The 97,297-nt window shown below is 52.8% G+C and carries 82 protein-coding genes; 49 read left to right on the forward strand and 33 right to left on the reverse strand.

What is annotated here, in order from left to right:
• The first annotated feature begins 31 nt into the window (after positions 1–31).
• From ACFFJP_RS14520 to ACFFJP_RS14540, 5 genes are all read left to right on the forward strand, one after another.
• Positions 32–163 (forward strand): DUF2256 domain-containing protein, encoded by a 132-nt coding sequence (locus ACFFJP_RS14520; RefSeq protein WP_377245734.1) that lies wholly within the window; start codon positions 32–34, stop codon positions 161–163.
• A 72-nt stretch (positions 164–235) separates the two neighbouring features.
• Positions 236–1,231 carry a tetratricopeptide repeat protein gene (locus ACFFJP_RS14525; protein WP_377245468.1) on the forward strand — a complete coding sequence of 332 codons (996 nt, stop codon included), beginning with the start codon at positions 236–238 and terminating at the stop codon, positions 1,229–1,231.
• Positions 1,232–1,362: 131 nt separating this feature from the next.
• Positions 1,363–2,235, forward strand: a complete 873-nt coding sequence (locus tag ACFFJP_RS14530) for an HDOD domain-containing protein (protein ID WP_377245471.1) — start codon at positions 1,363–1,365, stop codon at positions 2,233–2,235.
• 396 nt (positions 2,236–2,631) lie between these two features.
• On the forward strand, positions 2,632–4,113 hold the full coding sequence (locus tag ACFFJP_RS14535) for an MFS transporter (protein ID WP_377245474.1): 1,482 nt from the start codon (positions 2,632–2,634) through the stop codon (positions 4,111–4,113).
• 20 nt (positions 4,114–4,133) lie between these two features.
• A complete protein-coding gene (locus ACFFJP_RS14540; RefSeq protein WP_377245477.1) occupies positions 4,134–6,554 on the forward strand; it encodes a glycoside hydrolase family 15 protein in 2,421 nt (806 codons plus the stop codon).
• Positions 6,555–6,681: 127 nt separating this feature from the next.
• Here the strand turns inward: ACFFJP_RS14540 and rlmF are convergent, their stop codons facing one another.
• From rlmF to ACFFJP_RS14555, 3 genes are all read right to left on the reverse strand, one after another.
• Entirely contained in the window at positions 6,682–7,623 is a 942-nt protein-coding gene (rlmF, locus tag ACFFJP_RS14545; protein ID WP_377245480.1) for a 23S rRNA (adenine(1618)-N(6))-methyltransferase RlmF, read from the reverse strand.
• Entirely contained in the window at positions 7,623–8,756 is a 1,134-nt protein-coding gene (locus ACFFJP_RS14550; protein WP_377245483.1) for a LacI family DNA-binding transcriptional regulator, read from the reverse strand. Before ACFFJP_RS14550 ends, rlmF begins: the two co-directional genes overlap by 1 nt.
• 75 nt (positions 8,757–8,831) lie before the next feature.
• Complete coding sequence (locus tag ACFFJP_RS14555; protein WP_377245486.1) at positions 8,832–9,023, reverse strand: hypothetical protein; 192 nt, start codon at positions 9,021–9,023, stop codon at positions 8,832–8,834.
• 160 nt (positions 9,024–9,183) lie between these two features.
• On the opposite strand from ACFFJP_RS14555, the gene ACFFJP_RS14560 reads away from it, so the two are divergent.
• Genes ACFFJP_RS14560 through ACFFJP_RS14575 form a run of 4 tightly spaced genes read left to right on the forward strand, consistent with a single transcriptional unit; the run spans position 9,184 to position 12,411 of the window.
• Positions 9,184–10,071 carry a MipA/OmpV family protein gene (locus ACFFJP_RS14560; protein ID WP_377245489.1) on the forward strand — a complete coding sequence of 296 codons (888 nt, stop codon included), beginning with the start codon at positions 9,184–9,186 and terminating at the stop codon, positions 10,069–10,071.
• Positions 10,071–10,457, forward strand: a complete 387-nt coding sequence (locus ACFFJP_RS14565) for a DUF3019 domain-containing protein (RefSeq protein WP_377245492.1) — start codon at positions 10,071–10,073, stop codon at positions 10,455–10,457. The genes ACFFJP_RS14560 and ACFFJP_RS14565 overlap by 1 nt, the downstream gene beginning before the upstream one ends.
• Positions 10,457–11,149: a response regulator gene (locus ACFFJP_RS14570; protein WP_377245495.1), complete on the forward strand. Its 693-nt coding sequence runs from the start codon at positions 10,457–10,459 to the stop codon at positions 11,147–11,149. The genes ACFFJP_RS14565 and ACFFJP_RS14570 overlap by 1 nt, the downstream gene beginning before the upstream one ends.
• Before the next feature lie 2 nt (positions 11,150–11,151).
• Positions 11,152–12,411: an ATP-binding protein gene (locus tag ACFFJP_RS14575; RefSeq protein WP_377245498.1), complete on the forward strand. Its 1,260-nt coding sequence runs from the start codon at positions 11,152–11,154 to the stop codon at positions 12,409–12,411.
• Positions 12,412–12,447: 36 nt separating this feature from the next.
• Here ACFFJP_RS14575 and ACFFJP_RS14580 read toward each other — a convergent pair whose 3' ends face one another.
• On the reverse strand, positions 12,448–13,125 hold the full coding sequence (locus ACFFJP_RS14580; protein ID WP_377245501.1) for a DUF3334 family protein: 678 nt from the start codon (positions 13,123–13,125) through the stop codon (positions 12,448–12,450).
• A gap of 307 nt (positions 13,126–13,432) precedes the next feature.
• Here ACFFJP_RS14580 and ACFFJP_RS14585 point away from each other — a divergent pair, with 307 nt between their 5' ends.
• From ACFFJP_RS14585 to ACFFJP_RS14595, 3 genes are all read left to right on the forward strand, one after another.
• Complete coding sequence (locus ACFFJP_RS14585) at positions 13,433–14,914, forward strand: hypothetical protein (protein WP_377245504.1); 1,482 nt, start codon at positions 13,433–13,435, stop codon at positions 14,912–14,914.
• A 22-nt stretch (positions 14,915–14,936) separates the two neighbouring features.
• Complete coding sequence (locus tag ACFFJP_RS14590) at positions 14,937–15,494, forward strand: sugar O-acetyltransferase (RefSeq protein WP_377245507.1); 558 nt, start codon at positions 14,937–14,939, stop codon at positions 15,492–15,494.
• Between the two features lie 135 nt (positions 15,495–15,629).
• Positions 15,630–16,808, forward strand: a complete 1,179-nt coding sequence (locus tag ACFFJP_RS14595; RefSeq protein ID WP_377245510.1) for a multidrug effflux MFS transporter — start codon at positions 15,630–15,632, stop codon at positions 16,806–16,808.
• Here ACFFJP_RS14595 and dusC read toward each other — a convergent pair.
• Positions 16,792–17,736, reverse strand: coding sequence for a tRNA dihydrouridine(16) synthase DusC (gene dusC / locus ACFFJP_RS14600; protein WP_377245513.1), 945 nt, complete (start codon positions 17,734–17,736; stop codon positions 16,792–16,794). The two genes, ACFFJP_RS14595 and dusC, sit on opposite strands and share 17 nt — an antisense overlap.
• Before the next feature lie 154 nt (positions 17,737–17,890).
• Between dusC and ACFFJP_RS14605 the strand changes: the two genes are divergently transcribed.
• Together ACFFJP_RS14605 and ACFFJP_RS14610 are read left to right on the forward strand one after the other, a co-directional pair.
• Entirely contained in the window at positions 17,891–18,742 is an 852-nt protein-coding gene (locus tag ACFFJP_RS14605) for a substrate-binding periplasmic protein (protein ID WP_377245517.1), read from the forward strand.
• Between the two features lie 36 nt (positions 18,743–18,778).
• A complete protein-coding gene (locus tag ACFFJP_RS14610) occupies positions 18,779–18,976 on the forward strand; it encodes a hypothetical protein (protein ID WP_377245520.1) in 198 nt (65 codons plus the stop codon).
• Here the strand turns inward: ACFFJP_RS14610 and ACFFJP_RS14615 are convergent.
• From ACFFJP_RS14615 to ACFFJP_RS14650, 8 genes are all read right to left on the reverse strand, one after another.
• Positions 18,951–19,877, reverse strand: a complete 927-nt coding sequence (locus ACFFJP_RS14615) for an endonuclease/exonuclease/phosphatase family protein (RefSeq protein WP_377245523.1) — start codon at positions 19,875–19,877, stop codon at positions 18,951–18,953. The genes ACFFJP_RS14610 and ACFFJP_RS14615 overlap by 26 nt on opposite strands.
• A gap of 70 nt (positions 19,878–19,947) precedes the next feature.
• Entirely contained in the window at positions 19,948–20,172 is a 225-nt protein-coding gene (locus ACFFJP_RS14620) for a hypothetical protein (protein WP_377245526.1), read from the reverse strand.
• A 103-nt stretch (positions 20,173–20,275) separates the two neighbouring features.
• A complete protein-coding gene (locus tag ACFFJP_RS14625; protein ID WP_377245529.1) occupies positions 20,276–22,891 on the reverse strand; it encodes an alpha-amylase family glycosyl hydrolase in 2,616 nt (871 codons plus the stop codon).
• Between the two features lie 14 nt (positions 22,892–22,905).
• The gene (locus ACFFJP_RS14630) at positions 22,906–24,405 is read right to left on the reverse strand and encodes a tryptophan halogenase family protein (protein ID WP_377245532.1); all 1,500 of its coding nucleotides are present in this window, start codon (positions 24,403–24,405) and stop codon (positions 22,906–22,908) included.
• Between the two features lie 191 nt (positions 24,406–24,596).
• Positions 24,597–27,410 carry a TonB-dependent receptor gene (locus ACFFJP_RS14635; protein ID WP_377245535.1) on the reverse strand — a complete coding sequence of 938 codons (2,814 nt, stop codon included), beginning with the start codon at positions 27,408–27,410 and terminating at the stop codon, positions 24,597–24,599.
• A 448-nt stretch (positions 27,411–27,858) separates the two neighbouring features.
• Positions 27,859–29,298, reverse strand: coding sequence for a capsule assembly Wzi family protein (locus tag ACFFJP_RS14640; protein ID WP_377245538.1), 1,440 nt, complete (start codon positions 29,296–29,298; stop codon positions 27,859–27,861).
• Between the two features lie 166 nt (positions 29,299–29,464).
• On the reverse strand, positions 29,465–31,537 hold the full coding sequence (locus tag ACFFJP_RS14645; RefSeq protein ID WP_377245541.1) for a M13 family metallopeptidase: 2,073 nt from the start codon (positions 31,535–31,537) through the stop codon (positions 29,465–29,467).
• 128 nt (positions 31,538–31,665) lie between these two features.
• A complete protein-coding gene (locus ACFFJP_RS14650; protein ID WP_377245544.1) occupies positions 31,666–33,291 on the reverse strand; it encodes a methyl-accepting chemotaxis protein in 1,626 nt (541 codons plus the stop codon).
• Between the two features lie 153 nt (positions 33,292–33,444).
• On the opposite strand from ACFFJP_RS14650, the gene ACFFJP_RS14655 reads away from it, so the two are divergent.
• The 6 genes from ACFFJP_RS14655 (at position 33,445) to argA (ending at position 41,965) form a co-directional block, all read left to right on the forward strand.
• Positions 33,445–33,858 carry a DUF350 domain-containing protein gene (locus tag ACFFJP_RS14655; protein WP_377245547.1) on the forward strand — a complete coding sequence of 138 codons (414 nt, stop codon included), beginning with the start codon at positions 33,445–33,447 and terminating at the stop codon, positions 33,856–33,858.
• 10 nt (positions 33,859–33,868) lie between these two features.
• Entirely contained in the window at positions 33,869–34,462 is a 594-nt protein-coding gene (locus ACFFJP_RS14660) for a DUF1190 domain-containing protein (RefSeq protein ID WP_377245551.1), read from the forward strand.
• Positions 34,463–34,473: 11 nt separating this feature from the next.
• The gene (locus ACFFJP_RS14665) at positions 34,474–35,628 is read left to right on the forward strand and encodes a glutathionylspermidine synthase family protein (protein ID WP_377245554.1); all 1,155 of its coding nucleotides are present in this window, start codon (positions 34,474–34,476) and stop codon (positions 35,626–35,628) included.
• 298 nt (positions 35,629–35,926) lie between these two features.
• Positions 35,927–39,010, forward strand: a complete 3,084-nt coding sequence (locus ACFFJP_RS14670; RefSeq protein WP_377245557.1) for a glycosyl hydrolase family 18 protein — start codon at positions 35,927–35,929, stop codon at positions 39,008–39,010.
• Between the two features lie 63 nt (positions 39,011–39,073).
• Positions 39,074–40,273, forward strand: coding sequence for a lytic polysaccharide monooxygenase (locus ACFFJP_RS14675; protein ID WP_377245560.1), 1,200 nt, complete (start codon positions 39,074–39,076; stop codon positions 40,271–40,273).
• 369 nt (positions 40,274–40,642) lie between these two features.
• Positions 40,643–41,965 carry an amino-acid N-acetyltransferase gene (gene argA / locus ACFFJP_RS14680; protein ID WP_377245563.1) on the forward strand — a complete coding sequence of 441 codons (1,323 nt, stop codon included), beginning with the start codon at positions 40,643–40,645 and terminating at the stop codon, positions 41,963–41,965.
• Positions 41,966–42,004: 39 nt separating this feature from the next.
• Here the strand turns inward: argA and ACFFJP_RS14685 are convergent, their stop codons facing one another.
• Positions 42,005–43,081 (reverse strand): glycerol-3-phosphate dehydrogenase/oxidase, encoded by a 1,077-nt coding sequence (locus tag ACFFJP_RS14685; protein ID WP_377245566.1) that lies wholly within the window; start codon positions 43,079–43,081, stop codon positions 42,005–42,007.
• Positions 43,082–43,251: 170 nt separating this feature from the next.
• Between ACFFJP_RS14685 and ACFFJP_RS14690 the strand changes: the two genes are divergently transcribed.
• Positions 43,252–44,709: a hypothetical protein gene (locus tag ACFFJP_RS14690; protein ID WP_377245569.1), complete on the forward strand. Its 1,458-nt coding sequence runs from the start codon at positions 43,252–43,254 to the stop codon at positions 44,707–44,709.
• Between the two features lie 53 nt (positions 44,710–44,762).
• Here the strand turns inward: ACFFJP_RS14690 and ACFFJP_RS14695 are convergent, their stop codons facing one another.
• Both ACFFJP_RS14695 and proB read right to left on the reverse strand, forming a co-directional pair.
• Complete coding sequence (locus ACFFJP_RS14695; protein WP_377245572.1) at positions 44,763–46,034, reverse strand: glutamate-5-semialdehyde dehydrogenase; 1,272 nt, start codon at positions 46,032–46,034, stop codon at positions 44,763–44,765.
• Between the two features lies 1 nt (position 46,035).
• The gene (proB, locus tag ACFFJP_RS14700; RefSeq protein WP_377245575.1) at positions 46,036–47,148 is read right to left on the reverse strand and encodes a glutamate 5-kinase; all 1,113 of its coding nucleotides are present in this window, start codon (positions 47,146–47,148) and stop codon (positions 46,036–46,038) included.
• Positions 47,149–47,353: 205 nt separating this feature from the next.
• Between proB and ACFFJP_RS14705 the strand changes: the two genes are divergently transcribed.
• On the forward strand, positions 47,354–47,995 hold the full coding sequence (locus ACFFJP_RS14705; protein ID WP_377245578.1) for a YiaD family glycine zipper/OmpA-like lipoprotein: 642 nt from the start codon (positions 47,354–47,356) through the stop codon (positions 47,993–47,995).
• Between the two features lie 187 nt (positions 47,996–48,182).
• Here the strand turns inward: ACFFJP_RS14705 and speE are convergent, their stop codons facing one another.
• The gene (gene speE, locus ACFFJP_RS14710; protein WP_377245581.1) at positions 48,183–49,043 is read right to left on the reverse strand and encodes a polyamine aminopropyltransferase; all 861 of its coding nucleotides are present in this window, start codon (positions 49,041–49,043) and stop codon (positions 48,183–48,185) included.
• 129 nt (positions 49,044–49,172) lie between these two features.
• Here speE and speA point away from each other — a divergent pair, with 129 nt between their 5' ends.
• The 3 genes from speA (at position 49,173) to yihG (ACFFJP_RS14725) (ending at position 53,071) form a co-directional block, all read left to right on the forward strand.
• Entirely contained in the window at positions 49,173–51,056 is a 1,884-nt protein-coding gene (gene speA / locus ACFFJP_RS14715; RefSeq protein WP_377245584.1) for a biosynthetic arginine decarboxylase, read from the forward strand.
• A gap of 174 nt (positions 51,057–51,230) precedes the next feature.
• On the forward strand, positions 51,231–52,121 hold the full coding sequence (gene yihG / locus ACFFJP_RS14720) for a 1-acylglycerol-3-phosphate O-acyltransferase, YihG family (RefSeq protein WP_377245587.1): 891 nt from the start codon (positions 51,231–51,233) through the stop codon (positions 52,119–52,121).
• Entirely contained in the window at positions 52,121–53,071 is a 951-nt protein-coding gene (yihG, locus tag ACFFJP_RS14725; protein ID WP_377245590.1) for a 1-acylglycerol-3-phosphate O-acyltransferase, YihG family, read from the forward strand. The genes yihG (ACFFJP_RS14720) and yihG (ACFFJP_RS14725) overlap by 1 nt, the downstream gene beginning before the upstream one ends.
• Here the strand turns inward: yihG (ACFFJP_RS14725) and ACFFJP_RS14730 are convergent.
• Positions 53,068–54,252, reverse strand: a complete 1,185-nt coding sequence (locus ACFFJP_RS14730; RefSeq protein WP_377245593.1) for a methyltransferase — start codon at positions 54,250–54,252, stop codon at positions 53,068–53,070. The two genes, yihG (ACFFJP_RS14725) and ACFFJP_RS14730, sit on opposite strands and share 4 nt — an antisense overlap.
• A gap of 89 nt (positions 54,253–54,341) precedes the next feature.
• Here ACFFJP_RS14730 and ACFFJP_RS14735 point away from each other — a divergent pair, with 89 nt between their 5' ends.
• The gene (locus tag ACFFJP_RS14735) at positions 54,342–54,728 is read left to right on the forward strand and encodes a response regulator (RefSeq protein WP_377245596.1); all 387 of its coding nucleotides are present in this window, start codon (positions 54,342–54,344) and stop codon (positions 54,726–54,728) included.
• 28 nt (positions 54,729–54,756) lie between these two features.
• Here ACFFJP_RS14735 and ACFFJP_RS14740 read toward each other — a convergent pair whose 3' ends face one another.
• The 3 genes from ACFFJP_RS14740 to ACFFJP_RS14750 all read right to left on the reverse strand — a co-directional run bounded on the left by ACFFJP_RS14740 (position 54,757) and on the right by ACFFJP_RS14750 (position 57,901).
• Positions 54,757–55,734 (reverse strand): FHA domain-containing protein, encoded by a 978-nt coding sequence (locus ACFFJP_RS14740; RefSeq protein ID WP_377245599.1) that lies wholly within the window; start codon positions 55,732–55,734, stop codon positions 54,757–54,759.
• Entirely contained in the window at positions 55,725–56,990 is a 1,266-nt protein-coding gene (locus ACFFJP_RS14745; protein ID WP_377245602.1) for a S1 family peptidase, read from the reverse strand. The genes ACFFJP_RS14740 and ACFFJP_RS14745 overlap by 10 nt, the downstream gene beginning before the upstream one ends.
• Before the next feature lie 65 nt (positions 56,991–57,055).
• Complete coding sequence (locus tag ACFFJP_RS14750) at positions 57,056–57,901, reverse strand: tetratricopeptide repeat protein (protein ID WP_377245605.1); 846 nt, start codon at positions 57,899–57,901, stop codon at positions 57,056–57,058.
• A 377-nt stretch (positions 57,902–58,278) separates the two neighbouring features.
• Between ACFFJP_RS14750 and ACFFJP_RS14755 the strand changes: the two genes are divergently transcribed.
• Positions 58,279–60,015 carry an acetolactate synthase 3 large subunit gene (locus ACFFJP_RS14755; protein WP_377245608.1) on the forward strand — a complete coding sequence of 579 codons (1,737 nt, stop codon included), beginning with the start codon at positions 58,279–58,281 and terminating at the stop codon, positions 60,013–60,015.
• 1 nt (position 60,016) lies between these two features.
• Positions 60,017–60,508, forward strand: coding sequence for an acetolactate synthase small subunit (ilvN, locus tag ACFFJP_RS14760; RefSeq protein ID WP_377245611.1), 492 nt, complete (start codon positions 60,017–60,019; stop codon positions 60,506–60,508).
• A gap of 274 nt (positions 60,509–60,782) precedes the next feature.
• On the opposite strand, the gene ACFFJP_RS14765 is transcribed toward ilvN, so the two are convergent.
• Positions 60,783–62,222, reverse strand: coding sequence for an FAD-dependent oxidoreductase (locus ACFFJP_RS14765; protein ID WP_377245614.1), 1,440 nt, complete (start codon positions 62,220–62,222; stop codon positions 60,783–60,785).
• A gap of 187 nt (positions 62,223–62,409) precedes the next feature.
• Between ACFFJP_RS14765 and ACFFJP_RS14770 the strand changes: the two genes are divergently transcribed.
• Positions 62,410–63,003 (forward strand): sigma-70 family RNA polymerase sigma factor, encoded by a 594-nt coding sequence (locus tag ACFFJP_RS14770; RefSeq protein ID WP_377245617.1) that lies wholly within the window; start codon positions 62,410–62,412, stop codon positions 63,001–63,003.
• 243 nt (positions 63,004–63,246) lie between these two features.
• Here the strand turns inward: ACFFJP_RS14770 and ACFFJP_RS14775 are convergent, their stop codons facing one another.
• Complete coding sequence (locus tag ACFFJP_RS14775; protein ID WP_377245620.1) at positions 63,247–64,530, reverse strand: cation:proton antiporter; 1,284 nt, start codon at positions 64,528–64,530, stop codon at positions 63,247–63,249.
• 333 nt (positions 64,531–64,863) lie between these two features.
• Between ACFFJP_RS14775 and ACFFJP_RS14780 the strand changes: the two genes are divergently transcribed.
• The 3 genes from ACFFJP_RS14780 (at position 64,864) to ACFFJP_RS14790 (ending at position 68,015) form a co-directional block, all read left to right on the forward strand.
• Positions 64,864–65,136, forward strand: a complete 273-nt coding sequence (locus ACFFJP_RS14780) for a hypothetical protein (RefSeq protein WP_377245623.1) — start codon at positions 64,864–64,866, stop codon at positions 65,134–65,136.
• A gap of 11 nt (positions 65,137–65,147) precedes the next feature.
• Complete coding sequence (locus ACFFJP_RS14785) at positions 65,148–67,097, forward strand: tetratricopeptide repeat protein (RefSeq protein WP_377245626.1); 1,950 nt, start codon at positions 65,148–65,150, stop codon at positions 67,095–67,097.
• Between the two features lie 135 nt (positions 67,098–67,232).
• Positions 67,233–68,015 (forward strand): peptidylprolyl isomerase, encoded by a 783-nt coding sequence (locus ACFFJP_RS14790; protein ID WP_377245629.1) that lies wholly within the window; start codon positions 67,233–67,235, stop codon positions 68,013–68,015.
• On the opposite strand, the gene ACFFJP_RS14795 is transcribed toward ACFFJP_RS14790, so the two are convergent.
• The 4 genes from ACFFJP_RS14795 to ACFFJP_RS14810 all read right to left on the reverse strand — a co-directional run bounded on the left by ACFFJP_RS14795 (position 67,947) and on the right by ACFFJP_RS14810 (position 70,365).
• Entirely contained in the window at positions 67,947–68,192 is a 246-nt protein-coding gene (locus ACFFJP_RS14795; protein ID WP_377245632.1) for a cysteine-rich CWC family protein, read from the reverse strand. The two genes, ACFFJP_RS14790 and ACFFJP_RS14795, sit on opposite strands and share 69 nt — an antisense overlap.
• A 14-nt stretch (positions 68,193–68,206) precedes the next feature.
• Positions 68,207–68,833, reverse strand: coding sequence for a GntR family transcriptional regulator (locus ACFFJP_RS14800; protein WP_377245635.1), 627 nt, complete (start codon positions 68,831–68,833; stop codon positions 68,207–68,209).
• Positions 68,833–70,047: a benzoate/H(+) symporter BenE family transporter gene (locus ACFFJP_RS14805; RefSeq protein WP_377245638.1), complete on the reverse strand. Its 1,215-nt coding sequence runs from the start codon at positions 70,045–70,047 to the stop codon at positions 68,833–68,835. The genes ACFFJP_RS14800 and ACFFJP_RS14805 overlap by 1 nt, the downstream gene beginning before the upstream one ends.
• Positions 70,048–70,116: 69 nt before the next feature.
• Complete coding sequence (locus tag ACFFJP_RS14810; protein WP_377245641.1) at positions 70,117–70,365, reverse strand: GNAT family N-acetyltransferase; 249 nt, start codon at positions 70,363–70,365, stop codon at positions 70,117–70,119.
• A 108-nt stretch (positions 70,366–70,473) separates the two neighbouring features.
• Between ACFFJP_RS14810 and ACFFJP_RS14815 the strand changes: the two genes are divergently transcribed.
• The 5 genes from ACFFJP_RS14815 to ACFFJP_RS14835 all read left to right on the forward strand — a co-directional run bounded on the left by ACFFJP_RS14815 (position 70,474) and on the right by ACFFJP_RS14835 (position 77,093).
• Positions 70,474–73,233, forward strand: a complete 2,760-nt coding sequence (locus ACFFJP_RS14815; RefSeq protein WP_377245644.1) for a tetratricopeptide repeat protein — start codon at positions 70,474–70,476, stop codon at positions 73,231–73,233.
• 252 nt (positions 73,234–73,485) lie between these two features.
• On the forward strand, positions 73,486–74,550 hold the full coding sequence (locus tag ACFFJP_RS14820) for a collagen-binding domain-containing protein (protein WP_377245647.1): 1,065 nt from the start codon (positions 73,486–73,488) through the stop codon (positions 74,548–74,550).
• Between the two features lie 219 nt (positions 74,551–74,769).
• Positions 74,770–75,954, forward strand: a complete 1,185-nt coding sequence (gene purT, locus ACFFJP_RS14825; protein ID WP_377245650.1) for a formate-dependent phosphoribosylglycinamide formyltransferase — start codon at positions 74,770–74,772, stop codon at positions 75,952–75,954.
• A 136-nt stretch (positions 75,955–76,090) separates the two neighbouring features.
• Positions 76,091–76,789: an AAA family ATPase gene (locus ACFFJP_RS14830; RefSeq protein ID WP_208932955.1), complete on the forward strand. Its 699-nt coding sequence runs from the start codon at positions 76,091–76,093 to the stop codon at positions 76,787–76,789.
• A gap of 49 nt (positions 76,790–76,838) precedes the next feature.
• On the forward strand, positions 76,839–77,093 hold the full coding sequence (locus ACFFJP_RS14835; RefSeq protein ID WP_377245653.1) for a ribbon-helix-helix domain-containing protein: 255 nt from the start codon (positions 76,839–76,841) through the stop codon (positions 77,091–77,093).
• 149 nt (positions 77,094–77,242) lie between these two features.
• Here ACFFJP_RS14835 and ACFFJP_RS14840 read toward each other — a convergent pair whose 3' ends face one another.
• Positions 77,243–77,602, reverse strand: a complete 360-nt coding sequence (locus tag ACFFJP_RS14840; RefSeq protein WP_377245656.1) for a hypothetical protein — start codon at positions 77,600–77,602, stop codon at positions 77,243–77,245.
• A 329-nt stretch (positions 77,603–77,931) separates the two neighbouring features.
• Between ACFFJP_RS14840 and ccoG the strand changes: the two genes are divergently transcribed.
• The 8 genes from ccoG (at position 77,932) to ACFFJP_RS14880 (ending at position 84,661) form a co-directional block, all read left to right on the forward strand.
• The gene (ccoG, locus tag ACFFJP_RS14845; protein ID WP_377245659.1) at positions 77,932–79,341 is read left to right on the forward strand and encodes a cytochrome c oxidase accessory protein CcoG; all 1,410 of its coding nucleotides are present in this window, start codon (positions 77,932–77,934) and stop codon (positions 79,339–79,341) included.
• Positions 79,342–79,463: 122 nt separating this feature from the next.
• On the forward strand, positions 79,464–80,453 hold the full coding sequence (locus ACFFJP_RS14850; protein WP_377245662.1) for a serine/threonine protein kinase: 990 nt from the start codon (positions 79,464–79,466) through the stop codon (positions 80,451–80,453).
• Between the two features lie 93 nt (positions 80,454–80,546).
• Positions 80,547–81,185, forward strand: a complete 639-nt coding sequence (locus tag ACFFJP_RS14855; protein WP_377245665.1) for a thiol:disulfide interchange protein DsbA/DsbL — start codon at positions 80,547–80,549, stop codon at positions 81,183–81,185.
• Positions 81,186–81,203: 18 nt separating this feature from the next.
• On the forward strand, positions 81,204–81,851 hold the full coding sequence (locus tag ACFFJP_RS14860; protein WP_377245668.1) for a thiol:disulfide interchange protein DsbA/DsbL: 648 nt from the start codon (positions 81,204–81,206) through the stop codon (positions 81,849–81,851).
• A gap of 19 nt (positions 81,852–81,870) precedes the next feature.
• Positions 81,871–82,518, forward strand: a complete 648-nt coding sequence (locus tag ACFFJP_RS14865; protein WP_377245671.1) for a thiol:disulfide interchange protein DsbA/DsbL — start codon at positions 81,871–81,873, stop codon at positions 82,516–82,518.
• A gap of 160 nt (positions 82,519–82,678) precedes the next feature.
• Positions 82,679–83,278, forward strand: a complete 600-nt coding sequence (locus ACFFJP_RS14870; RefSeq protein ID WP_377245674.1) for a hypothetical protein — start codon at positions 82,679–82,681, stop codon at positions 83,276–83,278.
• A 601-nt stretch (positions 83,279–83,879) separates the two neighbouring features.
• A complete protein-coding gene (locus tag ACFFJP_RS14875; protein WP_377245677.1) occupies positions 83,880–84,380 on the forward strand; it encodes a hypothetical protein in 501 nt (166 codons plus the stop codon).
• The gene (locus ACFFJP_RS14880) at positions 84,377–84,661 is read left to right on the forward strand and encodes a hypothetical protein (RefSeq protein ID WP_377245680.1); all 285 of its coding nucleotides are present in this window, start codon (positions 84,377–84,379) and stop codon (positions 84,659–84,661) included. The genes ACFFJP_RS14875 and ACFFJP_RS14880 overlap by 4 nt, the downstream gene beginning before the upstream one ends.
• A gap of 98 nt (positions 84,662–84,759) precedes the next feature.
• On the opposite strand, the gene ACFFJP_RS14885 is transcribed toward ACFFJP_RS14880, so the two are convergent.
• Genes ACFFJP_RS14885 through ACFFJP_RS14900 form a run of 4 tightly spaced genes read right to left on the reverse strand, consistent with a single transcriptional unit; the run spans position 84,760 to position 88,667 of the window.
• Positions 84,760–85,698, reverse strand: coding sequence for an alpha/beta hydrolase (locus ACFFJP_RS14885; protein WP_377245683.1), 939 nt, complete (start codon positions 85,696–85,698; stop codon positions 84,760–84,762).
• Positions 85,698–86,885 (reverse strand): serine hydrolase domain-containing protein, encoded by a 1,188-nt coding sequence (locus ACFFJP_RS14890; RefSeq protein WP_377245686.1) that lies wholly within the window; start codon positions 86,883–86,885, stop codon positions 85,698–85,700. Before ACFFJP_RS14890 ends, ACFFJP_RS14885 begins: the two co-directional genes overlap by 1 nt.
• Entirely contained in the window at positions 86,878–88,296 is a 1,419-nt protein-coding gene (locus ACFFJP_RS14895; RefSeq protein ID WP_377245689.1) for a peptidoglycan DD-metalloendopeptidase family protein, read from the reverse strand. The genes ACFFJP_RS14890 and ACFFJP_RS14895 overlap by 8 nt, the downstream gene beginning before the upstream one ends.
• Positions 88,290–88,667, reverse strand: a complete 378-nt coding sequence (locus tag ACFFJP_RS14900; protein ID WP_208932934.1) for a BlaI/MecI/CopY family transcriptional regulator — start codon at positions 88,665–88,667, stop codon at positions 88,290–88,292. The genes ACFFJP_RS14895 and ACFFJP_RS14900 overlap by 7 nt, the downstream gene beginning before the upstream one ends.
• Positions 88,668–88,913: 246 nt before the next feature.
• On the opposite strand from ACFFJP_RS14900, the gene ACFFJP_RS14905 reads away from it, so the two are divergent.
• The 3 genes from ACFFJP_RS14905 to ACFFJP_RS14915 are packed head-to-tail and all read left to right on the forward strand — an operon-like array spanning position 88,914 to position 92,488.
• Complete coding sequence (locus tag ACFFJP_RS14905) at positions 88,914–89,624, forward strand: response regulator transcription factor (protein WP_446686832.1); 711 nt, start codon at positions 88,914–88,916, stop codon at positions 89,622–89,624.
• The gene (locus tag ACFFJP_RS14910; RefSeq protein WP_377245692.1) at positions 89,621–90,874 is read left to right on the forward strand and encodes a sensor histidine kinase; all 1,254 of its coding nucleotides are present in this window, start codon (positions 89,621–89,623) and stop codon (positions 90,872–90,874) included. The genes ACFFJP_RS14905 and ACFFJP_RS14910 overlap by 4 nt, the downstream gene beginning before the upstream one ends.
• 60 nt (positions 90,875–90,934) lie before the next feature.
• The gene (locus ACFFJP_RS14915) at positions 90,935–92,488 is read left to right on the forward strand and encodes an amidohydrolase family protein (protein WP_377245695.1); all 1,554 of its coding nucleotides are present in this window, start codon (positions 90,935–90,937) and stop codon (positions 92,486–92,488) included.
• 6 nt (positions 92,489–92,494) lie between these two features.
• Here ACFFJP_RS14915 and ACFFJP_RS14920 read toward each other — a convergent pair whose 3' ends face one another.
• On the reverse strand, positions 92,495–93,328 hold the full coding sequence (locus tag ACFFJP_RS14920; protein ID WP_377245698.1) for a peptidoglycan DD-metalloendopeptidase family protein: 834 nt from the start codon (positions 93,326–93,328) through the stop codon (positions 92,495–92,497).
• 626 nt (positions 93,329–93,954) lie between these two features.
• On the opposite strand from ACFFJP_RS14920, the gene ACFFJP_RS14925 reads away from it, so the two are divergent.
• Positions 93,955–96,591, forward strand: a complete 2,637-nt coding sequence (locus ACFFJP_RS14925) for a TonB-dependent receptor plug domain-containing protein (RefSeq protein ID WP_377245701.1) — start codon at positions 93,955–93,957, stop codon at positions 96,589–96,591.
• The last annotated feature ends 706 nt before the right edge of the window (positions 96,592–97,297 follow it).

The raw sequence follows: 97,297 nt of genomic DNA on the forward strand, positions 1-97,297 counted from the left end.
TTCAGGAGCGATTCAGTTGCCGCATCACAAATTGGCATTACCTGAAAAAATCTGTCCGATTTGCCAACGACCATTTAGCTGGCGGAAAAAATGGCAGCGGGACTGGGCAATGGTGAAATATTGCTCAGAACGCTGCCGGCGTCAGAGCAAAGGTCAGACCTGATCTGAGTCAAATCGCGCATACAGTAACCATCAGGCTAATCTTCGTTAACCAAATAATCACAAGGGCTTACTGATGAAAACTGCTTTATTGCTCTGCGCGTCGATTTTCTCCGGATTGCTGCACAGCCAGACCGACGTATCCGCTGCACAAATTCAGGGTTGGCTGGAGAAAGACCAGTTCAACAACATTGAAAAACACGTCACCGCGCTGCCAACTTTCGCCTCAGATGTTGTCCTGCAACAAGCGCATGCCCAGGCACTGATTGGTCTGGACCAGGCGGAGAACGCCGCTGATTTTCTGCAAAAAGCCCACAAAGCTTTCCCTAAAGATGCTGACTTGCTGCAATTAGCAGCGATGAATCAATTTACGCTGGCGCAACAAGCCAGCATTTTTTCAGCGGCTGGCCATGCCAAAGACGGTCTGGCGTTGCTAAAACAAGCGGTGCAGCTGGCGCCGGAAGATGGCGATTTGCAGCTGAATCTGATTGGTTTTTATCTGCAGGCGCCCGGTATTGCCGGTGGTGATGAAGACGAAGGTAAAAAGCTGGCAAAAGCATTGGCGGACAAAGATCCGGTGGCAGGCCCGCTGGCGCAGGTCTTGGTACTCAACAGTGACGACAAGACTGACGAAGCGTTAAAAGTGATCGATAGCGCGCTGCAACAACAACCGCAACAATCACGTCTGCTGGCACAAAAAGCCGCCCTGTTGCTTGGTAAAAAACAAGCTGCCGAGGCGCTAGCCTTGTACCAACAGGCCGCGCAATATGCAGAAAAGCCAAAGCAGAAACTCAGTTATCTGTATCAAATTGGCCGGCTGGCCGCAGTGGAACAACAGGATAAAACCGCCGGTAAACAGGCCTTGCAGCAGTTCATTGAATTTTATCAGGACGGTGAAAATCAACAGCTACCCTGGGCCCGAGTGCGCTTAGCGCAAATTCATCTGCTGGAACAGGACAAAGCGTCGGCGGAACAAGTGTTACAGCCGGTTCTGGCGTTGAATGACAGAGAAGAAAAACTGGAAAAAGAACTGAAAACGTTGCAAAAACAACTGAATAAGCTGAAAAGCTAAGTCACTTCAGTCTGCGACCGGCGGTCTGCCAGAACCGCCGGTTGCGTTCAATCAGCCACTGCAGTTCAGCCGCGAAGCGGATATACTAGGGTCTATTCTGATCCGTCCTTTGCCTTCCGGAGTCTGGCTATATGGTCAAACCTATTGATATGAAAGCGGTCGAACAAGCACTCACCGGCTTCACGATTCCCCCACAACCTGAAGTCCTGCTGCGTATTAAACAAGAACTGGAACGCGAAGATCCTGATATCAATACCATCGCCACTTTGATCAATATGGACATCGGTATCGCCGGTTTTACCCTTAAAGTTGTGAACTCAGCCTATTTTGGCCTGCGCCGGAAAATCAGCTCGATTGAGCATGCCTGCAAATTCCTTGGCTTAAACCGCGTCGTCAAGCTGGTTTCTAGTGTGGTGCTGCGATTTACCCTCAGCGACGGTCAGTCCGACCCTTTTACCTTGCGCCAGTGGAATAGCGCCATGGATGTCGGCAGTGCAGCAATGTTAATCGCGCAGCATTTGCGGCTCGGCTCTGAATGTGCCGACGATTGTTATTCGATTGGCCTGTTCCACAACGCCGGCATGGCACTGATCCACGCCCAGTTTCCGGACTATCCGAAAGTCCTGACCGTCGGCCTGAGTAAAGAAATGACATTTGCCGATATCGAACAGCGTTTTTTTAATACCAGCCATGAAATGCTGGGTTTTATGATTGCGCAAAGTTGGGGTCTGGCGGCGGAGATCAGCAATGTGATCGCCTATCATCATCAGCCTGAATTGATGTTGCATACGACCGATTTGTACGAAAAAAGGCTGTTTGCCATTTTAAAACTGGCGGAACATATGGTTGGCGAACAAACCAGTTTATTCGGTGTATCCGATGACAGCAGCTGGGATGCCATTGCCGATCTGGTGCTCGACACGCTTGAACTCGATGAAATGCACTTGTTAGATCTGGGCGATTTTCTGCTGGAAAACGGTGTCGAGAACCAGTTCCATCGTTGAGCCAGACCGCAGCTCTGGTGCACCAGAACCTGTCAGACCGGCCCCGTAGGCCGGTTTTTTGTTTCACTCTGGTGCAATCAGCCAGGAGTTAACCGGCACCATGCCTCATTTCGCCGCATCGCTATCAGTTGAATACGTATTCATGTTGTTGTAGCCGGCAAAGCACGTTATCAAAGACAGCTGGTTGTCTGCCTGCATGATTTTTTACGCTGCACGCACTACCCACTGGTTCCTGGAAACACAGTTGCGGGGAGCATCAACTCCCCATTTTTTCTGCGTTTTTTCTGACATATTCTTGGGAAAACCATAGGCTTAACCGTGTTCTGCTATGCTGGATCCGGAGCCACAGGCCCATATAACAACAAAGCACAAACTATCTAATCACGGGGATTCATTATGCAGCAGGCCAAACCCAATCTGAGTTTCTGGCAGATCTGGAACATGTGCTTCGGCTTTTTAGGCATTCAGTTCGGTTTCGCCTTGCAAAACGGCAACGTCAGCCGCATTTTTCAAACTCTGGGCGCCAGTATCGACGAGCTGCCGATCCTGTGGATCGCCGGCCCGCTGACCGGTTTATTGGTGCAACCGATTGTCGGTTATTACTCGGACCGCACCTGGAACCGGCTCGGCCGGCGTCGGCCTTATTTCTTTTACGGCGCAGTCCTGACCACTATGGCGCTGTTTTTCCTGCCTAATTCGCCAAGTTTGTGGATGGCTGCCGGCATGTTGTGGATCCTCGATGCCTCCATCAATATCACGATGGAACCGTTCAGAGCTTTTGTCGGTGACAACCTGAACGAAAAACAACGCCCGCTCGGCTTTTCCATGCAGAGTTTTTTCATCGGCATTGGTGCAGTAGTCGCTTCCGCCCTGCCGTATATGCTGACCAACTGGTTTGACGTGGCCAATACCGCAGCGCCCGGCGAAATTCCTGACTCAGTCCGTTATTCCTTTTATGCCGGCGGTATTGTGCTGTTTATTGCGGTGTTGTGGACCGTGATGCGTTCCACTGAATACAGCCCGACGCAGCTGGCCGCCTTTGGCGAGGCGCATGAAGAAGAAGTTGCCGGCACCAACCAGCGCCGTTATTGGCAGCCTGGCACCATTGCCAGTGTAGTCGGCGCGCTGTCACTGGCGTTGGTCTGGCACTTCAGTCTGGATCAACAGCTTTACATCCTTGGCGGCGCGATCCTGGCCTTTGGTCTGCTGCAATATTGGGTTTCTGCGGCCAAGGGCAAAGGTCACTCTGGCATGGTGGTGCAAATTGTCGATGACCTGTACCAAATGCCAGGCAGGATGCGTCAGTTGGCTGTCGTACAGTTTTTTTCCTGGTTTGCTTTGTTTGCCTTATGGATTTATACCACTGCCGCAGTGACGTCAGTGCACTACGGCAGCTCAGATCCAACCTCTGCCGCCTACAACGACGGCGCTGACTGGGTTGGCATGTTGTTCGCGTTTTACAATGGCTTTGCCGCGCTGGCCGCTCTGGTCATTCCATATATTGTCCGTCGCACATCACTGCAAATCGCCCACTGTATCAATCTGGTCCTCGGCGCTGCTGGCTATCTGTCGTTTTTAGTCATTAAAGACCCGGCTCTGCTGTGGATCTCGATGATTGGTGTTGGTTTCGCCTGGGCTTCGATTTTGTCCTTGCCTTACGCGATGCTGGCCGATGTGCTGCCAGCCGGCAAAATGGGCGTGTACATGGGGATGTTCAACTTTTTTATCGTGCTGCCACAGCTACTGGCCGCGACTATTCTCGGTTCGCTGGTCAACCATCTGTTTAATGCCGAAGCTATTTACGCGCTGGCGCTGGGTGCCGCCAGCCTGCTCATTGCTGCGGTTTATGTGCTGACCGTTAAAACCGAAACCCGCTGAGATAGCGATACAGGATCCTGATGATGAAACAATTTTTTGCCCTGACCGCGCTGACCAGTGCCTTAATGCTGACGGGCTGTCAAAAAGCACCGGCCACCAACGTCGCAGTGGCGCCGGGGGCTCCAGGCCAGGTTTCAACCTGGTCTTATGCTGGCAAAACCGGTATCGGCACCTCCTATGAGCAATATCAGCAAGGTGCCTACAATGACAAAGCTGCCACCGGAGTCGTATCAAAGGTCTGGTTCTCGCTGGCACAAGGCATTCTGACCGAGACGATGGCGGGCCTGATCCATCAGGCGCAGCTGCGTGAAATGCAGCTGATAGTTCAGGGCAAAGATTTTGTCGACGAAGAAAAAACGGCAACGATCAGCCACGTCGATTATCTGGCGAAGGATGCCGCCGGTCGGCCGCTGTCGCTGGCGTATCAAGTCGTCAATAAGGCCAAAAATGGCCAGTATCAAATCGAAAAGCAGTACTTCACGGATCCGGCCGGTCAGTCGATGATTGTGCGCACCACTTTTAAAGCGCTCAGCAACGGTTTGACGGTGTATTCCTACGTCGACCCGGCACTGGCCAATACCGGCAGCAATGACAGCGCAACCTGGTCAGACGGCGTATTACAGGCGCAGGATGCTAACAGCAGTCTGACGCTGTTGACTGTTCCGGCGCCGGTGAGCGGTACTGTCGGTTTTGTTGGCGTGTCGGATGGACTGAGTACATTAAAAAGCACGGGACAATTTAACGCCTATGCAAGCACCGGCGACAGCAAGGGTAACGTCGCCGCGCTGATGCAACATGCCACGCTACAACAAGGTGAAACAGCCAGCTGGACTCAGGTGATTGGGTTTGCCGACAACGCGCAACAAAGCCGTATTGAAGCCCAACAAACGCTGGACCGTGGCATTGACGCTGTCCTTGCCAGTTACAACGGTGACGGTGACGCGATCGGCTGGAGTGATTACATGCAAAGCCTGCCAGCGCTTGCCGGCCTCAGCGCACAGAGCACAGATCAAGGCAAACTGTTATATGCCAGCGCATTGGTACTGAAAGCTCAGGAAGATAAAACCCATGCCGGCGCTTTGATTGCGTCGTTATCCAATCCGTGGGGTGAAGTGAAATCGGCCGAACAGGCCCAAACCGGTTACAAGGCGGTCTGGCCACGCGATTTTTATCAGGTCGCGATGGCGCTGCTTGCGCTCGGTGATATTGAAAGCCCAAAAGTGGCCTTTCAATATCTGCAAAAAGTACAAGTGAATGCCAATACACCGGGTTATCAGGGTACACCAGGCTGGTTCCTGCAAAAAACCCATGTCGACGGCACACTGGAGTGGGTCGGAATTCAGCTGGATCAAACCGCGATGCCCATCATGCTCGGCTGGCGCTTATGGCAGGATGGGATCCTCAGCACTGCGGAAATCACAACTTGGTACCACAGTATGCTGAAACCTGCCGCTGACTTTCTGGCGCATGGCGGCAAAGTCAAACTGGACTGGAACGATATCGAACTGAAAACGCCGGCAACCCAGCAAGAACGCTGGGAAGAACAATATGGCTATTCACCGTCGACAATGGCCGCAATCATCAGCGGGCTGGTCAGTGCTGCCGATATCGCAGCAAAAGTGGGTGATAGTGCCGCGGCAACGCTCTATCAGCAAAAAGCTGACGAATTTGCCGGTAAGCTCGAAGCGCTGACCTACACCGAACAGGGCCAGCTAAAAAGCGCACCCGGCGCTGGTCCCTACAGTGATGGTAAATATTATCTACGGATCAACAGCAATGAGGATCCAAACGACAACAGCGCGCTGGAGCTGCGCAATGGTCAGGCTGACACCCGCGAAGGTAGTGTGGTCGATGGCGGTTTTCTTGAACTGGTGCGTTATGGCGTGCGTAGGGCCGACCATCCGGCAGTGCTCGCAACTTTGGGCGAAATGGATGACCTGTCGTTACCGGATCTCACGCGTGTCCGCTATGAATTCCAGACCGCGACAGGCCAGACCGTCTCAGGCTGGCGCCGCTATGGTATTGATGGTTATGGCGAGGACATTGTCAGCGGCGAAGCTTATGCCAATGGTCCGGGTCAAACTAATACGGCCGGACAACGCGGCCGGGTCTGGCCATTTTTCTCCGGCGAGCGTGGTCACTATGAACTGGCCCGCGCTTTATTACAAAAGCCTGAGCTGAGCGAAACCGAACTGGCACCATTGCGCACGCAGTATGTCGGCGCAATGGAACATTTTGCCAATGACGGCCTGATGCTACCGGAACAAGTATTTGATGGCGTTGGCAATAATAGCCATTACCAGTATCAGTCCGGTGAAGGGACCAATGGCGCAACACCATTAGCCTGGACGCACGCTGAGTACATCAAGCTGTTACGTTCATTGCAGGACCAGAAAGTGTGGGACCGTTATCCGCTGGTGGAACAGCGTTACGCGAAGTAACCCTGCGACTCTTTGCTGGTGCGATGGGCTGGTGCGATGCACCAGCACGACTCTCCCGCTCCCGGTTTGTTGTGGCGATGCAGCGAGCCGGGAGTTTTTCTTTGTTCTTTGGGTACCGGTTATAGTTTCAGCCGCGGCGCCAGCGATGTTGCCGCCACAATGCCGCCAGTTCCGGCGTCAGAAAACTCCAGGCCAGGATCCGGCTTTGTTTGTTGCCTTGCGCCATCGCAATAACCTGAACCTGAGTCGCGCCTAATTGCTGCAGTTGCTGTTGCAGTTTTGCCAGATGTTGTTGTTTGGATACCAGCGTGGTGAACCAGTAGACCTGATTGGCAAAATCTTTACTTTCCGCCAGCATCTGACGTAAAAACGCCGGCTCACCGCCTTCACACCATAGCTCGTTAGCCTGACCAGCGAAATTGAGCGGCGCCTCGTTACTCAGGCCCAAATTGCGTTGTTTACGGGCACTGCCCGCAGCTGCGGCAGCCGGGCTGTCATGAAATGGTGGATTGCATAATGTCAGGTCCAGATAATCACCCGGCTTGATCACGCCGTGAAAAATCGCCTGCGGCTTTTGCTGAGCCCGCAGACTTAACTGCCGTTGCAGAGCGTTTTCCTCGATCAGCACAGCAGCATTGGTCAGCGCCGTTGTATCGATATCGCTGCCGATCGCCTGCCAGCGCAAAGCTGTTGCCGCCAGCAAGCAATAAATCAGATTGGCACCACAACCAATATCCAGTAGCTGTATCGCACTGGCCGGGACTTTTTTGCCCTGATGACTATCCGTCAGCAAATCCTGCAGATAAAGCAAATAATCCAGCCGCCCCGGCACAGCCGGACACAGATATCCCGCCGGGATCTGGTAGTGTTTCACACCAAATTGCCATTGTAACAGCGCGGTATTCAGCAGCTGCACGGCCTCGGGATCAGCAAAGTTCAGCGTATCCCTGCCATCAGGCGTGGTTTTCAGGTGCGCGGTCAGGCCAGGTTGCAGCAACGCTAACTCTGCCAGCGGATAAGGTGCCGCAAACGGATTGCGCGGATGTAGGGTGGTTTTGGTCGGGGTCATTAAGAAGTACTGGTGACCTGCGTGCTACCACATGAGCGCCGCACAATCATTTTCGGTTCAATTTCAGTCTGGCTGATACTTTCTTGCGCAATCAGTTTCAACAGGTTGACCACTAACATTTCACCAGCCAGCGTGGTGTTTTGCTGAATTGTCGTTAATGGCGGCGTACAGAAACTGGCCATTGGAATGTCGTCAAAACCAACCACAGCTACATCTTCCGGCACGCGCAGACCCGCGGCCTGCACCGCGCGGATCACGCCGATCGCGATCAAATCACTGGCGGTAAAAATTGCACGCGGACGATGTCCGGCGGCAAATAATTGTTGAGTCGCACTGTATCCGGCCTGCTCAGTGGAAATCGCATCAAATTGCGGCACATCCTGTGGGCGAATACCATGTTCTGCCAGTACTTCAAGATAGCCCTGATAGCGCTCAAAAAACTCCGGCGCATGATCGGAAGCAATGCCAATAAACGCAAAACTGCGATAGCCAAGTTCCAATAAATGCGTCGCCGCCTGACGGCCACCTTCCCGGTTGTTACTGCGGATAGTGAACTCAGGATGTCCCTCAACCTGCGCTCCCCAGCAGACAAAATGGGTTTGCTGGGCTAGTAGTTGCTGCAGCTTTTCTTCGTAGTCGATGTAATCGCCATAGCCAAGTAAAATAATGCCATCTGCCTTTTTACTGTCTTCATAATCAGCATGCCAATCATTGCTAAGCTGCTGAAAAGAAATCAATAAATCATGGCCACGTTTGGTACAGGCCCGGGTGATGCTGCCAAGCATTGATAAGAAAAACGGATTAATTTGTGAATCGTCGACGGTAGGATCTTCAAACAATAACAATGCCAGCGTACCGCTGCATTGTTTCCGCAGATTACTGGCATTTTTGTCGACTTTATAATTCAGTTGTTTGGCGATCGCGAAGATTTTATCTTTGGTTTCCTGATTGACCGCCGGACTATCCCGCAATGCTCGGGATACTGTCGATTGTGACACGCCCGCAAGATAGGCAATATCAAACGAAGTGGCTTTTCCTTTCATACCGCAAAATTCCCCATAGGCCTGCAACGCCAGGTTACCGCGGGTCTGTACAATCGCGCGAAAAAAACCATGCGCGGTCAGACCTGACATCAGGCTGCTAAGGTGCCACAACAGGCTGCTGCGGGCAAGCAAACTGGCCGCATAAAAACCTGGCTGCGGCCAGTATCAGGAATTACTTGCAGTGATTTGAGCGGGTTCAGTGCTGAGCTGCTGAGCCAGCGGATTGACTTGTGGTTGGCTGACATGCTGGGAAGGCGATGTATGTACACAAGATCCCAGCAAATTCAGCACCAGAAAAGCCATGATCTGTAGCCGGCAAAACCGCCCTGGGGCAGGTGCATCAAATTCGTTTTGCACTGTGTTTCTCCATTCACAAAGCGTCGGGCCAGTCTATGCAAGACAACCGGATGCTTCTGTGACAATTCCCCGGCCAATTTGTGAAACAATGTTATTTTTGCTGCCTCACATCTGCCGCGATGCTAAAGTGCCGACAATTGCAGCACCACAGGCTCTGGTCATGATGTTACGAGCATTGTACTTAATTATTCTGGTTTTGGGTGTTTCTACACCTGTACAAGCCGACTGCACGGCCGCCAACGAAACGGAGCCATGTATCGCCAGCGAGCAATGGCAGTTTAGTCTGGCCATGGGCGCCGGATACCGTTCCAATCCACTTCATGGTGGCCACAATATTCCGCTCTGGCTGATGCCAGATCTCAGTTATTACGGCGAGCACTGGTTTTTTGACAATGCCACGTTCGGTTATAGCTGGGAACTTAGACCTGACCTGCAACTCAGCCTGGTCAGCCGCTTTAACGAGGAACAAGGGTATTTCCGTCGACGGTCTCCCGTCAACCTGTTTGAATCACAATTTATCTCTGATATGGGTGTGGCAGGTCCAGTACAAAAAGTTGCGACGAAACAAGAACTTTCTATTTCACAAGCAGACAAAAGACCATTAGCACTCGATGGTGGTCTACAGCTCAACTGGTTTTTGCCGGGACTGCATCTTAAATTGAACTGGTGGCACGATATCAGTCAGCAATATGATGGTCAGCATCTGCGGATGGCCGCCAGCACAGGCTGGCATAGCCGGATTGGCGAATGGCAGCTTGGTGCAGCACTAGCATGGAAGGATCAGCATCTAATGCATACTTATTATGGTCTGAACGCACAGGAAGGTGACGGTCTGGAATATCGTGCCGAGGCCAGCTGGCAACCCGAAATCAGCCTGCAATGGCAATATCCGCTCACTGAACGCTGGCAATTATTAAGTTTATGGCGTTATCGCTGGCTTAATGCAGATGTGGCAATACCGGCCGAGCCCGGCAGGATGCAGAGTCCATTGTTACAGGAATCTGCGGTTAAAAGCTGGTTTGTCGGCTTCAGTTACCGGTTTCTCTGATGCGGGCTGTGGTGTTGTTCACGATGCTATGGAGCGGTCTGGTGCAGGCGATGCAGTCAGATGCGCAATGTGATCGCGCTTTGTGTTGGCAGGTGCAGCCCGTAGTTTGTATCGCCAATCAGACTGCTGATAGCTGTGCGCTGGACTTTCAGCTGTCATGGCAACATCCCCAACCCATTTCCGTCTGCGCAGAGCTGGCCGGACAATCACTACATTGCTGGCAGCAACAAACATCTGGTCGGCTGCAATATCAAGCGCAACTGGACGGGCCGGGCCAACTTCACTTGCTGGTCGATGGCAAGATGCGCCTGAGCCGGCAGTTATCGGTTTTAAGTCGTCAACCGGATCGCAAACGCCGGTTAGTCGCCCCCTGGAGTGTGTTCTGATGAGTAAAATCCTGTTAGTCGAAGATGACCAACGTCTGGCCAGCCTGGTGCAGAGCTTTTTGCAACAACACGGCTACAGTGTCCAAGTCTGTGACAACGGCCTGCAGGCCGAACAAGCCTGTAAAGAATTTGGCCCAGAGTTGGTCGTGCTGGATTTGATGTTACCTGGTCTCGATGGCTTCGCTGTCTGCCGAGCCTTGCGAGGCTGGTACCGCCAGCCCATTCTGATGCTGACTGCCAAACAAAGTGATATCGATCAGGTGTTAGGGCTGGAACTTGGCGCTGATGATTATGTGATTAAACCGGTCGAACCTCGGGTGCTACTGGCCCGCATTCATGCGCTATTGCGGCGCACGCAAGGTGGCACCACAGCAGATCAGCAACGTCTGGAATTTGGCAAACTGAAACTGAATCAATCAGCCCGCGAGGCCTACTATGCGGAGCAGCTGGTCGAGCTGACCAGTTACGAGTTTGACCTGTTGTGGATGTTAGCTAAACACGCCGGTCAGACCGTGCGGCGTGAAGCTATTCACAAACAAATCATTGGCCGTGAATACGATGGCCTGGATCGCACAGTCGATGTGCGTGTGTCGCATTTACGCCGGAAACTGGGCGACAACGCTGAAACGCCGTTTCGGATCAAAACAGTCTGGGGCAAAGGCTATCTGTTTGTCGCCGACGCCTGGAACTAAACATGCGCCGGTTATTCCTGCGATTTTATCTGTTTATCTTATTGGTGTTACTGGCGATCGGCTGGTCGGTCGAACGGTTGTGGGAACAAAGCCAGAGCCCGGAATTGCCTGGCTGGGTTGAATTACTTGGGCAAAGTCTGGCCTACCAGTTGACGACACCGGATCTCAGTGCCGAACAGGTTGCCGCCCAACTGAATTTGCCACTGCAGTCGCTGCCAGCACAAAGTATTGCGTGGTCTGAGGCGGAACAACAAGCGCTGGAGCGTGGCCAGCTGGTGCCTCTGTTCAGTGATAACCAGGTGTACTTTTATCAGACGCAGCAGGATCAACTGCTGCAGTTTGGTCCGGTGCAGGTGGAAGCGCCGGTACACAACACTTACCTGTTTACTCTGTTATTTTTTCTGTTGCTGGGTGTCGCGCTGGCCGGCTGGCTCTGGCCGGTGGCCCGCGATATTGAACGGCTGCAACGGCAGTTACACCAGTTTGGTCAGGGCATGCAGTTGCCGGATCCACCATTACCAGACAGTTCATTGCTGGCGCCAATAGCCCGCAGTGTGCGGCAAATGGCCAGCCAAATCATCCGGTTGATGTCGCTGCAGCGTGAAATGACCCACGCGGTATCTCATGAACTGCGCACCCCATTGGCCCGACTAAAATTCGCGCTGGAGTTACAGCCTTTGGCTGACAGCGAAAAACAGGCGATGCAACAAGATCTGGCCGAACTTGACCAGCTGGTCGACGAAATGCTGGATTACGCCCGGCTCGAAGCGCAAACCGTCCGGCTGACTTTTGAAGAGGTTGACCTGGTGGAACTACTGGAAAATCTGCTGGAAAAGCTGGCGCCGTTACCCGGGGCCCCGATCTTGCTACAACGCCCGGCCCGGTTACGCTGGACCTGTGATGGTCACTATCTGGAACGGGCCCTGCAGAACTTGCTGTTGAATGCCAAACGATATGCCCACAGTCAGGTGATGTTGACCGTGCAACAACACGGCAACCGGCTGCAATTGGTGGTGGAAGACGATGGCCCGGGCATTCCGCCAGACCAGCGTGAAGCCATATTGCAGCCTTTTGTCCGAGTCGATCAAAGCCGCAGCCGCGATAAAGGTGGTTTTGGCCTGGGACTCGCGATCGTCAGCCGCATCGTCGGCTGGCATCAGGGTCGGTTATCGATTGATGATTCACTGCTTGGCGGCGCCCGCTTCAGCCTGTCATTGCCGGCAGAGCCAGCCGGCAGCAAAAAAAAACCGCGGCCTGAATAACCGCGGTTTTACTTTTATCCTGAATAATCTGTTGAATTACAACCCAAGATTGGCGAGGAAATCATCATCTACAGCATTGTCTGCGGCCGGCGTTGCATCGGCACTGGGCTGACTGTGTGCATTGGCCAGAATGTCGTCGACGTTTTCTTCTTCCGCCGTTTCAAAGTCATGCAACTGAATAAATTCGGTTTTATCCATCGCCAGTTCGAGATAAAAAATGTTGTGCAATGGCGTGTTAAAAGTGACGCGGCGCGCTTGCGGCTGATCCAACTGAGTATTGATCAGGATCTGCACCTGCTTGTTGATCGCCATCATTTTTGGCTGGCTCTGATTGATCGACGTCTGCAATTCCTGCCGCACGCGATTGGTAAAGTCGCCAACGATTTGGTTCATCAGCTCACCCATCACGTTACCGACTTCGTCTGACGTGTGGAATTGTGCCAGTTCAGTTTCCGGCATTCCCATACTCATCATATATTTGCGGTAGATTTCCATCGCGGCTTCTGCCGTGAAGTTGATCACCACCAGACCAGAAAAACCACCGTCAAACAATACAAAACAGCCTAAATCCGGACGTAAGCAAGTTTTGTGGATCTTTTGCACCATCGGAGAATAGGCGATTTGCGAATTGCCGGCGGCGGCAAACACCTGTGTGACCGACGCACAAAGCGTAATCAACACATCATCGGTGTTCAGTACTTTATTCTTTCTCATGAAGGCTCCTGTTTGGGCCAGATTTCAGCTGCGTGATTATCAGCAGGTCTGATAGTCACAGAAACACCGCATCAATTAAAAAATGGTGTTCCAGAACAACTTAGCAGATGGACGTCGTTCTGGAATACTATGCCAGCAAGCTGCAAGGCGCAACTTTGTTATGCAATTCCGCTGCAACACCACTACCGTATTGTGCGTCGGCTGTGTAACAAAAACCGGCAGCGACTGCGTCTTCCCTTCCCGTTGGGCAGGAGTTCAGCTATGGTGTAGTTTTGCCACCCAAGCGCCAGTACAGAGACCAGTGTGGATGACCACCGATCCCAAGACTCCCGTTGAAAATAGTTATAGCAAGAACTTAGGTAAGCTTATCAGCGGTTTACTTTCGGGTTCCCGCTTTCAGCTATCCATCTATGGCACAGCAGCACGTTTTTTCAGTCGCGACGAGCAGGACAGCGCAGAAATAGCTGCGTTGCAGCAAGTCTGGGAACACAGTCAGGCACAACTGGCGCATGCCAATCGCAAAACCGAAGCGTTGTTGATTGCCGACGTTCAGCAAAAACGTCAGCAATTGTTTGACGCCGAATACCGCTATGAGCAACTACAGCAGCAGCGATATGGGCAGCTGTACCTGTTGTGTCAGCAACTGCTGGAACTGACCGAAGGCCAAACCCGCCAGGAAACCATTCTGCGTTCATCACGCCTGCTCGGCACTTTACAACTGCTGGCGCCAAGTGAAGGCGACGGCATGGCGGCGATGCAACAAAAATATAAGCCGTTTTACAAAGCAGTGCTGAGCCTGCGTCTACTGGATCATTTGCTCGAGCAAAACCTGATCACCAACAGTTATATTCTGAAAAAAGCCACACAGCGCCAGCAGATGCTACAGTTGCCGGACCAGCAGGCTTATTGTCCGTTTCGCGATGACGTGCAAATCCCGCTGTTGATGGCGGTATTGCTGCAGGATGTCGGCCATTACCATCCTGATGCGATGCGGTTGTTACAGGCCGACGGTAGTCAGCCCAGCTATCGCCTGCAATTCAGCAACACAGAGCGGCAGGAATTTCTCGAGATAAGCCTACAAGCCAGCGTGCGTTTTCTGCTCAAAGGTATTGGCGTGCCGGCCTACCGCGGCAATTCAAAAAGCGAACGCGCGGAATATCAGCAGAACGAGCAGGAAAAAATGGCTTTCGCTGCCACAGTGCTACGCACTGCCGCTACGCCCGGTTCCGGTGTTGGCAATCTACTGCGCATCCCGCAGGTTTATGCGTCGGCAGTGCTGCCGGGCCGCGCCCGTTTTGTCTATGAATCACTGCCCAAAGTCGCTTTGATCTTAAAAAATGGTGCCCGCGCCGGTCAGTATGACGAGCGGATGGTCGACCAGCTGTTGACCATCACCGGCATTTTCCCACAAGGCTATGGCATAGTTTATTTGCCGAAAGATAAAACCAATGCCAGCGCTGAGCGCTACGAATTTGCCATCGTCAATTCGTTATATCCGCCGAGCCCGGAAACGCCACTCTGTCGCGGTGTGACACGCAATTTGCGCTATCGCACTTCCGGCACCAACCTGGCGGTCAGTGTCGAACACAATTTGTATTTTAAACCGGCACGGCAAAAGCTGGCGGTGATCCCGGAAGCGCGTTTGCAGGAGATCCTCAGCAAGCTGTCATCGAGTTTCGAACCGGCGCAGTTGCGCCATTTTCTGCCACGCAGCTGGCACCCTGATGAGTTTTTTGCCGATCCGAAACATCAGAATTTGTGGAACCGTAACGAACTGCAACAAAACTAATTCCTCAAAGTGAATCACTGCTATGACCTCTGAACGTGAAAAAATGGCGCAACAACAATGGTTCGATCCACGTGACCGCGAACTGGCAGAATTGCGTCGCCGTGCCAAGCAGCTGTGTCGTCAGATGAATGACCAAGGCCCTGAGCCATTTAAAGCCCACCAGCAACTGGCCAGACAGCTGTTTGGCAAAGTCGGTAGCTGTTATATCGAGCCGGATTTCTGGTGTGATTACGGCGTGAATATCGAACTTGGGCAGCGTTTTTATGCCAATCATCATTGTGTATTGCTGGACGCCGCCACGATCCGGATCGGCGATGATGTGATGCTCGGCCCGGCCGTGCAGATTTATACCGTCAGTCACCCGCTGGCTGCCAGTGAGCGGATCACCGGCGTGGAACAGGCGTTGCCGGTGCAGATCGCAGATAAGGTCTGGATTGGTGGCGGTGCTATTATTTTGCCTGGCGTTTGTATTGGCGAAGGCGCCGTGATTGCGGCAGGCAGCGTGGTCAACCGTGATGTAGCTCCCTACACGCTGGTGGCAGGACAACCGGCGCGGCTGATCAAAGACCTGCCGCGCTGAGCATTGCACACAGTAGAGCGCATCTGACAATTCACAATTATGCGTGGAAGCGTCGATTTCCTTTCGGCTTTTACGATCATTAAAACGTTATTGATGCGGTAAAATATCAGTTTTTCCGAACAGAGAAAGACTGAGATGGCGAATCGTCCCTCACTGGCGCTGATCGCGCTGTTTGCCTCAGTGGTGGCAATCACCCCACTAGCAATTGATATGTATCTGCCGGCGATGCCGCTGTTAAGTCAGGCGTTGCAGACCGATGCCGGCGCTGTGCAGCAATCCCTTAGTATCTTTCTGGCGTTTTATGCGATTGGCATGCTGCTGTTTGGCCCGCTGGCTGACGCGATTGGCCGGCGTGCGCTGGCCCTGTTTGGCCTGACTGGTTTTATCGTTAGCAGTATCTGGCTCAGCCAATGCACCACTATTGAAAGTTTCCTTGTTGGTCGTGCCTTGCAAGCATTCTTCGGCAGCGCCGCCACCGTGGTGGTACCGGGCATGATCCGCCAGCTGTATCAAGAGCATACCGCTAAAGGCATGTCCTATGTATCGATGATGATGATGCTGGCCCCGCTGCTGGCGCCGGCGATTGGCAGCGGCGTGCTCAGCATCGCCGACTGGCGCTGGATTTTTCTGGCATTGGCCGGTTATGGCTTGTTGATCTTGCTGTGCAGCTGGCAATTCTTCCCGGCGACGCATCCGGACAGCAAACGCAAACCGGAGTTTTTCAGCGCCTATCGCACGGTATTAAGCCGCAACATGGCGCAGCCGCTCATCGCCGTATCGATGTTCGCCTCGTTCAGTTTTTTCTGCTTTCTAACCGCAGTCCCCTTTATCTACATCGGTCATTTCCATGTGGATACCACCACCTTCAGTCTGCTGTTTGGCTGTAATGTGTTGGCGCTGATCGCGGCGAATTTTGCCAATGCCCGTCTGGTGGTGGCGCATGGCAGCGCACGTTTACTACAGATTGCCTTCGCCAGTGCCTGTGTTTGGGCCTTACTACTGACATTACTTGGTATCATTGATGCGCCGTTATGGGCGGTCGTGACGGCTATTATTCCACTGATGGCGAGCCTGGGGATCTGTGCTACCAACGCCGATGCGCTGATCCTGATGGAATTCCCGGAGCATTCCGGCACCGCCACAGCAGTGATTGGCACCTTGCGCTTTGGTGCTGGGGCGGCAGCCGGACCATTGTTAGCGCTCGGCGGCCAGACGTCGGTACTGCCATTTGCCGTGCTGATGCTAAGCGGTGTCTGCGGCATGGGGCTGGCGTTGTGGTTCAGGCGGGTTCGCGGTGCTATGCGGACTGCCTGAGATGTTGTTGCAGTAACAACACGATATCAGCGCTTTTACGCAGCAACCGCAATTGCTGGAACAACACTTCCGCTTGCGGATACTGCAAACGCAGATAACTAAACCATTGTTTGATGCGGTTGCTGTAATACAAACCTTTGTCACCGGCAATTTCGTACTCGGAGTAACGCATCAGCATCTCCAGCACCTGCGGCCATGGCATCAGTGGTACGCCGTCACGAATGCGCAGCGCAAGGTTCGGCTGCGCCAGCGCGCCACGCCCGAGCATAATATCGCTGCTGCCAGACTGTTGCCGGCACAGCTGTGCATCGGCTGGTTGCCAGATCTCACCGTTGGCGATCACCGGGATCGCAATGACTTTGCGGATTTCGGCGATCCAGGGCCAATAGGCCGGTGGCCGATAACCATCCGCTTTAGTACGCGCATGCACGGTCAGCTCTGAAGCGCCAGCTGCAGCCAGCGCGCGGGCGTTATCCAGCACCAGACTGGTATCATCAAAGCCAAGCCGCATTTTAGCGGTGACCGGAAACTCTGCCGGCACCGCAGAACGCACAGCCTGCATAATGCGGTACAACGTCTCGGTTTCTTTCAGCAACACCGCTCCGCCTTTGCTTTTGTTCACCGTTTTAGCCGGGCAGCCAAAATTCAAATCGACGCCAGGCGAACCAAGCGCCACCGCCCGCGCGGCATTTTCAGCCAGCCATTCCGGTTCCTGGCCAAGCAGCTGCACCCGCACCGGTGTACCCGCCGGCGTTTTGCCGCCATTGAGTAACTCCGGACAAAGCCGGGTAAACACCCGGCGTGGCAATAGCTGGTCAACCACCCGGACAAATTCGGTGATGCATAAATCAAAGCCACCGATCTGCGTCAACATGTCGCGCATCAGATGGTCGACAACCCCTTCCATCGGGGCCAGAATAATCCGCATATTTGCGCCATTTCTCGGAAAAAGGGCGACATTTTAGCCAGAACCGCCGACAATTACCAAATATGCAGATAAGACCAGTCTGTCAGACTGAATACCGGATAATTATGGTAGCGAGCTGCCATGTCGCTCTCTGGCAAATACCTGTGGAATTGATGTGTTGAAACAACTGATTTTAATGGTGATGGTACTCGCAGGGTTTGCCTGTCCGGCTGACGCACGGGCAAAAGCTGACACCATTTGCCCACAACCGTTGCGGGTCCATTTGGATTTGCATGCACCGTCAGCCTATTACGACACCAGCGGGCAGCTACGTGGCATGGACGTTGAGATGGTACAGGCGATCATGCAGGCGGCAGGTTGTCAGTGGCGCTGGCATGTCACACCGATGACCGGCGCCAGAATTATCAAAAGTCTGCAGGACGGCGATATTGATCTGATGATCCGGGCTTCGAAAACACCAGACCGTGACCGTTTTGCCTGGTTCAGCCAGCCGTACCGGCAAGAAATTGTCGGGTTGTATGCCAGAGTCCATAGTGATTTACCACAAAGCCTGACACTGGCTGACGCTTTGCGATTAGGTTTACGCTTGATAGGCCCGGCCAGCGGCTGGTATGGCATTGAATTCGAGCAATACCGCAACCGATTTCGCCAGGAAAAACGCTACACCGCCTATCCGGATGCCAAAATCGGCACCGAGCTGCTATTTGCCACGCCCAGTCGCGGTGAACTGGTGCTGATCGACGCCGATCTGTTTTATCATTTTGTTGGCCCGGATCGGGTGATGGATATCCGTCAGGCCAGTCCGAACCTGCATATTACACCGGCACATCTGATGGCAAGCCAGAAAACCGTTGGCCCCGCGACGATGGCGGCACTGAATAAAGCCATCCGGCGGCTGCAACAAAGTGGTGAATTACAACAGCTGGAGCAAAGTTACCGGCCCCAATTATTGCGCGACCAGCTTGATGGACAAGCAAAGCTGGGCGCGGCGCACAGGATCCGCTAAAATAGCTTTCTTTGAGATTTATACCGGAACCCTGCCATGTGCTCAGCCAAAGCCCTGAAGAAGAAAATCGCCAAACGTGCCAAACAAAAGAAAAATATTCAGGTCAAAAACTCAATCCGGCTGAAACATAAAGCCAGTGCCGAAGCTGATGTTGCTGCAGCAACCACAGCAGAGCCTGAGCAAGTCGCATCCACTGACCATGTTGCCGTTACGCCGGCGACGACTGAGGCCTGAGCGCACGTAACTGAATTTGCACCAGCGCGTGGTCACTGCTGTAACCATCGCGCGCAAACTCCGGCCGGACTAAATGCTGATCAACCACCTGATAAGCACTGACTTCACCACAAGCATGATGATGGCGCGGATCAAACGCCGCCGACACCAACAAATAATCCAGAACTTGCCCGGCCGCGCCATGATAATGAGTTGCGGGTCTGGTTCCAGCCACCGCTAAATCAGCACTGTCCTGCAGCATAAACAATGGTCGTTGGCGGCGATCTACTGCCAACAGTGGTTGCAATAATGCCGAACTCAACACATCGTTAAAATCACCGGCCAGCACTAACGGCTGGGCCTGACAGCGTGTGGCCAGTGCCTGCGCCAGCAAGGCCGCTTCATGGCCACGTTGCAGCTCTGAGACCCACAGCGCGAGCGCAGCATCCGTTAGCTCCGCCGGGCGGCGTGATTTTAAATGCACTGTGGCGACAAACAGCGGGCCAAACTGTGGGGTCTGGATTTGCACCAGAAGTGGACAGCGACTGAACTGGAAGCTCGCCAACCCCAGCTGCTGCAACGCGGCCGGACTGGCCGGGATCGTTTCAGTACTGAGAATTGGATAACGGCTGACAATGGCCACTACTGGTTTAGTAAAAACATGATCGTCGACCAGAACCGGCGTCTCCACTGTGGCAAACCAGTGATAACCCAGCGGGCTTAATAGTTGCTGCAAAGCATCGACCGAGAACACTTCCTGCAGCGCCAGCACGTCTGGCTGTTGTTGTTGCAGCAAGTTTTTCAGCCAGTTAGTTTTTTGCTGCCACTGCGCCTCGGTATAAATATTGTCCCACTCATAACAAGCCAGCGGAGGCGCAGCAAAATTTAACAGGTTTAACGTCGCAACACGCAGATCAGTCATGTCCGGACTCCTCAAATCGGACGCTGGCGAATCTCAGCAAAATAACATAAACCCGCTGCTGTGCTGCAGCTTAATGCACCCGGATGGCCGGGTTAATCAGGAACAACAAGCGGTCCAAATTGAGTTTGTCGTAGGGCATGAGGCGGCTGGGTTTGCCGGGCCTTTCGATGAGCAACGCTTGTTCCAGAAAAGTCAGGCAGGCATTGCAGGTATGAATTTTTTGACCATCCACGTCAAACCGGCATTGGCTTAACTGCAGGAACTGTATGATCCGGCTGCGGATTTTTGACATCATCAAGATTTCCCTCCTTTTATCACCAGTGTCTGGTGCGCAACCAGACACTGGTGTGACTGAGGAAAACCACTGCAGTTCCCGCTTATTTTATGGTCAGACCTGTCTACTTTTGGTCAGACCGTGCTGCAACAGTCACTGGCTGAAGTTCCAGCCACAGATCATCCATCACTTTGGGTGCGTCCAGACTGGACGCTTTGAAATTCCACGGCGAAGGCGTCAGCCCGATCTCGCGCAGCACGCCTTCACCGGTTTTATCCCAGCTCGACAGATAAATTTTTGCCCCATCCCAGCCTGGCAGCCCGAGCGCAGCGGCATCGTATCGGATACGAATCAGGCCTTTAGCTGCATCAACCTGCAGCTGCGGCGCGGCACCGAGCTTTTTGCCGGTCTCGCTGCGGTTGGCGCCCTCGGCATTAAACACTGAATTGCCCCAGCCAAACAGGAAATGCCCCAACTGCCAGTTCAGCTGCTGTGGCATCGCTCGTCCTATCCCAGGTAGCTGGCGGGCCGATGGCAACTGTGACGCGCCAGGCACATGGAAAAACAGCGCCAGATGTACATTGTCAAATCCGTTGGCCGGCGCCCAGAACTGGCTGATTTGCTGCATTTGCAGTTCCAGCTCCAGCACATTGCCGCCGGCCCGGGCCCGCAGAGCGCGGATATCGCGTTGCAGCTGCGAATGTTGTTGGGTCGGGCCGGCGTAACTACCGTCAAACCCATGATCATCGCCAGCCGGATCTGTCACATCGGCTTGCCAGCTGGCGTTGGACACTTCGGTCTGAAACTGCCATTCAGTGCTGAGCGCACCGGTGTTTGGCTGATAGAGTTGTAATCGCTGCTGTTGTCGGCCTAAATCCCGCACCGGCAGTAAAAACCGGAAGGAGCCATCGGCAGCGGCTTTGATTGCCGGCAACTGATGCAATTGCCCATTCAGCACTGGCAGGATCACCTGCTGCGGTTTATCAGAATGGCCCTGTAACCAGACATCCTGTTTTAGCGTGCCTTGCGGCAACAACTGCCACTGCAATACCGCAGTGCTGCTAACCGGATTAACACTGCCGCCGGCCTGTGGTTGCAGCACCAGCACGGCACGGCCAGGCAGTTCCAGCGTCAGTTCGCCAGCGCTGTTGGGTTGTAGCGGCGCCGACAATGCGCCCGGACTTTGCCACAGCACCTTGGCGTTTTGACTGCCCAGCGCCAAAGCACTGAGCAAGCGTGGACTATCCGCAGTATTCATCACCACAATTGCGCTCTGACCGGCTGCGCGCATCTGATAAGCCAGAATGCCGGCGCCCTGCGCATCGGCTTGTAGCAGCTTAAACTCGCCACGGCTGAATAATTTGTGCTGTTTGCGTAAATCCGCCAGCTGGCGAATCTGCTGATACATGCTGTGCTGGCGGTTAAATGCATCGCCCTTCGCGCCCCAGCCACCGGCAAACATCGCCTGCCGCGTTTCGGGCAGCAGCTGTTCATCGCCCTGATAAATCACCGGAATACCGGGAATAGTAAACAGTAGAGCATAAGCCTGCAGAAAAGCGGCTGGACTGCCCGCCGCCAGAAAACGTTTGGTATCGTGATTATTCAGAAACGTGGGTAACAGATGCGGCTGCGGAAACTGACTGACATGTTGCTCTAACCGATAACCGAGCTGCGCCGGCGGCTGACCTTCTGCCAGTACCTGATTCAGCTCAAAATACAGCGGAAAGGCAATGACAGAATTCAGCTCCGGCTGCTCACTACGACCGAGAAAACGCCGGATTTTCTGTTCGCCGTCGGCCTGAAACGGTTTAGACGCTTCAAACACTTCGCCGAAGGCCAAAAAATGTTGTTTGCCCAGTTCACGCGCTTTGGCCAGCACACCATCCGGCGCATGCAGGAAATCCTGCCAGAATTCGTGTTCAACATACTTGGCGGTATCGATGCGATACGCGTCTACACCGGCCTGCTCCAGCCAATAACGGTAACTATGCTTGAGCGCCTGACGCACCCGCGGATTGGCCGTGTTTAAGTCGGCCAGCGTTGCCAGCTGATAGTTAAATTCCTGCCCCGGGACGGTCGGGTCGCTGATCGGCGGCGTCCAGTGATAAACATCGGCTTTGGCCTGAGCTGGATCTAAGCGGTTGATTTGGTCAAACGGCGGCTGCAGCGGCGCCGGTTGGCGACTGTTTGTGCCTTCATACAACACAAAGTTTTTCGCAGTATCTTTGGCATCATAAGGCCCGTCGTAACCGAAGAAATTACCGGTATGATTGACCACAATATCCTGGATCAGATACATACCACGGCCATGCAAGGCCCGCGACAATTGCTGGTAATCTGCCAGCGTGCCGTAGTGCGCATCGATGTTGGTAAAGTCAGTGGCCCAATAACCGTGATAGCCGGCATATTGCGCTTTTTCGCTCCACCACTGATTCGCTACCGGCGGTGTCAACCACAGCGCCGTGGCACCAAGACCCTGAATATAATCCAGTTTCTGCTGAATACCCTTGAGGTCACCACCACTGTAATGGCTGGATTTTGCCGGATTAAACTCGCCAGCGCCCTGGTTGTTGTTGGTGGGGTCGCCGTCAGCAAAGCGGTCGGTCAGCACAAAATAAATTACCTGATCGCGCCAGTCCGGTGACGGTACCTGTAAGGGACCCAGGCTGGTTTGCTGGGCAAAACTACAAGTAGCGGCCACTGCATAGACTGCCACCGCGAGGACTGTCCGTCTGATCATCTGAACTCCAACTGTTAGCGTTGAATCTGGTCAAGAAAGGCCTGATGCGTCGGCAATCTGCTGACCGTCACCTGCATAATGGCTTTGAGATTTTCCATCAACTCTTTGAGCTGCGTGTCATTCAGCGCCTCGACCATTGGGTGGTAATCCGCTGGCATCACGCCCTGACCAAACATCACCTGCTGCCAGGCAATCTCAGTGAAGAGTTCGTCTTGCTCGCGAAACACCCGGCCAGAATGGCGGAAAATATCGATTTTACGGCGCAAGGTTTCCGGAATATCCATCCGCGCGCAGTCTTTCCAGTACTGGCTGTCGGTGCGTTCGTTCAGTTTGTAATGCAGGATGATAAAATCGCGGATTTGTTCGAATTCAATTTTGGACTGACGATTAAACTCATCGCGCTCGGCGTCGTTGATGCCGTGATTCGGGAAAAATTTCAGCAGCCGCAACACACCGGACTGAATCAAATGAATACTGGTTGATTCCAGCGGTTCGAGGAATCCGCTCGACAAGCCAATACTGACCACGTTGCGATGCCATTGCTTCAGGCGTCGCCCCGTACGGAACGAAATTCTGCGCGGCTCTGCCAGCGGTTCGCCATCTAAGTTGGCTAAAAGTGTCGCTTTCGCTTCTTCGTCGCTGCAGTATTTCGATGAATAGACAAAACCATTGCCGATGCGGTGCTGCAACGGAATGCGCCATTGCCAGCCTTTGGCATGCGCAATAGATTTGGTATAAGGCGTAATGGGTTCGACGGATGCACAAGGCACCGCCATTGCGCTGTCCGCCGGCAACCAGTGCGTCCAGTCTTCATAACCGGTATTTAAGGTTTTTTCGATCAACAGCGCGTGTAAGCCACTGCAATCAATAAACAGGTCGCCACTGACTTCAGTGCCGCAGCCCAGTTTCAGGCTTTGCACGTCACCGCTATCCGGATGCAACATCACCTGCTCAACTTTGCCTTCGACACGCTTTACACCGAGTCCTTCGCTGAATCTGCGCAGACATTGGGCATACAAACCCGCGTCAAAATGATAGGCATAAGACAAACCAGGTAAATTGACGCCTTCAATCCGGTCGAGTTTGCCGAATTTGTGCTGAATGGCCGCCTGATAAGCCAGTGAAAAATCCCAGTAGTCGTAACCCATACCCAGCTGCTGGCTCTTTAACCAAAAATGATGAAAGCTGCAGGATGGAAATTCTTTACCGATGCTGCCAAAGGCATGCATATAGCTGTCGCCGGTTTGTCGCCAGTTTTCAAACTGAATACCCAGTTTGATTGTGCCTTTGGTCTCCCGCAAAAAAGCGTGCTCGTCCAGACCTAACGCAGCATTAAAATTCAGGATCGGCGGAATCGTTGCCTCACCGACACCCACAATGCCAATTTCGTCAGATTCGACCAAAGTGATCCGAATCGATTTCCCTAACAGCTTCACTAACAAAGACGCCGTGATCCAACCCGCGGTACCGCCGCCTAAAATCACCACATCTTTCAGTTGTTTTGTTTGTTGCATATCAACCTCAGGCATACATCCGCATCTTCCCGCCTGTCAAAGCACAGTTTTGGCAGGGCAAGTGCCTTGCAAACAGTCCCCTAAGCGCTTTTACTGCGTGTTCGATCTGCGATACTAACCAGGTTTTTCAGGTCTTTAGCACAGATGATAAAAAAAGCCCCGGCGAACCAGGGCTTTGATTGTGGCAGAAATTACAGCTTGTAGCTGAAGCCTAACAGGTAGGTGCTGCCGTATTCCTGATAGTCACGGATTTTCAGCGCAGAACCTTGTGTCGACACAAATGGTTCGTCCGTTAAGTTCTGACCCTGCAGGAAGATAGACAGACCGTCGAGGTCTTTAAAGCCTGCTTCACCGAAGTCAAAACCGATTTGGGCATCGACAATCGTCTCGCCTTCGATATCCACTTGTTGAGTATCAAAACCGATACCGTAGACGTCGCCTTTAAAGTCACCGCGTTTACGCGCACTGACCCGGGCCTGGAAACCATTGCGCTCATAGAAAGCAGTGGCCGAAATAATTTCTTTCGACAGACCTGGCAGTTCGAAGTCTTTACCCAGCGGATCCTTAATATCCTGCTCGACTGCGGTATAGCTGGCGATCACACCAAAACCGTCCAGCACTTCAGTCACGATATTCAGTGGTAAAGTTACCGAGAACTCAGCACCCTGCAGCGTACCGCCACCACCATTCACTTTACCTGAACCGGTCGCACGTGAAGTTGCTGGCACCTTGCCAGTACTTGGATCTGCAACACCAGCTAAATCAACCTGATACTTACCGTCGAAGATCCACTCGTTCAGATCTTTCCAGAAATAAGCCACAGAGAAATAACCTTCATCAGAGAAGTAGTTCTCGTATGATAAGTCGATACCCAGCGCTTCTTTTGGCTCCAGCAGTGGATTACCACCACTGATACTCCAGTTGTTGCCATTGCTGTCAACCTGCTGGCTGTAGGTCGCGCCCACAGAAGAGTTCATTTCATCCAGACGAGGACGTGACATCGTTTTAGCCGCGCCAAAACGTACTGATTGGTTTTCAGCGACATCAAAAATCAGGTTCAGGCTTGGCAACACATGGTTGAAGCTATGGTCGATGTCGGTTGGTGATGCAACGATCAAGCCGTTGACACTACCAAAAGCGGTGCCTTGTGAATCCTGTTCAGTTTTAACGTAACGCACGCCAACACTACCAGTCACCGGAATACCACCGACTTCAGCTTCTAAATCAGCTTGTGTGTATAACGACAGCACATCTTCGTTGACGGTCCAGGTTTTAAATGAGTGGCTCTGATTGGTCAGGCTCTCGGCGGTTAACACATAATAACCGTCGTTCAACATGGCACCAGAATCATAAGCAATCATGTTGCCCATGCCGATGAAGTCCAGATTGACAGTACCCATCCGGTACTTCTCAGGCACAGTGACCATGGCTGGGAAGTCTTTTAAAGTCATGAAGTAACCTTCAGACTTTTTGTCTTTTTCCCGGGTTTTAAATGACGCGCCATAATGCATCTTGGTAAACATGCCGGCATCTTCCAGCATCTGCGTCGCAGCCAGTTTAAAAGCACTCATTTCGTCATCCACGGTAGGCGCGTTGATAAAACCGTCCTGTGCCGTGTTTTCATACAGATCGTTGCCGACCACACCAAATTTCTGGTTCAGAGCAGTACTCCAACCCCAGCTGCGTGGGCCACCCAACTTGATCAGGTTGTAATCACCGTAGTTCAGGCTTGGCGTAAACACAGCGCCAGAGTTGCCTGGACGGAATTCATAGCTCAGGTTGTCACCGACACCCAGTTTGTCACCACGACCAGTACCGGCGTAGCTTTCAAAGGACCAAATTTCGCGCTCTACAGATGAGTGGCTGGCATCAAAATTTAACGTCCAGTCATCGTTCAGGTTGTAATCAGCGTTAAAACCAAACGCGTTCATTTTGGCGTCGCGGTTTTCCAGATCGTTCCGTACGACCAGATATTCATTGCTGACTTTTGCTTTGGTCACAAAGCCGGTTGCCGGATCAACAGCAAGCGCTGAAGAGCCACGGTTGTAACCCCAAGCGAATGGGATCTCGATACCGCGCAGGATTTTCTCGTCAGAGAAATCAACATACAGCGCGTCAAACGTCATTTTCAGTTTGTCGTTTGGTGCCGCTTCAACCACTAACAGCGCTGAATCACGATCCAGCACAGATGAGCGCACAAACGGCTTGGCGCCACCCAATACAGAGTAGTTTTTGCCATCAACTGAAAAGTCTGGATAGCCCCAGGCGTTCCAGCGTTTTTCCTGGTTTGGCGAGCTCATTTTTGAGTACGCAAAAGCGACGCCGATGGTGTCATTAGCGAATTTGTCGATGTACGAGAATGTGCCACGGGCACCGGCATCTTTACCATCCGGGTTCAGCTTGTCCAGGCTGGTCATTTCGTACTGGCCGTTAAACTGAATCGTGCGCTCGCGGCTTAATGGTTTGACCGTCTGCATGTCGATCACACCGGCGATGCCCTCGGCTTCCAGTGTGGCGTTTGGCGTTTTATATACAGTCACGCCGCTCATGATTTCAGACGGATATAAATCGAATTCTACGCCGCGGTTGTCACCGATAGAGACTTGCTCACGGCCGTTGAATGTGGTGGCACTTTCGTTTTCACCGAAACCACGGATACTGACGCGGCTGGCACGACCGTCCAGACGCTGTGACGCCAGACCAGGCAGACGGGAAATAGATTCTGCGATACTGGAATCCGGTAACTTACCGATGTCTTCGGCAGAGATAGATTCAACCACGTTGGTTGAGAAACGTTTGGTGTTGATGGATTCAACAACAGAACGGCGGAAGCCTTTGATCTCGATAATTTCGACAGCAGCTTCAGCTTTGGCCTTGGCCCGAGCCTCAGTTGGTGTGAGTTTTTTCGCGGTATCTGCAGTTGTTTCTTGCGCTGCAAAGCCTGATGCACTGAAACCGGCCGCAGCCAGTGCCAGTGTCAGCAAGTTGAGTTTGTAATGTTTCATTGCCCTTCATCCCCGGTGTGGTGTTTCATAGTTATTTGGTTGCGTGCTCCATACCCAGGGGCATGAAGGATAACAACTATGCTATTTCTATGTGGAAGCTCACCCCGATACAACATGAATACGTATTCATAATCATGCTTTTGCGCTGCGGCAGTGCAACTTTCTGCAATGCTGCACCTTGCTTGTGCAAAACCGGACTTTCAGCAGAGGCTTTCGCGCCAGACTGCACCGAAATGTCCCGCATTTGAGGCCTGTCCCATGTAACGAATAGCACAGAATTTGTGAAAAAAATGACTGATTTCAAAGGAAGGGGCGGAAAGTTCATGCAGGGTTTAAACCGCGGCTGTCACTGTCATAGTTCCAGCCAGCGAAAAGAGGGCAATCTGCCGGCCTATCACCGGCAAATTGCATACGTATGCAATGACTCAGGCAGAGATTATGCAAAATGTCAGAACTGGCGGCTCCAGCTCAGGAATAGTTCAGTTTGCCAGTCCCGTTCTTGACTGACTTTATCCAGTGTATTGCTAAACTCCAGTCCCCATTTCCACTGATCCGCATGGTCGCGCCATTGCTGCTCAGTGCGCCACAACAGCACAGTACGGGCTGGCAATTGCGTTTGGGTCCACTGCGACGGTAAATCGACCCGGGTGCCATCGACATTCAAGCGCAACCAGGCCAGTTTGTTGTGCCAGCTGGTCGAACTGTCCAGTTGCGTCAACATCCCCAGATTCAGTGCCTTGCTGTCATTATCATACGAAGTACCGAACGCCCGGCCATAGCGGCGATAACCATCATGGTGTGTCGAATGCTCGTAATAACAATTGAATTTACGGTCATTACTGCAATCGATGGCGGTATCAATGATTTCCAGATAAATCCGGCTACTGAGTGGCCGGACATAAGTATCGATCCCCAGCTGATAAGACACTTTGTACAGCTGCAATGTTTTTGTGCTGACATCATCGGCAATCGCTGACCAATACACACCAAATGGCTGATCCAACAGACTGGTGGTCCAGCGCAGATCATAACCGGCCAGCATATTTTCAGAGCCTTCCAGCGTACCGCCACGGAACAGGCCGTCAAACCAATCGTTCAGGCCATTGCCGTAACCCTGGCCGCCGTACGTCATGACCCAACTAAAGCCCATTTCCAGTGAGTTCAGCGGTTTAATGCCCAGTCTGGCCTGCCACAGTTTGGCATCAGGCACCTGAGCCCGACTGCTGAGCTGGCCAAAGCTGGTGGTAAAAGTCCAGGCTGGCAGCCAGTCCTCTGCCGCCGCGGCACTGGAGTTCCGGCTCAGCGTCACCGCCGGCACTGGCCGGGCATTGGTCGATAGAATCGCGCTAGTATCAAATGACGGGCCCCAGTATTTTTCCAGCGCACCGGCACTGACAATCCAGTTGCCGGCTTTAACCGCGACGTAACTGCCGTCCAATCGGGTACGATTCTGGTCAAACGGCTGACTGACCTGACTGACCTGCAGCCGGGCACTGACGCGGTCGTTTTGATAGCTGCCGCTAGCCTGCGCCTGGGCTTTATCCCGCAAGGTATCGCCAAAACGCACAATAGCCGGTTGTTCAGTTTCACCGGCAAGGCTCAGACTGGCCTGCACGCCGCGCCGATCGCGCTGCCACAGCATCATCACCCGGTGTAAAGCATCGCGCAGATCTGGAGTCAAAGCGTCGGCATCCACACTTTGCAAATCCTGCACAATGCCACTCCACATCAGCGGATAAGTATTGATGGGCTGTCGGATATAGCCTGAGTCGGCTAATAGCTGGATATCGTTACGCAGCGCTAAATCATCAGCTTCAATCCACCAACCGGCAGACGCCGGGGCAGACATCACAACGGCACAGCTAATTAATACAGAGAGCAGTTTCAAAATGAATTCCCTTCGCAAAAAGTTGCGGCGATTATACACAGCCGTTTGCACCGGCCAAATGACTCAGTATGCACCCAGTACAATTTCGCTACATTTTAGCGGTAGTGGTGCCGTATAAAAACAAAACGGGACCCAAGTCCCGTTTTCATCATAATGCGTCAGCTGCTTACCAGATCTTCACCCGGACATCATCCGGCCGGTACATACCGTCACCAGGCTTCACGTCATAGGCCTGATAAAATTCCGGCATATTCGACAGCACGCCTAACACACGATACATACCCGGCGAATGTGGTCCGGTGATGATCTGCTGACGCAGCGCTTCATCGCGGAACTTAATCCGCCAGACCTGTGACCAGCCGATGAAAAAGCGTTTTTCACCGGTAAAACCGTCGATCACCGGGGCTGGCTTGCCCGCCAGTGAGTTCTGATACGCCCGGTACGACACAGTCAATCCGCCGAGATCGGCGATGTTTTCACCAAGACCCAATGCGCCTTGCAGGTGTAAATCGTCAATCGGATTAAAGGCACTGTATTGGTCGATCATCTGCTGCGCACGTTGTTTGAACTTCTGTTCATCGTCCGGCGTCCACCAATCGCGCAAATTGCCGTCGCCATCTGAACGACGGCCCTGATCGTCAAAACCATGGGTAATTTCATGGCCAATCACGCCGCCGATAGCGCCATAGTTCACCGCATCGTCGGCTTCAACATTAAAAAATGGCGGCTGCAGAATGGCGGCCGGGAACACAATTTCATTCATTGTCGAGCTGTAGTAGGCATTGACCGTTTGCGGTGTCATGCCCCAGTCCGTGCGGTCGACTGGTTTGCCAAGACGACTGGTATTGCGCTGGTATTCACAGGCACTGCTGCGCTGCATATTGCCCACCAGATCGCCGGCTTTCACTTCCAGACAGCTGTAATCACGCCACACATCCGGGTAACCAATTTTGGTATTAAATTTCGCAAGCTTCGCCAATGCTTGCTGCTTGGTCTCCGGACTCATCCACTCGAGGCCATTGATTGACTGCTCAAAAGCGGCGCGCAGATTTTTAATCAGCTGCTCCATCCGCGCTTTCGCTTCAGGTTTGAAGTGTTTTTCGACATACAGCTTGCCGACCATAAACCCCAACGCTTCATCAATCGCTGCGACGGCGCGTTCTTCGCGTGGTTTTTGTTGCTGCAAACCGTTCAGCGCGCGACCATAAAAGTCGAAACTGGCTTGTTCAAAGCCGCTCGCCAGTAAAGCGGCGTGACTGCGGATTAAATGAAATTTCAGATACAACTGCCAGTCGGCCAGACTGATCTGACTTTGTAGTTTGGCAAATTCGCTGAGATATGTCGGTTGACGCACCACCAGACTGTCGATGCCCTGCATGCCGGCACCTTGCAGGAAACCAGCCCAGTCAAATCCAGGGGCTGCAGTGGCGAGCTCTGCCGGTGTCATTTTGTTGTATGTTGCGGCGCGGTCACGATTTTGCACGCGGCTCCACTGAATAGCTGCTAGCTGTTGCTCGATGGCATAAATCCGGTCTGCCGCTGCAGTGCCGTCCGGCCAGCCGGCCAGTTCCCAGAATTTGGCGATCATCCAGCGGTACTGCTGTTTGATTTTTTCGGCTTTTTCGTCCGTTTTTAAATAGTTATCCCGATCTGGCATGCCAAGCCCAGATTGATTCACCAGACTGATGTACTGCGTGGAGTTTTTTTGATCCTGACCGACAAACAAGGTCACTGGCGTGCCGTAGCGCTGAGGTTGCAGTTTCCCCCACAACACAGCCAACTCCGCCGGAGTTTTTAAGGCGTCAATTGCAGCAATATCAGCGTTTAACGGTGTCAGGCCCAAGGCGTCAATCGCTGCCGTGTCCATAAATGCGCGGTATAAATCACCGATTTTTTGCGCATCAGTACCCACTTCAGCCGGTTTGGCCGCTTGTTGCTGCACCAGCTCCAGCACATGTTTCTCCGCGTTATAACGCAGCTCGTCAAAACTACCCCAGCGCGATTTGTCAGCCGGGATTTCAGTTTTAGCCAGCCAGTTGCCGTTCACATAGCGGAAAAAATCTTGCTGCGGTTTCATCTGGGTATCAAGATTGCCCAGTTCAATCCCCGACTTCAGTGCAACCGTTTCAGTCTGCGCTGATGCCGCAGGCGCTGCAGAATCCGGCGCTTTGCCACAACCGGTCAGATGAAGAGTCAGCGCCGCTGCGACGGCCAGCGCAATAATGGTTTTTTGCGACATAAAAGATTCCCGGAACGAACAATGAAATTCGTTCCGAGTGTAGTGAGCCTGATCTGAATGTCCAGCATGTCAGGTGACTCGGCGGCCTGTTCTGCGACAGACAGAGTAATAGCCGCTATGAATGCAGGTCAGACCTGAAATTCGGCGGCCTGCATTCGTAACCGTGATGCCAGTTCGGCCAATGTCTCACTGGCCTCGGCGCTTTGCGCAGAGCTGCGGCTAACTTCGGAAATGCTGCTGTTAAAATCAGTGATGTTACGATTAATCTCTTCTGCAACAATAGTTTGCTGCTCAGTTGCTGTAGAAATTTGTACGTTCATATCGACAATCGCTGAAATCGAGTTTTTGATTTGCTCCAACAAAGTGCCAGCCTGTTGTGCATTATGCACACTACCGTCGGCATGGCCTTGTGACTGCGCCATCGCATTGACTGCGTCACGAGCAGCAGCCTGTAATGTGTCGATCATGCTGCGGATAGATTCCGTGGCTTGCTGGGTATTGGTCGCCAACGTGCGTACTTCGTCTGCCACCACAGCAAAACCACGCCCCGCTTCACCTGCCCGCGCCGCTTCAATTGCGGCATTTAATGCCAGCAAATTCGTCTGGGCTGCAATGCTTTGGATCACAGACAGCACCTGACTGATTTTGTCAGACTCAGTGCTGAGCTGACCAATGACCGCGCTGGCACCATTCACCGTTTCTGACAACCGGGTAATAGCGGTGATATTGGCAGTTACCTGCTGCACACCTTGTTGCGCCTGCGCATCAGTCACATTGGCCTGATCTGAGGTATTTTGTGCGCTGTTAGCAACTTCCTGAATGGCAGCTGACATCTGATTAATCGCCGTGGCGATCATATTGGCTTGTTGTTCCTGTTCAAACGCCGTTTTACTAACCTGGTGGCTGATAGTACTCATTTCTTCAGACGCCGCCGCCAGTTGCACGACCGCACTCGACAGGTCGGAAAAAAACTGCTGCATACGCCCCATGGTTTGGTTAAACGCCAGCGCAGTGTCAGCAATCTCATCCCGCCCTGTGACTGCGGCCCGCAGGCGCAGGTCCGAGTTGGTGCCGACCGTCATAATGGTGGTTTGCAAATTCGATAGCGGCCGCTGGATTGACCGAGTGACCAGCGCCGACAACAGCAGCAACACCGTACCAACGAGCAGCAGCACACTGACAAATAACCAGACGGTGTTGTCGAACGTCTGATGTGCTTCTTCGGTAAAACGTTGGGATTCGCTCAGTTGCAAATCAATCAGCTTTGTCAGCGCCGCGCTCAGCGGATCGGCACTGGCATACAAGGTCTCATTAAAACTTTTGACAGGTTCCTGTGTCAGCTGATTATCAGCCAGTAATTGCCGATATTGCGCCAGTTGTGCACTCCATTGCGTGATATGCTGTTCGGCTTCCGCCAGCAACCGTTGCTCTTCGTCTGTCATCTTAGTGACACGATAGGCCTGCCAGGCTTTTTCTGCTTCCGTTACTGACTGTTGTAAGATTTGCAAGGTCTGGCTGGCATCCAATAACCCGGCTCGGTGTTTATGCAGAGTATCGACGATGGTCACTGCATAAGCATCCGACACTTGCTTGATTTGCTGCAGTGGCTTCACCCGGTCGTTGTACAGGCTGTCTACTCCTGTCGCCAATAACTTCATGTTATACAATGACAACAGACACATCAGCACCAGCGCCGTCAATGGCAGCGCAGCGAGCAGCACCAGGCGGCTTCGCACTTTAAGTTGATTTAACATGATGAATACTCCGGAATTGGCATCGAGACGGATCTTTCTGAGCATAGCTCAGCAATATCTAAATGCGCGCCAGCATGGTCAGTGATTGCGTTTCCAATGAATTTTCAGGATGATAGGGAAAATTCGTTTTTTTAAATCGACAAGGATTTCTCTATGCCTGATTCCATTCTCGCCTCAGTTGCCGGCCTACCCGCTTTCCTCAGTTTTTTTGTACTGGCGATTTTGCTGGTGCTGTTATTTTGCCGCTTTTACAGCTGGGTGACGCCGCATGACGAATTGGCGCTGATCCGTGCCAATAATCCGGCAGCCGCCATTGCGTTTGTTGGTGCATTAATCGGCTTTGCGCTGCCTCTGGCCAGTGCGATTGAACATTCGGTGTCGCTGGCAGATTGTGCGATTTGGGGGGCTTTCGCTTTAATCATCCAGATTGGTACTTTTGTCGCAGTACGGTTGACAGTGCGCCAGTTGCCACAGCGGATTAGTGAAGGCGAAATTGCCTCCGGCATCCTTGCTGCCGGTGCATCTATCGCTGTAGGCCTGGTGAACGCAGCCAGCATGACATTCTGACGGAGGCACTATGAACAAAGCAGTTAAACGCAGTAAAAAAGCCGCTTTAGTCCTGATGGTGCCCGCGACTGGCTTTTTCCTCGCCAGTTGCAGCACCGAAGAGCCTGTGCCAAGCGCCGTCTACAAAAACGCCGAAGAATGTGCCGCATTTTATAACCCACCGGAAAGCTGCAAAGCCGAATTTGCCAAAGCCGAGGCACTGCACCAGCAAGTGGCACCGAAGTATCAAACTCAGGCCGAATGTGAAGCCGACTTTGGTGCCGGCAATTGCCCGGTACCTGCGGCACCAGCGCCAGGACAGCAACAAGCCAGTTCCGGCGGCGGTTTTTTTATGCCGATGATGATGGGCTTCCTCGCCGGTCAGATGCTGAATAAAAGCAGTTCGGCCAAACAATATGTGCCAACGCAACCGCTGTATAAATCCAAAGACGATTTATCGACGTTTCGTACGGCAGGCAATCAGCCGGTGGCCCGTCAGACCGGTCCGGTCAGTGTGATGCCGTCCCGGATGCAGATGGCGCCGGGCAAAATGGCATCGCGTGGCGGTTTTGGTGCACAGGCGCAACGGCGTAGTGACCAGCAAAGCGCATCCTCTGGCGGTTAAGGACTGTATCGATGAAAAAGCTACGGATAGCCGAACGGCCGGGTTGGCGCAGTTATGCCGAATCGGTTGGCTTTAATTTCCACACCTTTGACGGTGAACCCTATTGGGATGAGTCGGCCTATTATCAGTTCAGCCTGCAACAGATTGAACAGGATTTAGAAGGACCAACCGAAGAAATTCATCAGATGGCATTGTCGCTGGTGCCGGAAATTCTGGCCAGCGAACAGTTATTACAACAGCTGGATGTGCCGGCGCCTTATTGGGATTGGATCGCAGCCAGCTGGCAAAGCCAGCAACCGCATCTGTACGGCCGGTTGGACCTCGCCTATGACGGCAACGGTCCGGCCAAATTGCTGGAACTGAATTACGACACGCCGACGTCTTTGTATGAAACCGGGTTTTTCCAGTGGGTCTGGCTGGAAGATCAGCTGATGCGCGGCAAACTGCCAGCAGGCGCCGATCAGTTTAATTCTTTGCAGGACCAGCTTGAACACCGTTTTGCCACGCTGAACATGCTGCAACCCGTCTATTTCAGCTGTGTTGCCGACAATATCGAAGACAAAGGCACTGTGCATTATCTGATGGATATTGCCATGCAGGCCGGGATCGACGCGCGTTTTCTCGGTCTGGATCAAATTGGTGAAATTAACGGCCAACTGGTGGATACCGACAACTACCCGCTACAGTCGTTATTTAAGCTGTATCCATGGGAATTCATGCTGCGGGAAGATTTCGGTGTGCACCTGAAAAGCAGCAACACCCGTTATCTGGAACCGGCCTGGAAAATGTTGTTGTCGAACAAAGGTATTTTGCCGTTGTTGTGGCAGAAATATCCGAATCATCCCAATTTGCTGCCGGCGTTTTTTGACACAGAACCCGCCGCCACGCTTGGCGCTGGCTGGGTGCGTAAACCGTTGTATTCACGCGAAGGCGCGAATATCGAGCTGGTGGACCATCAGGGCCAACGGCTGCAGGTTGAGGGCCCGTACAACGACAGCGGTTTTATCCGTCAGGCCTTTCACCCGCTGCCAAAATTCGGCGACAGTTATACACTGATCGGCTCCTGGCTGGTTGGCGACAGCGCCGCTGGTATCGGTATTCGGGAAGACAATTCGCTGATCACCAAAGACAGCTCGCGGTTTTTACCGCATATCATTCTGGACTGAATCCGGTCCATGCCCGCGACGGCTGCCCTGCAGCCGTTTGCTTAAACGGCAAAAAAGTAAGCAAATCACACACCTGCCCTGATATCAAAAATTAATCAGATAAAAATCACATTCTTGTCTGAAAGCTGATTTTGACAACGCTGTCATTTGTTTCATCTTGATGGCAGCAAAACAGGCACTCTTCCATGGACAGCGCACACAAGGATCAGTGCAGCACAGGGATTCAGTGAAAAAGCACCCCAACGCCCGTCATGCTACTGAAAACAAAATAAATCTAAATCAACAGGCAGGACTTGATATGCAAACTCAATTAATCACGGCTCGCCGACTCGGCTGGCTGTGCGGCGCACTTTATTGCACGCAGCTGCAGGCAGCTACCGTCAGCTGTACCAACCTGGAAAGCTGGCTCGCCAGTAAAGCTTACAATGGCGGCTCGACAGTCCAGCATGAACAAAAGGCCTATAAGGCTAACTGGTGGAATCAGAATAAAAACCCGGCGCAGTATGCCAATCCGTATCAGGAATGGACCAAACAAGGCGACTGCGAAGGCGTGGTGGCAAATCAGCCGCCACAAGTCAGCCTGACTGCGCCTGCGGCAGGCAGCAACCACAGCGCCGGCACCGTGGTGACGCTGAGCGCCAACGCCAGCGATACCGATGGCAGCGTCAGTAAAGTGGAGTTTTATGTCGATAATCAACTGGCCGGCAGCGACAGCAGCGCGCCATACAGCCTGAACTGGACGGCTGTTGCCGGCAATCACAGCGTCTATGCCAAAGCGACCGACGACAAAGCGACCAGCAACCAGAGCACACCGGTCAGCTTTAGTGTCAGCGCCGGTAATAATAAGCTGCCCACTGTCAGCATCACAGCGCCCGCGAACAATGCCAGCCTGAATGCCGGTGAAACAGTGCTGCTCAGTGCCACCGCCAGCGATGCCGACGGCAGCGTTGCCAAAGTACAGTTTGTGTTAAACGGCACTGTGATTGCGGAAAAAACCACGGCCCCTTACAGCAGCAGCTGGACTGCTGTCGCCGGCAATCAACAACTGACTGTGCGGGTGATTGATAATCTCGGCGCACAAAACCAAACCAGTATTCAGTTCAGTGTCAGTAGCAGCCAAACCGGTCACGCCGCCTGCCGGCCTGACGGTCTGTACCAGACGCCGGGGCTGGATGTGCCCTACTGCACTATCTACGACCAGCAAGGCCGCGAGAAAATGGGCGCCGACCACCCGCGCCGCATCATCGGGTATTTCACCAGCTGGCGCACCGGCAAAAATGGTCAGCCGGCTTATTTGGCTCACAACATTCCGTGGGACAAAGTGACCCACTTAAACTACGCCTTTGCCCATGTCGACGCGCAACACAAAGTGTCAATTGGTAACCCGCTGGCGCCCGACAATGCCGCCACCAATATGGAATGGCCAGGTGTGGCCGGCGCGGAAATGGATCCGCAGTTCAGCTTTAAAGGCCATTTTAACCAACTGAATAAATTCAAAAAACAACATCCGGGCGTGAAAACACTAGTGTCGATTGGCGGCTGGGCCGAAACCGGTGGCTATTTTGATGATAACGGCAACCGCGTCGCCAGCGGCGGTTTTTATACCATGACCACCAATGCCGACAATTCAGTGAATGTGGCCGGCATCAACACTTTCGCTGATTCTGTGGTCACTTTCCTGCGCACCTACAGTTTTGACGGCGCCGATATCGACTATGAATATCCGTCCAGCATGAAAGACTCCGGCAATCCGGATGATTTTGCCATCTCCAACGCCCGGCGTGCCGGCCTGATGGCGTCTTATCAGGTGCTGATGAAAACGCTGCGGGAAAAACTCGACGCCGCCTCAGTCGCTGACGGCAAACACTATTTATTGACTATCGCCTCGCCGTCGAGCGGCTATCTGCTGCGCGGCATGGAAGTGTTCCCGGTCACGCAATATCTCGATTACGTCAACATCATGAGCTACGACCTGCACGGCGCGTGGAACCAGCACGTCGGCCCGAATGCGGCACTGTTTGATGATGGCCGCGACAGCGAATTGTTGGTGTGGAACTATTACCAGAGCGCGCAGTATCAGGGCCTTGGTTATCTGAATACCGACTGGGCTTATCATTACTTCCGCGGCGCTATGCAAGCAGGCCGCATCAATATCGGCGTGCCCTATTACAGCCGCGGCTGGCAGAATGTCACGGGTGGTAGCAAAGGTTTGTGGGGCAAAGCAGCACAGCCGAATCAAAACCAGTGCCCACCAGGCACTGGCGGCTCGCCACAAAACCAATGTGGCGCTGGTGCTGTTGGCATCGACAATCTGTGGCATGACAAAAACAGTCTGGGCGCTGAAGTGCCAGCCGGTTCAAACCCGTTGTGGCATACCCGCAACCTGCAGCTTGGCAAAACCGGCTCTTATGCCGCCGCTTATGGCCTGGATCCGGCCACAGATCCAACCGACCGACTGACCGGTGTCTATCAGCCCCAATACGACCCGACGCTGGTTGCCACCTGGCTGTGGAACGACACGAAAAAAGTGTTTTTGTCGGTTGAAGATGAAGAAAGTATTCAGCAAAAAGCCAACTACATCGTCAATAGGGGCATCGGCGGTGTGATGTTCTGGGAATTGGCCGGCGACTACAGCTATGACGCGGCTAAAGCCGAATATGGCATGGGTTCCGACCTGACCAGCATCTTCTACCAGACCTTTAAAACTGCGCTGCCCTATGGCAATAAACGCGACCCGAAACCGCTGCCGGCACAAAGTCTGGACCTGCAGGTCAAAATCGACGGCTTTAAGCTCGGCGATGCCAACTATCCGATCAATCCAAAACTGACGCTGACAAACAAAGCCGGCCAGACGATTCCGGGCGGCGCCAAAATCAGCTTTGATGTGCCGACCGCCAGTGGCGACAACTTCACCGACCAAAGCGGTTATGGCACCAAAGTCACGCAAAGCGGCCGCAACAGCAGTGGCAATAACATCGGCGGTATTCAAAACGACTTCCACCGCGTCGAGCTGTCGTTACCGACACACAGCCCGCTGGCAGCAAACGCCAGCACCAGCATCACGCTGAACTACTACCTGCCGATCCCAATGCCATCGAACTGGCGCGTCAGTGTCGGTAGCCAGAGCTTTGCACTGAAACAGGAATATCCACAGCTGCCGGCCGGCACTATTTCCGGAACTGGCGGCGGTGGTGGCGACAACGGCGGCAGTTGTGCCGGCGTGCCTGCCAATGTCAATGACTACCCGAACTGGCCACGTGGCACATATGCCGCTGGCGGCGACCATCTGCGCCATCAAGGCAAAGTTTACAAAGCCAACTGGTGGACCCAAGCCGTGCCCGGGTCCGATAGCAGCTGGACTTTTGTCTGCAACAAGGCCTGATCCAACCTTTGATAGCCATCAGACAGACCGCCAAAACGGTCTGTCATTTCAGGAGAACACAAAATGCTCAAGTTATTCGCAGGAACCGGCTCACTACTGTTATTGCTGGTCGCACAAGCCGCTCAGGCGCATGGTTATGTTGATTACCCCAAAGCCCGCCAGCAAATCTGTAAAGACGACGGCGGCTACTGGTGGCCAGCCGATGGTTCCGGTATTCCGAATCTGGCCTGCCGTGCGGCTTACCAACAATCAGGCGGTTATGCGCTAACGCAACACCATGAATATTCAACCAATGTTCCAGACTATCACAACCAAACGGCGGTGCGCGCTGCGCTGAAAAATGGTCTGCTGTGCGCCGGTGGCGACAGCCGCAAATCCGGGATGGATGTGCCGTCCGCACATTGGCAGCGCACCGTGATAGATCTGAAAACCACGCCACAGCTTCGCGTCCGTTTTCGCGCCACCACGCCGCATAATCCCAGTTTCTGGCAGTTTTATCTGTCCAATCCGGGCTTTGACGCAGCCAGCGCACCGCTTAGTTGGGAGCAGCTAACGCTGATCCATCAGCAAACCGATGTGCCTGCCGTCAGTGGTTATTACGAAATCGACGTGCCGCTGCCGAAGAATCGTAGTGGCAATGCCGTGTTGTATACGCGCTGGCAACGTCAGGATGTGGTCGGTGAAGGCTTTTACAATTGCTCTGATTTACAGTTCAGTAATGGCGACAGTGGCAGCGGTAATTGGTATGACAAAGGCACGTATTTAAGCGCGACTCAGCTTGGCAAAGCCGGCGAAACCGCGTTACTGCGGGTATTTGACAGCAACGGTCAGGAACTGCTGCAAAAATCCCTGCTGATCAGCAGTGCTAATCAGACGGGCCAGCAATGGGCATGGGAGCTGGCGCAACAGGTCAATGCTGTCCATAGCGACCTGCTGCAGATTGGGGTGCTCAACAACGGGCAGATCAGTCTACAGCAACCGATCGGTAGCAACCGGTTGTATCTGCGAAATGCCACTGGCTATGCCAATCTCGACTTAAAACCAGCACAAACCGGCCAGACTTGTGGTGGCGTCGATCCTCTCAAAATCTTCGTCTACCCGAACTGGCCGCGCAAAGATGAAGCCAACAGACCGAGTTTTGCCGCCAGCGGCGACTACATGTCTGATGCCGGTAAGTTGTATCAGGCCAAATGGTGGACCCAAAGCAAACCCGGCAGCGACGGTAGCTGGCAGTTTGTCTGTAGCTTCAGTAGCGGCACCTGATCAGGCAGTGGCTTTTGCGACGCGGGCGCAAGGAAGCGCCCGCCTTTTAGATTTATATGCTGTTTTTATGGATATATTTGCAATCAAATTAACTAAAAACGCAGCAACTGAATACATTTCCCGCTTAATCATAGCGTTAGCCTTGCAGACTTACTGCGGCAAAAAACCAGCCAAATAATTGTTGGATATTTATCCACTTTTCCATTAAAGTACGCGCCAATTTCCTGTCCCGTTCAGTCCGCGCTGCGTGCACTCAGCACACTGCGGCCTGACGGTTATACTGCAAACAGTCATACCGCTGTCATACAAAGCGCTTATGACTGAGATCAGCATTGCTGACCCACTTTCACAGAAGGACACAAACAGAGCGTGCGTACTACTGAACTTGTTGATGGATTCCGCCAGTCGGCCCCTTATGTCAATGCGCACCGCGGCAAAACCTTTGTGGTGATGCTGGGCGGCGAGGCTATTACACAACCTGGTTTTCGCAGTATTATCAATGACATCGCTCTGCTAAATACCTTGGGCATTAAAATTGTGCTGGTATACGGTGCGCGGCCGCAGATCAACGATGCGCTGACGCAGGCCGGTCTGACGGCGCATTATCACAATCGTATCCGTGTCACTGACGACGATTCATTTCAGCTGATTAAGCAAATCGCCGGCGCTCTGCAACTGGATATCACCGCCCGACTGTCGATGAGTTTGTCCAACACTCCGATGCACAATGCGCAGATAAACGTGGTCAGCGGCAACTTTGTCATTGCGCAGCCTTTGGGTGTTGATGAAGGTGTCGATTATTTCCACAGCGGTAAAGTACGCCGCATCGACGTCGCCGGTATCCGACGCCAGCTCGACCAGAACTGTATTGTACTGATGGGGCCGATTGCGGCTTCGGTGACCGGCGAGAGTTTTAATCTGACCGCCGAAGAAATCGCCACTCAGGTCGCGATCAAATTAAAAGCCGACAAAATGATTGGCTTCAGCGACGATGGCGGCATCATTGACGAAGATGGTGAAATTATCGCGGAATTAATGCCTAATTTCGCCGAAAGTACGCTGACAGATCTGGAGCGTGACCAGCGCGCCTGCACTTCGACATTAGCGTTCCTGCATGCAGCGATCACCGCCAGCCGTGCCGGTGTGTCACGTTGTCACTTGGTCAGCAGCACGATGAACGGCGCACTGTTACAGGAACTGTTCTCGCGCGACGGTATCGGTACCCAAATCGTTACTGAAGCGGCCGAACGCCTGCGTCTGGCTACCATCAATGATATCGGTGGTATTTTGGATTTGATCCGGCCGCTGGAACAACAAGGACTGCTGGTACGCCGCTCCCGCGAGCAGCTGGAAATGGAAATCGACCAGTTTGTCGTGATTGAACGCGACGGCCTGGTCATCGGTTGCGCGGCGTTATATCCGTTTCCGGAAGAGAATGTTGGGGAATTCGCCTGTCTGGCGGTACACCCGAACTATCGCGACGCCGACCGTGGCAGCCTGCTGCTGAAACACATTATCGGTCTCGCCCGTCAGCGTAAGTACTACACCCTGTTTGCACTGACGACGCGTAGTATCCACTGGTTCCTCGAACACGGCTTTGAACTGAAAGACGTCGCCGATTTGCCGGCGAAAAAACAGCAGCTGTATAACTATCAGCGCCGCTCAAAAATCCTGGCACTGGATTTAACCTAAAGTTTGCTGCTGCGCAGGGCTTTGCCCTGCGGGCAACAATTAATCCCTGCCTTTTACCTGCGCGACCACTTGCTTCGCCAGCGCCCGCGCTGTCGTCCACTTGCCGCCGTTCACGGTCAGGATCGCCTGTTGCCAATGCATTGCATATTCGCGACTGGCTTTACTGGCATCATCAGCGCCGCCAAGTAAAGGCCGCACCCCGGCAAATTCACGTTGAATATCGCTGTCAAACCGTTTGGTGACAAAATAATGGTTATAAAGCCGTAACAGGTAGCTGCGTTCTGCATCACTGCAGCGGATAGGTTCCGTTAGCTGCTGCCGCACTTCGGTGGTGCCCAGCAGGGTCTGGCCTTTAAATGGCAATACAAACACAATCCTGCCCTCTCCCGGCACTTCCAGCATATGGCCATAACGGCACAGCGGCGGCAGTAACAAATGACTGCCGCGCACCAGATCCAGCGCCTGTTGCACCGGTAATGCTGATTGTTGCAGCAACTGATTCGCCCATGGACCGGCGACATTAATCACACGGTCAAACTGACGCCATTCGCCGTTGGCAAGCTGCAACCGACCATCGGCCTGCAACGCCAGTACCGGACAATGATCGTGAATGTGTACACCATGCTGGCGAGCCTGTGCAGCGACCCAGAGCCCCAGCTGCTGGTCGTCCATCTGGCCGTCAAAAAACAAAAAAGCGCCGAGTAAACCATCGGGTTGTAAATCCGGACTGCAGCGCAGTGTCTGCTGCGCATTGAGCCAGCGATGCTGGCCAATCCCCTTTCGTCCTGATAGCAGATCGTAAAGCCACAAGCCGATTTTCAGTTGCCAGCGCGGCCGCCGGCCACTGCGGTAAATCGGGTACAGGATCGGCAATCGCCGGGTCAGATGCGGCGCCTTTTTGATCCACCAGCGCCGTTCCTGCAACGCTTCGTGCACCAAGCGGAATTCACCTTGCTCCAGGTAACGCAGGCCGCCGTGCAGCAATTTGCTGGAAGCCGCACTGGTCGCCTGCATCAGGCCGTCGCGTTCAAACAACTCAACCTGATGGCCTGCCAGCGCCAGCTGCCAGGCTGACGTCACGCCATTGATCCCACCGCCGATCACTGCAATAAACACGGAGCATTTTCCTTTACTAATTAATTGTTTAAGCAAAGCAAAATTAGCCCTGCTTGTCTAATTTTCCGGACAGATCACCCGCCTGCTGCGCTGGCGGGGCCTGAAAAAACAGCTACAGTTGTGTCATTATGGATTTTTACTGTACCTGAAAAGGCAAAGGATTTTCCGGCATGAACCAGGCCTTGTACGGCGCTAACGCTGCGACCAAAATTATCAAAGAACTACTGAGTAAGACCTTTGATAACAGCACACAAGGGCTATCGATGTATGAACAGGCCGCCTGGTATTTCCAGGGCCATGAACAACGCAATATCGACCAGCTGCAGCAACAAAAAACCGACCTGCAGCGCCGCCTTGATGACGCCAGTAAAGGCGCCCGCCACAAGCTCGAACTGAAACTGAATGAGACCAGTCAACAACTGAAAGAAAGCCTGAAACAGCAGCAGGAGCACCGAATCGATCGGATCCGGCAACTAAAAGGCATTGCCCGTCAGGTGGTGGAACTGATCCAGGGGGATACGCCGGAAGAATCGCGGCAGCTCGCAGCGCGGGCTTTAGGCACTATCCAGCTCATGTCGCCGACCTACGGCAAAAATATTGCGGCGACCAATCAACGCCACAAACATTTGTATAAAGCCATTCTGGCATTGTTGTTGTTGCAACAATTGCTGACCGACCAACAAATTAAGAATCGTTATGTGCTGGCCAAGGTAGCAGATTCACTGAAAACCGCGGCAGATACTTCATCAGCTTTTATCGAAGAAGTGCAGATCCCGTTGGTGATGGCCTGCCTGCTACAGGACATCGGCCTGCAGCACCCGCAAGTGCAGCAATTATTGTACGGTCCGGAGGGAGACGCCGACCCTTATCGGATCTTGCCTGCCGACACGCGGCAGCAGTTATTACAAATCAGCTTTGCGCAAAGCCAACTGTATTTACAAGAAGGTTTGGGGCTTGACCAGTACATAGGCAACTCGCGGGCCGAACGCGAATTATTTGTGATGGTGGAGGAAGATAAACAGGCGTTCACACTGCATTTATTACGCTCGGCTATTACACCGGAAGATGGCATTGGCAACCTGCTGAAGATCCCACAGGTCTATACCTCCGTGGTGTTACCGTCGAAACAGAATTACAGCTACGACAGTCTGCCAAAAGTCGGGCCGCTGCTTAAAGCCGGCGTGGAAAAAGGCTGGTATCCGGCAGCTGTGGTACAAAGCCTGCTCACTATTACCGGCTATTTCCCACAAGGTTATGGCATCACTTACATTCCGAAAGACTCGGATAAACGCGATCTCGACCGCTACGAATACGCCATCGTCAACGGCCTGTATCCGCTGGAACCGGAACAACCGGTATGCCGGCAAGTCACCCGCAATCTGACCTTTAATACCTTTGGTATCAATGTGGTGGTCAGTGCCGAAAATAATTTGTATTTCCCGGTCGCTCAGCAAAAGCTGGAACGTATTAGTGAAGAGAGGCTGCGCGAGATTTTAAGTAAGTTGGTGTCGAACTTTGAAGAGCGGGTGAATACTGACCTGATCCCCAAATGCTGGAATCCGGACGAGTTCTTTTGTTATTTGAAGCACCAGAATTTATGGAACCGTAACGACACCATCCGCAATTAACCCTATCGGGTTAAGCGACCGCAGCAGCATGGCTGCCGCAGCGGAATTGCCCACTATTGCCGTACCTGTCCGTCACCGATCACGATATATTTTTCCGTGGTTAACGACTCCAGCCCCATTGGGCCATAGGCATGCAACTTACTGGTGGATATGCCGATTTCAGCGCCTAACCCCAGCTCGCCGCCATCGGAAAAGCGCGACGAGGCATTGACCATCACCACAGCGGAATTGATTTGCTTCAAGAATCGCTGCGCCCGGCTGATGTCCTGGGTACAAATCACTTCGGTATGGCCGGAGCTGTGCTGTTCAATATGCGCAGTCGCATCGGCAAAACTATCCACCACCCGCACTGACAGGGCCAGCGCCAGATATTCAGTGTCATATTGCGACGGTCCGGCTGCTTGCGCCGCGTTGAAATAGCCCAGACTGCGCGGGCAGGCAAACACCTGAACCCCTTTCTCAGCCAGTGCCGCGCCGGCTAAAGGTAGAAATGCTGCCGCGATGTCCTGATGCACCAGTAAGGTTTCCAGCGCATTACAGACGCCCGGCCGCTGGGTTTTGCCATTTAACAGCAGTGCTAAGGCTTTGTCCGGATCTGCCGCTTTGTCGACAAACAAATGGCAGATGCCTTTGTAGTGCTGGATCACCGGAATACGGCTGTTGTCGCTGACAAAATGGATCAGACCTTCGCCGCCACGTGGGATCACCAAATCCACATAGGCTTTTTGTTGCAGCAGCTCGAGCAAAATCGCTCGGTCCGGGTCAGGTAATACTGCAATCGCCGCCGGGTTAATTTGATGCTTGCCGAGCACTTGCTGCAACACCGCCGCAATCGCCAAACTGGAATGCAAAGCTTCGCGACCGCCACGTAAAATCACCGCATTACCGGATTTCAGACATAAAGCGCCCGCATCTGCGGTCACGTTAGGACGTGCTTCATAAATCATCGCAATGACACCCAGCGGAATACGCATCCGGCCCACCTGGATCCCATTGGGTCTTGGCGCCAACTGCCGGATTTGCCCGACCGGGTCCGGTAACGCCGCAATTTGCCGCACTGCCGCCGCTAATTGCTGCAGCCGCTCTGCCGTTAATAACAGCCGGTCCTGCATCGCCGGCGCCAGATCTTTCTCCCGTGCCGCCGCCATATCCAGCGCATTGGCTGCCAGGATAGCCGGTGTGGCCTCAATCAACGCTGTGGCCATATCGCTTAGGATCTGGTTCTTTTGCGCCTCGGACAGCTGTGCCAATTGCCGGCTGGCTGCTTGGGCCTGCACGCACAGCGCAACAACATCAAATGCGCGGCTTGGTTCTGCGGACTGCATGTTAAGCTCCCTGTAAAACGACTAAATCATCCCGGTGCACCGCTACTTCGCTTGGGCAATAGCCCAGCACGGCGGCAATTTGATCACTGTGGATGCCTTTGATTTTGTTCAGTTCAGCGGCATTGTATTGACTGACACCTTTAGCAATTTTGCTACCATCCGGCGCCAGTAACCAGACCGCATCCCCTTTATCGAATTCGCCTTGCACCTGGCTGACGCCTTTGGCCAATAAGGATGCGCCTTTGTGCTGCACCGCTTGCGCCGCGCCCTGATCCAGCCAGACTTCGGCGCTGGCTTTGCTGGAATGCAATAACCAATGTTTTTTCGCGCTGAGTGTAGTTTTCCGGGCCGCGAACAAAGTGCCAATCGCCTCGCCATTCAGCAATGCCTCAAAACTCTGGGCGCGCTGGCCATTAATGATCAGCGTTTCAATACCAACGGCGGTAGCTTTGTCGGCAGCCTGTAGTTTGGTCACCATACCGCCGGTGCCGGTACTATGATGACTGCCGCCAGCCATCGCATAGATGTCCGCAGTCAGTGCTTCGACCCGTGGGATCAGCTGTGCGGTGGCGTCGGTGCGCGGATTGGCTGTGTATAAGCCATCAACGTCGGAGCAAATAATCAGTGCATCGGCTTCGACCACAGACGCCACCATCGCCGCCAGATTGTCGTTATCGCCGACCCGCAGTTCTTTGGTCGCCACAGTATCGTTTTCGTTGACGATAGGCAGTGCACCGTGGCTGAGCAGCGTGCGCAATGTGTTATCGATATTCAGATAGCGGCGACGGTCAGCAAGGTCGGCATGTGTTAACAGAATTTGTGCACAAGGCCAGTCCAGCAGCTGGCTCCAGGTCGCCATCATCTGCGCCTGACCAATAGCTGCTAAGGCCTGTTTGACATTAATTGGCAATGGCTGATGAGTAAATTCAATCGCAGAACGGCCGGCGGCCACGCTGCCGCTGGACACCAGCACCACTTCAACACCACGCAATTTGCATTCACTGATAAAGCGGGCAATAGCCAATAAATAACGGGTTGACGTGCCTTTCCCTGCCGGCGCAATCAAAGCACTGCCCACTTTGATCACTATCCGTTTCCAGCTGACCCCCGCCATTTGCCTGTATCTCCGACTTTGTTTAATTAAGCGGCAGCTTAACTGTTTAGCCGTATATATGTCTAGTTTAGAAGCGCGACCAACAGCGCTGACCACAGGTTAAACTGCTGCCGCTGCAAGGCTGATTCAGCCATAATTCAGCGGGGCGACGCCAGACTCGGTCGCATCTATCTCCTTTCTCTTATATAAAAGCACAGGATTTTTCATGACTTTATTTCGCCTGACTGCCCTCGCCGCTGCTGCCAGCCTGACGCTGGCCGGTTGTGCCCAGTTCCCGCAAGACAATACCACCAGGGGCGCCGCTATCGGTGCTGTCGTGGGTGGTGTCGCCGGAAAAGCCACCGGCAATCACAAGAATAAACGCGTGGCCTTAGGCGCAGTGCTGGGCGCGCTCAGTGGTGCCGCAATCGGTCGTTATATGGATAATCAGGAGCAGGCGCTGGAAGAACAGCTGGCCGGTTCTGGTGTGCAGGTCAAACGCGAAGGTGATGTGCTGAAGCTTGAAATTCCGTCGCAAATTACCTTTGCCTCCGGCCGCAGCGACATTCGCGCTGAACTGTATCCGGTACTGAATGACATCGCCAAAGTACTGGCTGAATATGACAAAACCCTGCTGGTGATCACCGGCCATACCGACGATACCGGTGGTCGTGAGCTGAATATGCGACTGTCGCAACAACGCGCTGAAACCGTGAAAAACTACTTGAGTGCACAGCGCATCGACGAACGCCGGTTAGTCACTCAGGGCGCTGGCCCGGATCAGCCGCTGGTCGCAAATACTTCTGAAGCAAACCGGGCGAAAAACCGCCGCGTAGAAATCCAGATTGAGCCACTAATCAGTCAATAAATATCGGTTCGCAGTTTGTCCCCAGGGGTGCAGGTGGTTTTATGCATCCCTTTTTTCTTTACTAAAACTCTGTACCAGCGGTGTTACAGTTCACCACAAACAGCTCCGTGCGTTTGCGGTGCACCGTACATCCTGTATATAAAAAACGGCCGCTGTCTGGCGGCCGTTTTCCTGGTCAGAAAGTGACTCAGGGCTTTAACTCGCGGCGCATAAAGTTTGGTAATGCCATCGACGCCTGATGAATGTCAGCATTGTAGTATTCGGTGGCAAACCCCGGATTGGCCGCAGCTTCACGGCGGAAACCGTCAAAGCCCTGCGCTTTGCGCGCCATAGTGCAAGTCCACCAGCCACTTGGATAGACCATTTGCGGAAACTGCAGCGTTTGCAGTTCGGCAAAACCGGCATCGTGCATAGCCACCCGCATATCATTCAGCAGTTGCAGATGAATGAGCGGCGATTCGCTTTGTTGCACCAGAATGCCGCCAGGCTTTAATGCGGCAAAACAGCTTTGGTAAAAGGCGCGGTTAAACAAACCTTCGCCCGGTCCAATCGGATCAGTCGAGTCAACAATCACCACATCGACACTTTGTGGTGCCGCATCACGCATATACTGAATACCGTCGGCGAACAACAGGGTGGCGCGAGGGTCCTGGTTGGAGGCACACAATTCGGGGAAATAACGCTCAGCCATCCGGGTCACTTGTTCATCGATATCAATTTGAGTGACCTGTTGTACTGATCGGTGCTTCAGTACTTCACGTAATGTGCCGCAATCACCGCCGCCGATGATAATCACGTTCTGCGGATCCGGGTGTGTGAACAGCACCGGATGGCTCAACATCTCGTGATACAAGAAATTGTCACGGGTACTGAGCATAATGACCCCATCGATCACCATCAGATTGCCAAAATCGGTGGTCTTAAAGATTTCGATGTGCTGGAAAGGTGACTGAACCTCAGCTAATTTTTGCTCGGTTCTTAAGGAAAACGCACTGCCACTTGGCGCGAAGATCTCGGTAAACCACTGTTGTGAATTGAGTTCTGGCATTGATCCACTCCGGGTACTGATTCAGGGGCTAAATATTTTGCCAGTGAAGCCGGCGTGAGACAAACTTTTCATGTTTTTTTGCCGCCGATACGAATAAAATGGCGGCCTATTTTTTCTAAGGGCACGACAATGGCAGAATGGGGTATCGACAAAGCAAGATCTATTTATAACGTTGCAGTCTGGAGCGAAGGCTACTTTGACGTCAACGCCAATGGCGATCTCATTGCTTATCCGGATCAGGATCACAGCAAACCGGGCATTAGTTTCCCGGAACTGACAGCACGTTTTAAACAAGAAGGTCTGACTTTACCTGTGCTGGTGCGGTTTACCGACATCCTGCAGCACCGGGTTGAAACCTTAATCAGCTCTTTTGCCAAAGCAAAATCTGAGCGGGAGTATCAGGGCGAATACACCGCTGTTTATCCAATCAAGGTCAACCAGCAATATTCCGTGGTGAAAAAGCTGGTGCACTCCAGCAATAAAGTGGGTCTGGAAGCCGGTTCAAAACCTGAACTGATGGCGATCCTGGGCGTTACGGAAAAACCACTGAAAATCGTTTGTAACGGTTACAAAGACAGCGAATTCCTGCGTCTGGCGACTATTGGCCAGATGATGGGTCACACTGTGTACGTCGTCGTTGAAAAATTATCTGAACTGAAAACCCTGCTGCGGGAAATCGACAGCCTGGGTGCGGCACCGATGATCGGTATCCGCATCAAGCTGAACTCAGTCGGCAAAGGCAAATGGCAAAACACCGGCGGTGAAAAAGGTAAATTTGGCTTAACTGCAACACAAGTTCTGCAAGCCATTGATATCCTGAAAGAAGCTGGCAAGCTTGACCTGTTACAGCTGGTGCATTTCCATATCGGTTCACAAATCGCCAATATTCGCGACATTCACAACGCCATCCGTGAATGTGCCCGTCATTACGCTGAACTGCGCACACTGGGTGTGCCTATCACGACTGTCGACGTTGGCGGTGGTCTGGGTGTCGATTACGAAGGCTCGAACTCACGTTCAGCCTGTTCAATGAACTACACCATGTATGAATATGCCCGGAACGTAGTGTTTGGCTTAAAAGAAGTCTGTGACGAATACGACCTGCCACATCCGAACATCATCACTGAATCCGGCCGCGCCATGACAGCACACCACGCCGTACTGATCACCGACGCGATTGACGTTGAACGTGCACCGGGTCTGCGTTACCTGCCAGAACCATCAGAAGATTCACCACAAGTGGTGTGGGCGCTGTGGGATTCTTACCAGAACGTGACACCACGCTCTGCCGTCGAAGCCTATCACGATGCCGTGCATTACTTCACTGACGCGCATGCACAGTATGTTCATGGCCTGCTGACGTTAAAAGACTGGTCGTTGCTGGAGCAAATCTACTTTGCCACCATCAATAAAGTGAAGGACATGCTGGATCTGAGTTCACGGTCACATCGTGAAATTCACGATGACCTGAACGAGAAACTGGCTGACAAACTGTTCGTTAACTTCTCGTTGTTCCAGTCGATGCCGGATGCCTGGGGTATTGATCAGCTGTTCCCGGTGATGCCACTGGAACGGATGAACGAGCCACTGGACCGCCGCGCTATTATTCAGGACATCACCTGTGACTCAGACGGTGCACTGAAAAGCTATGCCGACGGCAATGGAATCGAAAGCAGCTTGCCGCTGCCGGAATACAAAGAAGACGAACAGTATCTGATTGGTATGTTCATGGTCGGTGCTTATCAGGAAATCCTCGGCGATTTACACAACCTGTTTGGCGATACTGACTCTGTTCACGTCGAGCTGAATCCGGATGGCACCTATCACCTTGGCAACGCCATCAAAGGTGATACTGTCGCCGACGTGCTGCGTTATGTAGCCTTTGATGCGGAAAAACTGATTAACTCTTACTCGAATCAGTTAGGGCGCAGCAACCTCAGTTCAGAAGCGCAACAGGCAATGCTGGATGAATTGAAAGCCGGCGTCTATGGGTACACCTATTTCGAAGATTAAGGTAGACTGCACAGGTCGGAGCAGTTCAATTGCTCCGGCTGACGTATAAGCCAAAGTCCATGAAGCTGCAGCGGACACAGTTGCAGTTTCAGCGATGACGGGAACAAAGAGCAGGCCGGACTTGCTCTTTTTTTTGATATCGCCGACAGATATTTCACCTCATGGAGAGAACTGATGCTGCATTTCTTGCCCAAACCACTGATTGGATTAGTTTCTTTCTTGTTGTACATCGGCAATACCTTATTCTGGGCCGTCCCTATTCTGTGCCTCGCCATTTTGAAGCTACCGCCGATCCAACGTTGGCAAACCTGGATGACCTGGCTGCTCGACAGTTGCGCCAGCGCCTGGATCTCGGTTAATAACTGCACAACCGCGCTCTTTACCTGCATCCGCTGGGACATCAAAGGTCTGGAAACACTGAGTCTGAAAGACTGGTATCTGGTGGTGGCTAACCATCAGAGCTGGGTCGATATTCTGGTGCTACAGAAAGTATTTAACCGCCAAATCCCGTTCCTGAAGTTTTTCCTGAAAAAAGAACTGATTTATGTGCCGGTGATCGGCTTGTGCTGGTGGGCGCTGGATTTCCCTTTTATGAAACGTTACAGCGCCGCCTTCCTGGCAAAACATCCTGAATTAAAAGGCAAAGATGTCGAAACCACTCGCAAAGCCTGTGAAAAATTCCGTTATAAGCCGGTGTCGGTGATGAATTTCCTCGAAGGCACGCGCTTCACTCCGGAAAAACATCATAAACAGCAAGCGCCCTTTGCCCATTTGCTAAAGCCAAAAGCCGGTGGTATTTCTTTTGTCCTCAACGCGATGGGCGAACATCTGCATAAGCTGCTGGACGTAACCATCTATTACCCTAAAGGTTCACCGAGTTTCTGGGATTACATCAGCGGTAAAGTGCATGACATTCGGGTACGGGTGCGTGTGTTGCCGATTGAACCCAGCTTGATTGGCGATTACGAAGATCCACAGTACCGGCAACAATTTCAGCAATGGGTCAATCAGCTTTGGCTGGACAAAGACCTGCAGTTAGCCGCGCTGAAGAAGGAGTTGTATTGATGCTTTCATTTCTGCCCGCGCCGCTCATTTTATTGCTGTCATTACCGCTGTTTACGCTGAACCTGACCGTTTGGGGGTTGATTGTCACTTGTTGCGGCGTGTTGAAACTGCTGCTGCCAATGCCGGCGGCGCGACTGCGAGTCTCTAAATTGGCGCATTGGGCATACCGCCACTGGTCGCTGCATAACCGCCAACTAATTGAATTATTTAATAAAGTAGAGTGGCAACTGGAAGGCGAAGCGCAACTGTCGCCACAGCGGTGGTATTTGCTGATCTCCAACCACAAAAGCTGGCTGGATATTCCGGTACTCAGTCAGTTCGCACTGGACCGTATCCCAGAGCCGAAATTCTTTTTAAAAGAAGAATTAAAGTGGGTACCTTTTATCGGTTCAGCATCCTGGGCGCTGGATATGCCGTTTATGAAACGCTATAGCCAGGCCCAGATCCGCAACAATCCGGCGCTGCAAGGTAAAGACATCGAAACTACCCGCCAGTCTTGTGAGAAATTCCGTCAGCAGCCAACCACGATCATCAATTTTGTCGAAGGCACTCGTTTCACCGCAACCAAACAACGGCTGAAAAACAGCCCGTTCCGGTTTTTACTGCCAGCCAAAGCCGGTGGCATCGCCTTTACGCTGGCCAGCATGGGGCCATTGTTTGATGCCGTGCTGGATGTCACGCTGATTTATCCGGATAACCCGCGCCACGTGCTGGTGGCCATGCTGCTCGGCCGGTTAAAACGCGTGGTGATCCATGTGGATACGCTACCAGTGCAAGGCCCTGTTAACAGCCAAATCATCGGTGATTATTTTCAGGACGAGGTATTTCGCCAGCAGTTTCAGTTGTGGCTGAATCAACGCTGGTTGCAAAAAGATCAGCGGATCGCTGCATGTCTGGCCGCGACTGACAACGCCTTAAAACCTCGGATCGACTGCGCGTCATCACTTTAAAGGTGGTCACACGCCTTCAAGTTGACCGCCTGCAGCAGCAGATTGCGGGGGGTCAGTTCAGGCGCACAGAGCTCGGACAGGCTGACCTGATAACCCTGCTCCTGCAGGTACATGGCGACATCGAGCACCAGCCATAGTTCTAACGGCCGGCGAAACAGATGTTGCACCAGTTCCAGCCGGCGCTGTTGTAGCAGTGCTTGTTCGGCTCGCTGCAATAGATCCGGCAACAGGGCCGCAGCCGGCGGCACCAGCTGATGCTCCGCACCGGCAAAAGTCAGAAAGTCACCAAGCTCGCCACTGAACCAATGCTTGCCCACTGAACGTAGCGGCTGATAATCAAGACCCAGTTGCCGTCGCCACTGCCACCAGAGCTGCCGCCACAGCATTTCAGTCTGCGACAAGCGCGCCACCCGCTCCCCACCGGTACAACTTTGTTGCACTGCCAGACGTAAATCAGCCTTGCCAAGCATCAGGTCACTTTGCTGCGCCTGCACTGACAATGGCTGATACTGCGCCGCCTGCTGCAGATGATAACAACAAGGCACCAACGCCAATGCGGCGCAACCGGCCCGCACCGCTTCCCGCGCCGCGACCCGGTGCAGATCACCGCAGGCGTGTAGCGCCACCACTTGCTGCGCTGGCTGCAGATAAGGAGCAACCGGTTGCTGTAATACGTCGATATGAACAAACCGCTGTAGCAAGCCTAACTGTTGCGCTTTTTGCTGCCCGGCGTTGCACAAGCTTTGTTGCCACTCCAGGCTCACCACCGGCGCCTGAAAAGCGTAACTCATCACTTTACCTAAATGGCCTTTACCGGCGCACCACTCCAGCACTGGCCGTTGTGGCTGCCCGACACTGGCGGCAAGCTGAGTGATTTGCTGCCATTTACGCCCACCGATATCGGTACTCAGCCAGAAAGGTAGCGGCAGGTTCGCGGCAGGTTCGCGCGGCAGCTCGGGCAATGCCGCAAATAACTCTGGGAAAAATCTGGCAAAATGCTGGCGCTGCAAACTGGGGCTGGCGTCGATCGCGACACAATCCGTCAGCGTAAACTGCTCCAGCACAGTCACCAGTTCTGCGGGAAACACTGTTGGCCAGTCCGCCAGCATCGGCTGCAACTGCCAAAAATCACATTGCTGCAGCAGGACTTGATCCAGCGTCAGCCACCAGCGGGCGAACATCAGCAAAACTCCGACGATTGCATCACAGACTGGCGTTGGCCCCAACCTTGTGACAGACTGAAAACACCAGCCTGAAAAAAGGGAAAATGATGACAGAACTGAAAAAAATCATGCATGTGGAAGATGATCCCTCGATCCAGATGGTGGCCCGGGTAGCACTGGAAGCCGTCGGCCACTTTGAAGTCTGTACCTGTAGCGGCGGTATGCAGGCACTGGAACAGTATCCGACATTTTTGCCACAGTTAATCCTGCTGGATGTGATGATGCCGGGGATGGATGGTCCCAGTACATTAAAACAGCTGCAGCAACAATTCGATTTAAGCCAGGTGCCAGTCGTCTTCATGACTGCCAAAGTACAATCCAGCGAAATCGAGTCCTACAAAGCACTGGGCGCCAGCGATGTGGTGGTCAAACCTTTTGACCCAATGACCCTGTCGGAACAAATCCGCCAGATCTGGCAACGTCAGCAACGCTGAAATTGCCAGATAGCGCAGCGCCTGCCTGTTATTGCTCCGCAGGTTCCTGCCGGACTTCGTCGGTCTGGCGGAATAATTCGGCACTGTCTTTAGTAAACTCGGCGCTACTAACGGGTTTATTCAAATAAAATGTAAGTGGCATCAGACTGTTATCAAACTGGGGCTGTAGATTGTTCTGATTTTCAAACAGCAGCGATACAGCCACTCCCTGCAAACTCAGCAGCAAACCGAGACTCGTCGCCACGGCAATTTTCTTGAGCGCCGAAATTTGCAACGCCAGATAGAAGTTGGCGGTCAGCAACAGGATCACCAATGCGGTCTGGCCGATATCTCGCAGCCACACCACCGCGGTAGCGCCATCAAGACTGAAATTCAGTACCGTCATCAATGCTTGCCAGCACTCTGCCACGACCACAACAGCGAAGGTCAGTCCCAACTGTGGCAAAAAACGCGCTTCGTGCTGGTTGATCTTCGCCCAAATCGCCAATAAAGCGGGCCATAGCGCTAGTCCCAGCATTAACAGCGGCAGATTCAATAAGTTACGAGACCAGCGGCTTTGCCCATGTTCCGGCACATTCAGCCACACGCTGAATAACTCCTGCGCCAACAAAAACAACGCGAGTAACACAATCAATGCCGGGTGACCAAACTGCTGAAGGCGTTGCTCCAGGCTGTTGTATGGCAATGCGGGTGGCACCGGGTGATGCTCATCATAAATTCTGAGCGCCTGCTCGCCCAGCCAGCACAACTGACCGCTTTGTAACTCGGTTGCTTGCGCCACTGGCACTGCGGGTTCAACAAAACTGCCGTTCAGCGATGCCAAATCGACCAGCTGCCAGCGGCCCTCTTCCGACAACACCAGCTCAGCATGATGCGGGCTGACATGTTTGTCGTACAACACTAAGTCGTTGTTAAAGGCCCGGCCCAGAGCAATCCGCGCTTGGCCAAACCGATGCCGCTCAATCACTTTGTGCTGTTTATTCAGCACCTCAATAATTACTGCCATGACACGGCCCCGCTAAATTTCTGACTGAAAGCACGGGCGGTGTCCTGACTAACGCCGGACAGCGTGTAATGACTGATCAATCCCTGTTGCTGGTGGTCTAAAGAAGCGGCGAGATATAACACGTCATACAGACCGGCATAGGCACGATAAGCGCGCACACAATAGATGGTTTTGGCATGTTGGCCACCAGGCTGTTGTACCACCTGATGCTGACATTCAAAGGCTGTCACATCTTCTTTTAACGCCTGATTGTCAGCATTGGCGCGGGAAATACTCTGTTCATACAACGAGAAAAACTGCAGCGGATGTAAATCCTTGCCTTCCAGCCACTCAAACTGCATTTCGACGCGACCTGAGGTGAAATGCTGCGATAAGAAAATCTCTTCACTTTGGCTACAGAAAGCCGTGACCTTCTTCAGTACCTCTTTGTCTTTTTCGATGTTGGACTCTCCCCAGCAACGGACAAAAGGCACCACTTCGTCTGGGACTTTACCGATGCCAAAATCTTTTAGCTTCCAATCGGCATTCAGGATTTGGCTGAACATCGATTGTTGACTAGCCAAAAGTTGTCGTTCGATATCAGCGCGTAAATCTTTGCTTTGGCCCTCTTGCTGAAAACGCGCCAGCAACCGTTGCAACGCTTCGGCCGGCACCAGGAAACCCAGTTGATTACCCGCCGACGCCACATTGACGCCGACGATCTGGCCGTTGGCGTCGACTGCCGGCCCACCACTCATGCCGGAATTTACTGCGCCGGTAAAATGGATCCGTGGATAAAAACTGTATTTCTGCAAGCCGTTGTATGTACCCGGTACCAAAATCATGCCCAGATCATGCGGATTGCCAAGCGAATAAATGGTCGCACCCTGCACCGGTTTTTGCAGCTGGATTTGAAACGGATGCGGAGCACGGTAATCGGTGCTGACTAGTGCCAGGTCGTTAATCACGTCAACCGCCAGTACTTGTAAGCCGCCTTTTTGCTGCGCCGAGTTCAGATACTCCAGCTGAAATTTTTCTGGTGCCAGCACAGCTTCTGACACCACATGATAATTAGTAACGACTAAAGCCGGATCTGCCAGTACAAAGCCGGTCCCAATCGCCGCTTTAGCGCCAGAGGCCCGCTCCAGCACCCGAACCTGCAATAGTGATGGTTCAAACCGGGCAAACAGTTGCTCTGCTGAATCGGCCCTGCCCTGGGCACTGCAAAGCAGCAAAAGCACTGACAACACCGCGCAGTAAAATGTCTGCAAGCGCATTGAATTTCCTTGTGATTTTACCCGCCTACAGACGGATATTGGAGCGCCACCGCGACAGTGGCTGATTAATACAACAAACTATACAGCTTACGCCGGTATTCACCTGCCAGTGCGTCGCCTTTGGGTAACACTGCCAGCATATCTAACATTAGCTTCTTACTGTCATCAAAGTTCAGATCCTGCTGCAGAATGCTGAATAATAACGCTAAAGCGTCGGCAAAGCGCTGCACTTGCTGATATTGCACCGCCAGTTGTTGCTTCAGTTGCAGGTTGGCAGGATCAGCCGCCAGCTGTTGTTCCAATGCGCGGATCTCCGGACTTTCGGCCGCTTGCTGCGCCAGTTCGATCAACGCTTTGACCTGGTGATACAGAGCATCCTGATCGGCCAGCATGACTGGAGCTATCAGCTCTTCCGCTTGCGCAGTCTGGCCAAGCGATGCGGCGCAATACGCCAGCTGCAGCCGCGCATCGACCCGCGCCGGCGCCAGTTGCAAAGCCTGCTTCAGCAGTGGATAGGCTTGCTGCCATTGTTGTGTTTCTAACAGCGGCTGTGCCTGTTGCAGCAATAAATCTTCCGGTTTAGGTAAATACGGATCTAAACGACTGCGGATCTGCCCTTCAGTTTCAACGCCAGCAAAGCCATCGACCGGCTGGCCATTGCGGATAAACAACACCGTTGGTAATGACCGCACGCCAAACTGCATCGCCAGTTGCTGCTCAGTGTCACAATTCACTTTGGCGAGCACCAAATGCTGCGGATAATCGCCAGCGATTTTTTCCAGCACTAACAAAATCTGCTGACAAGGCTCGTGCTGCTCAACCCAAAAGTCGAAGATCACCAGCTTCTGCTGCGACAGCTCCAGCAGTTCACGGACATTATCAAAACTGACGTCAATCTGATTACTCAACACGGATAAAATCTCTGTAACTATGAAACTCTGCTTACTATGTGGCTGTGACCCTTGATTTGCAAGGCATTGCCCTGACTTTATGCCACAGATTGCCGCGGATAATCAGCAGTGACTCTGGCAAAAAAGAGCTGGCAAGGCCGGACCAGATCCCGTAAAGTACCAACCAGCGAGCCTGCCCATAAAGCCGCCCGGACTGCTTATTGCAGCTGAGGCGTGACCAACGATAAAGGCCGTAGTTTGATTTTTTTCACCGCCTTACCGCTGTGAATTCCCCACGTAAGCAGAATTACTTGTCCACAGACAAGAACCACACCGGCATGCCATTTTTGGCTGCACGGGAAACCTTTGCCTACGCAAACTATGAGACCTGAGTAAAAATGAGCCAACAACACCAACCAGAACTGCTGTCTGGCGGCGCCATGCTGATTCGGGCCCTTCGTGATGAAGGTGTCGAATTCGTTTATGGTTACCCCGGCGGTGCCGTGTTACATATCTACGATGCGCTGTTTCAGCAAACCGAGGTAAAACATGTGCTGGTCCGTCATGAGCAAGCCGCCACTCACATGGCGGATGCCTATGCCCGTGCCAGCGGAAAAGCCGGCGTGGTGCTCGTCACCTCAGGCCCCGGCGCCACCAATGCTGTGACCGGTATTGCCACTGCCTATATGGATTCTATTCCGATGGTGGTGATCTGTGGTCAGGTCATGAGCCATCTGATCGGCGACGATGCTTTCCAGGAAACCGACATGCTCGGTATTTCCCGCCCCATCGTGAAACACAATATGTCGGTGCGAAACCCAGCTGATATTCCGGCGCTGGTGAAAAAAGCCTTTTATATTGCCCAAAGTGGTCGTCCAGGCCCTGTGGTGCTGGATATTCCTAAAGATATGACGATGCCGAACCAGAAGTTCCCATACGAATATCCAAAAGACATCAAACTACGCTCATATAACCCGAACGCCAAAGGCCATCCAGGCCAGATCAAAAAAGCGCTGCAGACCTTATTAGCGGCGAAAAAACCGGTACTGTATGCCGGCGGCGGCGTGATTTTAGGTCAGGCCTCGGCTGAGTTAACGGAATTGGCACAGAAGCTCAATCTGCCGGTCACTAATACGCTGATGGGGCTTGGCGCTTACCCTGCGACAGACCCGCAGTTTATCGGCATGCTCGGTATGCACGGCACTTACGAAGCCAACCAGGTCATGCACAATGCTGACGTCATTTTTGCTGTCGGTGCCCGTTTTGATGACCGGGTCACCAACGCCACGAAAAAATTCTGCCCGAACGCGACCATCATCCATATCGATATCGATCCGGCCAGTATTTCCAAAACTATCATGGCGCATGTACCAATCGTCGGTCTGGTGAAGCCTGTGTTGCAGGAAATGCTGCATCAGCTGGAAAAACACGGCAACACGCTGGATCAGGCCGCGCTTGGCCAGTGGTGGCAGCAAATCGATCAATGGCGTGAAGTGCATGGCGGTCGGTTTGAACACCGCACCGACCTGCTGAAACCTCAGGCAGTAATCGAAGCGGTCTGGCGTCACACCAAAGGCGATGCCTATGTCACGTCGGACGTTGGCCAGCATCAGATGTTTGCCGCGCAATATTACAAATTCGACAAACCAAACCGCTGGATCAACTCCGGCGGCCTCGGCACCATGGGTTTTGGTCTGCCGGCGGCGATGGGCGTCAAACTGCATTATCCGGAAGCCGAAGTGGTCTGTGTCACCGGCGAAGGTTCAATCCAGATGAATATCCAAGAGCTGTCGACCTGCAAACAATATGGTCTTGGCGTCAAAATCATCAATCTGAACAACGGCTACCTCGGCATGGTGAAGCAGTGGCAGGACATGAACTATGACTCCCGCTACTCCAGTTCTTACATGGATTCACTGCCCGACTTCGTCAAACTGGCTGAGGCTTATGGCCATGTCGGCATCCGCGTGACCAGCCCGGAAGAGCTGGAACCCGCGCTGGAAAAGGCATTCGCGCTGAAAGATAAACTGGTGTTCCTCGACATTCATGTTGATCCAAAAGAACACGTTTACCCGATGCAGGTACCAGGTGGTGCCATGAATGACATGTTCCTGAGCAAAACGGAGCGGACTTAACATGCGCCATATTATTGCGGTATTGCTGGAAAACGAATCTGGCGCTTTAGCCCGTGTCGTGGGCCTGTTTGCCCAACGCGGTTACAACATTGATTCACTGACTGTGGCGGCCACCGAAGACCCGACTATGTCACGGCTGACACTGGTGACCCGGGGTGACGACCAGGTCATCGAGCAAATCACCAAACAACTGCACAAGCTGATTGAGGTAGTCAAACTGGTCGATTTGAGCGAGAGCGCGCATATCGAACGTGAACTTATGATGGTCAAGGTCAAAGCCAGCGGCGATCAACGCGAAGAAGTGAAGCGCTGCGCCGACATCTTCCGCGGCCAAATCATCGACGTCTCGCCGACCACTTATACCATTCAGGTGGTTGGAACGTCGGACAAGCTGGAAGCCTTTATTGAAGCGATGTGCAACACCCAGATTCTGGAAGTGGTTCGGACTGGTGTATCAGGCATTTCACGTGGTGAAAAAGCACTGTCGCTGTAACAGTGTGCCAGAACAACGCTAAAAGTGCCTGATCAGACAGATAAACAAGGCCTGCAACAGCAATGTTGCAGGCCTTTTGTCTTTAAAACTATTCATGCATTTTTTGGTATCTAAGCTGGGGCCAGTTCTCATCTGCCCGTTGCTGGGACCGCCACCATGCGCACACTCCAAGCACAGATAACAGCATCAGTAGCACCAAAAACAGCCAGACCCAAGATTGGCGGTAAGGTGCGGTCGCGCAACCAGATGCGGGCAAATGACTCATGGTGTCGGGTTAACCACAACAAGAACGCGGCGATGATACCTGACTGTTCGCTTTAGTTCTGTCAGCGCAACCAGCACTGATCTGCTCGGGCTGCGCGCCTGGACTACAGCAAGAACCCGCAGTCTTGGCAGGTGCAGACACTATCGGAGCGCAGCAACCGCCGGCGCCAGATCCATCATCTGCAAGCGGCCCGCCAGCACAAACGCCAGTCTGAGGCAGAGTAAGTTGGAGGTTGTCTGCAGCGACTATATCGCCCGCAATTGCCGCAACCACTGAGCGTGCTTGCTCGTAGCCGGTGGCCATTAAAAAGTTCGGCGCGCGGCCATAACTCTTGGCACCAATCGCATAAAAACCTGGTTCAGGATGCGCCAACTCGCGGTGACCATGTGCACGAACGCTGCCGCAGCTATGCTCATTTGGATCGATCAATGGCGCCAGTTGCAGCGTACTTTCCAGCCAAGGGTCGTGCTGAGTACGCAATTCACGACTCAGACTGTGATCCGGGCGAGAGCCGGTAGCAACGATAATGTGATCCACATCGGTTATATGCGGCAGGCTGGCATCAGCAGCTATCACGGTCAAACCACTATTGTTCTGCGTAATGGCGTGGGTTTTAAAACCAATGTGAACCTCTACACGCCTGTCAGCGATGAATTTATGCAAGCGCATTCCCAGTGCGCCGCGAGCAGGTAAAGCATCAGCGTCACCGCCACCAAATGCTCTGGAAATATCGTGTCCACGCACTGCCCAGACGACTCGGGTATGACTACCTTGCTCAGCTAACGATGCTAATGCGAGTAAACTGCCGATAGCTGAATGTCCAGCGCCTACCACTAAGACTTTTTTGCCCGCATATTTAGTCCGATCACGACCTGTCACATCGGGCATGCCATAACTGATAGCATTGGCATTTTCCAATTCCCCCAGCGCAGGTAAACCATGAGCCCCCATCGGACTCGGCTGCGACCAGGTACCAGATGCGTCAATCACAGCACTGGCTAAAAACTCCTCTACAGCCTCACTCATTTGCACCCGCAACACAAATGGTGCTCCTTGCCGGCCTTGCGTTTTGACCTTATCAAAACCTTGTCGTGCAACTGCCAATACTTTTGCATTGACCCGCAGGAATGGCGCAATACTGCGCAAAGCACTAAGAGGCAGCAAATATTGATCAATCACTGCGCCCGCCGTTGGCAGTGCAGTTGACTCAGGCCACTTCCAGCCAGTCTCCTGCTGCAGCAACTCAGCAGCAATCGGATCGATGTTGTACTGCCACGGCGAAAACAGCTGAACATGGCGGTAGCTGTGCAAATTTGCCGCAATACTGGTGCCGGCTTCAAACAGCGTTATCGCATAACCACGGTTTACTAAATGAGCGGCAGCTGCCAGGCCAATCGGGCCTGCACCAATAATGGCAATAGGTAAAGCTGAACGAATAGTGTCTGACATGATGTATTCCTTAATCGATGGATCAATGAGGTCAAAGCACAAGACGTATCTGTTGAAAAAAGGTCGCAAAAAATGACTCAGGTGCAAAAGCTATAATCTGGCGAGGGATTTGGGGGGCAGTAATATAGCTTGCGACCTTTTATCATTCGCTCGTCTACTGCAACAAGTTCAACCTAAAGGTGCAATGATGTCTGTGACTGTTCAACAAACTACTCAAGCGGATTTAGCCGTGGTTTATCAAAACTTGCAGCAGTCCTTGCTGGGATTTATCCGTAAACAAGTCACTGACCCTGTGTTAGCTGAAGACTTATTGCAGGATGTTTTTCTTAAAGCAATCAATGCCATACAGCGCGGCGACACTCCAGCCAATTTGATAGCCTGGCTGTACACTATCGCCCGCAATAGCGTCATTGACCATTATCGGGCAAAGCGTCCGACAGATCCCCTGCCTGACGATTTAGCCGCCGTTGACACTGATGACCATCACATTGAACAGGACCTTGCCCGTTGCCTCAAACCACTGGTGCAGTCCTTACCGCCGCTCTATCGCAATACTTTGTTAGCAACGGACTTTGCCGGACAGCCGCTGCAATCGCTGGTAGCGCTGGAAAAAGTCTCGCTGTCAGCTATCAAAAGCCGCGCTAGCCGGGGCCGCAAAATGCTCAGGCAACGATTGCTGACATGTTGCACCATCAACGTTTCGAGCTCTGGACAGATCGAGGAATTTTCCAGCAATACAGCTGAACTAAGATTGGACCAAAAGGATTGTTGTCACGAATGAATCGAAACATTTTAAACCAACAGCAAATTCCGGCGGGGCGTTAAACGTTGACGGGGCATTAGAAATGCATTCAGCGAACCGGATCTGGCTTATCAATGGCTGATTGGGCATTGATTGCAACACTGCGGTAAACAAGCAGCCACAGTGCCTGGTATTGGAAAGCTGTAGAACGTGAACTGTCTATAAAAACAATCGCAGACAAGGTGCTATCTCCTTGCCTGCGACCATTCAACCCTTTACCACCTAAGTCTTCAGCGCTGCATTTAACGGCGGTACCGGCGGTTTGTTCTCCGGCTTTGTCATATGCCGGCCATAGACCAGATGGAACAGCGGGGATGCCATTAACGTAGTGACAATTGCCATCAGTACCATAATGGAGAACAAGCCTTGCTCTATCACACCAAATTTCAACGCGATGTTGATGATAATCAGCTCCATCAGACCACGGGCATTCATCAATGCCCCAACGGCCATCGCCGTGCGGTTATCGGCACCACCAATGCGCGCGGCGGCCCAACAGGCCACGCCTTTGGCAAAAATAGATGCCGCCAGAATCGCCAACGCAATGAGCATCACATCAAAAGATGCCAAAACGTTCAGCTGGGTTTTTAACCCTGAATAGGTGAAAAACATTGGCAACAAAACAAAGACAGTGATTTTTTCGAGCCGGCCAGTGATCAGTTCTGTCAGTTTACCGCGCGGCATGGCAATCCCGAGCAAGAAACCACCAAACACTGCATGTAAGCCAACCCACTCCATCGCATAAGCTGACACCGCAAACAGTACCAGTACCAGCAGTAATTGCGCCGCACTGAGCACTCCGCTTTGTTCAACTTTATCCGCCAGCGGCTGTAACCAGCCACGCGCTTTGGTCAGCATCAAACTGGCATATAACACACCACCGACCGCCGCTTTGATGGCTAGCAAGCTGCCGCCGCCAAAACTGGCCAATACGACAGCCATCACCACCCAGGCCGCGGCGTCATCAATAGCGCCGGCAGCCAATGCCAGAGTGCCCAGAGCAGTGCCGGCTAAACCACGCTCATAAATGATCCGCGCCAACATCGGGAACGCGGTGATCGCTATCGCAGCTCCCATAAACAAAGCAGCGTTGGCATAAGAAATATTGGCGGCAAACAAACCTGGTTCTTCCAGCAGCCACAGACACAACAGTGCACCAACACCAAATGGCACAATCATACCGGCGAGACTGACGCCGATAGCACTGCGCGCATTTTTTCGAAATAGCTGCGTATTAAACTCCAGTCCCACCAGAAACATGTACAAACCGACGCCAAGCTGCGCGCCGAAATACAGAATGGACATTGTCTCAGGAATAAAAATGCTTTTTTGCAGCTCTGGCCAGAACAGACCAAATAATGACGGGCCTAGCACCACACCGGCGATCATTTCGCCTACCACTTTTGGCTGACCGATAAACTTGGCCAGATAACCAAATACTTGTGCGGCCAAAATAATCAGTGCCAGCTGCGGCAAAAACGCCAGCGCTAAATCGACGTAACTCATCTGCTGTACTCTCTTTATCTATCGATAATACTGACTTGAAGGTGCTGTGGGTGATGTTTGCCGGTCATCGTGTCAGTGTCTTTGCACCGATCTTTACATTGGCCACCAACATACAGATCAACATTCTGTGCCGCAAGTGTGAAAATCAGCACACTTTTTAAGTAATTGATTTCCATTTGAACAATATGTAGCGGGACAAATCAAACCCGCAGCCGTTATTTTGTTTCTATATCGACAACGCATATTCCCCAGAGCCAGTAAATATCCGCTGGGCAGCGCTGGCCAAATCTGGCATGCTGCAGCCTTTAATCCGCAGCATGGAGACAGCCGGACATGAGTCAGGACAACGGCGAACAACTCGATCAGCAACTGTTATTTGAAGTCATTGAAAATCAACTGGCAGATGGTTATCCGTTGAAAGTTAAAGCAACACTGATGCGCTTGTGTATGACCGGTCATAGCCGTGAAGACGCCTTAGAACTGATCGCCTGTGCATTGGCTCCGGAAATGTTTGCCGTCGTTGAACAACAGCAGGAATTTAATCTGCCCCGCTACGAAGCGCATCTGGATCTGCTGCCACAAACTCCCTGGATTGAGCAAGACTGAGCCTGCCGCCGTTGAAACTATTGCGCTGGCAGACGACTGCCACCCTGTTCTGTTTATGTTGGCTGCTTAGTGGTTGCCAGCAAACGCCCGCCGCCAGCAAAATCGCTGTCCCGCCAGCAGGCCAACTCTGGGAGCGCACCGCCACAGCACTGCCTGCGGCCAGTGACCTGCCCCCCTATGAAGAGTTGTATCTGAGCTTTTTAGCCAGCAGACAAGTGCACTTGAGTGCACAAAGCTGGCGCCAGATGCAGGAGCAGTTAATGCGTACTGACATCAGTCAATGCCTGACCTTACCCTGGCAGGAATGGCAGCGGCAAAATCTGCTGAATCTGGCCTTTTACCGGCTGGCATTGAACTGCTATCAAGAGCATCAGCAACCTGAGCAACAACGCAAACTGCTGGCTTATCAGAGTTATCTGCGCGATGGCATCCTGCGCAGTGGCAATGGCAAAGCCAGTTTCTCCGCCTGGCGGATCAGTACTTTTGCCGACGCACACGAATTGCTCGGCCTGCTCGGCATGCAAATGCAGGACTATCACGCCGTGCTTGGTTCTTCCGGCAACAGTATGCATTACGAAGTTCACGCTTACGATCCAGCCGATAATCAGCTCAAAGTCGTATTTTTTGAAAACCAGCGCTATCTGCACGCCATTGATGGCTTGCCGTTTCCTTTTGTCGGACTGGTGGATGGCTGGCGCAAAGAATTATTGCCTGAAGGGGCCAAAAGCAATCCGGCGATGATGGTCGCGCTGGCTAGGGTGCTGGCAGAAGAAGGCAAATATGCCGAGGCCGAACGCTATTTATTGACCGCGATTGGGCAAGGCTCACTGCAAGCCCGAGTCGCGCTGGCGGAACTGAGTTTATTACCCGGGATCACCCTGCAAAGTAGCAAAGCACAATGCCTTGGCTGGCTGACCGACGCGGCCGATCAGGATTATATCCCTGCACTACAGCTATTGCATTTACTGCACCAGCAACAATTGACTGGCGGAAAACACCAGCAAGCCAGCCAGGAACTGGTCGCGTATATCAATGAAAAATCCGGCCCGGGTCATGCGGAAGTACAGTTAGCCCGTTATCTGTTACAGGGCAAACTGGTCAAACGAGACGCCGCCGCTGCAATCACACAATTACAGATCGCCGCCAAAGCAGGCCACCCGGATGCCGCCAGTTTTGCCTTGCTGGCTCAGATTGAACATCAACAGTTGCCGGCAGCAACCGCCACTGCACAACTGAAACAGCTGGCTGAGCAAGGCAGCACAACCGCAGCATACCTGTATGTGTCTGATGTAATGCAACTGGGTGATTTAACTGCGGACCAAGGCCTGCAGGCGCAACAATTGTTGCGTCGGGCCATGTTATCGTTCCATCCGGAAGCATTTTATCTGTATGGATATGGTTTGGAACGCCAATGGTTCAACGAACCAGGCCGCACTGCCGCTGATTATTACCGGCAGGCTGCAGAGCGTTACTTTGGCCGCGCAATGCTGAAACTTGGCAATATGTATCGAGATGGCGATCAGGTCGCTGCCGATCCACAGCAAGCCAGTCGCTGGTTTTTTCTGTGTTCCCGTCAGGGGGTGGCCGCCTGTGCTTTTCATGCCGGTGTGATGCTGGATGACGGTGAAGGTATCCCAGCAGATCCGGCCGGTGCCGTGCGTTTTTACAGCTTTGGCGCTGAACAGGGTTATGCGCCGGCGTTAAACCGGCTGGCCTTGTTATATCTGTTTGGTAAAGGCACCAAAGCGGACCCGGCCAAAGCCGTGGATCTGCTGCAACAGGCCGCCGGCAAAGGCAGCATCAGCGCCAGTTATTATCTGGGCCTGCTGTATTTTGAAGGTAAAGTAGTCAGCCGTAACCTGAACAAAGCCCACCAGTATTTTGAACAGGCGCGTGAACATCCAAACGCCCGTCATTATCTGGACAACTGGCAACAACTAAGCACGCAGCCGGCCAAATAACCAGCTGCCTCAATCACCGCTTTGGTGCGGATTACAGCATTCTGTAGTCAATTCGTCACTAAATGTAATGCTGCTCGCGGTGGCAATCTGCCGTCAGTTAAGCTGACGGTCATTTCTTGATGGAGAGAACCCCTGATGTCAAAGATCCTGCGCCCGCTGCCGCTCGCCGCGTTATTAACCTCTATGTGTATTGCCCAGCCTGCGCTTGCGACTGTAGTTCTGGTGAAAACCAGCTTGGGTAATTTTGAAGTAAATCTGTTTGACCAAACAACGCCAGCCACTGTGACGAACTTCCTTAGTTACGTCAAAGCCGGTAGTTACAACGGAACATTCATTCACCGCAGCGAACCTGGTTTTGTGATCCAGGGGGGCGGTTTTAAATACAGCGGCAACAATGCGTCGCCTTTTAGTGCTGTTGCACAACAGGCTCCGGTGCGCAACGAACCAAAATGGTCAAACGTTCGCGCCACAATCGCGATGGCCAAAGTTGCCGGCGATCCAAACAGTGCAACCAACCAATGGTTTATCAATCTGGCCGACAACAGCGGCGGTAATCCGCAACTGGATTTGCAAAACGCCGGCTTTACTGTGTTTGGCCAAATCACTGGCAATGGCATGGAAATAGTCGATGCGATCGCTGCATTACCAAACAAGCTCAATGCCAGTTTTAACGGGGTGCCACTGCGCAACTACACCAGTGCTGACGCTACTGCTCAGCGCGCGGTGACTCAGGACAATCTGGTGTTGATTGAAAGCATCAGCGTGGTGAACAGTGAAGTGAACAGCGCAAGCAGCCTGAATCCGAAAGCCAATACCGCCATTCTGCAGCAACAAACGAACAGCAGCAGCTCAGGCGGAGCCCTTGGCTTTGTATTGCTGGGCCTCGGCGCCCTGCTGGCTGTCGCCCGCCGCCGTTAATTCGGCCAGGCAGCCCGGACAATAACAGACCGCAGCCTGTGCTGCGGTTTTGCTTATTGTCAGCGGCAATAGCGGCAGCTGCCGGCACCAGCAGTCTGTGCTGCCCGACACTACCGCACACTGGTTCGGCCGGCCGCAGCGCGGGCAAATCAAAGCATCCAGTTGTGGATCATTCATCGTTTGCTCCTGATTTAAACCAACGCCAGATGCTGCTGTAACGCTGCAGCCGCTTCGGCAATATGCCGCTGCAACAATGCCACCGCCAGCTCCGGCTGGTCGTCCCGCAATAACTGCAGCAGTTGCTGATGCTCGGCTGCACTTTGTGCAGCATAGCCCAGGCTAACTTGTTGAAACCCCAAATACATTTCCACTTTCAGATGCAGCTGCTGCAATAACTGTAATAACGTCGGCATCGCGCAGGGCTGATACAACAGCTGATGAAACTGCCAGTTCAGCTCGCCATGGCGGAGTGGGTCAGCTCCCGCCTGCGCTGCCGCGCGAAGACAATCTTCTGCCGCCCCAAGAATGGCGAAATTCAGCTGCGGGATCGCCAGACGCAGCGCAAGCGGCTCCAGTTGTTGGCGGATCAGGCACAGTTCCTGCGCTTCCGCCGCTGACAATGGCGGGATCATCAAACTGGCTTTGCCGGCGCTGACCAGCCAGCCTTCTGCCGCCAGACGCGCCAGCGCGTCGCGCACCGGGATGCGACTGGTCTGATAGTAGTCTGCCAATGCCTGCTGTTTCAGCGGCTGACCCTGTGGCCAGAACCGGCGGCGGATATCGTCGCGGATCTGCAGATATAATTCGGCTTTATTCATCACGCCCGCCACCGTTGCAACACTAATACCAACACCCCAAGTACTAGTCCCCAAAATGCCGATGCAATACCAAAGAAATTGACGCCCGACGCGGTCAGTAAAAACGTCAGCATTGCCGCCTCCCGATAAGGTCCATCGTGGCTAACGACCGATAAATTAGCGGCAATGGTAACCAGCAACGCCAGCCCGGCGACCACTGCCACTAATGCCGGCGGAAAGGCTAAAAACAAAGCAACAATGGTCGACCCGGCCAGGCCGGTCAGCAAATAAAAAATGCCGGCGGCAATCCCGGCGCGATAACGTGAGGTTGGATCCGGATGGGCTTCTGGCCCGCTGCAAATGGCTGCTGTGATCGCCGCCAGATTAATAGAAAAATTGCCAAATGGTGCTGTCACCAGCGTCAATAAGCCGGTCACCGTTAGAATTGGCGACACGGGCGTCTGGTAGCCCTGACTGCGCAACACCGCGAGACCTGGCACGTTTTGCGACGACATCGTGACCAGAAACAACGGCAATCCGACGCCTAGCAGTGCCTGCCAGTTCCACTGCGGCCACACCCACTCCAGCTGCACCAATGCAGGTTCAAGTTGTTGTACCGACCACTCGCCGCGCAACAAGGTGAACACCACGCCAGCCAGCAACACCAGCGGAATGCTGTAACGTGGCAAAAAACGTCGGCTCAGCACAAACAGCACCACGCTGCCGATCACCAACAGCGGCGCTTGCGGTAGATGCCGAAAAATACCCAAGCCAAATTGCAACAAAATACCGGCGAGCATGGCGGCGGCAAGGGGAAGCGGTAACGCCCGGGTCGCGCGATCAAACCAGCCGGACAGGCCCAATAACAACGTCAGTAACGCACTGAACATAAAAACACCGACCGCCTCTGCCAGGCTGTAGCCGGTTAGGCTGGTCGCCAGTAATGCAGCGCCTGGCGTCGACCAGGCCGTCAAAACCGGCGCTTTAAAGTACCAGGAGAAGCCGATACAGGTCACCCCCATGGCAAAACCCAGGATGCCAATCCAGCTGGCGATCTGTGCAGCATTTGCACCCGCTGCGGCTGCGGCCTGAAAGACAATCGCCACCGAGCTGGCAAAGCCAACCAGTACAGCGACAAAACCCGCCACCCAGTGCGAGCCGCTCCAGCCGGCAGGCACGGGCGCCCGCAGCAAAGGCGATTCACCGGATTGAACTTGCTGTGGCTGTTGGGTCATAAGCTGCTGCCTTCTTTAAATTTGCATACACCAAGTAAATTTGTATACATTTTACAGAAATTGCAAGTTTTATAGTGCCCGCGCGACATAACTGCAGCTGGCGTGGATCTGCAACTGCTGCTGTCGAGCCCAGCTTAGCGCAGCCTCTGTCAACAGAGCGGCGATGCCATGCCCGCGCAACTCTGGTGGCACAAAGGTGTGGTAAAAATCGACGGCATCGTGGCCGTTGCTCTGCAACAACCGGTAGTCCAGCCGCGCTTCGGCCTGGCCGGTCTGGTAGAGAAAACAACTGTCTTGCGGTCGGTGTTCTATCTGCATTTTATTGCTCCTGTGATGTATTCCTTTTGCGGCTAGCGTCAGACAAACTTTGCGCATGACAACGCTATCAATTAAAGTGGACGTCAGCTTGGCTGTGAAGGAATTGTAATGAAACTGCGTTTACTTGCTGTGATGGTTGCCCTGATGGCGCAACCGGTTTTTGCTGCGGATACTGCCGCAGCTTATTATGAAAAGGCCCGTCAATACAGTCAGCAGCAGCAATGGCGTGAAGCAGAGCTGGAACTGCGCAACAGTCTGCAACAAAATCCGGCCTATTTACCAGCCCGGCTGATGCTGGGACAAGTGTTGTTAAAGGCCGGCAATTGGAGCAGCGCCGAAAAAGAACTACAGCTGGCACTGGATGGCGGCGCCGCGACAGAGCCGCTGATTTACGATCTGATGCGTGCTTTGCTTGCCCAGCAAAAATCCAATGATGTGGCATTTCTGCTGGACCGCTACCCGCAATTCAAAACGCAGCCTGCGTATCAGCTGATGCGGGCCAATTTGCACAAAGCGCAATATCAATATGAAGAAGCCGCGGCGCTGTATCAACAAAGCCTGAGTCAGGCCGATGCGGCACTCGCCGATGAAATTCGCTTTCAGCTGGCTGAGCTCCACCTGAAACAGCAACAATTTTCGCAGATCCAGCCGCTGCTGAGCGCAATTCGCGTCGATGGCGCTTTTGGTAAAAAAGCACAGTATTTGCAGGCACAACTGTATTTAATCCAGCAACAGCGTGACGACGCACTGAAGATTTATCAGCAACTGTTGAGCCGGGACGACAGCGATGCAATTGCCCTGTTGGGAAAAGCGCAGGTGCTGCAGCAACAAGGAAAACTGGCCGAGGCATTAAACGCCATCGTCAGTTACCGCGAAAAATTCCCGTATAACCCTTATGGTCAGTTGATCCACGCAGCATTGATTGGTCTGCAAGGGGATGACAAAGAACAAAACCGGATGTTACGTCAGGTTCAGATGCAACTGAACAATCTGCCGGAAAACGCCAAAGAACAGGAAGACGTATTGTTGCTCGCCGCGACGATGGATTTCAGTCAGGAAAAGTTTGAGCAAGCGATCCTGAAATTACGCCGCGCACTGAAATTGTACCCGGCAAACTATCAGGTCCACCAACTGTTAGCGCAGAGTTACCTGCAGCTCGGTGATGCCAAAACAGCGGGCGGCTTCAGCCGGCAGGCGCTGGAACTGAATCCGGCTGATTTTCAACTGTATTTATTAGGCGCCGCCGTCGCTCGGGCACAACGTGATCCGGCCACTGAGCTGAAGTTGTTACAACAAGCCTTTAGCGCTTTTCCGCAACAGCCTGAGATCCGTAAAGCCTATGTCCAAAGCCTGCTCAGCAATAATCAAAGTGCAGAAGCCCGGCGTTTATTGACCGAACAGGGTGGCGCCAGTCAGCAGGCCGATCTGATCGTACTGGGCTATTTGCAGCTGGAACAGGGCATGCTGAATGAGGCCCGCCAGACCGCCGCTGACTTACTAAAAAGTGACCAGTCTAAAGTAGAAATTTTCCAGTTAGCCGGTGATGTCGCCGCCAAATCTGCAGATCCTGGTCTTGCCAGGCAGTTTTTTCAGCAGGCACTGACGCTGGATGCAAACTACAAACCCAGTCTGTTATCACTGGCTAGTCTGGCACTACAGCAGCAAGACTGGAACAGCGCGATGCAGGCTTACCGCACGCTGCTGCAAAAAGACGCCGCAGACCCGTTGGTGTTGCAGCTAATGGCCGACGCCTCATTGCGCCTCGGTAAGGCGCCGGATGCTATCCATTATTTACAACAGCTGGATCAACAGGATTTGAAACTGGTGCCGGCGCGAATGGCACTGCTGGAGCTGTATCTGCAAACCAATGCGTTAGCAGAAGCCAAAGATCTGGCTGCACAGCTAACAGAACAAACTGATATCAGCACTGACCTGTATTTTGCCAAAGCAAGGCTGGCGCTACAGCAGCAGGATTTAACCGAAGCAAAACGGCTCAGTGAGATCCTGTATGGTCTTTGGTACGATCAAGCGTGGCGCCTGCGCGACCTTGCCGATTTGCAACTGCGTAGTCAGGACAACAGCGGCGTGGCCAAAACGCTGACCCGGCTGCAGGCACTGGATGCCGATGAAGCCAGTATCGGTTTGTTACAAGCTCGACTGGCGTTGCTGGAACAGCGTTTTACTGACGGTATGAAGTTGCTGCAAAAACTGCAAAGCAGCTTGGGCCAACAACCCGCCTTCGCCGAACTGAAAGCACATTTCCATCTGGCGCAAGGTCAGGATCAGGCTGCTGCGGCGCTGCTGGCCCCCCTGTTCAAACAATCCGGCGATCAACGCCATCTACTGCTGTTACTGCGCGCTCAGCGTCGGGATCCCACAGCCATTCAGCAATTGCTCCGCGACTGGTTAAGCCAGCATCCAACCGACTTAAGTGCGACAATGTTATTGGCGGAGCAGTTGGAACTGGCGGGGCTTCCAGAACAGGCCCGAACCTTGTATCAGCAAAGCCCGTTACTGGACACTCAGGCCGTGCTGCAGAACAATCTGGCTGTACTGCTGTTTGATACCGATCCGCAACAGGCCTTAAAACTGGCACAGAAAGCCCACCAGGCCATGCCGGAACAACCGGACATTCTAGACACCTATGGTTATGCACTGGTCAAGGCAGGTCAGGCTGAGCAAGGACTTGGCGTCCTGCGTGACGCGGAGATCCGCCAGCCTAATTCATCTCTGTTACAGCTGCATATAGCGGCAGCACTGCAGCAACTAAAAAGGCCAGAGGAAGCGAAGGCTGTCCTGCTCCAGCTTAAAGACCGCCCTCTTAGCGCAGCAGAACAGAAGCTGTTACAGCAACTGCAGAAAAATTGAAAAAAAGATACAGCCAGCGCAGTAATATCCTGAACTGGCTGAATTTTAAAGAGAACACTAAGATCTACTGCGGATTTATTGATAAATACATTGAATTAGCACGATCTTATACTATTGATTATCCTGAATAATATATCTGCGATACCGCTGATAAACTGATTCATGAAAATTTCAAAAAGACAGCGTTGTCAAATGAAGGATTGATCGGGTATCATTGCGCAAATTTTCAGCAGCATTTTGCAGGAGTCTGCGATGAAGTTAGCAGTTGTATTAAGTCTGGTTGCGGCCAGCCTGTGTAGCATGGCCAGTCAGGCCGGTGGGATCAGCCTGGGTCAGGCTGCAAACTACAACGTATTTGTGAAAGAAAACTTCAGTGCCAGCTCCTCTGATACTGAAGGCGCTGCAGCCATTGGCGGTAATTTGCTGGTCAACGGCGGTTACGACTTTGGTTACGTCAACAGCAGCGCGCCAGCGACAGTCACAGTGGGTGGCAATGTGGTGAAATCTGGCGAGGGTTACCTGAATGTCTATGACGGTGCCGCCAACACTAAACTCGGTGATCTGGTCTACGGTGGCAGTTACAGCGTCAGCAATGGTGGTGTTGGCACTGCCTCCACCACCAAAGCCCCTTCCAGCGTCGATTTCAACAGTGCTTTCACTCACCTGAACAAGCTGTCGGATGAACTGGCTGCAAAAACAACTCCAGCCGTTGGCGTGAACCGCAATACACAAGACGGTGTACTGGTATTTACACCGGCCAAAGTCACTGCTGATAACGTTTATGTCTTTAACGTCACTCAGGACGACCTGAACCAATTCCACACGATCCGCGTTGACAATGCCAACATCAGCAAAGATGCTTTAATCGTGTTCAATATGAGCAACCCAAACGGTACTCAGGCCAAAAACTGGACACCACAAGCTAAATGCGCGGTCGGCCAGAAAGATTGTATGTCCCTGACGCAGGTTCGTTATGAAGTGGGCGCGCTGAACAGTAATAGCCCGGCCATCGCCAACCATGTGCTGTTCAATTTCAACGGTATCAATGATCTGCGCATCTCATCTTCTGTCTACGGCTCGATTCTGGCGCCAAAGGCTGCTGTCTCTACCGAATGGGGTGTGATTTGGGGCCAAGTAATGGCGAAATCCTGGAGCGGTAATCAGCAAGTGAACTGGTCACCATTAGACATTCCGCCAGGTGGCAACACCAGCGTCAGCGCTCCGCACCCGACCGCGCTGTTATTGCTGCTCCCTGCCCTGTTTTGGTTCCGCCGTCGCACTGGCGCGCGTCTGCCACAGGTCGCTATGGCCAGCTAAACTGGCCTCTGAGTCACCATCAAACGGACCTGTCGGTCCGTTTTTTTTCTGCATTATTCATGACATATCAACTCGGCAGGCGCCATTTGGGGCTGCGGCCTAGCCCAATGTGTGGCGGCAAGCAACGAAATGCGGCAAACACCGCAATAAAGGTTGAAAAACCCAGCCTGATCAGTAATCTGAAGCCCATAGCCGAATCAATGAAGATCGAGAATATCCATGCCGATGATTGGAACTCCCGGCAGTCCGCACAGCACCAAAGTGCTGCTTTTGGGCTGCGGTGAACTGGGTAAAGAAGTTTGTCTGGAACTGAAACGTTATGGCTGTGAAGTAATCGCCGCCGACCGCTACCCCAATGCGCCGGCGATGCAGGTCGCCGATCGCCACTATGTCATTTCGATGCTGGATGGCGCCGCACTGCGTCAGCTGGTGATCCGTGAAAAACCGCATTTTATCGTGCCTGAAATTGAAGCTATTGCCACCGCCACCCTGCTGGAATTGGAGCAAGAGGGATTTTGCGTGATCCCAAGCGCCCGGGCGGCACATCTGACCATGAACCGGGAAGGCATCCGGCGCCTTGCTGCAGAAGAACTGGCGCTGCCAACATCGCGTTATCGCTTCGCTGATGATCACCCGAGTTATCTGACCGCCGTTGCTGAAATTGGTTATCCCTGCGTCGTGAAACCGATTATGTCATCGTCCGGCAAAGGCCAGTCGGTGCTGAAAAGTCCAGAAGATCTGCAGCCTGCCTGGTTATATGCCCAGGAAGGCGGCCGTGCCGGTAAAGGCCGGGTTATTGTTGAAGGCTTTGTCGATTTTGATTACGAAATCACCTTGCTGACTGTGCGCACAGCGGATGGTCAGACGCAATTCTGTGAACCTATTGGCCACCGGCAGGAACGAGGCGACTACCGCGAATCCTGGCAACCACAACAGATGTCAGCTGCAGCGCTGGCAAGCGCCCGCGACTATGCCAGCCGCATCACCGCAGCACTGGGAGGCCGTGGTTTATTTGGTGTCGAGCTGTTTGTTAAAGGCGACGATGTCTGGTTCAGCGAAGTATCACCTCGCCCACATGACACCGGTATGGTCACGCTGATTTCGCAGAATTTATCTGAATTTGCGCTGCATGCCCGCGCGATCCTCGGTCTGCCAATCCCAACCATCCGTCAGTACGGACCGGCGGCATCCGCCGTGTTATTGGTTGCCGGCCATTCTAACCAGATGCAATATGGCAATCTGGCTGCAGCGCTGAGTGTTCCAGACACCGAACTGCGCTTGTTTGGCAAACCGGAAGTACAAGGTGAACGACGGTTAGGCGTCGCATTGGCATTGGGTGAGACCACTGATCAGGCGGTTAGCAAAGCCCTACAGGCAATAGCTCAGATCGAGGTTCAGTTGTAAAAAAACAGACGTTGGCTGATTAAGCTGAAGTCTCCTACACTGTAGACGGACTGCCTGTTCCGAGGCACTCTGCACAACCTGCAGTTCTGCAAAAGCAGTGCTGAATTGTTTTGGTCGCGACTAAGAGGGAAGCTCCATGATTTTGTTAGTTGGCGGTGAGAAAGGCGGCAGTGGCAAAAGCTGTCTGGCGCAGAATATCGCGGTGTATTTTTCCAGCCTGAAAAATGCCAATGTCATCCTGGTCGATTGTGACCCGCAACGCACCACATCTGACTGGGTACAGGAGCGCCATTTGTCGCCCCAGGTCCAGTGGATCAACTGCGTACAGATGTACGGGAAAATCCGATACGAATTAAAGAGTCTTGAACACCATTATGACTATGTCATCGTCGACTGCGGTGGTCAGGATAGCGTGGCGTTACGTTCAGCCATGTCAGTTGCCTCCCATGTTCTGTTGCCCCTGCGACCGAAGCGGCGTGATCTGAAAACGCTGGAGCATCTGGAAGATCTGGTCAGTAACTGTAACGTGGTCAATCCGGATATGATTGTCGCCTGTGTACTCACGCAGTGCCCTTCTTTGCCAAACCAAGGTGGCCGTATTCTGGAAGCAAAAGACGTGGTGCGCTCATTTAGCCTGCGCGTGCTCAACTCAGTCACTTTCAGCCGCAACATTTATGATGACAGTGAAGAAAAAGGCATGTCGGTGATGGATACAGAACCTGACGGTAAAGCCGCCAGTGAAATCAAAGACATCATTCAGGAATTATTGGCAATGAAGGCGATACAAGAAGATGGCATTGACCGATCTGAAAAAAAATTCAACACGATCGAATAAGCACGCTTTTTCCGTCGATGAATTTATTGCCGACGCTGAAAATTATGCGATGGGTAAGCCGCAGATTGTCAGTGTTCGCCAGGTTGCCGGCGATGAGCTGGAGCCTTTAATCAACAAAGGTCCGATGCGCCATGCGACTTTTACCTTGAGCGAAGAGGCGATTGGCGTGTTGAATCAGCTCAGTCTGGAAACTGGTGTGTCGAAATCAAAGCTGATCCGTCAGTTAATCCTGAATGTCGACGCGCAGAATCACAGTGTCGTGATCCAAAGTGGTCAGGCCGTTGTGGTCAAAAAGGTCGAATAAAATCGTCAATGGCGGTCTGCGGATATGCTGCAAAGCGGTCGGTCGACCGCTTTTTTATTCATTGCGAGATCAGGCGTCTACTTTAAATCCCAGCGCTTAGCTTTTAGAAAAATAGATCCGGTGAGTAAGATAACTGTATAACCAAGCGATTAACGTAACCCGTGCTCGAATTCTTTGATCGTGCTACAAATCCGGTTTTGCGTTTCGCCAAAAAACAGCGGATTAAACTGTTTTTCTTTGCAATAAGCCTGATAAAACGTAATCAGCTCAGCTCGGCTTGATGTAATACGTTTCAGTTCTTCTTGCTGCTTCTGCCCAAGCTCAGCCGAAAAATTGGCAAAACGCGTATCGATAGTGCGTAGGACCTGCTCACCATGTACCTGACTGGCATTACCTGCAGTTTCAGCAAACAGACCGTACAGCTGATCTTTGTATGGTTTTAACCGCGGATGATCAGAAAAAGTCGCAACCAACAAGATTGCCACAACGACCCACAAAAATTTTTTCATACTACCCCCACATAGTTTATCAGCCATTCTACGCCGATCAGACCGTCTGACAACAGGCAAAACCATACATGTAAACTATGTTTACACATACCTGAAATCGCAATGTAATAAAAGTTTACACTTCCGCCAAGTATCCGTGCTAAGCCTCAGAAAACATGAGCTATATCAATTGGTCTGCATATTGCTTGATGCATCATTAAAGTTCAGGTTTATCACTGCTATATCCATAAATTCAGCAGGGACTTTGGACAAGCCGCAGGCGGTAGCTGCTATACTCGCAATCCTGCCAGACTGTTACTGCAGTTTTTACAGCAAAAAAGAGGTACCCCTTGGACCAGCAACAACGAATTCCGGTCAAAGTCGACATGCACAACCCAAAAGCGCCGGATCATTACCCATCGCGGGATCGGATCTATGTCCGTGCAGTAAAAGGACTACATCAGCGCCTGCGTCGGAATATGGGTTTTGTCTTTATGGCGATGTTTTTTCTGCTGCCATGGCTACAGTTTGAAGGTCATCAGGCCGTGCTGTTCGACCTCGACGAGCAGAAATTTAATATCTTCGGCATGACATTGTGGCCGCAGGATTTCACCATCATGGCGTGGATTTTTGTGATTGGCGCCTACGCTTTGTTTTTTGTCACGACTTTTTACGGCCGGGTTTGGTGTGGCTATATGTGCCCGCAAACCGTCTGGACTTTTATTTTTATCTGGTTTGAAGAGAAAATTCAGGGCAGCCGCAACAACCGGATGAAGCTGGACAAAGATCCATGGAGTGGCCAAAAAGTGTTGAAAAAAGGCCTGACCCATTTCGCCTGGCTGGCATTTTCACTGCTGACATCATTGATTTTTGTCGGTTACTTCACGCCGATTGACCAGTTGTTTATTGACTTCTTTACCGCACAGGCAAGTTTCTGGTCTGTGGTTTTTGTGCTGATTTTTATGTTCTGCACCTACGGGAATGCAGGCTGGATGCGTGAAATCATGTGCACACACATTTGCCCATACGCCCGCTTCCAGTCCGCCATGTTTGACAAAGACACCTTTACCGTCACCTACGATGCGGCCCGTGGCGAGAATCGTGGCCCGCGTTCACGTAAAGATACCGAATACAAAGCCAAAGGCTTAGGTGACTGTATCGACTGTAACTTGTGTGTGCACGTCTGTCCGACCGGGATCGATATCCGCAACGGCCTGCAGTATGAGTGCATCAATTGTGGCGCCTGTATCGATGCATGCGACGATACCATGGATAAAATGGGCTATGCGAAAGGCCTGATCAGTTACACCACAGAGCACAGCCTCAATGGCAGACCAACCAAAGTCGTGCGACCAAAGTTGTTGGGCTATTTTGTTGTACTACTGGTCGTATGTGCCGCATTCGGCTGGACGTTATGGACTCGATTACCGGCTGAGCTGGATGTGGTGCGTGACCGCGGCAGCCTGTTCCGTGAAACGGACGAAGGACTGATTGAAAACACCTATACCTTGAAGATCATCAATAAATCGCAGCAAGAACAGACGTTCAAACTGAGTTTTACCGGGATGGAAAAGGTCAACTGGCTCGGGATCAGCGAAGTGACGATCAAAGGCGGCGACACGGCAAGCGTGCCCATCAGTCTGTCAGCCGATCCGGCGGACATGACCAAGCCGATGACCGATATTGAATTCAGTATCGAAAATGCCGCCGACGCAGAAGTCCGTTTATCGCAGCGCAGCAATTTCTTCTCAGCACGATAAGCACTAGTCTCAGGACAAAGCCGCCAACAGGCGGCTTTTTTTATGCACAGGGTGTCCCGTATGCAGCGCGTGTGCTGACGCGGTATGATGCCGCACCCAATAGATCACTGCGCCGGAAATCCATGATGTCTGCCAATTTTCACTTTCACCAGTTACAGCCTGATCTGTTGCTCGATGCGTTGGAGAGTTACCAGATTCGCCTTGAAAGCGGCTTGATGGCACTGAACAGCTATGAGAATCGGGTCTATCAGTTCAAGGCCGATGATATGCAACGCTACGTGGTGAAGTTCTATCGCCCTGAACGCTGGACGGCGGAGCAGATCGGCGAAGAACATCAGTTCTGTCGCGATTTACAACAGGCTGAGCTTGATATCATTGCTCCTCTGCAGTTTGATGGGCAGAGCCTGTTACAGTATCAACATTATTATTTTGCCGTATTCCCCAGTAAAGGCGGCCGGCCGTTCAGCGCAGAGCAGGATGAACACTGGGAACAATTAGGGACGTTGCTTGGCCAGCTCCATCAGGTCGGCGCCGCGACAACTTTTCAGCATCGGCCAATCCTGCAGGTACATACTGAAATACAACAAGCCATACCACTGCTGCTGCAGTGCCCGCTGCTGCCAGCAGCACTGCGTCCACAATACCAACGAGTACTGGAACAACTGCTGCATACTATCCAGCAACTGCCCGCCGTTAAATGGCGCTCCCGTCGTATCCATGGCGATTGTCATGCCGGCAATATCCTGACCGACCAACAGCTGTTTTTACTGGATTTCGACGATTGTCTGCAAGGACCAGCGGTGCAGGATTTCTGGATGTTATTGTCCGGCGATGAGATGGAACAGCGGATCCAACTTGAAATACTGACTGAGCAATATCAGAACTTTACTGATTTTAACCAGTCAGAACTGGCGTTGATTGAACCGTTGCGGTGTCGGCGTATGGTGTTGTACATGGTATGGCTGGCCAAACGTTGGGCGGATCCGGCCTTTCCTTTGCATTTCCCATGGTTTGCACATGAGGATTACTGGCAGCAACAACTGCAGCAGTTACAACAACAGAACCTTCGGCTGCAACAGCCGACACTGCGATTATATCCATATGATATCTGACAGATGCCGGTTACAGAGGCTATACAGCAGAAATTGCTTCAGTGTAAGCTGTGCGCCATCACATGTTGTTTAACGGATTTACTGGAATTTGTTATGAAAAAACTGTTGTCATTTATTCTCGCATTTTGTCTGGTACCGGCGGCGCTGGCGGTTGGCGGACCTTATGAAGAAGGCACGCATTACGAAGTGATTGCTGAGCAAGGCACGGCTAAACCTGAAGTGAAAGAATATTTCTCCTTTTATTGCCCACACTGTTTTGCCTTTGATCCTTATGTGAAAAGCCTGGAAAAATCACTGCCACAAGGCACAGTGTTGAAAAAGTACCACGTCGATTTTATGGGTCAGGCCAAGCAAGAAATCCAGGCCGGATTGACGCAGGCGATGATTCTGGCCAAAGCCAAAGGCAAAGGCGATGAAGTCAGCAAAGCGATTTTTGAGCATATCCACGTCAAACATCAACCATTTGCTTCTGCTGCTGATATCCGCGCTGTAGTTGTTGGCGCTGGCCTTGACGAAGCTATTTATGATAAAGAAATCAATAACTTCGTCGTGAAATCTCAGACCAAACTGATGCAAAAGAGCCAGGCAGATGCTTCTAAAACCAAAGTGCTGGACTCTGTGCCGACTTTTATCGTCAACGGTCGGTATAAAATCATCAATAAATCGCTGGATACTTCGAACACCGAGCAGGATTTCAAAGCCTTAGTGCAGCATCTGCTGGCAAAACCATAATCAGACGGAGCTGTTGGCATGTTCAAAGTGTTCGCAAAATCCATGGTGCTGTGCGCTAGTCTTGCATTGACTGCATTCAGCCACGCTGCCGGAAGTTATCTCGAAGGGACACACTACGAAGTGGTCGCAGAACAGGCAACCACGAAACCCGAAGTGAAAGAGTTTTTTTCGTTTTATTGTCCGGCCTGTTTTGCATTTGACCCATACGTCAATAGTCTCGAAAAGTCATTGCCGGACGGTACCGTTGTTAAAAAGTACCATGTTGATTTTATGGGTGCAGCCAGCAAAGAGATCCAGTCACAGCTGACGCAGGTGCTGGTTCTGGCGAAAGCCAAAGGCAAAGGTGCAGAAGTTGGCCAGGCGTTGTTCAACCACATCCACGTCAAACGTCAACCATTCGCCTCCGCTGAGGACATTCGTCTCGTTGCGACTGCCGCAGGCATAGATCCGGCGATTTATGACAAAGAAATCAATAGTTTTGCTGTAAAGTCTCAGACTAAACTCATGCAAAAAGAACAGGAACAGTTCAGCAAATCCAAAGTCTTGAATTCCGTTCCTACGATCATCGTTAATGGTCGTTATAAGATCATCAATCAGTCTCTGGACAAAACAAATACAGAGCAGGATTTCAAAGCCTTAGTGCAGCATCTGCTGGCAAAACCATAATCAGTCAAGGTATTCAGATATGTTCAAACCATTGTTCAAAGCCATCGTGTTATGCGCAGGTGTTGCGGTCAGTGCGATCAGTGCCGCTGCAACAACTTTTACCGAGGGCAAGCATTACGAAGTCGTCGCCGACACCGCTACGGCGACTCCTGTGGTCACTGAGTTTTTCTCGTTTTACTGCGGCCATTGTTTCGCCTTTGAGCCTTTAGCCAATAAGCTGGCCGCCAGCCTGCCAAAAGGTGTCAAGTTTGAGAAAAACCATGTCGACTTTATCCAGGCCAGCCCGCCGGAAGTGCAAAACAGCATGGCCAGAGCATATCTGGTCGCCCATAATGCCGGGAAAGGCGAAGAAGTTGCAGGCATGATTTTTAACTATATCCATCGCCAAAAAGCTAACTTTGCCGCCGATGGCGACATCCGCTCCTTGTTGCTGGTGAATAATTTCGACAGTGCCACCTTTGACAAAGGCTTTAACAGCATGCCGGTATTGGCGGCCGCCAACAAAATGAAAGAACAGCAGACCTACTGGACTGAAAAGAAAGTACTGACTGGTGTGCCAATGTTGTTGGTCAATGGCAAATTCAAAGTCAAATTTGATGGCCTCGATGAGAAAAATGCTGAGAAAGAGCTGATTGAATTGCTGGCTTATCTGTCGGCAAAAAAATAGTATCAAGAGCACCCAGCGCTTTTTAATCCTGAGAAAAAACCGGTTTGACACCGGTTTTTTATTTCGCGGCCCGACCTCCTGCAAATTTACAATATTTCACAGCAACGCAAATAAAGCTCGTTTAAGTTAACCTCAATCAGTTCCATTCTGCGGGGTTGCAATGAAATCTTGGTTTTTTGGCTTATCGCTGTTATGTGCCGTTACTGGCTGTGGTGGTAGCAACACAACAACCCAAATCCCAGTACCCACCCAGCAAACTCAGCCAGGTAAGTATCTGTTTGCCGCTATTTATGAAAACCATTCCTGGGTACATACCCAAAAAGGCTTTGTGATTAAAGGCAACGGCGATTTGTATTCTTTTGACCTGTCGGACACTAATGCGGCATTACCCGCTGCCGAGCAAGCCAGTGAAGCTGAGTTAACGCGTTTTTTTGAAGCTGCACGGTTTGAGTTTGTACAGACAGTGTCCGCAGAACAACTCAATCAGTTGTGGCTGCAAGGTCGGGACCTTAGTAACAACACCCTTGGTAAAGAACAAAGCAGCTGCCGTGATGCGGGGAAATATCAGTATCTGATGTTTCAGCCAGTGGGCAATCAGCAATACCGCCAAGCGCTGATCTATCAAACCGGCGACTTCCGCCGTGAGCAGCAAGATAGCAAGGCGGAGCTATTGAAAGATTATCTGGTGAAACAAGCTGTGAAATTACAGATTGCCCACATACTAGACCCTGATGGCAACAACTGGTGTTCCGGACTTTAATCCGCATGAAAAGCAGCAATCCGCTGCTTTTTGTCCTTTTACACAAAAATATCAGAATTTTATCAACTGTTTCCCACGCAAAAGTGCACCGGCTTGATTGTTTTTCACACTTTTAGTCACTTATAGTTCACAAAAAACATATCAGCGCAAAAAGTAGCGCTTTTAATCACAAGTCAAATCGGGTGACACCTATGAACGATCTGAGTATTCAGGGCAGCAGGGCATACGCTGTTGCCTATGCATCTAACGACGCCAAAACCCAGGCAGTGGCGCAGACGACAACAACCACGTTAGCCTCCGGCCAAAGCAGCAGCGATAAAGTGTCTATAAGCGCAGAAGCTCTAAACAAGTTTCAAAGTGAAACAACATTAACCTCGTCAGTCACCTCAACCAGCGGTGGCGAGCCAGAGGCTCCAGGTTCCGGCAGGACTGAAACAGTTCAAAGCGGCGGTAGTACTCCGCCCCCACAAACCCCGCCAGTAGTAACACCGTTTAATGGTGAAGGCATAAGACCTCCTGTTTGAAAATTTTCAATCAAATTAGGCTAAACACAATATCAAATACATAACATCTGAGACACTAAACAATGCTGAGTGGGAATTTGTATGAATCGCTCAAAGATATAGGTGATGCTACGAGCGTTGTTTATGCTGCTCTGTTTTTTCTTGCATTTTTCTTTGAGAAGAAAATGAGCTCTGCTACGGTGGCACTTTTAGTTCTTTGTTTGACTAAAGGACTTGCACTTTTGTTGCTTCCTTACTTATTAACAGTTGCGTCAGAGCCTGGATTACATAATAAATTTGCGTGGTATGGGTCGTGGATGTTCTTAAACGTACTTTGTATCGCATTAATTTCGAAGTTTCATATCGCAAATCAGATAAGAGCATCAAAAGTAGCACTTACGGTATCTTTGGCCTATGTTGCATTTACAATCATACAGGCTATTGATTTCATAGATAGAGCAACTTTAGACAACGGATTCTTTGCGACTGCTTATCAAATAAGTATTCCAACAATTAATATTGGACTCATCCCGCTGATTTGTTATTTCTGGTTACAAGATTTCCGGAAACTAGCCTTGCACAACAGGGGGATTAAATGAGCTTTGTTTTGATACTAGCAAGCATTAGCTTGGTCGTCCTGGCGCTAGTTGCTCACATAAAGCTGCTAGCTCTCGCTGGCGAGCCCCAAATCTATGCCGAAGTTGCCAGCGAGCTGCAGCAGCGGGCGCACGATTTGTTGGTACGTAAAGATCATATCGAAGCGCGTGCAAATCTTAATCTGGCCGAAGAAAACGAACGCTGGAAAAATGATTTGGCGCAGTATATGGAAGATTATGAGCAAGAAGCACTGGCGCGCCGGCGGATCCATCTGGGTCATTAAGCAGACAAAAAGTCGGGCTGACTGACTCCGTACTAGTCAAAAAAACAAAATGCAGCCTGATTTCGGCTGCATTTTTGTATTTGTTGCTGGGCACAGCATTATCCGCCGGTGTAAGGCCCTGCCCCTGGCAAAATCTCCAGCATGGCGCGGGTGACCATTGGCGGAAACACCGTCAGGTGATCTTCGTCAGCCAGCACCTTCGCCTGCACTTTCAGACCGGGTGGCTTGGCCTGTTGCAGCAACAGGGCGAACTGTTGCATGTCACCGACCAGATCAGTTTCAGCATAGTGTCTTGCTGTTGGGCCTGGCTGTTCAAAACTGCCACTGTATAACCAGACATTAGCCCGGGTAGTCTTCGGCATGGCCGCCAGCAGCGTCGGCGCGGCCTGCAGCAACTGCTTTTTGTCAAACCACAACGACGGACTGCTCAGCACATAATGACTAAATAATGTTGGCTGATGCAGGATCAGATAAGCACCAAACAAACCACCATAAGAGTGGCCGAGGTAAATCTGTCGCGTCGGGTCAATACGGTATTGTTGCTGCAGTAGCGGTAACACCTGCTTCGCGACAAACCCGGCAAAGGCTGGCGCATTACCATAAACCGTGGCGCCATAGTCTTCACCAGGCAAAGGTGAGCGGGCTTTCACATTCGTTGGCGTGTAATCCCGGCTGCGACTAGCGACAGGCGTTTCTGTGACCGGATAGGCCAGACCTGCCAGAACAAAGTCTTCGATATTGCGGCCTTGCTGACCCACCCGGTTACGAATACTGCGGATCAATGGAAACGCATAAGGTGCATCCGTCACCAATAATAATGGGCAGGCACTTTTGCGCTGCTGACAGGACGGCGGAATGTCGACCCATAGCGGATAACTACGCCCCTGAAACTGCAGCTCATGCACGGCAGTACCGGTTAAACTGACAGCCGGTGGCGGTATTTCTGCAGCGACTGCGGCATTACAGAACATTAGTGCCAACAACGAATGACGCAGGGTTTGTCCGAGCTTAGCGCCGGACAGATTACAGCTCAGCATTATCTAGCCCCTTTTTTCGTTGCGCCATGCTTGTGTTTTGCCAGCTGTGGTCCGGGTAATACCTGCAGCCAGAACCAGCCAGCCAGTTTGCCAGTGACGTCGGCTTCAGCGTTGGTCAGCAGCACCAGGCCATAACCGGTCGCCGGCGAATAAGCGATATAGGGCCGGTAACCGTCGACCACACCAGCGTGGTAATACAGCTTATCGTCGCCATACTGCACCATCCGCCAGCCGCGGCCGTACCAGGCACTGGCATTGCGATATTGCTGCCAAACCGGCCAGCGCGGCTTCCCTGGCATTTTTACCAACGGCTGCTGCAGCTGACCCAATAGCGCTGGCGAAAATACTTCTGGCCGGTATCCCAACATCGCAATCAGGTATTGTGACAAGTCCCGCGCACTGGCATTGACGCCGGCAGCGGCTGGAAAACGATAAAAATTGGCTTTAGGCTTCACAGTGCGCCAGCCTTTGCCACCACGTTGATGCGGCAGCGCTTTGTTGCGGCTGGCCAGCAAACCGGTCAGACCGTACGACGCAGTATGCATTTGTAGTGGCGCAAACACTCTTTCACTGACCAAGGTTTCATAAGGCCGACCAGTACTTTGCTCTGCCGCGCGGCCCAATAAACCAAACAACACGTTCTGGTAGCTATAACAACGACCTGGCGGACAAACCGGCGAAAGCTCAGCCAACCGCGGCAGAATTTGCGCCGGAGTTTGGTCGGCTTCTATCAGGTCCTCGAAAGCATGTGCCCAAAAACCCGAGCCTTGCGACAAAATGGTTTCGACACTGACTTTTTGCTCAATCGCCGCCGTTTTCAGCTGCAGTTCCGGCACATAAGCCTTCAACGGTTGCTGCAAATCCAGTCGGCCCTGCTGGGATAACTGCACCATGATATTGCCAGCAAAGGTTTTCGACACTGAGGCTAACCGGAACACAGTATCTGCATTGACCCGGGCGTTGTCGCCAACGGCGCGTACGCCATAGCTACCAAGCGCCAGCACCTGGTCTTTATAAACAATGGCATAAGCACCGCCAGGTACTTTGGCCTGCTGCAGTTGCTGATTAAACTGCTGCTGAAATTGCGGCAATAATGCCGGATCTGCGCTGGCTTGAGCCTGCGGCATGGAGGTGATCCAGCCCAGCGCAGCACAAATCCATAGCTGTAAACGGTACTTCTTATTCACCCGTCGCTCCTTGCAGCTGGTCCAGTGGCAATACAGTTGCCGGATCAATTCGCTGCCCGTTTAATAACAATTCCAGATGTAAATGCGGACCGGTCGTCCGACCTGAATTCCCCAAAATACCGATCTCCTGCCCGGCATCAACCTGCTGACCCGGCTGCACGTCGACCCGGTCCAAATGAGCAAACATCGACTGGTAACCACCACCGTGGTCCAGCAGCACCACATTGCCGAGATTCGCGTGCAGGCTGCCAGTGCCGGCCAGCAAAACCCGACCAGCTGCCACAGCTTGTACCGAAGTGCCACGCGCCGCGATAACATCAACGCCGTTATGCGGTTTGTTTTGGCGGAAACTGTGCACTTCACCATACCAGGAGCCCACTTTGCCCTGCACCAGCGGCGCCAGCCACTGCGCTGGAGCAAGTCCGGTCAGTTCAGTTTTAATCGCCCATACCGGCAAGCACAGCGCACAGATAGCGGTAATGATCAGTCTGCGTTGCCAGCGCGACAACACCCGCCCTGGTTGCATGATTTGTCCAAGCCGGTGCTGCAGCACAGCGCCGCAGCCACTGCCGGCACTGGCCTGCAGCCAACGGCCGGCTGGCGTCGCCTGATGCTGCGCGCGGATCGCCTGCAATAAAGTCCTGGCATACAACGCACGTTGTTTCGGTTTTTGCGCCAGCACCCAGCCATCAACCTGCGTTTCCATCGCTTGCTGGAAATGCCGCTCCAGCAGGCGCAGCGCAGGATTAAACCAAAACAATGCGCAGAGCAGTCTCCAGCACAATAACCACAATGGGTCACGGCGTTGTAGGTGTTTCAGTTCATGCCACAACAGTAACTTTTGCTGAGCTGGGGTCAGCTGCCAGAACCATTCCGGCAACCACAATACCAAGCGCCGGATGCCACTAACAAAAAGGCTGCCTCCCACCGGCAGCTGTTGCAGCTGCAAAGTTGGATATTGGGCCAACAAGCGCTGTAAAGCCGGATCGTCCTGCACCACGGGCTGTAGCGCTTGTAGCGGCAGCGGTGCCGATAACTGATATAGCGCACGCCACAAGCGCCACTGTCGAGCCATCAGCCACAACGAAATCAATGAACCCAGCGCCAACAACAGCGTCGCCAGTTGTGGTAACAAGGCTTGCAACGGCTGCTGTTCTACCCAGCCCGGATGCGCCGGCAACGCCAGAAACGGGCTGATCCCGTGATCGAGTTGCTCTGACCATTGTTTCGGTAAATGGACGGCACTGTGTGGCCAGGGCAAAAATGGCAGCACCGAAACCAATAACAGCAAAGGCGCCAGCGCCGGCCAGTTCGCCAGCGCAGAAAAACGTCGCGCCGAGCGTTGTAAACACCATGCGGCGGTGGAGCTCAGCAGCACCCAACAACATAACGCCAACAGCAGATTCAGCATGAGTCACCGCCTTGCTCCAGCTGCTGTAATTGTTGTTCTAGTGCCTGTAGATCGTCAGCCGTTAATAACCGGCTGTCGGCAAACATGGCTAATGGCATCGGCTGTTTCAGCTCTAGCACCCGGCTGGCAAAATCCTGCGCCAATGCCGCCAGCGTGGCCACTTTCGTCACCTGAGCGCTGTAGCTGTTCTGATTACCTTGTAGCTCTGCCACCAATAACCCTTTGTCGACCATCCGCTCCAGTGTTTTGCGTGTCGAGGAATAACCCCAGCCTAAAACATCGGCTAACTGGTCGTGCAATTCGCGGCCGGTTTGTGGCTGCAGCTGCCATAGCAATTTGAGAATTTCCAGTTCTGGGGCTGTTGGTTGCATCCAGATGTCCTGCCAGTTCAGTGATGGATAAATACTGCGACAACTGTCGCAGATTGGCAAGTAAAAATTGCGACAATTGTCGCAGATTGGCGTTGATTGCGGAAAACAACAGCAGTTACCACGGGTTTCCCTGCCAAATTTGACAGATTTTTCACGCCGGCCGCGTTATGCTGAATACTTCTTACAACGACAAGCTGGCCACAACGGCGAGCAGCCCTGCAGCAACGACCACCAGCAAAGAGACATATGTCAGGCACCGCATTTAATCACGCCCTATTGCGTATCCTGCTGATCGAAGATGAGCCGGCTTTAGCACGCAATATCGTCGATTACCTGCAACTGTGTGGCCATCAGACCGATTACGCTGCCGACGGCCAACAGGGCCTGCAACTGGCATTGCAACAGCATTTTGATGTGATCCTGCTGGATTTGATGTTACCGCGACTGGATGGCCTCAGTCTGTGCCGACAACTGCGCCAGCAAGCCTCGCGACATACTCCGGTGCTGATGTTAACGGCACGGGATACGCTGGATGACAAAGTGCAGGGCTTTCATGCCGGCGCCGATGATTATCTGACCAAACCTTTTGCGCTAGCCGAACTGGGGTTACGCTGTCAGGCGCTGGCGCGCCGCACACAGCCACAGGACTATTGCCTGAGTATCGGTCCGCTGACGCTGGATCGGCGCGCACATCAGGCTTGGCGTGACGATCAGTTGCTGCAACTGCATCCACTTGGCTTTCAGATCCTGCAACTGCTGGCTGAAGCGTACCCAGCGCTGCTCAGTCGTCAGCAATTGTCAGAACGGCTCTGGCCGGACGATGCACCAGATTCTGACGCTCTGCGCAGTCATATTTATCTGCTGCGTCAACAGCTCGACAAACCCTTTGCCAACGCGCTGCTGCATACCGTACATGGTGTTGGCTTTGTACTGCGCCTGCCCGAGACCTTGCCATGAGCCGCAACAGCATCGTGGCGAAAACTTCACTGACACTGCGCATTCGCGCTGCATTTTTGTTATTGGCACTGGCGTGTGGTCTGATGTTTGCCCTGCTGAATCTGGTTTTTGTCTACACCACCGAAGATGCGTTTTTTTATCAACGCCTCGATAGCGAGATCGCGAGGCAGCAGCAGTTGCCGACGCCGCAATCACCACCTGACCCGCATTTGCAGCTGTATCACATGCCAACAGAATTCCCAGCAGATCTGGCGGCAGCCTATGCACAACAACCAAAAGGGGCTGAGTTTGCCGGTGAGCAAGGCCGGCATTATCATGTGCGGCGTTGGTTGCATCCATCCGGTACAGCGCAGCTGTATCTGGTGATGGAAGTCAGTCAACAACTGGTGGTGCGGCCCTTTCGCCACATTATGTTCAGCATATATGGCGTGTTACTCAGTGTATTTCTGCTGCTGGCGCTGGGCCTTGGCTGGTATCTGGCACGTCGCGCCAGCAGGCCGCTGCAGCAGTTGGCCCTGTTGGTACAGCAGGATCCGTTACCACTCGGCTTTGCCAGCCAGTTTCAGGATCAGGAAATCAGCCTGTTGGCGCATAAACTGGAGCAAAGCATGCTGCGGTTGCAACAGTTTGCCGAGCGCGAGCGCCAGTTCAGCCGCGACGCCAGCCATGAACTGCGCACCCCGCTGGCCGTGATCCAGAGCAGCTGCGAGTTATTGTTGCTCAACCCGCCGCAAGATGCCGACGCCGCACGCCGCCTGCAGCAGATCGCCAGCGCCTGCAGCCAGATGCATCTGTTGATCCAAAGTCTGTTACTGATGGCACGCGAGGCCGACGCTGCTGCCGGCAGTCCGGTCAATCTCGCTGCGACCCTGCAGCAACTATGGCAACAACAGCAACAATGGCAACCACGACCTGAGCTGACTCTGCAGTTACAACTGCCAGAGACTCTGACATTGCTGGCACCGCCTGAATTGTTGCGGTTGTTGTTGAGCAATCTACTGCAAAATATCTGGCGCCACAGCGCCGCTGGCACTGTGTGTATCAATGCTGGTGAAGACTGGCTGCAACTAGAGAATCCGCGCACAACAAATCCGGGCGCTGCCAGTGCCCTATCCGGCTTTGGTCAGGGTATTGCGCAGCGCTTAGCGCAGGCTTGTGCGCTGGACCTGCAAAGTGAAGCGACATCACAGTTGTGGCGTAGCCGCTTGTGCTGGCGATCTCAGCCGGTTGAACCGGTGGCGCCGGTTTGACATAAATTTCACCTGACAAACCGCACACTATGGTCTTTGCCTGATCACTGTGGAGCACCCATGTTACGCCGTATCTTGTTATCCATCGCCTTGCTGTTGGGTCTGTTATTGATCAGCGCAGTGGTGCTGATCCTATCGCCAATGCCAGAGCCGCCAGGTCCGACAGACCGGTACCCGCGGATCGTACTGGACCATGTTCATATCATCGATACCCAAAGCGGCCAGGTGCAGCGCGACCGTGCGATTTGGATCCATCAGGGGCGTATCGCGCAAATCACAACAGCTGGGGACACGGTTCCAAAGGACTATCACTATGTGTCAGGCGGTGGCAACTATGTAGTGCCGGGTCTCTGGGACAACCATAGCCATAGCCTGAAATTGTCACCGCAACTACATCATCCGCTGTATCTGGCGCATGGTGTCACCTACTTGCGCGATATGTCCGGTTGTATGACAGGTGTTGACAGCTTATTGGCTTGTGTAACAGATCGACGGCGCTGGTCACAACAAGCACAGAGCGGTGAACGCAGTAGCCCGCTCTATCCGCAACAAAGCAGCTTTGCCATCAATGGTGGCGCTGAAGTTCCGGCTAATTTTCCGGCCTTTTTACGCATGCAAAATGCGGCTGATGCCGCAGCGCTGGTCAAACATTATCAGGCCCTTGGCGTCGATACGCTGAAGACCTATGAAAAACTCAGCCCGCAACAATATCGGTGGCTCAGCCAAGCCGCGACGGCAGCTGGAATGCAACTGGCCGGCCACCAGCCATGGCGAGTTACGCTGGCCGATCTGATCCAGGCACGCCAACATAGCGTCGAACATGGCCGGCTATTTTTATTTGAATGCTCTGATGTTGCCATGCAGCTGAAACAGCAGCCGATGCAGGAAGGATTGATCAACAGCGACGTCTGGCGCCAAATCCTGCAAAGTCAGGACCCGGTGATGTGTCAGCAGAAAATGGCTGCGATGGCTCGTGCCGGCTTGTGGTGGAGCCCGACCTTGTTAACGCTGCAGTTAGGCGCTCGCGCTGCGGATCCAGCGTTTCGCCAGAACCCGCGACTGGCGCAGGTGCCCTGGCTACTGCGCAAGCTTTGGCAAGCCGACGCTGATGGCATGCAACGCCGTGGGCTTGATCAGCAAGGCCAGCCAGTCCATGCTGATCTGCTGGCACTGGCGCAGCAACAGCTGAAACAAGCTGTGGCGCTGGGAGTGCCTATTCTGGCCGGCACAGATACGCCTGACAGTTTTGTCTTTGCCGGCAGCGGTCTAATTGACGAACTTGAGCTGTATACCCAAGCGGGCCTGACCCCGTTGCAGGCACTGCAAAGTGCGACCTTATGGCCTGCGCGTTATGCCGGTATCGAGGCGAGTGCCGGCACTGTGGAAGTAGGGAAAGATGCGAACCTGCTGCTAGTCGCTGACAATCCTTTGCTGCAGATCCAGGCACTACGTCAGATAGAGGGGCTTATTCTGGCCGGACATTGGTACGACAAAGCGCAGCTGAACGCGTTGCAAACCTTTAGCACTGAACAGGCCGGCAGCATGGCGCTTAACCTGCAGCTGCTCTGGTCAGCGCTGCAAAGCGCTCAATTTCGCCAGCAATTTGCTGACTAAACCTGGTTAATCGCCAGCACTGGCCGCTTTGGCGGAGCTGGCTTTGCTTTTGCCCGATTTAGCTGCCCCCGGTGTTGTGCCAGTTTTACCGGTTTTGCTTGTCGTTTTCGCGACCCTGCTGACAGATTGTTTTGCCTTGGCCGATGTCTTTGACTGCTTCGCAGATTTTGCCGGCACAGCTTTGGCGACTTTGCTGGTCACGGCGCGGTTTTTAGCCGTTACGACACGTTTTTTCGCTGACTGCTGATTGGCCGCCGCCTGACGCTGCATTTCTGCTAAAGCGTGTTTACGTTCTTGTGGGCTTAACGGCAACAGCGCAATAGGGTCTTGCGGTACGCTGCCGCGCCACAGTTCAAAATGCAGATGCGGCCCAGTGGCTCGACCGGTTTGGCCGACTAAGCCAATCTGCTGACCGGCTTCCACCCACTGACCGAGCTGCACATCGAGCCGTGATAAATGCGCCGACAAACTGGTCAGCTGGTCGCCATGTTCAATCAGCACGGCGTTGCCAAAGGCTTCACTCAGGCTGCTGTTATCGGCGCTTAACACTACGCCACTGCTTGCAGCAAACACCGGGGTGCCGCTTGGCGCCGCAAAATCAACGCCGTGATGCTGGCGATTGCGGCTTTTGATGATGTAGCGGGCAAATGAGGCGCTGATGCGCGCGCCAGGTAACGGATGTACAAAGGTGACCGGCCCGCGCTGATGCTGCGTCACGGACTTTTCTGCCACCGGCGGCGCTATAACAGGCGGTGCGCTGGCACAGCCTGCTAGCAGACAGAGCCAGCCTACCATCAGACCGGCGCCGTACAGACGTCGGTTTTGCAAAAATACACGCATAGAGTTTGATTCCGGCTAACCTGAGGTCAGCATCTTGGTTCAAGGCTTCGCACGCAGCAGCTTAAAGTGAGGCGTGGCTTTATTGTCAGACAGTGTCGCTGGATCAATGACTTCCGGCAAGCTAACAACGCAGATCTGCTTATTTTCCGCACTGTTGATGCTACAAATGCTGATTAACTTTTATCTGTTATTCCTTTTAGGTATATAAAAACCGAATGACAACGCTTGTCATGCTATAAAAAATCGCTAGAATGCGCGACATCTGGACGGCTAAACATCCGAAACATCCAGAGATGAGATTCACCCTGCACATGCTCACCGGTCAACCGGAAGCCTGGAAATCGTAGTAAGAAGGATTCCGACCATGTTGCCAGTTCAACAGTTAAACATTGCCCACAGCGGTGGGAACCCAACCCCTATCAGTTGCCTGCTGCCAACACGAATGTGTTGCTGATCCTCTGATACGCCAGAACTGCGTTCCTGATTTCGCAGCGATCTTCGGCCACTCCATTTTTTACTGACTGCTCCGGCAGTCCATTTCACTGAGATATTCATCAGGGCATGGCTCCATCCAGAACCAGCTTTGTCCTGAATGTGCTCAGCTCTGAATTTTATTGAGGTTTATCATGCGCTTTACCCCACATTCACTAACGCTGCTGGCCAGCGCCATCACTGTTGCTACGCCTGCAATCGCCACCCCTGCTGCAGAAAACATTGCTGCAGAAAATAAAGTTGAGCGGATCCAGGTCACCGGTAGTTTTATCAAACGTAGTCAGCAGGAAGACGCTACACCGCTGCTGCAAATCGACGCCGACGCCATCGCCGCCAGTGGCAAAGTCACATTGACCGAAGTGCTGCGGGACCTGTCGGTCAATTCCGGTAACAGCTTTGACGAGCAATATACCGGCAGCTTCTCCGCTGGCTCGGCATCCATTGGCTTGCGGGGTCTCAGCCCGAAAAACACCTTGGTATTGGTCAATGGTCAGCGTCTGTCCAACTACGGCTTTGCACTCAATACGCAGGACACTTTTGTCGATCTGAACGCTTTACCTTTAAGCGCAGTGAAACGGATTGAAGTGTTAAAAGACGGCGCTTCGTCGGTCTATGGTTCTGACGCCATTGCCGGTGTAGTGAACATCATTTTAAAAGAACAAATCACTGACACCGAGCTGTCGCTCAGCACCGGCCGTGCAACACAAGGCGGTCTTGAGCAATATGGGCTGGGCCTGTCGACCGGCATCGGCGAAGTGGCACAGGATGGCTATAACCTGAGCCTGACGCTGGATTGGTTTGATCGCGCCCGCTTGGACGCCAGCGACCGCGACTTGCTGAAAACCGGCGATTTCCGCCATTTGCCTGGTGGCAAATTGGCTGGGTGGAGCGCACAGGGTGCCAACTCGCTGGCAAATCCGTCACTACCGCAGGCTTTGACGAACTGCCCGGTCGGCAGCGCAAAACGGCCATGGAGTGATTTCACACCGGGTCGCAAAGGTGAAGTTTGTGCTTTTAACGCACAACCTTTTAATACGCTGCAGCCTGAAGTGACGCGCCGGCAGCTGTCGTTACAAGGCACTGTGGCACTTGGCGAAAACCTGACCGGCTTCGCCGAGTGGTTGTACAGCGACAATGATTCGGCCATGTTGTTTGGTGCGCCGCTGACCGTCGGTAGTGGTCTGAGGGCGTACAATCCGCTGAATGGTACGCTGTCAGATATTCCAGTGTTGTTACCGGTGAATCATCCCGACAATTCTCTGGCTACGAGCTCAGGCAAACCGCTGGCGATTGAATACACCTTTTTTGACTTAGGCGCACGCACCAAAGCTAACAGCCAGCAGTTCAGCCGCCTGCTGACCGGGCTGAAATATCAGGGTGACGTCTGGGATGCACAGGTACAACTGCTGCAATCATTTAGTCATCAGCGTGAATATGTCGACAACTTCGTCAATCGTTATGAATTCGAAAAAGTACTGCAAGACGGTAGTTACCGCTTTGATGGCCGCGAGAACAGTGCTGAAGTGCTGAACCGGTTACGTTTGCAAACACGCCGGCCGGGTGAATATGAAATTAATTCGTTAAACGGCAATGCCAGCCGCGATCTGTGGGACAACGACTACGGCACAGTGGCGATCGCCACCGGTTTTGACCTGCGTAAAGAACGGATGGACGCCGGCACGTCACCGCAAGTGTTGTCCGGCACGGAGCTGCGCCCGGCAATCAATCTGGTCAAAGGCGAACGCACCGTAAGCGCGGCTTTTGCCGAGCTGAGCTTGCCGCTTTATACCGATTTAACCGCCAGTATCGCGGGCCGCCTAGATCATTACAACGATTTTGGCCGGTCATTCTCGCCAAAAGCAGGCGTGCATTATGTCCTGGCGGAAGACTGGTTACTGCGCGCGTCCTGGTCGCGTGGTTTCCGTGCACCGTCTTTACCGGAAATCGCCGACAGCAATACTATCAGCTACGGCACTGTGATTGACCCGAAAGATCCGCTGGAACCTGGCAGTCGTCGAGGCTATACCCAAGTCCGGGGCGGCAACCCACTGCTGCAACCGGAACGCTCGACCAACAGCAATGCTGGTGTGATCTGGTCATTCAGCAAACAAGGCAGTGTGGGCGTTGATGTATTCAGCATCGAACAGCAGGACATTATCGCCGGCGACAGCGCGCAATATGTAGTTGATCATCCGGAACTGTATGCCGACCGCATTCTGCGTGATGCGCAGGGCCGCTTACAGATCCTGAAAAACCAATATACCAATCAGGGTAGCCGCGACACCCGTGGTATAGATATCGACTTTAACTACCGCTTTGAACTGAGCAATGGTCATAGCCTGAGCCTGAAAACGGTTTGGTCACATCTGCTGGATTACAAACAAGCGCTGGTGGCCGGGCAACCGGTGCTGAAAGGCGCGGGCAATAATCAATTTGGTGCTTTACCGGCATGGAAGAGTAACAACAGCCTGATTTGGCAACACAGCGACTGGCAAGCCAGCCTGACCGCCGCTTTTAGCAGCGGCTATCAGCAAAAAGTGGCGACTACCGCTAGTAACCCGGGCCTGCACAACGATATCAACAGCTTCACCCAATGGGACAGCCAGCTGAGCTACCGCGGTATTGCTAATACACAAATCAGCTTTGCCGTGCAGAACCTGCTGGATCGCGACCCGCCGTTTGACCCAAGCGCCAGCAGTGACTACACCGACACCACACAATACAACCTGCGTGGCCGGCAAATTAGTCTGACCGCCAGTTATCAGTTCTGATCAACTACTGTTCGTTGCGAAGACACTAAGTAAAAGGCCCACTCGATTGAGTGGGCCTTTTTGCTTTATTGGGAACGGTGATGCGCTCCGCAGAGCTGATGGCGTTAGCTTGCTTTTTAACCCGAGCTTCACGGTACTAATCGTATTGGGTAGCCACAGTACGACATCAGTGCCGGGAAATAGCCTGACAGGCCATAAACGACAAAGCCCCTGTCGAAAAACTGGGGCTTTTAGCTTTATTGGGAGCCTTGATATCCCTCGCGGAGCTCGGGATTGCTCATCATCTGTGTGACAGCCAGCAGAGCAAAACTGTTTGCGTCCTGCAATTCAACACCGCGGCTTCGTGGGAGTCTGCACTCTCGCGGCGCTTCGGGTGTGCTCAATCGGCTGTGTGACAGCCAGCAGAGCAAACCTGTTTCCGTCCTGCAATTCACCACCGCGGCTTCGTGGGAGTCTGCACCCTCGCGGTGCTTCGGGTGTGCTCAGCCGCTGTGTGACAGCCAGAAGAACGCAACATTGGTTGCGTTCTTAAACACCGGCTTCGCTTTACTACTCTACGTGGAGTAAACCGTCAGGATGCCATAAAGCAAAAAGGCCCGCTCGACTGAGTGGGCCCTTTGGCTTTATTGGGAGCCTTGATATCCCTCGCGGAGCTCGGGATTGTTCCGTCGCTGTGTGACAGCCAGCAGAGCAAAACAGTTGGTTT

It is taken from the genome of Rheinheimera tilapiae (assembly GCF_042432165.1).
GTDB lineage: Bacteria > Pseudomonadota > Gammaproteobacteria > Enterobacterales > Alteromonadaceae > Pararheinheimera > Pararheinheimera tilapiae.

Bases quoted from the DNA above. Each gene is read 5' to 3' on its own strand.
- ACFFJP_RS14525 (WP_377245468.1), top strand. From the start codon at position 236: ATGAAAACTGCTTTATTGCTCTGCGCGTCGATTTTCTCCGGATTGCTG.
- ACFFJP_RS14530 (WP_377245471.1), top strand. From the start codon at position 1,363: ATGGTCAAACCTATTGATATGAAAGCGGTCGAACAAGCACTCACCGGC.
- ACFFJP_RS14535 (WP_377245474.1), top strand. From the start codon at position 2,632: ATGCAGCAGGCCAAACCCAATCTGAGTTTCTGGCAGATCTGGAACATG.
- ACFFJP_RS14540 (WP_377245477.1), top strand. From the start codon at position 4,134: ATGATGAAACAATTTTTTGCCCTGACCGCGCTGACCAGTGCCTTAATG.
- rlmF (WP_377245480.1), bottom strand. From the start codon at position 7,623: ATGACCCCGACCAAAACCACCCTACATCCGCGCAATCCGTTTGCGGCA.
- ACFFJP_RS14550 (WP_377245483.1), bottom strand. From the start codon at position 8,756: ATGTCAGGTCTGACCGCGCATGGTTTTTTTCGCGCGATTGTACAGACC.
- ACFFJP_RS14560 (WP_377245489.1), top strand. From the start codon at position 9,184: ATGATGTTACGAGCATTGTACTTAATTATTCTGGTTTTGGGTGTTTCT.
- ACFFJP_RS14565 (WP_377245492.1), top strand. From the start codon at position 10,071: ATGCGGGCTGTGGTGTTGTTCACGATGCTATGGAGCGGTCTGGTGCAG.
- ACFFJP_RS14570 (WP_377245495.1), top strand. From the start codon at position 10,457: ATGAGTAAAATCCTGTTAGTCGAAGATGACCAACGTCTGGCCAGCCTG.
- ACFFJP_RS14575 (WP_377245498.1), top strand. From the start codon at position 11,152: ATGCGCCGGTTATTCCTGCGATTTTATCTGTTTATCTTATTGGTGTTA.
- ACFFJP_RS14580 (WP_377245501.1), bottom strand. From the start codon at position 13,125: ATGAGAAAGAATAAAGTACTGAACACCGATGATGTGTTGATTACGCTT.
- ACFFJP_RS14585 (WP_377245504.1), top strand. From the start codon at position 13,433: ATGACCACCGATCCCAAGACTCCCGTTGAAAATAGTTATAGCAAGAAC.
- ACFFJP_RS14590 (WP_377245507.1), top strand. From the start codon at position 14,937: ATGACCTCTGAACGTGAAAAAATGGCGCAACAACAATGGTTCGATCCA.
- ACFFJP_RS14595 (WP_377245510.1), top strand. From the start codon at position 15,630: ATGGCGAATCGTCCCTCACTGGCGCTGATCGCGCTGTTTGCCTCAGTG.
- dusC (WP_377245513.1), bottom strand. From the start codon at position 17,736: ATGCGGATTATTCTGGCCCCGATGGAAGGGGTTGTCGACCATCTGATG.
- ACFFJP_RS14610 (WP_377245520.1), top strand. From the start codon at position 18,779: ATGTGCTCAGCCAAAGCCCTGAAGAAGAAAATCGCCAAACGTGCCAAA.
- ACFFJP_RS14615 (WP_377245523.1), bottom strand. From the start codon at position 19,877: ATGACTGATCTGCGTGTTGCGACGTTAAACCTGTTAAATTTTGCTGCG.
- ACFFJP_RS14620 (WP_377245526.1), bottom strand. From the start codon at position 20,172: ATGATGTCAAAAATCCGCAGCCGGATCATACAGTTCCTGCAGTTAAGC.
- ACFFJP_RS14625 (WP_377245529.1), bottom strand. From the start codon at position 22,891: ATGATCAGACGGACAGTCCTCGCGGTGGCAGTCTATGCAGTGGCCGCT.
- ACFFJP_RS14630 (WP_377245532.1), bottom strand. From the start codon at position 24,405: ATGCAACAAACAAAACAACTGAAAGATGTGGTGATTTTAGGCGGCGGT.
- ACFFJP_RS14635 (WP_377245535.1), bottom strand. From the start codon at position 27,410: ATGAAACATTACAAACTCAACTTGCTGACACTGGCACTGGCTGCGGCC.
- ACFFJP_RS14645 (WP_377245541.1), bottom strand. From the start codon at position 31,537: ATGTCGCAAAAAACCATTATTGCGCTGGCCGTCGCAGCGGCGCTGACT.
- ACFFJP_RS14650 (WP_377245544.1), bottom strand. From the start codon at position 33,291: ATGTTAAATCAACTTAAAGTGCGAAGCCGCCTGGTGCTGCTCGCTGCG.
- ACFFJP_RS14655 (WP_377245547.1), top strand. From the start codon at position 33,445: ATGCCTGATTCCATTCTCGCCTCAGTTGCCGGCCTACCCGCTTTCCTC.
- ACFFJP_RS14660 (WP_377245551.1), top strand. From the start codon at position 33,869: ATGAACAAAGCAGTTAAACGCAGTAAAAAAGCCGCTTTAGTCCTGATG.
- ACFFJP_RS14665 (WP_377245554.1), top strand. From the start codon at position 34,474: ATGAAAAAGCTACGGATAGCCGAACGGCCGGGTTGGCGCAGTTATGCC.
- ACFFJP_RS14670 (WP_377245557.1), top strand. From the start codon at position 35,927: ATGCAAACTCAATTAATCACGGCTCGCCGACTCGGCTGGCTGTGCGGC.
- ACFFJP_RS14675 (WP_377245560.1), top strand. From the start codon at position 39,074: ATGCTCAAGTTATTCGCAGGAACCGGCTCACTACTGTTATTGCTGGTC.
- ACFFJP_RS14690 (WP_377245569.1), top strand. From the start codon at position 43,252: ATGAACCAGGCCTTGTACGGCGCTAACGCTGCGACCAAAATTATCAAA.
- ACFFJP_RS14695 (WP_377245572.1), bottom strand. From the start codon at position 46,034: ATGCAGTCCGCAGAACCAAGCCGCGCATTTGATGTTGTTGCGCTGTGC.
- proB (WP_377245575.1), bottom strand. From the start codon at position 47,148: ATGGCGGGGGTCAGCTGGAAACGGATAGTGATCAAAGTGGGCAGTGCT.
- ACFFJP_RS14705 (WP_377245578.1), top strand. From the start codon at position 47,354: ATGACTTTATTTCGCCTGACTGCCCTCGCCGCTGCTGCCAGCCTGACG.
- speE (WP_377245581.1), bottom strand. From the start codon at position 49,043: ATGCCAGAACTCAATTCACAACAGTGGTTTACCGAGATCTTCGCGCCA.
- speA (WP_377245584.1), top strand. From the start codon at position 49,173: ATGGCAGAATGGGGTATCGACAAAGCAAGATCTATTTATAACGTTGCA.
- yihG (WP_377245587.1), top strand. From the start codon at position 51,231: ATGCTGCATTTCTTGCCCAAACCACTGATTGGATTAGTTTCTTTCTTG.
- yihG (WP_377245590.1), top strand. From the start codon at position 52,121: ATGCTTTCATTTCTGCCCGCGCCGCTCATTTTATTGCTGTCATTACCG.
- ACFFJP_RS14730 (WP_377245593.1), bottom strand. From the start codon at position 54,252: ATGTTCGCCCGCTGGTGGCTGACGCTGGATCAAGTCCTGCTGCAGCAA.
- ACFFJP_RS14735 (WP_377245596.1), top strand. From the start codon at position 54,342: ATGACAGAACTGAAAAAAATCATGCATGTGGAAGATGATCCCTCGATC.
- ACFFJP_RS14740 (WP_377245599.1), bottom strand. From the start codon at position 55,734: ATGGCAGTAATTATTGAGGTGCTGAATAAACAGCACAAAGTGATTGAG.
- ACFFJP_RS14745 (WP_377245602.1), bottom strand. From the start codon at position 56,990: ATGCGCTTGCAGACATTTTACTGCGCGGTGTTGTCAGTGCTTTTGCTG.
- ACFFJP_RS14755 (WP_377245608.1), top strand. From the start codon at position 58,279: ATGAGCCAACAACACCAACCAGAACTGCTGTCTGGCGGCGCCATGCTG.
- ilvN (WP_377245611.1), top strand. From the start codon at position 60,017: ATGCGCCATATTATTGCGGTATTGCTGGAAAACGAATCTGGCGCTTTA.
- ACFFJP_RS14765 (WP_377245614.1), bottom strand. From the start codon at position 62,222: ATGTCAGACACTATTCGTTCAGCTTTACCTATTGCCATTATTGGTGCA.
- ACFFJP_RS14770 (WP_377245617.1), top strand. From the start codon at position 62,410: ATGTCTGTGACTGTTCAACAAACTACTCAAGCGGATTTAGCCGTGGTT.
- ACFFJP_RS14775 (WP_377245620.1), bottom strand. From the start codon at position 64,530: ATGAGTTACGTCGATTTAGCGCTGGCGTTTTTGCCGCAGCTGGCACTG.
- ACFFJP_RS14780 (WP_377245623.1), top strand. From the start codon at position 64,864: ATGAGTCAGGACAACGGCGAACAACTCGATCAGCAACTGTTATTTGAA.
- ACFFJP_RS14790 (WP_377245629.1), top strand. From the start codon at position 67,233: ATGTCAAAGATCCTGCGCCCGCTGCCGCTCGCCGCGTTATTAACCTCT.
- ACFFJP_RS14795 (WP_377245632.1), bottom strand. From the start codon at position 68,192: ATGAATGATCCACAACTGGATGCTTTGATTTGCCCGCGCTGCGGCCGG.
- ACFFJP_RS14800 (WP_377245635.1), bottom strand. From the start codon at position 68,833: ATGAATAAAGCCGAATTATATCTGCAGATCCGCGACGATATCCGCCGC.
- ACFFJP_RS14805 (WP_377245638.1), bottom strand. From the start codon at position 70,047: ATGACCCAACAGCCACAGCAAGTTCAATCCGGTGAATCGCCTTTGCTG.
- ACFFJP_RS14810 (WP_377245641.1), bottom strand. From the start codon at position 70,365: ATGCAGATAGAACACCGACCGCAAGACAGTTGTTTTCTCTACCAGACC.
- ACFFJP_RS14815 (WP_377245644.1), top strand. From the start codon at position 70,474: ATGAAACTGCGTTTACTTGCTGTGATGGTTGCCCTGATGGCGCAACCG.
- ACFFJP_RS14820 (WP_377245647.1), top strand. From the start codon at position 73,486: ATGAAGTTAGCAGTTGTATTAAGTCTGGTTGCGGCCAGCCTGTGTAGC.
- purT (WP_377245650.1), top strand. From the start codon at position 74,770: ATGCCGATGATTGGAACTCCCGGCAGTCCGCACAGCACCAAAGTGCTG.
- ACFFJP_RS14830 (WP_208932955.1), top strand. From the start codon at position 76,091: ATGATTTTGTTAGTTGGCGGTGAGAAAGGCGGCAGTGGCAAAAGCTGT.
- ACFFJP_RS14835 (WP_377245653.1), top strand. From the start codon at position 76,839: ATGGGTAAGCCGCAGATTGTCAGTGTTCGCCAGGTTGCCGGCGATGAG.
- ACFFJP_RS14840 (WP_377245656.1), bottom strand. From the start codon at position 77,602: ATGAAAAAATTTTTGTGGGTCGTTGTGGCAATCTTGTTGGTTGCGACT.
- ACFFJP_RS14850 (WP_377245662.1), top strand. From the start codon at position 79,464: ATGATGTCTGCCAATTTTCACTTTCACCAGTTACAGCCTGATCTGTTG.
- ACFFJP_RS14855 (WP_377245665.1), top strand. From the start codon at position 80,547: ATGAAAAAACTGTTGTCATTTATTCTCGCATTTTGTCTGGTACCGGCG.
- ACFFJP_RS14860 (WP_377245668.1), top strand. From the start codon at position 81,204: ATGTTCAAAGTGTTCGCAAAATCCATGGTGCTGTGCGCTAGTCTTGCA.
- ACFFJP_RS14865 (WP_377245671.1), top strand. From the start codon at position 81,871: ATGTTCAAACCATTGTTCAAAGCCATCGTGTTATGCGCAGGTGTTGCG.
- ACFFJP_RS14870 (WP_377245674.1), top strand. From the start codon at position 82,679: ATGAAATCTTGGTTTTTTGGCTTATCGCTGTTATGTGCCGTTACTGGC.
- ACFFJP_RS14880 (WP_377245680.1), top strand. From the start codon at position 84,377: ATGAGCTTTGTTTTGATACTAGCAAGCATTAGCTTGGTCGTCCTGGCG.
- ACFFJP_RS14885 (WP_377245683.1), bottom strand. From the start codon at position 85,698: ATGCTGAGCTGTAATCTGTCCGGCGCTAAGCTCGGACAAACCCTGCGT.
- ACFFJP_RS14895 (WP_377245689.1), bottom strand. From the start codon at position 88,296: ATGCTGAATCTGCTGTTGGCGTTATGTTGTTGGGTGCTGCTGAGCTCC.
- ACFFJP_RS14900 (WP_208932934.1), bottom strand. From the start codon at position 88,667: ATGCAACCAACAGCCCCAGAACTGGAAATTCTCAAATTGCTATGGCAG.
- ACFFJP_RS14905 (WP_446686832.1), top strand. From the start codon at position 88,914: ATGTCAGGCACCGCATTTAATCACGCCCTATTGCGTATCCTGCTGATC.
- ACFFJP_RS14910 (WP_377245692.1), top strand. From the start codon at position 89,621: ATGAGCCGCAACAGCATCGTGGCGAAAACTTCACTGACACTGCGCATT.
- ACFFJP_RS14915 (WP_377245695.1), top strand. From the start codon at position 90,935: ATGTTACGCCGTATCTTGTTATCCATCGCCTTGCTGTTGGGTCTGTTA.
- ACFFJP_RS14920 (WP_377245698.1), bottom strand. From the start codon at position 93,328: ATGCGTGTATTTTTGCAAAACCGACGTCTGTACGGCGCCGGTCTGATG.
- ACFFJP_RS14925 (WP_377245701.1), top strand. From the start codon at position 93,955: ATGCGCTTTACCCCACATTCACTAACGCTGCTGGCCAGCGCCATCACT.